General features: G+C 43.8%; 95 protein-coding genes, 2 tRNA genes and 5 pseudogenes. 84 read left to right on the forward strand and 18 right to left on the reverse strand.

Annotated features, from left to right (window positions below; translation table 11 throughout):
* Positions 1–387 precede the first annotated feature (387 nt).
* From AB5170_RS07470 to AB5170_RS07625, 32 genes are all read left to right on the forward strand, one after another.
* Complete coding sequence (locus AB5170_RS07470) at positions 388–1,572, forward strand: DnaJ C-terminal domain-containing protein (RefSeq protein ID WP_368361545.1); 1,185 nt, start codon at positions 388–390, stop codon at positions 1,570–1,572.
* A 181-nt stretch (positions 1,573–1,753) separates the two neighbouring features.
* Positions 1,754–2,227, forward strand: coding sequence for a MarR family winged helix-turn-helix transcriptional regulator (locus AB5170_RS07475; RefSeq protein ID WP_173717260.1), 474 nt, complete (start codon positions 1,754–1,756; stop codon positions 2,225–2,227).
* Positions 2,228–2,320: 93 nt separating this feature from the next.
* A complete protein-coding gene (locus AB5170_RS07480; RefSeq protein ID WP_173717259.1) occupies positions 2,321–3,652 on the forward strand; it encodes an MATE family efflux transporter in 1,332 nt (443 codons plus the stop codon).
* A gap of 138 nt (positions 3,653–3,790) precedes the next feature.
* Complete coding sequence (gene malQ / locus AB5170_RS07485; RefSeq protein ID WP_173717258.1) at positions 3,791–5,320, forward strand: 4-alpha-glucanotransferase; 1,530 nt, start codon at positions 3,791–3,793, stop codon at positions 5,318–5,320.
* Positions 5,321–5,399: 79 nt separating this feature from the next.
* Entirely contained in the window at positions 5,400–5,858 is a 459-nt protein-coding gene (locus tag AB5170_RS07490) for a CYTH domain-containing protein (protein WP_368361544.1), read from the forward strand.
* A gap of 66 nt (positions 5,859–5,924) precedes the next feature.
* A tRNA-Gly gene (locus AB5170_RS07495) sits at positions 5,925–5,993 on the forward strand.
* A 369-nt stretch (positions 5,994–6,362) separates the two neighbouring features.
* The gene (locus tag AB5170_RS07500) at positions 6,363–7,433 is read left to right on the forward strand and encodes a LacI family DNA-binding transcriptional regulator (protein ID WP_368361543.1); all 1,071 of its coding nucleotides are present in this window, start codon (positions 6,363–6,365) and stop codon (positions 7,431–7,433) included.
* 15 nt (positions 7,434–7,448) lie between these two features.
* A complete protein-coding gene (locus AB5170_RS07505) occupies positions 7,449–8,735 on the forward strand; it encodes an ABC transporter substrate-binding protein (protein WP_173717255.1) in 1,287 nt (428 codons plus the stop codon).
* Between the two features lie 92 nt (positions 8,736–8,827).
* A complete protein-coding gene (locus tag AB5170_RS07510) occupies positions 8,828–9,724 on the forward strand; it encodes a carbohydrate ABC transporter permease (RefSeq protein WP_368361542.1) in 897 nt (298 codons plus the stop codon).
* Positions 9,725–9,738: 14 nt separating this feature from the next.
* Positions 9,739–10,578, forward strand: coding sequence for a carbohydrate ABC transporter permease (locus AB5170_RS07515; RefSeq protein WP_173717253.1), 840 nt, complete (start codon positions 9,739–9,741; stop codon positions 10,576–10,578).
* A 105-nt stretch (positions 10,579–10,683) separates the two neighbouring features.
* Positions 10,684–12,051: a mandelate racemase/muconate lactonizing enzyme family protein gene (locus tag AB5170_RS07520; RefSeq protein ID WP_173717252.1), complete on the forward strand. Its 1,368-nt coding sequence runs from the start codon at positions 10,684–10,686 to the stop codon at positions 12,049–12,051.
* 122 nt (positions 12,052–12,173) lie between these two features.
* On the forward strand, positions 12,174–13,055 hold the full coding sequence (locus AB5170_RS07525) for an RraA family protein (RefSeq protein WP_173717251.1): 882 nt from the start codon (positions 12,174–12,176) through the stop codon (positions 13,053–13,055).
* A gap of 5 nt (positions 13,056–13,060) precedes the next feature.
* Positions 13,061–13,699 carry a bifunctional 4-hydroxy-2-oxoglutarate aldolase/2-dehydro-3-deoxy-phosphogluconate aldolase gene (locus tag AB5170_RS07530; protein ID WP_173717250.1) on the forward strand — a complete coding sequence of 213 codons (639 nt, stop codon included), beginning with the start codon at positions 13,061–13,063 and terminating at the stop codon, positions 13,697–13,699.
* Positions 13,696–14,643 (forward strand): sugar kinase, encoded by a 948-nt coding sequence (locus AB5170_RS07535; RefSeq protein ID WP_173717249.1) that lies wholly within the window; start codon positions 13,696–13,698, stop codon positions 14,641–14,643. The genes AB5170_RS07530 and AB5170_RS07535 overlap by 4 nt, the downstream gene beginning before the upstream one ends.
* Positions 14,644–14,808: 165 nt before the next feature.
* Entirely contained in the window at positions 14,809–15,603 is a 795-nt protein-coding gene (proC, locus tag AB5170_RS07540; RefSeq protein ID WP_368361541.1) for a pyrroline-5-carboxylate reductase, read from the forward strand.
* A gap of 164 nt (positions 15,604–15,767) precedes the next feature.
* Complete coding sequence (locus tag AB5170_RS07545) at positions 15,768–16,319, forward strand: DJ-1 family glyoxalase III (protein WP_204453987.1); 552 nt, start codon at positions 15,768–15,770, stop codon at positions 16,317–16,319.
* 202 nt (positions 16,320–16,521) lie between these two features.
* A complete protein-coding gene (tig, locus tag AB5170_RS07550) occupies positions 16,522–17,829 on the forward strand; it encodes a trigger factor (protein WP_148461701.1) in 1,308 nt (435 codons plus the stop codon).
* A 120-nt stretch (positions 17,830–17,949) separates the two neighbouring features.
* The gene (gene clpP, locus AB5170_RS07555) at positions 17,950–18,531 is read left to right on the forward strand and encodes an ATP-dependent Clp endopeptidase proteolytic subunit ClpP (protein WP_118582708.1); all 582 of its coding nucleotides are present in this window, start codon (positions 17,950–17,952) and stop codon (positions 18,529–18,531) included.
* Between the two features lie 328 nt (positions 18,532–18,859).
* Entirely contained in the window at positions 18,860–20,182 is a 1,323-nt protein-coding gene (gene clpX, locus AB5170_RS07560) for an ATP-dependent Clp protease ATP-binding subunit ClpX (protein ID WP_118582711.1), read from the forward strand.
* Between the two features lie 19 nt (positions 20,183–20,201).
* On the forward strand, positions 20,202–22,514 hold the full coding sequence (lon, locus tag AB5170_RS07565) for an endopeptidase La (protein WP_368361540.1): 2,313 nt from the start codon (positions 20,202–20,204) through the stop codon (positions 22,512–22,514).
* 17 nt (positions 22,515–22,531) lie between these two features.
* On the forward strand, positions 22,532–23,149 hold the full coding sequence (gene yihA / locus AB5170_RS07570) for a ribosome biogenesis GTP-binding protein YihA/YsxC (protein WP_118582717.1): 618 nt from the start codon (positions 22,532–22,534) through the stop codon (positions 23,147–23,149).
* A gap of 18 nt (positions 23,150–23,167) precedes the next feature.
* Complete coding sequence (locus AB5170_RS07575; RefSeq protein WP_118582720.1) at positions 23,168–24,013, forward strand: energy-coupling factor transporter ATPase; 846 nt, start codon at positions 23,168–23,170, stop codon at positions 24,011–24,013.
* Positions 24,004–24,891 carry an energy-coupling factor transporter ATPase gene (locus AB5170_RS07580; protein WP_173773118.1) on the forward strand — a complete coding sequence of 296 codons (888 nt, stop codon included), beginning with the start codon at positions 24,004–24,006 and terminating at the stop codon, positions 24,889–24,891. The genes AB5170_RS07575 and AB5170_RS07580 overlap by 10 nt, the downstream gene beginning before the upstream one ends.
* Positions 24,888–25,691 (forward strand): energy-coupling factor transporter transmembrane protein EcfT, encoded by an 804-nt coding sequence (locus AB5170_RS07585; protein ID WP_118582725.1) that lies wholly within the window; start codon positions 24,888–24,890, stop codon positions 25,689–25,691. The genes AB5170_RS07580 and AB5170_RS07585 overlap by 4 nt, the downstream gene beginning before the upstream one ends.
* A gap of 102 nt (positions 25,692–25,793) precedes the next feature.
* Positions 25,794–26,537, forward strand: a complete 744-nt coding sequence (gene truA, locus AB5170_RS07590) for a tRNA pseudouridine(38-40) synthase TruA (RefSeq protein WP_330602731.1) — start codon at positions 25,794–25,796, stop codon at positions 26,535–26,537.
* Positions 26,538–27,589: 1,052 nt separating this feature from the next.
* Complete coding sequence (locus AB5170_RS07595) at positions 27,590–28,717, forward strand: sugar-binding protein (RefSeq protein WP_148461696.1); 1,128 nt, start codon at positions 27,590–27,592, stop codon at positions 28,715–28,717.
* A gap of 98 nt (positions 28,718–28,815) precedes the next feature.
* The gene (locus AB5170_RS07600; protein WP_173771707.1) at positions 28,816–30,354 is read left to right on the forward strand and encodes a sugar ABC transporter ATP-binding protein; all 1,539 of its coding nucleotides are present in this window, start codon (positions 28,816–28,818) and stop codon (positions 30,352–30,354) included.
* 17 nt (positions 30,355–30,371) lie between these two features.
* Positions 30,372–31,529 carry a sugar ABC transporter permease gene (locus tag AB5170_RS07605; protein ID WP_148461694.1) on the forward strand — a complete coding sequence of 386 codons (1,158 nt, stop codon included), beginning with the start codon at positions 30,372–30,374 and terminating at the stop codon, positions 31,527–31,529.
* A gap of 193 nt (positions 31,530–31,722) precedes the next feature.
* The gene (locus tag AB5170_RS07610) at positions 31,723–32,733 is read left to right on the forward strand and encodes a substrate-binding domain-containing protein (protein WP_173771708.1); all 1,011 of its coding nucleotides are present in this window, start codon (positions 31,723–31,725) and stop codon (positions 32,731–32,733) included.
* Complete coding sequence (locus AB5170_RS07615; RefSeq protein ID WP_173771711.1) at positions 32,734–34,236, forward strand: sensor histidine kinase; 1,503 nt, start codon at positions 32,734–32,736, stop codon at positions 34,234–34,236.
* 69 nt (positions 34,237–34,305) lie between these two features.
* Positions 34,306–35,901, forward strand: a complete 1,596-nt coding sequence (locus AB5170_RS07620) for a response regulator (protein ID WP_173736419.1) — start codon at positions 34,306–34,308, stop codon at positions 35,899–35,901.
* Entirely contained in the window at positions 35,898–36,959 is a 1,062-nt protein-coding gene (locus tag AB5170_RS07625; RefSeq protein ID WP_173771713.1) for a sugar ABC transporter substrate-binding protein, read from the forward strand. Before AB5170_RS07620 ends, AB5170_RS07625 begins: the two co-directional genes overlap by 4 nt.
* A gap of 106 nt (positions 36,960–37,065) precedes the next feature.
* On the opposite strand, the gene AB5170_RS07630 is transcribed toward AB5170_RS07625, so the two are convergent.
* Positions 37,066–38,235 carry a cation diffusion facilitator family transporter gene (locus AB5170_RS07630; protein WP_173771715.1) on the reverse strand — a complete coding sequence of 390 codons (1,170 nt, stop codon included), beginning with the start codon at positions 38,233–38,235 and terminating at the stop codon, positions 37,066–37,068.
* Between the two features lie 644 nt (positions 38,236–38,879).
* Between AB5170_RS07630 and rplM the strand changes: the two genes are divergently transcribed.
* Complete coding sequence (gene rplM / locus AB5170_RS07635; RefSeq protein ID WP_117853326.1) at positions 38,880–39,308, forward strand: 50S ribosomal protein L13; 429 nt, start codon at positions 38,880–38,882, stop codon at positions 39,306–39,308.
* 17 nt (positions 39,309–39,325) lie between these two features.
* Positions 39,326–39,718 carry a 30S ribosomal protein S9 gene (gene rpsI / locus AB5170_RS07640; RefSeq protein WP_118580486.1) on the forward strand — a complete coding sequence of 131 codons (393 nt, stop codon included), beginning with the start codon at positions 39,326–39,328 and terminating at the stop codon, positions 39,716–39,718.
* Between the two features lie 132 nt (positions 39,719–39,850).
* Here rpsI and AB5170_RS07645 read toward each other — a convergent pair.
* Positions 39,851–40,825: pseudogene (locus AB5170_RS07645) on the reverse strand (ATP-binding protein); the annotation flags it as partial.
* A gap of 12 nt (positions 40,826–40,837) precedes the next feature.
* Here AB5170_RS07645 and AB5170_RS07650 point away from each other — a divergent pair.
* From AB5170_RS07650 to AB5170_RS07670, 5 genes are all read left to right on the forward strand, one after another.
* Positions 40,838–41,206 (forward strand): hypothetical protein, encoded by a 369-nt coding sequence (locus AB5170_RS07650; protein WP_226815322.1) that lies wholly within the window; start codon positions 40,838–40,840, stop codon positions 41,204–41,206.
* Between the two features lie 344 nt (positions 41,207–41,550).
* Positions 41,551–41,709: a transposon-encoded TnpW family protein gene (locus AB5170_RS07655; RefSeq protein ID WP_334291744.1), complete on the forward strand. Its 159-nt coding sequence runs from the start codon at positions 41,551–41,553 to the stop codon at positions 41,707–41,709.
* Positions 41,710–41,785: 76 nt separating this feature from the next.
* On the forward strand, positions 41,786–42,034 hold the full coding sequence (locus AB5170_RS07660) for a YgiT-type zinc finger protein (RefSeq protein ID WP_003864633.1): 249 nt from the start codon (positions 41,786–41,788) through the stop codon (positions 42,032–42,034).
* Between the two features lie 348 nt (positions 42,035–42,382).
* Entirely contained in the window at positions 42,383–43,225 is an 843-nt protein-coding gene (locus AB5170_RS07665) for a tyrosine-type recombinase/integrase (protein ID WP_015514772.1), read from the forward strand.
* Entirely contained in the window at positions 43,222–44,403 is a 1,182-nt protein-coding gene (locus tag AB5170_RS07670; RefSeq protein WP_368361539.1) for an IS91 family transposase, read from the forward strand. The genes AB5170_RS07665 and AB5170_RS07670 overlap by 4 nt, the downstream gene beginning before the upstream one ends.
* A 293-nt stretch (positions 44,404–44,696) precedes the next feature.
* Here the strand turns inward: AB5170_RS07670 and AB5170_RS07675 are convergent, their stop codons facing one another.
* On the reverse strand, positions 44,697–45,134 hold the full coding sequence (locus AB5170_RS07675; protein WP_055154026.1) for a MerR family transcriptional regulator: 438 nt from the start codon (positions 45,132–45,134) through the stop codon (positions 44,697–44,699).
* Positions 45,135–45,255: 121 nt separating this feature from the next.
* On the opposite strand from AB5170_RS07675, the gene AB5170_RS07680 reads away from it, so the two are divergent.
* From AB5170_RS07680 to AB5170_RS07695, 4 genes and pseudogenes are all read left to right on the forward strand, one after another.
* On the forward strand, positions 45,256–46,251 hold the full coding sequence (locus tag AB5170_RS07680; protein WP_347562168.1) for an alpha/beta hydrolase: 996 nt from the start codon (positions 45,256–45,258) through the stop codon (positions 46,249–46,251).
* 2 nt (positions 46,252–46,253) lie between these two features.
* Entirely contained in the window at positions 46,254–46,844 is a 591-nt protein-coding gene (locus tag AB5170_RS07685; protein ID WP_118582206.1) for a sugar O-acetyltransferase, read from the forward strand.
* 2 nt (positions 46,845–46,846) lie between these two features.
* Positions 46,847–47,017 (forward strand): hypothetical protein, encoded by a 171-nt coding sequence (locus AB5170_RS07690; protein ID WP_226815362.1) that lies wholly within the window; start codon positions 46,847–46,849, stop codon positions 47,015–47,017.
* 152 nt (positions 47,018–47,169) lie between these two features.
* Positions 47,170–47,691 (forward strand): annotated as a pseudogene (locus AB5170_RS07695) (relaxase); the annotation flags it as partial.
* Between the two features lie 222 nt (positions 47,692–47,913).
* Here AB5170_RS07695 and AB5170_RS07700 read toward each other — a convergent pair.
* Complete coding sequence (locus AB5170_RS07700) at positions 47,914–48,267, reverse strand: helix-turn-helix transcriptional regulator (protein WP_118582212.1); 354 nt, start codon at positions 48,265–48,267, stop codon at positions 47,914–47,916.
* A 329-nt stretch (positions 48,268–48,596) separates the two neighbouring features.
* On the opposite strand from AB5170_RS07700, the gene vanR reads away from it, so the two are divergent.
* The 6 genes and pseudogenes from vanR to AB5170_RS07730 all read left to right on the forward strand — a co-directional run.
* Positions 48,597–49,316 (forward strand): VanR-ABDEGLN family response regulator transcription factor, encoded by a 720-nt coding sequence (gene vanR / locus AB5170_RS07705; protein WP_173717176.1) that lies wholly within the window; start codon positions 48,597–48,599, stop codon positions 49,314–49,316.
* A complete protein-coding gene (locus tag AB5170_RS07710) occupies positions 49,306–50,433 on the forward strand; it encodes a sensor histidine kinase (RefSeq protein WP_368361538.1) in 1,128 nt (375 codons plus the stop codon). Before vanR ends, AB5170_RS07710 begins: the two co-directional genes overlap by 11 nt.
* Positions 50,434–50,526: 93 nt before the next feature.
* Positions 50,527–50,799: a VanW family protein gene (locus tag AB5170_RS07715; RefSeq protein ID WP_226815363.1), complete on the forward strand. Its 273-nt coding sequence runs from the start codon at positions 50,527–50,529 to the stop codon at positions 50,797–50,799.
* A 153-nt stretch (positions 50,800–50,952) separates the two neighbouring features.
* Complete coding sequence (locus AB5170_RS07720) at positions 50,953–51,750, forward strand: D-alanyl-D-alanine carboxypeptidase family protein (protein ID WP_173769861.1); 798 nt, start codon at positions 50,953–50,955, stop codon at positions 51,748–51,750.
* Positions 51,747–52,133, forward strand: a complete 387-nt coding sequence (locus AB5170_RS07725; RefSeq protein WP_173769859.1) for an alanine racemase C-terminal domain-containing protein — start codon at positions 51,747–51,749, stop codon at positions 52,131–52,133. Before AB5170_RS07720 ends, AB5170_RS07725 begins: the two co-directional genes overlap by 4 nt.
* 303 nt (positions 52,134–52,436) lie before the next feature.
* Positions 52,437–52,754 (forward strand): annotated as a pseudogene (locus AB5170_RS07730) (sigma-70 family RNA polymerase sigma factor); the annotation flags it as partial.
* Here AB5170_RS07730 and AB5170_RS07735 read toward each other — a convergent pair.
* From AB5170_RS07735 to AB5170_RS07765, 7 genes are all read right to left on the reverse strand, one after another.
* The gene (locus tag AB5170_RS07735) at positions 52,742–53,740 is read right to left on the reverse strand and encodes a helix-turn-helix domain-containing protein (protein ID WP_368361537.1); all 999 of its coding nucleotides are present in this window, start codon (positions 53,738–53,740) and stop codon (positions 52,742–52,744) included. The pseudogene AB5170_RS07730 and the gene AB5170_RS07735 overlap by 13 nt on opposite strands.
* Positions 53,737–53,868, reverse strand: coding sequence for a hypothetical protein (locus tag AB5170_RS07740; protein WP_264293675.1), 132 nt, complete (start codon positions 53,866–53,868; stop codon positions 53,737–53,739). The genes AB5170_RS07735 and AB5170_RS07740 overlap by 4 nt, the downstream gene beginning before the upstream one ends.
* A gap of 53 nt (positions 53,869–53,921) precedes the next feature.
* On the reverse strand, positions 53,922–54,284 hold the full coding sequence (locus AB5170_RS07745) for a CGGC domain-containing protein (RefSeq protein WP_118582229.1): 363 nt from the start codon (positions 54,282–54,284) through the stop codon (positions 53,922–53,924).
* Between the two features lie 64 nt (positions 54,285–54,348).
* Positions 54,349–54,612 (reverse strand): metal-sensing transcriptional repressor, encoded by a 264-nt coding sequence (locus AB5170_RS07750; protein ID WP_118582232.1) that lies wholly within the window; start codon positions 54,610–54,612, stop codon positions 54,349–54,351.
* On the reverse strand, positions 54,602–54,823 hold the full coding sequence (locus AB5170_RS07755) for a heavy-metal-associated domain-containing protein (protein ID WP_118582235.1): 222 nt from the start codon (positions 54,821–54,823) through the stop codon (positions 54,602–54,604). The genes AB5170_RS07750 and AB5170_RS07755 overlap by 11 nt, the downstream gene beginning before the upstream one ends.
* A gap of 23 nt (positions 54,824–54,846) precedes the next feature.
* A complete protein-coding gene (locus tag AB5170_RS07760) occupies positions 54,847–55,212 on the reverse strand; it encodes a cation transporter (protein ID WP_173771725.1) in 366 nt (121 codons plus the stop codon).
* 146 nt (positions 55,213–55,358) lie between these two features.
* Positions 55,359–55,802 carry an Rrf2 family transcriptional regulator gene (locus AB5170_RS07765; protein ID WP_173771727.1) on the reverse strand — a complete coding sequence of 148 codons (444 nt, stop codon included), beginning with the start codon at positions 55,800–55,802 and terminating at the stop codon, positions 55,359–55,361.
* Between the two features lie 125 nt (positions 55,803–55,927).
* On the opposite strand from AB5170_RS07765, the gene AB5170_RS07770 reads away from it, so the two are divergent.
* The 10 genes and pseudogenes from AB5170_RS07770 (at position 55,928) to AB5170_RS07815 (ending at position 63,378) form a co-directional block, all read left to right on the forward strand.
* The gene (locus tag AB5170_RS07770; protein WP_173771729.1) at positions 55,928–56,908 is read left to right on the forward strand and encodes an NAD-dependent protein deacetylase; all 981 of its coding nucleotides are present in this window, start codon (positions 55,928–55,930) and stop codon (positions 56,906–56,908) included.
* Positions 56,905–57,786: an NAD-dependent protein deacetylase, SIR2 family gene (locus AB5170_RS07775; RefSeq protein ID WP_173771731.1), complete on the forward strand. Its 882-nt coding sequence runs from the start codon at positions 56,905–56,907 to the stop codon at positions 57,784–57,786. Before AB5170_RS07770 ends, AB5170_RS07775 begins: the two co-directional genes overlap by 4 nt.
* A gap of 16 nt (positions 57,787–57,802) precedes the next feature.
* Positions 57,803–58,639 carry an NAD-dependent protein deacetylase, SIR2 family gene (locus tag AB5170_RS07780; protein ID WP_173771733.1) on the forward strand — a complete coding sequence of 279 codons (837 nt, stop codon included), beginning with the start codon at positions 57,803–57,805 and terminating at the stop codon, positions 58,637–58,639.
* A 21-nt stretch (positions 58,640–58,660) separates the two neighbouring features.
* Positions 58,661–58,981, forward strand: coding sequence for a TIGR04076 family protein (locus AB5170_RS07785; protein WP_226815365.1), 321 nt, complete (start codon positions 58,661–58,663; stop codon positions 58,979–58,981).
* Positions 58,969–59,886 carry a radical SAM mobile pair protein B gene (locus tag AB5170_RS07790; protein WP_173771735.1) on the forward strand — a complete coding sequence of 306 codons (918 nt, stop codon included), beginning with the start codon at positions 58,969–58,971 and terminating at the stop codon, positions 59,884–59,886. The genes AB5170_RS07785 and AB5170_RS07790 overlap by 13 nt, the downstream gene beginning before the upstream one ends.
* Positions 59,887–60,106: 220 nt before the next feature.
* Positions 60,107–60,241, forward strand: a complete 135-nt coding sequence (locus AB5170_RS07795) for a FeoB-associated Cys-rich membrane protein (protein WP_173716911.1) — start codon at positions 60,107–60,109, stop codon at positions 60,239–60,241.
* A 160-nt stretch (positions 60,242–60,401) separates the two neighbouring features.
* On the forward strand, positions 60,402–60,620 hold the full coding sequence (locus AB5170_RS07800; protein WP_173716910.1) for a cation transporter: 219 nt from the start codon (positions 60,402–60,404) through the stop codon (positions 60,618–60,620).
* A gap of 188 nt (positions 60,621–60,808) precedes the next feature.
* A pseudogene (cadA, locus tag AB5170_RS07805) lies at positions 60,809–62,633 on the forward strand (cadmium family heavy metal-translocating P-type ATPase).
* Between the two features lie 186 nt (positions 62,634–62,819).
* Positions 62,820–63,131 carry a hypothetical protein gene (locus tag AB5170_RS07810; RefSeq protein WP_173771737.1) on the forward strand — a complete coding sequence of 104 codons (312 nt, stop codon included), beginning with the start codon at positions 62,820–62,822 and terminating at the stop codon, positions 63,129–63,131.
* The gene (locus AB5170_RS07815) at positions 63,055–63,378 is read left to right on the forward strand and encodes a hypothetical protein (RefSeq protein WP_173771739.1); all 324 of its coding nucleotides are present in this window, start codon (positions 63,055–63,057) and stop codon (positions 63,376–63,378) included. The genes AB5170_RS07810 and AB5170_RS07815 overlap by 77 nt, the downstream gene beginning before the upstream one ends.
* Before the next feature lie 221 nt (positions 63,379–63,599).
* On the opposite strand, the gene AB5170_RS07820 is transcribed toward AB5170_RS07815, so the two are convergent.
* Together AB5170_RS07820 and AB5170_RS07825 are read right to left on the reverse strand one after the other, a co-directional pair.
* Positions 63,600–64,979, reverse strand: a complete 1,380-nt coding sequence (locus AB5170_RS07820) for an aldehyde dehydrogenase (RefSeq protein ID WP_195589126.1) — start codon at positions 64,977–64,979, stop codon at positions 63,600–63,602.
* A gap of 161 nt (positions 64,980–65,140) precedes the next feature.
* Complete coding sequence (locus tag AB5170_RS07825) at positions 65,141–66,361, reverse strand: iron-containing alcohol dehydrogenase (protein ID WP_256144341.1); 1,221 nt, start codon at positions 66,359–66,361, stop codon at positions 65,141–65,143.
* A 499-nt stretch (positions 66,362–66,860) separates the two neighbouring features.
* On the opposite strand from AB5170_RS07825, the gene AB5170_RS07830 reads away from it, so the two are divergent.
* The 6 genes and pseudogenes from AB5170_RS07830 to AB5170_RS07855 form a co-directional block, all read left to right on the forward strand.
* Positions 66,861–69,740: a translation factor GTPase family protein gene (locus AB5170_RS07830; RefSeq protein ID WP_195589186.1), complete on the forward strand. Its 2,880-nt coding sequence runs from the start codon at positions 66,861–66,863 to the stop codon at positions 69,738–69,740.
* Positions 69,741–69,871: 131 nt separating this feature from the next.
* Positions 69,872–70,372, forward strand: coding sequence for a transcription elongation factor GreA (greA, locus tag AB5170_RS07835; protein ID WP_173718207.1), 501 nt, complete (start codon positions 69,872–69,874; stop codon positions 70,370–70,372).
* Between the two features lie 358 nt (positions 70,373–70,730).
* Positions 70,731–72,500 (forward strand): Na/Pi cotransporter family protein, encoded by a 1,770-nt coding sequence (locus AB5170_RS07840; RefSeq protein WP_195391685.1) that lies wholly within the window; start codon positions 70,731–70,733, stop codon positions 72,498–72,500.
* Between the two features lie 297 nt (positions 72,501–72,797).
* Positions 72,798–73,484, forward strand: a complete 687-nt coding sequence (locus AB5170_RS07845) for a response regulator transcription factor (protein ID WP_173735103.1) — start codon at positions 72,798–72,800, stop codon at positions 73,482–73,484.
* Positions 73,481–74,815: an ATP-binding protein gene (locus AB5170_RS07850; RefSeq protein WP_195589123.1), complete on the forward strand. Its 1,335-nt coding sequence runs from the start codon at positions 73,481–73,483 to the stop codon at positions 74,813–74,815. Before AB5170_RS07845 ends, AB5170_RS07850 begins: the two co-directional genes overlap by 4 nt.
* Before the next feature lie 19 nt (positions 74,816–74,834).
* Positions 74,835–74,885, forward strand: a pseudogene (locus AB5170_RS07855) (DUF6783 domain-containing protein); the annotation flags it as partial.
* Between the two features lie 34 nt (positions 74,886–74,919).
* Here the strand turns inward: AB5170_RS07855 and nagB are convergent.
* A complete protein-coding gene (nagB, locus tag AB5170_RS07860; RefSeq protein ID WP_173718210.1) occupies positions 74,920–75,645 on the reverse strand; it encodes a glucosamine-6-phosphate deaminase in 726 nt (241 codons plus the stop codon).
* Between the two features lie 258 nt (positions 75,646–75,903).
* Here nagB and AB5170_RS07865 point away from each other — a divergent pair, with 258 nt between their 5' ends.
* From AB5170_RS07865 to AB5170_RS07925, 13 genes are all read left to right on the forward strand, one after another.
* Positions 75,904–77,646 carry a sensor histidine kinase gene (locus AB5170_RS07865; RefSeq protein WP_368361536.1) on the forward strand — a complete coding sequence of 581 codons (1,743 nt, stop codon included), beginning with the start codon at positions 75,904–75,906 and terminating at the stop codon, positions 77,644–77,646.
* The gene (locus AB5170_RS07870) at positions 77,621–78,376 is read left to right on the forward strand and encodes a response regulator (protein ID WP_118582288.1); all 756 of its coding nucleotides are present in this window, start codon (positions 77,621–77,623) and stop codon (positions 78,374–78,376) included. Before AB5170_RS07865 ends, AB5170_RS07870 begins: the two co-directional genes overlap by 26 nt.
* Complete coding sequence (locus AB5170_RS07875; RefSeq protein WP_148461678.1) at positions 78,360–79,619, forward strand: ABC transporter substrate-binding protein; 1,260 nt, start codon at positions 78,360–78,362, stop codon at positions 79,617–79,619. Before AB5170_RS07870 ends, AB5170_RS07875 begins: the two co-directional genes overlap by 17 nt.
* 178 nt (positions 79,620–79,797) lie before the next feature.
* Positions 79,798–81,075 (forward strand): ABC transporter substrate-binding protein, encoded by a 1,278-nt coding sequence (locus AB5170_RS07880; RefSeq protein ID WP_148461677.1) that lies wholly within the window; start codon positions 79,798–79,800, stop codon positions 81,073–81,075.
* 83 nt (positions 81,076–81,158) lie between these two features.
* Entirely contained in the window at positions 81,159–82,094 is a 936-nt protein-coding gene (locus AB5170_RS07885) for a carbohydrate ABC transporter permease (RefSeq protein ID WP_227199100.1), read from the forward strand.
* 19 nt (positions 82,095–82,113) lie between these two features.
* Positions 82,114–82,968: a carbohydrate ABC transporter permease gene (locus AB5170_RS07890; protein ID WP_148461675.1), complete on the forward strand. Its 855-nt coding sequence runs from the start codon at positions 82,114–82,116 to the stop codon at positions 82,966–82,968.
* Between the two features lie 82 nt (positions 82,969–83,050).
* Complete coding sequence (locus AB5170_RS07895) at positions 83,051–84,361, forward strand: alpha-L-fucosidase (protein ID WP_173716896.1); 1,311 nt, start codon at positions 83,051–83,053, stop codon at positions 84,359–84,361.
* 6 nt (positions 84,362–84,367) lie between these two features.
* Positions 84,368–85,618 (forward strand): Gfo/Idh/MocA family protein, encoded by a 1,251-nt coding sequence (locus AB5170_RS07900; protein ID WP_118582303.1) that lies wholly within the window; start codon positions 84,368–84,370, stop codon positions 85,616–85,618.
* Positions 85,605–86,432 carry an acyltransferase domain-containing protein gene (locus AB5170_RS07905; RefSeq protein ID WP_118582306.1) on the forward strand — a complete coding sequence of 276 codons (828 nt, stop codon included), beginning with the start codon at positions 85,605–85,607 and terminating at the stop codon, positions 86,430–86,432. The genes AB5170_RS07900 and AB5170_RS07905 overlap by 14 nt, the downstream gene beginning before the upstream one ends.
* A 147-nt stretch (positions 86,433–86,579) precedes the next feature.
* Positions 86,580–87,509, forward strand: coding sequence for a sugar phosphate nucleotidyltransferase (locus AB5170_RS07910; RefSeq protein WP_195409690.1), 930 nt, complete (start codon positions 86,580–86,582; stop codon positions 87,507–87,509).
* 36 nt (positions 87,510–87,545) lie between these two features.
* Positions 87,546–88,628, forward strand: coding sequence for a phosphotransferase enzyme family protein (locus AB5170_RS07915; protein WP_173716919.1), 1,083 nt, complete (start codon positions 87,546–87,548; stop codon positions 88,626–88,628).
* Between the two features lie 237 nt (positions 88,629–88,865).
* Positions 88,866–89,882, forward strand: a complete 1,017-nt coding sequence (galE, locus tag AB5170_RS07920; protein WP_118582312.1) for a UDP-glucose 4-epimerase GalE — start codon at positions 88,866–88,868, stop codon at positions 89,880–89,882.
* Positions 89,882–90,490, forward strand: a complete 609-nt coding sequence (locus AB5170_RS07925; protein ID WP_368361898.1) for an HAD family hydrolase — start codon at positions 89,882–89,884, stop codon at positions 90,488–90,490. Before galE ends, AB5170_RS07925 begins: the two co-directional genes overlap by 1 nt.
* 57 nt (positions 90,491–90,547) lie before the next feature.
* Here AB5170_RS07925 and AB5170_RS07930 read toward each other — a convergent pair.
* A tRNA-Phe gene (locus AB5170_RS07930) sits at positions 90,548–90,620 on the reverse strand.
* Between the two features lie 175 nt (positions 90,621–90,795).
* Between AB5170_RS07930 and AB5170_RS07935 the strand changes: the two genes are divergently transcribed.
* The 6 genes from AB5170_RS07935 to AB5170_RS07960 all read left to right on the forward strand — a co-directional run bounded on the left by AB5170_RS07935 (position 90,796) and on the right by AB5170_RS07960 (position 97,262).
* Positions 90,796–92,652: a DUF6020 family protein gene (locus AB5170_RS07935; protein ID WP_118582318.1), complete on the forward strand. Its 1,857-nt coding sequence runs from the start codon at positions 90,796–90,798 to the stop codon at positions 92,650–92,652.
* Positions 92,653–92,818: 166 nt separating this feature from the next.
* The gene (locus AB5170_RS07940) at positions 92,819–93,817 is read left to right on the forward strand and encodes an NAD(P)/FAD-dependent oxidoreductase (RefSeq protein ID WP_178004683.1); all 999 of its coding nucleotides are present in this window, start codon (positions 92,819–92,821) and stop codon (positions 93,815–93,817) included.
* 55 nt (positions 93,818–93,872) lie between these two features.
* Positions 93,873–94,175, forward strand: a complete 303-nt coding sequence (gene trxA, locus AB5170_RS07945; protein WP_118582321.1) for a thioredoxin — start codon at positions 93,873–93,875, stop codon at positions 94,173–94,175.
* Between the two features lie 5 nt (positions 94,176–94,180).
* Positions 94,181–95,920, forward strand: a complete 1,740-nt coding sequence (locus AB5170_RS07950) for a B12-binding domain-containing radical SAM protein (protein ID WP_173716893.1) — start codon at positions 94,181–94,183, stop codon at positions 95,918–95,920.
* Between the two features lie 210 nt (positions 95,921–96,130).
* Positions 96,131–96,718: an AIR synthase-related protein gene (locus tag AB5170_RS07955; RefSeq protein WP_173735093.1), complete on the forward strand. Its 588-nt coding sequence runs from the start codon at positions 96,131–96,133 to the stop codon at positions 96,716–96,718.
* A 43-nt stretch (positions 96,719–96,761) separates the two neighbouring features.
* A complete protein-coding gene (locus AB5170_RS07960; RefSeq protein ID WP_173716891.1) occupies positions 96,762–97,262 on the forward strand; it encodes a tRNA (cytidine(34)-2'-O)-methyltransferase in 501 nt (166 codons plus the stop codon).
* Positions 97,263–97,332: 70 nt separating this feature from the next.
* Here AB5170_RS07960 and AB5170_RS07965 read toward each other — a convergent pair whose 3' ends face one another.
* The 3 genes from AB5170_RS07965 to AB5170_RS07975 are packed head-to-tail and all read right to left on the reverse strand — an operon-like array spanning position 97,333 to position 101,940.
* Complete coding sequence (locus tag AB5170_RS07965; protein ID WP_226837053.1) at positions 97,333–98,838, reverse strand: HAMP domain-containing sensor histidine kinase; 1,506 nt, start codon at positions 98,836–98,838, stop codon at positions 97,333–97,335.
* Entirely contained in the window at positions 98,835–99,536 is a 702-nt protein-coding gene (locus tag AB5170_RS07970; RefSeq protein WP_118582333.1) for a response regulator transcription factor, read from the reverse strand. Before AB5170_RS07970 ends, AB5170_RS07965 begins: the two co-directional genes overlap by 4 nt.
* A 22-nt stretch (positions 99,537–99,558) precedes the next feature.
* Entirely contained in the window at positions 99,559–101,940 is a 2,382-nt protein-coding gene (locus AB5170_RS07975) for an endonuclease MutS2 (RefSeq protein ID WP_173771764.1), read from the reverse strand.
* Positions 101,941–102,034: the final 94 nt, after the last annotated feature.

The raw sequence follows: 102,034 nt of genomic DNA on the forward strand, positions 1-102,034 counted from the left end.
GCAAGACTAACTTCCACCCCCAATTCCTAATGTAGAACAAAACAGACTAAAGGTGGAAGTTAGTTTTTCATTTAAGGGTTAATGTGAAAAAAATATGAAATCATGTTCCATACCTTGACTTTTAAGAAAATGAATGTTATATTACAAATAGAACAAAGAAACAAAAGCTGTTTCCCGGGGCTGTTCGGGAGATGGACAGCAGCATTCCCCGGGAGAGATTCCGGGGAATTTGTGTAGATGGGGAAAGTGAATTTAAGTAACTGTTTTAATAAATATGAGAATGAATTAATATTACTGCTGCCAGGAAATACGTTATAAAGTATATTGCTGGAAGCTATGAAGAGTAATGAGTTCATTTCGCAATATGAAGAGTCAGAGGTGACCAATATGGGAGCAAAGAGAGATTATTATGAAGTGCTGGGAATCAGTCGCAGCGCGGATAAAGATGCTATAAAGAAAGCTTATCGTAAGATGGCGAAGAAATATCATCCGGATTCAAACGAGGGAAATCCGGATGCTGAAGAAAAGTTTAAGGAAGTCACAGAAGCATATAATGTGCTCAGTGACCCTGAGAAGAAGAAATTATACGACCAGTTCGGTCACGCAGCATTTGAAGAAGGTGCTGGCGGTGCCGGATATGGTGGAGGTGGCTTTAATGGAAACGGCGGCTTTGACGGCTCTGGATTCGGTGGCTTTGGCGGTTTTGGAAATAGTCATAGCGGTGCTTACAGAAGTCCGGATGGCAGCTATCAGGAATTTCATTTCGAAGGTGGTGACATGGACGATATTCTGAAGAATCTGTTTGGAGGAGGCTTCGGAGGAGGAAGCAATTCTGGAAAGGCTGGTTCCGCACACGGATTTGGAGGAAGCGGTTTTGGTCACTCTGGCTTTGAAAACGGCTCTTTTAGAAGCGGATTTAATGGTAGTTTCGGCAGTGGCGGTTTTGATGGTACCGGTTATGGAGATGGCTTTGGAAACAGCTGCAATAGCGGCTTCCGTGGCAGTCACCAGCAGAAAGGTCAGGACCTGAATGCAGAAATTTCCATCAGCTTCAACGAGGCAGCATTTGGTTGCGACAAGCTGATCAATCTTTCTGGTGCAGACGGCAGCGGCAAACAGACTCTGAAGGTTCACATTCCTGCCGGAATTGACAACGGCAAGAGTATCCGTCTGAGAGGCAAAGGAAACCCAGGTTACGGAGGTGCTCCCGCAGGGGATCTTCTTCTGAAGGTTCATGTAGGCGAGCGCTCTGGATTTGAGCGAAAAGGCACCGACGTTTACACCATCGTAAATGTGCCGTTCATCACAGCTGCTCTGGGCGGCGAGGCAAAAGTCCAGACCCTGAATGGCCAGGTAATGTGCCGCATTCCGGAAGGCACACAGTCTGGCTGCAAAATCCGTCTGAAAGGAAAAGGTATCCAGGCAATGGGAAAAGCTGGAGTCTACGGTGATCTGTACGTAACCGTCCAGGTTCAGGTACCGAGAAATTTAAGCGAGGAATCCAAACGGAAACTTCGTGAATTTGATACCAGCACTAGGGTGGCTGGTACAAGAAATTCACGTACCGCATAAAGGTATAAAATAGCTTACCTGTATAAAGTCTGGGTTAATAAATTGAGGCTGAATGCATGTAAGCTTTTTTATATCTTGACAATAATCCGAAATCGGACTATACTAACAAAAAGTCCGATTTCGGATCATTTACGTGCCTATATTACGAAATCGGGAATGCAGAAAGGAAAAGAAGACGTATATGGCGGAAATGACTTTCAAGGATTTTTTACGAGATGTAAACAATATTTATAAGAAAAACTGTGCAGTGTATTATAAACTGGCTTCTCATTATGGTCTTACAGAAACGATGTTCGATATTTTATATTTTGTCCGGGAAAATGAGGACTGTACGACCCAGGCACAGATATGTAATAATCTGTACCTTCGGAAACAGACGGTAAATACTGCACTGAAAAAGCTGGAAAAAGAAGGTTGCATTTACCTGGAGAAGGATGTTGGAAACCGAAAGAATAAAACCATCCATTTTACGGAAAAAGGAAATGAACTGGTTAGAAATACGGTAGATCATGTCTTTGAAGTGGAGAGAAGAGCCTTTGAAAAGCTTTCCGAGGAAGAAAAAAAAGGAGTCCTGTATTATGGACTGAGACATGTGAATGTGTTGGCAGATGAGACTGAAAAGTTTCTGACAGAAGAGAAAAACTTGACTGAGTAGAAAAATGCATTAGAAAGTGTCCTATTTTTAGGATTGAACATTTTAAGTGGAGCAAATGTAAATTTTATAAAATTAAGGAGAAGTATTATATTTATGCAGATCAGACTATCCGATCATTTTACCTATAAACGCTTGCTGCGTTTTACCTTACCTTCGGTGGTTACTATGATAATTGCCTCTGTTTACAGTGTAGTGGACGGTTTATTCGTATCCAATCTGGTAGGTGCAATGGCGCTTTCAGCCATAAATATTGCATTTCCAGTGGCTATGATCATCGGTTCAGTTGGTTTTATGCTTGGAACCGGCGGCAGTGCTCTTGTGGCAAAAACATTGGGAGAAGGAAAAAAGGAACTGGCGAATCAATACTTTTCCATGCTGATCTACAGCATGCTTATAATCGGTGGAATCCTGACCGCACTGTCACTTATTTTTGTTCGCCCAATTATGCAGTTTGCCGGAGCTAGTGCTCTTCTTATGGAGGACTGTGTCATTTATGGGGCTATCCTGCTGGCTGGCAGTGTCCCATTTATGCTACAGGTCAGCTTCCAGAATTTCTTTGTGGTAAATGAAAAACCAATCCTGGGACTGGTACTTTCTATTGCTTCTGGCGTGACGAATATGGCACTGGATTACGTGTTTATAGCAGTGCTGAAAATGGGGGTTGCAGGTGCTGCACTGGCAACGGTTATGGGATATGTAGTCGGTGGCGGCATTCCACTTATTTATTTTGCAAAAAAAAGAGACCATGGTCTTCAGCTCGTGAAAACAAAATTTTACGGAAAACAGCTTCTTCAGGCAGCATCCAATGGCTCTTCGGAACTGATGAGCAATATTTCCGCGTCATTAATTAGTATTTTATACAACATTCAGTTAATGGAAGTAATCGGGGAAAATGGAGTGGCAGCTTATTCCGTTATGATGTATGTGGATTTTGCGTTTCTGGCGGCTTTCCTTGGATTTTCTTCCGGAAGTGCTCCGGTTGTCAGTTACCAGTATGGTGCAGGAAATTATGCTGAGTTGAAAAGTGTTTTCCGCAAAAGTGTTACGATTATTGGATTTGTCTCTATTGCGATGGTGACTGTTTCAGAGATAGTAAGTCATCCTCTTTCTTCTGTTTTTGTAGGATATGATAAGGAGTTGCTGGATATGACTGTTCATGGGTTCCGTATTTTTTCTGTGGGATATCTGTTCAGTGGAATTAACATTTATGCCTCTTCTTTTTTTACGGCGCTGTGTAACGGACCTCTTTCTGCATTTTTGTCTTTTACAAGAACTCTGCTTTTCAGGGGAGGAATGGTTATATTACTTCCAATGCTTCTGGGACTGGATGGAATATGGGGAGCAATTATAGTGGCAGAAGTTCTGGGACTGACCGGTTCTGTGTCCTGTCTGGTGAAGAACAAAAAGAAATATCATTATTATTAGAAAAAAATACTATATTTCTTGAAAAAATGATATTGATTTAAGAACATGAATTGTGGCATGATATAAACATGTATGTTAAACTGTGATAAGTGTAACAATATATGCTAAAGTTTGATGTTTTTAAACAGGGAGGAAAAAATGGGAAATCAGAGAGAATGTGGTGTGCTGCTTCCAATCAGCAGTCTGCCTTCAAAATATGGAATTGGATGCTTTTCAAAAAGTGCATATGAGTTTGTAGATCAGTTGAAAGCAGCTGGACAGGGCTGCTGGCAGATTCTGCCCCTTGGACCAACCAGCTACGGTGATTCACCTTATCAGTCTTTTTCCACTTTTGCAGGAAATCCTTATTTTATCAGTCTGGAAGACCTGATCGAAGAGGGCGTGCTTACGGAAAAAGAGTGTGATGCTGTGGATTTTGGTTCCAGAGAAGATGATGTGGATTATGAGAAAATTTACAAAGGACGTTACAAACTTCTTCGTAAAGCTTATGAGAGAAGCGATATTTCCAAGAACCCTGACTTTGTAAGATTCCAGCAGGAGCAGGCGCACTGGCTTGGCGATTATGCACTTTTTATGGCGGTGAAGGATCGTTTTGAGGGAATTCCGTGGACAGAATGGGCGGAGGACATTCGCCTTCGTTGGAACAATGCATTGGATTATTACAGAAAAGAACTGTATTTTGAAATTGAATTCCAGGAGTATATGCAGTTCAAATTTTATGAGCAGTGGGCGAAACTGAAAGCTTATGCAAACAGAAGAGGAATTCGTATTATTGGAGATATTCCGATCTATGTTGCCATGGACAGTGCAGATACCTGGGCAAATCCAGGACTTTTCAAGCTGGATGAAAATAACGAGCCTACACAGGTAGCCGGATGCCCGCCAGATGGATTTTCTGCTACAGGACAGTTGTGGGGAAATCCGCTGTACAGATGGGATGTGCATAAAAATACCGGCTTCGAGTGGTGGATCAAACGTCTGGCACATTGCTTTAATATGTATGATGTTGTCCGCATTGATCATTTCCGTGGATTTGATGAATATTATGCGATTCCATATGGTGATAAGGATGCAAAACGCGGCTGGTGGGAAAAAGGACCTGGAATGGATCTTTTCCGTACTGTTTCCTATCGGTTGGGACACAAGGACATTATTGCTGAGGACCTTGGTTTCATGACTGATTCTGTGAAGCGTCTTGTGGAGGAGAGCGGTTATCCAAACATGAAGGTAATCGAGTTTGCCTTTGATGAGCGGGATACAGGAAATGCCAGTGATTATCTGCCTCATAACTACACAAATAACTGTGTGGTTTATACCGGAACCCACGACAATGAGACACTGCTTGGCTGGTATGGGGATATCACTCCTGAGGAGCGTCATATGGTTCGGGAATATCTGTGGAACTTCCATGATGATGAGAAGGGCATCTGCCGGAATATGATCCGTCTGGTTATGGGAAGTGTAGCCGGAAGATGTATTATTCCGATTCAGGATTATCTGCAGCTGGATAATTCTGCCCGTATTAATCAGCCGTCCACTCTGGGAACAAACTGGAAGTGGCGCCTGAAGGAAGGACAGTTCAGCAAAGAATTGCAGAAGGAGATGCTGACTCTGGCGACCAGATTTGGAAGAAGAAACTGGACACCGGATCCGGAAAAAGAGAAATAGTTGCATAAAGAGCGGGAGAAGAGTAAGATTGAGGGCAAGGGTATTTGCCCTCAATTTTGCATATACGGAGGAAACAAAGGTGGAAATTGAGAGAAAGTTTCTTGTGAAAAAGGAAAATTTGCCTAGGAATCTGAAGCAATATCCGAGAAAAGTGATCCAGCAGGGATATTTGTGTACCGATCCGGTGGTGCGGATTAGACAGTCAAACGACAGCTATTATTTGACTTACAAGTCAAGAGGCTTACTTGCAAGAGAAGAGTATAATCTTCCTCTGACAAAAGAAGCTTATGAACATCTGAAGTCAAAGGTTGACGGAATTGTGATTTCCAAGACACGTTATGTGATTCCGGAAAAGAATGGCCTGTCTATCGAACTGGATATTTTTGATGCACCTTATGAGGGACTGCTTTTAGCAGAGGTAGAATTTTCCTGTGAGAAGGAGGCTCTTGCCTATGAGCCGCCTGCGTGGTTCGGGGAGGATGTGACCTATTCCACAAAGTATCACAACAGTACCTTGAGTAAAGGAGTGGGAGTGTAAAATCTCCCACAAATTGCAGTACACATCTTATACCTTGGAGATGCTGGTACTATAATAAACTCGTTCGCAGATATAGTTCATTGGTAGAACATCAGCTTCCCAAGCTGAGGGGCGGGGCGATTTCCGTTATTTGCTTATGAGTGACTGACCGCAGAGATGCGGTTTTTTTGTGAAAAAAGCGCATCCTAGAACTTGAAAAATAAAGTTCACAAAATTTTCAAATTTAAAATGTGTATTTTGCATAAAAAAAATAAAAAATGAGAAAGTCTATTGACAAATTCGATAATCAAAAATATAATAAACTCAGATTTCAGAAGTAAACCGCTTTACTAAACCGTTCCACTAAACCGATTTACCAATTTGATGATATTGAGAAAGATTATTAGTAATTTTTTTTATTTGTTTAGTAAACCGCTTCACTAATTGGACAAAATAGGATATACTGGCATTAAGTTAGAAACAAAAAGTTTGGTTTCTGACAGTAAGAGTTGAGGTGAGGGGCTTATGGCAGATAAAAAAGTAACAATAGCAGAGGTGGCAAAGAGGGCTGGAGTATCGAAGGCAACAATCTCAAATTACTTGAATAAGCGATATGACAGGATGAAAGAGGAAACGAAAGATAAGATCCAGGAGGCAATCGATGCTTTGGGCTACATCCCAAGTATCAGTGCGCGCAGGTTGTCGGCTAAGGAGAAAAGTAAAACAGTAGGTTTGATTATTCCAGGAAATCTGGCAAATGTGTTTGACACAATGTATTTTCCACAGGTATTTGATTCTGTTGGAAAAGCGGCTGAAAAGCAAGGCTATTCGGTTTTAATTTATGCACAGAACAGCAAAAAGCTGGAAGATGAGCAAATGGAATATCTTCTGGGACTTGGAAAATCACTGGTGGATGGCTTCCTGGTATTTTCCCTGACACCTAGGGATCGATATTTCAAGGAATTCGAGAAGAATAAAATTCCATATGTATGTGTGGGAAAAATCAAAGATTACGATGATTACAATTATGTGGCAACAGATCATGCACAGACAGTAAAAGAAGCCGTGGATTATCTGGTTCAGCTGGGACATGAGAAAATCGCCATGCTGACAGAGGATAAGGTTAGTGTAGTAGAGGAAAGTCGTTTCCCAGCCTATAAAGAGGCTATGGAACAGCATGGAATTCCTTACAGAGAGGACTATTACTACAGCTTTTCCTGCGGTGAGATTGCAGAAAATGCAGAAAGAGTATTTAACAAGATGCTTCAAAAAAAAGAACGTCCCAGTGCATTTATCATTCCGGCAAATCTTACCAGATATCTGAAAAGGGCGGTGAGAGCCAACAATCTGTACATCCCTGATGATCTTTCCCTGATCACGCTGGAATACTATGAAAACTATTATTCAGAGTATGTGACATTCCAGAACATGGAGTATACACGGGTTCCTTCTGTAGCAGATAAGGTTTCTGAAGTTGCATTACAAAAACTGATCGGTCTGATTGAACAGCCGGAAGAAAAATTTGAATCCTGTCTGGAGCCGATAGAGCTTAAGATAGGAAAAACAACAAGGGTAAAAGCAAAAACCATAAACTGAAAGGAGAAAAACACTATGAAAACTAAGAAGGCGTTAGCAGCAGTATTGGGAATGACAATGTTAAGCGGATCTTTTGTCGTATCAGCACCGGCAGAGGTAAAGGCTGCTGACAAAAAACTGGTATTTTGGGACAAATCTGAGTATGTAGCAGCATACAACGATATGATGAAAGCAAAATTGGATGAATTCGCCGAAGCAAATGGTGTGGATGTAGAATATGTAATCGTTCCTTCAGGAGATATCAAGCAGAAACTTGCAGCAGCTATTGAGTCCGGTAATCAGCCTGACCTGATCATGGGCGATAACACATTAGTTGCAGAATATATTAACAGCGATCAGCTGGCAGAAGTAGATGATGTTCTGGAAAATATCGACTTCAAAGAAAATGCACTTAGATATGCAACCTTTAACGACAAGAACTACCTTGTTCCACTTTCCTTTACAGCACCAGGTATGTACATCAGAAAAGATAAATGGGAAGAAAAAGGCCTGGATATGCCGACTACATGGGAAGAGCTGAAAGAGGATGCCGAAAAGATCAATGATCCGGAAAACGGCTTCTATGCATTAGGACTTCCTCTTGGAGCAAGCGGCGGCGGAGACGCTGAGTCCTTCGTAAGAACCGTAATCCTTGACTTTGGCGGAAGACTTGTTGATGAGAACGGAAAGGTTGTGGTAAACAGCCCTGAGACTCTTGCAGCAATGGAATATATCGCATCCTTATATGAAGAAGGACTTTGCCCACCAGATGCAACTACATGGGATGACAGTGCAAATAACTCTGCATGGATGGCTGGTACAGTAGGTATGGTATGTAATTCCGGTTCCATTATTTCTTCTATGGAGCAGGAGAATCCAGACCTTCTGGCAAACACTCAGATCATCCAGTACCCAGCAGTATCTGCTGATGACACTTCCTATACATTAGGTGGAGCAAATGTATTTGGTATCTTTGAGACCGGAGCAAACACAGATGTAGCAAAAGAGTTTGTTTCCTATTATTTCAGCGATACAGATTACTATAATCAGATGGTTGAGGCTATGGGTGCTATGTGGCAGCCAGTTGTCAATGGATATGATGATACAGATTTCTGGAATGCAGAAGACCATATTGGCTGGTTAAAGAACTCCGAAAACTTAGTACTTACCACTTATCCGGCACCTACAACCGGTGAGGCAGCAACAAGCTTTACAAACCAGGCTTGCGTAAAGGCTATGCAGCAGATCGTTGTTAACGGTGTAGATCCTCAGGAAGCTCTTGACTCTCTGGAGCAGTCCCTGATCGAGCTTTACGGTGAATGATTTCTGGAAAGATCAATCCATTTTAAATGAGTAAAATGCAGGAGCTGTTCCAAATGGAACAGCTTCTGCTAGAAAGGAAGAGGAAATTGTCAATGGCTAATGTGAAAAGAAAATATGAATCACAGGCAAAGAAAGACAGAAGACTGGGACTGATATTGATGATTCCGATTATCCTTGTAGTATTTGGAATAATGGGTTATCCGTTCTGCCGTGCGCTCTATCTGTCATTTACCAATAAGGTGGTAGGAAAACCGGAGAAATTTGTTGGATTAGAAAACTATATCAAATTGTTCCATGATCCTATTTACTGGAAATCTCTGAAGAACACGCTCGTTTATACAGTGGGCTGTATTGCTGCAAAGCTTGCACTGGGACTCTTATGGGCGGTACTGCTTAACAGAAGTTTCAAGGGAAAGTCCTTTTTCCGTACAGTACTTTTGATTCCGTGGGCGATTCCCGGAATGGTAGCTGCAACAACCTGGCGCTGGATGTACGACAGTACTTATGGAATTATCAACAGCCTTCTGATCTCTTTAGGGGTTACGAAGATTGGAATTCCGTGGCTCAGTGACCCGAATCTTACACTGCTTACAACGATGATCGTAAATATATGGAGAGGAATTCCTTTCTTTATGTTCAGTATCCTGGGAGCTTTACAGACACTGGAAAAACAGCAGTATGAAGCTGCTTATGTAGATGGCGCAGGAGCATTTAAACAGTTCTGGTATATCACACTTCCGTCTATTTCAAGTGTAATCGGAATTACCACATTGTTATCTACAATCTGGACATTTAATGACTTTGAAAATGTATATCTGATCACAGGAGGCGGCCCGTTATATGCTTCCAGTACAATCGCAACCTATACCTATGATATGGCTTTTATTCAGAATAACTTTGCAAGAGCTGTATCTGTAGCGATTTCTGTTATTCCGTTATTGCTGATCTTGATATTTATCTACGCAAAAGCCAATAAAGAGGAAGAATAGGAGGGAAGATTATCATGGTAATGAAAAGACATAAAAGAATTGCTGCTTCGGCAACGACATACATACTCCTGATAATTGCACTTGTGTGGACTATTTTTCCGGTATACTGGATGATCAAATCTTCCATAACAGTAAACAGTGAAATGTATGTGGCACGTCCGTCATTGATCGCAAAACATTATACCTTTGAAAACTATGTAGACCTTTTTACCAAAACAGAATTTCCCCGGGCTCTTTTAAACAGTCTTATGATCGCCTTTTTGACAACTGTCTGTTGTCTGCTGATCAGTATTCTTGGCTCTTATGCTATGACAAGACTGAAATATCCGGGAAGAAGATTTTTCAAAACAAGCATTATCTTTTCTTATTTAATACCTACTGCAGTGCTTTTCGTACCGATGTATGTATTTGTAAGTAAACTTGGATTCTATGACAACAAATGGGCATTGCTGATCATTTATCCAACCACTGTTGTGCCGTACTGCTGCTATATGCTGATGAGTTATTTTAAGGCCATTCCTTATGCACTTGAGGAAGCAGCGCTGATTGATGGCTGTACCAGAATGAAATCCTTAAGATATATCATCACACCAATCGCACTTCCCGGTATCGCAGTTGTTGCAACCTTTGCATTTACAATGTCCTGGAACGAATATTTATACGCCATGATCATGACCACAAGTCCCGCACAGCAGACTGCTGTAGTTGCCATTTCCAGCTTCAAATACGCGGATTCGGCAATCTGGGGAAGAATCATGGCAGCATCAGTACTCACATCTCTGCCGGTTACGATCATTTATATTGTAGCACAGGCACAGCTGATCTCAGGCAAATCAGATGGAAGCGTGAAATAATTTGCCGCTGGAGTATCCATGGATCCTGTCATGCCGGCATGGCCGGTCCGCAGATGCCCTTCGGGAATTTCATAGCCAAAATAATCAAGAAGAGAGGGAAAACAAATGGACAAAGCTTATGAGGAAATTTTACAGAATGTGAATACCAATTCAAGACCTTCCGATTTGAGGATCACAGATCTGCGCGTTGCAGATATTGTAGGCGCACCGATGCACTGCACTTTGGTAAAAATTTATACCAATCAGGGTCTTGTTGGTTACGGCGAAGTTCGTGACGGAGCAGACCGAAAATTCATTTTAGCATTAAAGAGCAGACTGATCGGGGAAAATCCCTGCAATATTGATAAATTATTCAGAAGAATCAAACAGTTTGGCGGCCATGCAAGACAGGGCGGTGGTGTCTGCGGTGTAGAAATCGCACTTTGGGACCTTGCAGGAAAGGCTTATGGTGTTCCGATTTATCAGATGCTTGGAGGTAAATTCAGAGACAAGATCCGTATTTACTGTGACACAGATGTAGAAGGAAAGCATACCGGAATCGATATGGGAAAGGCATTAAAGGCAAGAATGGAAAAAGGCTTTACTTTCCTGAAAATGGATCTTGGCATTGACCTTTTATACGATGAACCAGGCGCACTGTGCGCACCTCTTGGATTTGTTCAGGAACTGAAAGCAGCAACTGCATATGATGCAATTCCAAGAAACTTAGATGAGAAAGAAACATATCTTCGCAACCGTCACTATGATGTGAACAATATTCCACATCCATTTACAGGCATTCAGGTAACAGAGCATGGCTTTGATATCCTGGAGCAGTATGTAAAAGATGTAAGAAGCATTATCGGATATGATATTCCACTTGCAATTGACCATTTTGGACATATTGGTGTGGAATCCTGCATCAAGCTGGCAAGAAGAATTGAAAAATATAACATCGCATGGATGGAGGATCTGATTCCGTGGCAGCTGACAGATCAGTATGTACGTCTGAGAAATTCCTGTGCAGTTCCGATCTGTACAGGCGAGGATATTTATCTGAAAGAAAACTTCAGACCTCTTCTGGAAAAAGGCGGTGTATCTGTGATCCATCCGGATATCCTTACTTCCGGTGGAATCCTTGAGAATAAGAAAATCGGTGACCTTGCACAGGAATATGGTGTTGCAATGGCTGTTCATATGGCTGAGAGCCCAATCGCTTGTATGGCTGCTGTTCACAGTATTGCAGCTACTGAGAACTTCCTTGCACAGGAATTCCATTCTGTAGATGTTCCGTGGTGGGATGATCTGGTAACCGGACTTCCGAAACCACTGGTACAGAACGGTTATATTACAGTTCCGGATAAACCAGGTCTTGGTATTGATGAGATCGTGGACGAGGTTGTGCTGGAACACATTCATCCGGATTATCCGGGAATCTGGCTTCCAACAGACGAGTGGAACCATGATTATTCCCATGACCGTCTGTGGAGCTGATTTTTTACCACAGTGACAGACAAAGACCCGGCGGCGGATTGCGCCGCCGGTGTTACTATTCACAATTTGCGGGAAACCATGAATGATAGGGAATTATATAAAGAAGAAAGGAATTTTAAATTATGCATTTTAGTGTAAAAGAAGATATTATACAGTTAACAGAAAAATGGGATGGAGAGCGTTTTCCAGATGGACGTCCGAGAGTATCCGATGAGGATCTGGAAGAAATAAGACATCTTACCCTGGAAGAGGTATGGCAGCCTATGTTTATGAAAGGCTACCTGAACCAGTTTGAGGAAAAACTGAAAAGACTTCATGAGGATAAGACAAAGCTGGTTGGAAGAGCTGTGACCTGTTCTTTCATGCCTGCAAGACCGGATCTTGAGGAGACTGTAAAGAAGATCGGTGCTTCTGAGGGAAGAAAAGGAACCTGCAACCAGTGGGTGATTGATACTCTGGTAGAAGGAGATGTAGTCGTAGCTGATATGTATGACAAGATCTACGAAGGAACCTTTGTAGGTGGAAATCTTTCCACAGCTATCAAAAACAGAACCAAGACCGGCGGAGCTGTTGTATGGGGCGGTATCCGTGATCTGGAGCAGATCGAAGGAATCGAAGGACTTCAGGTTTACTACCGTGGCGTAGATCCTACCCCGATCAAAGATTTTGTTATGACCAGCTTTAATTCCATGACTAAGATCGGCGGAGCTGTCTGCCTTCCTGGTGATGTTGTATTCGGATATGGCGGCGGTGTGATCTTTATCCCAAGCCATATGGTAAAGGAAGTAATTGAATTTGCAAAGAAAATGCATGTAAAAGACATTTTCGGTTTTGAAATGATCAAACAGGGTGTATACACAACAGCAGATATTGATATTGATGTATGGCCCACAGAGATGATGAACCGTCTGGTTGCTTTTATTAAAGAGGATGAAAGAGGCGAGCAGTACAGAAATCTTGACTGGAGCAAAGAGTTTGAGGCGGCGAAAGCAGAAGAGAAGTGACGCTTATGGAAGATATATTAAAAATTGCGGCTGAAAATCCCATTATTCCGGTAGTAAAGCTGGAACGGGCAGAGGATGCCACAAAGCTTGCCCGGGCATTGTGTAAAGGCGGAATTTGCTGTATGGAAATCACTTTCCGCACAGCGGCTGCAAAAGATGCCATCAAAAAGGTGGCAGAAGAAGTTCCGGAAATGCTGGTAGGTGCAGGAACTGTGATAGGTGCAGGTCAGGTGGAAGATGCTGTTGAGGCTGGGGCGAAATTTATCGTAAGTCCGGGACTTTCAGAAGAGGTTGTAAAAAAATGTCAGGAGCTGGATGTGATCTGTCTTCCTGGCTGCGTGACAGCCAGTGAGATCATGAAAGCCAAATCCCTTGGAATCGGTGTGGTGAAATTTTTCCCTGCCCAGACAAGTGGAGGAATCAAGGCAATCAAAGCTCTTGCAGCACCTTTTGGAGATATGAAATTTATCCCTACAGGTGGAATCAATACAGAGAATATCGGTACCTATCTGGAAAATCCTTTCATCGCAGCATGCGGTGGAAGCTGGATGGTAAAGGAAAGTGATATAAATGCAGGAAACTTTGAAGAAATTACCCAAAAGGCACAGGAGGCTTTGACACTGGTAAGGAGGTGTGGCAGATGAGTGAAATATTTACAATGGGGGAACCCATGGTAGTATTTATCGCAGAAAAGCCAGGCACCTTCAGTGAAGTGGAAAATTATTCCAGGGGACTTGCCGGTGCTGAGCTGAATTTTTCTATCGGAGTGACCAGACTGGGACATACTGCAAGCTATTTTACTAAGCTTGGAAAAGACCCTTACGGAGCTTATATCCATGAATTTATCGAAAAGGAAAAGATTGACGGAGAAAAGGTTCTTTTTACAGAAGAGTATCTTACCGGATCGTATCTGAAGACAAAAGTTCTGGAAGGGGATCCTGCTGTATATTATTTCCGGAAAAATTCCGCTGCTTCTCATATCTGTCCGAAGGACATTGAGGCGCAGGATCTGTCAGGAGTGAAGATGGTCCATATTACAGGAATTACTCCGGCTTTATCAGAAGACTGCCGCAGATCCTGTATGACTCTTGCAAAAAGAGCCCATGAAATCGGGGCGATGGTAAGCTTTGACCCCAATATCAGGGAAAAACTCTGGAAGTCAAGGGAAGAGATGGTGCAGACTTTAAATGACATCGCATTTCACAGTGATGTGGTGCTGCCAGGTATTAAAGAAGGCAGAATTCTTGCCGGTACAGATGTGCCTGAGGAGATCGCAGACTTTTATCTGGAACATGGCTCTAAAACTGTAATTGTAAAGCTTGGGGAAACCGGCGCTTATTACAAGACAAAAGACGGTGCACAGGGCACAGTCCCTGGGTATAAGCCGGAAAAAATCGTGGATACAGTAGGTGCAGGAGATGCTTTTGCTGCAGGTGTGGTAACAGGCCTTCTGGAAAATCTGCCTCTTGACGAGGCTGTTGCCCGTGGAAATGCCATGGGAGCCATTATCATTTCCTCAAAGGGAGACAATGACAATCTTCCGGATCGGGAAACTCTGTTTGCATTTCAGGAAAAACAGAAAAGATAGAAAAGAATAAAAAATATAAAGCTGAGACAGCCGCTTCCGGGCATTTTTCAAACATGCCTGGGAACGGCTGTTTTTATTGCGTATCCTGTTCTTTTGTTTTATAATAGGGCAAAAGAACTTTTGAACCAGCTGTTTTGACAGAAGAAAAGACGAGGAGCGAATACTATGAAAATCGGATTTATCGGATGTGGAAATATGGGTTCTGCAATGATCGGCGGAATTCTGAAAAAAGGTATATTTGAGAAAAATGAGATTATTGTTTCTAATCTTACTGAAGAGGGCAGTCGAAGAAGTAAGGAAAAATTAGGTGTTGTAACAACTTTGGATAACTGTGAGGTCGTAAAAAATGCAAATATTGTTATATTAGCTGTGAAGCCTCAGTTTTACGAAGAAGTGATAGGTGAGGTGAAAGGCTACCTCACACCAGAGCATATGATCGTTGGAATTGCTCCTGGAAAAACGCTTGCATGGCTGGAAGAAAAATGTGAGCAGCCATTGAAGGTTGTACGTCTTATGCCGAATACTCCGGCACAGGTAGGTGAGGGTATGACTGGTGCATGCGCCAATGAACGTGTAACTCAGGAAGATCTGGCGCAGATCCTTACCATCACAAACAGTTTCGGACGTACAGAAGTAGTTCCGGAGAGAATGATGGATGCAGTAGGCGCAGTCAGCGGATGCTCTCCTGCTTATGTGTTCATGTTCATTGAAGCAATGGCAGATGCAGCGGTAGCCCAGGGAATGCCAAGAAAGCAGGCGTATCAGTTTGCAGCACAGTCTGTGCTTGGAAGTGCCAAAATGGTTCTGGAGACCGGTATGCATCCTGGTGAACTGAAAGATATGGTATGTTCTCCGGCTGGAACAACTATCGAGGGCGTCCGCATTCTGGAACAAAATGGCTTCCGTAGTGCAGTGTTTGAAGCACTGCAGGGCGCTGCTGATAAGGGCAAGAAAATGTAAATATTGTTATTAAAATGACTATAAAGTGCGTTATAATCAATGATTTTGTTATTAATTTAATGAAGAAACTATAATGGCTTGGAATGTGAAAAACACTTTATAGTAGAAATATGTAGGATACAACGTGATAAATGTTAATTGAAAATGAATTAGGAGGCTACACCATGAGTAAAAAAGTATACATTTTCCTCGCTGACGGTTTCGAAGACATTGAAGGCTTAACTGTAGTTGATCTTATGCGAAGAGCAGGAATCACTATTACAACCGTTTCTATAAAAAACACCAAACAGATCACTACAGCCCATGGTATCACCATGCTGACCGATACCACCTTCCGTGAGGCAGATTTCTCCGACGCGGACATGTTGGTTCTCCCAGGCGGGCAGCCTGGAACCACTTATCTTGGAGGATTCGAGCCACTTACCGATCTGGTTAAAAGCTTCTATAATAATGGAGGTAAGATAGCAGCCATCTGCGCGGCACCTACTGTTTTTGCAGAAATCGGACTTTTGCATGGAAAGAAAGCAACTGCATACCCGGCCTGCATGGATGGCCTTGGAGATGCTGTGAAGTCTGAAGAAAAGGTTGTAATTGATGGAAACATTACTACAAGCCGTGGACTTGGAACTGCAATTGACTTTGCCCTTTCCCTGATTTCCCAGCTCCTTGGTCAGGAAAAAGCAGAGCAGATTGCAGAATCCGTAGTATACAAGTAGGAAATATTCTGAAAAACCTTGATTTTCAAGGAATAACAGTGAAAATTCCACAAAAAATAACAGGGAAAACCATAAAAAACACTGGCGTTTTTAATTGGGTTGTGCTATACTTCTACAATGACTGTAATAATAGGGGGAAACCCTGCGCATTTATAACCGCAGAAAGAATGCAGAGAGATATATATTAAGGAGGAACACGAAAATGAGTTTACAGGTGGAGAAATTAGAGAAAAACATGGCGAAGCTTACCATCGAAGTTTCCGCTGAAGATTTAGACAAAGCAATGGAGAAAGCTTACCAGAAACAGAAAAGCAGAATCAGCCTTCCAGGATTCCGTAAAGGAAAAGCTCCGAGAAAGATGATCGAGAGCATGTATGGCAAGGGTGTATTTATGGAAGACGCTGTTAATTCTCTTGTACCACAGGAATATACAAAAGCTCTTGGCGAGTGCGATCTTGAGATCGTTTCCCAGCCGGAGATCAACGTTACACAGATGGAGCCAGGTAAAGCTCTTATCTTCACAGCTGATGTAGCTGTGAAACCAGAGGTTACTCTTGGAGATTACAAGGGTGTAGAGGTTCCGAAGTCTGAGATTGCTGTAACAGACGAGGAAGTTGACGCTGAGGTTAAGAAAGAGCAGGATAAGAACGCAAGAACAGTTGCTGTTGAGGATCGTGCAGCTGCAAACGGTGATATCACAACAATCGATTTCGAGGGATTTGTTGATGGTGTTGCATTTGAAGGCGGTAAAGGAACTGACTACGCACTTACACTTGGTTCCGGTACATTTATCCCGGGATTCGAGGATCAGCTTGTTGGAGCAAACACTGGTGACCATGTAGAAGTTAAGGTTACTTTCCCAGAGGAATATCAGGCAAAAGAGCTTGCTGGCAAGGAAGCTGTATTCCAGTGTGATGTTAAGAAAATCGAGACCAAAGAGGTTCCGGAGCTTGACGATGAGTTCGCGAAAGACGTATCTGAATTTGATACTCTTGCTGAGTACAAAGAAGATGTTAAGAAGAAACTGACAGAGAAGAAAGAGAAAGAAGCAAGAACTGCAAAAGAGAACGCTGCAGTAGATAAAGCAATCGAGAATGCACAGATGGATATTCCGGAGCTTATGACAAAGACAGAGTGCCGTCAGATGATGGATGACTTCTCCAGAAGAATGCAGCAGCAGGGATTATCCATGGAGCAGTACTTCCAGTTCACAGGCCAGAGCATGGACAAGATGATGGAAGACATGAAGCCACAGGCTCTCAAGAGAATCCAGACAAGACTGGTTCTTGAGAAAGTAGCTGAGGCTGAGAACATCCAGCCATCTGAAGAAGAAATCACAGAAGAGATCCAGAAGATGGCAGATGCTTACAAGATGGAAGCTGACAAGATCAGAGAAGCTATCGGTGAGAGCGGACTTGAGCAGATGAAGAAAGACATGGCTGTTCAGAAGGCTGTTACTGTTATCGCTGACGCAGCAGTTGAAGTTGAGAAAGCAGCAGACGCTGAATAATCAGCAGGCAGATAACTGCACATCCCAAGAGGGAAAAATTATTTTGTTATGAAAGCGCTCTCTCTGGCGCATTATAATGCAGACCAGGTGGAGCGCATCTGATAAGAAAAGAGGGAATATATGAGTTTAGTGCCTTATGTCATTGAGCAGACAAGCAGAGGGGAGAGAAGCTACGACATCTATTCAAGGCTTCTGAAGGACAGAATCATTTTCCTGGGAGAGGAAGTAAACGATGTAAGTGCCAGTCTGGTAGTTGCTGAGTTGCTTTTTCTGGAAGCAGAGGATCCTGGAAAGGATATCCAGCTTTATATCAACAGCCCGGGTGGTTCCGTGACAGCTGGTATGGCTATCTACGATACCATGCAGTATATCAAGTGCGACGTTTCCACTATTTGTCTGGGAATGGCTGCCAGCATGGGAGCATTCCTTCTTGCTGGTGGTACAAAGGGTAAGAGATTTGCACTGCCGAATTCTACGATCATGATCCATCAGCCATCTGGCGGAGCCCAGGGACAGGCGACTGAGATCCAGATCGTGGCAGATCACATTGCCAAGACAAAGAGAACATTAAATGAAATTCTGGCTGCAAACACCGGACAGCCTCTTGAGGTAGTAGAGAAAGATACAGACCGTGACAATTACATGTCCGCAGAGGAAGCATTGGCTTATGGTCTGATCGATGGTGTTGTAACCCACAAATAGGGAAAAACTGTAACTGGATAACCGAGTGTACACTGATGAAGAGGTAGTATATTTGTGTATTTCCAGTATAAACTTTCCCGCCTAAACTGAAAACAAAAGAAATCCCCCTGGAGCTTTTAGAACTCTAATAGCCGGAGTTTTCTTTTGCATGCTACTGTAAGAAAAGACTCCTGAACTAACAGGAGTCTTATCTTGTAAAATGGGATAATTTTGTAAAATAGGTATATTTTACAGAATAATTCCAAATTTTAAGAAATAAAGAAAACTTTTTTCAGAATAGCTCTGAATAAGGACGCTTTATTTAAAAGAAAGGAAAAGTTAAAGATTCATGGCTGAGAAGATAAGAGAAGGAAAAGTAAGATGTTCCTTTTGCCAGAAAACCGAGGATCAGGTCCGCAAATTAATCGCCGGACCGGATGGAGCCTACATCTGCGATGAGTGTGTAGGTATCTGCTCGGAGATCATGGAAGAAGAATTTGGAGGATACGATCAGGAAGATATTCTTGGATCTGAGATCAATCTGATGAAACCAGAGGAAATCCATGCAATTCTGGACGACTATGTAATCGGACAGGATGAGGCCAAGAAAGCACTTTCTGTTGCTGTATACAATCATTACAAACGTGTTACTGCTTCCAGAAATCTGGATGTAGAGCTTCAGAAGAGCAACATTCTTATGCTTGGACCAACTGGTTCCGGTAAGACACTTCTTGCCCAGACACTGGCAAGACTTCTGAATGTACCGTTTGCCATTGCAGACGCCACTACCCTGACAGAGGCAGGATATGTAGGTGAAGATGTTGAGAATATTCTTCTGAAGATCATTCAGGCTGCTGATTATGATATTGACAGAGCGCAGTACGGAATTATTTATATAGATGAGATCGACAAGATCACACGTAAATCAGAGAATGTTTCTATCACTCGTGATGTTTCTGGAGAGGGTGTACAGCAGGCACTTCTGAAAATTCTGGAAGGCACTGTTGCAAGTGTTCCTCCTCAGGGTGGAAGAAAGCATCCGCATCAGGAATTCATCCAGATTGATACTACAAATATTCTGTTTATCTGCGGCGGTGCCTTTGACGGTCTGGAGAAGATCATTGAGGGAAGACAGGATACCAAGGCAATTGGCTTTGGCGCAGAAGTCGCTTCCAAAGAAGAACAGAATGTTGGTGAACTGTTCAAACAGGTAATGCCTGAGGATCTGATCCGTTATGGACTGATTCCGGAGTTTGTAGGACGTGTGCCTGTAGTGGTAACCTTAGACGGACTTGATGAGAACGCACTTCTTCGCATCCTTCAGGAGCCGAAGAACGCACTGACCAAGCAGTACCATAAACTGTTTGAACTTGATGGAGTAGAGCTTGATTTTGAGGATGAAGCACTTCGTGTTATGGCGAGAAAGTCCATGGAACGTAAAACCGGAGCCAGAGGACTTCGTGCGATCATGGAGAGCACTCTTATGGATCTGATGTATAAGACTCCGTCTGACGACACCATTCGTAAATGCATTATTACAAAAGAAGCTGTAGAGGGAACTGGTGAACCTCAGATCGTTCATGGGGAAGCTCCTGCACAGCCGGTGAATCCGGCAAATACAGGCAGAAGAAGCCAGCGTGCACACAAAAAGGGCACTCCGGAAACAGCCTGATGAAGGGATTTGACTACAAATGAGTGAGCCAATCAATGTACTTCCTGCCCTTGCCCTTCGCGGAACTACCATTCTTCCGGGAATGATCATCCATTTCGATGTAAGCAGGGAACGTTCCAAAAAGGCAATCGAAGCGGCAATGTTTCAAGATCAGAAGATCTTTCTGGTAACCCAGAAGGATCCCCAGATTGAAGATCCTGGATTTGTACAGCTGTTTCAGGTAGGAACTATTGCATATATTAAGCAGGTTGTGAAACTTCCTAACAACCTGCTGCGTGTTCTTGTTGAGGGAAAAAGAAGGGCAGAACTTCTTGGCCTGGAACAGGAGACACCATATTTAAGAGCAGAGACTGTTCTTGTTAATGAGGAAGAAGAGGAGCTGCCTCAGGCGATGCTGGAGGCAATGTACAGAAGTATCAGGGAGCTGTTCCAAACTTATTGCGCTAAGGGTGGAAAGATTGGAAAAGAACTGGCTGCCCAGATCATAAATATAGAGAAAGCACCGGAGCTGATCGACCAGATCGTAATTAATCTGCCTCTTTCCTGGCAGAGCAAACAGAAACTTCTGGAGGCAGCCAGACTGACAGACAGATATGAGCTTCTTGGTGCCATTTTGAGCAATGAGATCAATGTGCTGGATATCAGCCACGACCTTCAGCAGAAACTGAAAAAGCGCGTAGATAAAAACCAGCGTGAATATATTTTGAGAGAACAGCTGAAACTGATACGGGAGGAGCTTGGCGAGGACAATACTGCTGATGAGGCTGAGGAGTTCCGCAGAAAAGCCAAAGAGCTTACTGCTTCCCAGGAAGTAAAGGATCGCATTTTCAAAGAAATCGGCCGCTTTAAAATCACCAGCACCAATGCCGCTGAGAGCAGTATTCTGCGGGGATATATTGAGACACTTCTTTCCCTTCCGTGGGATAAGTGCTCTGAAGATTCTGAAGACCTGAAGGCAGCCTGGAAGATTCTTGAAGAAGGTCATTATGGTCTGAAAGATGTAAAAGAGCGTATTATGGAATTTCTGTCTGTACGTAAGCTGACACATAAAGGAAAATCTCCTATACTTTGCCTTGTGGGACCTCCTGGAACCGGTAAGACTTCTATTGCCAAATCTGTTGCAGAAGCCACTGGCAAGCGTTATGTCCGTATTTGTCTTGGTGGTGTGAAGGATGAAGCTGAGATCCGCGGCCATAGAAAGACTTATGTGGGTGCTATGCCGGGAAGGATTACCGTTGCCCTTCAGCAGGCAAAGGTTGCCAATCCGCTTATGCTTCTGGACGAAATTGACAAGACAAGCAGTGATTACAAGGGAGATACTTCTTCTGCGCTTCTTGAGGTGTTGGATCCGGAGCAGAACAGTCATTTCAATGACCATTATGTGGAGCTTCCCCAGGATCTTTCAGAGGTGTTGTTTATTGCAACAGCCAACGATATTCAGGGAATCCCAAGACCGCTTCTTGACCGAATGGAGGTCATTGAGATCAGCGGTTATACAGAGAATGAGAAAGAGCACATTGCAAAGGAGCATCTGATTCCCAAGCAAATGGAAGCCAATGGAATTGAGAAAGGCAAACTTTCCATTCAGGGCGGCGCTCTTCGAAAAATTATCAATAATTATACGAAAGAAGCTGGTGTCCGAAATCTGGAGCGTCTGATCGGTCAGATCTGTCGTAAGACAGCACGTCTGATCATGGAAGATGGCAAAGAGAAGGTAACGGTCACAGGCAAGAACCTTGAGAGCTTTCTGGGGCAGGAGAAATACAATTACCTGATGGCGAATAAAAAGGATGAGGTTGGTATTGCAAGAGGTCTTGCCTGGACGCAGGTAGGCGGCGATACCCTTCAGATCGAAGTAAATATTATGCCGGGTAAAGGGGAATTTGTGCTTACCGGACAGCTTGGAGACGTGATGAAAGAGTCTGCAACAGCGGGCATCAGCTACATCCGCTCTGTAGCAGCCAGATATGGAATCAATCAGGAATTTTTCCAGGAAAATGACATTCACGTACATATTCCGGAAGGGGCGGTTCCAAAGGACGGTCCGTCAGCCGGAATTACCATGGCAACTGCAATGCTTTCTGCCATTATTAACAAGCCGGTAAGAGCGGACCTTGCCATGACTGGTGAGATCACCTTAAGAGGTCGTGTACTTCCAATCGGCGGACTGAAAGAAAAGCTTCTTGCAGCTAAGTACGCCAAGATTAAAGAAGTACTGGTTCCAAAGTCCAATAAACCGGATATCAAAGAACTGGATGAGGAGATCACAGACGGACTGAAGATCACGTTTGTGGAAAATATGAATGAAGTGCTGGAACGGGCACTTGCCTGAAATGAGAGGTAGGAAAAATGGTAATTAAAAACGTTTCACTGGATATCGTTTGTGGTATCACCAGCAAACTGCCAGACACAGGAAGACCTGAAATTGCTTTTGCAGGGAAATCCAATGTGGGAAAATCCTCCCTCATTAACGGTCTGCTGAACCGAAAAGCGCTGGCAAGAACAAGTTCCCAGCCGGGAAAAACACAGACTATCAATTTTTATAATGTAAATGATTTTATGTACCTTGTGGATCTTCCAGGTTATGGATATGCCAAGGTTCCGGAGACCGAGAAGGCGAAGTGGGGAAAGATGATCGAGCGTTATCTTCATACCTCACAGACTCTGAAGGCAGTATTTCTCCTGATCGACATCCGGCACGATCCATCTGCAAACGATAAGCTGATGTATGACTGGATCGTAAATAACGGATACAATCCGATCATTATTGCAACCAAGCTGGATAAGCTGAAAAGAAGTCAGGTACAGAAGAATATTAAGGCTATCAAGGACGGACTGAAGCTGCGCCCGGGCAGTAAGATCATTCCTTTTTCCGCTGAGACAAAGCAGGGAAAAGATGAAATTTGGGCGTTAATGGACGAGTTGACCGGTGCAGTTCCGGCAGCTACGGATGAGCTGAAGGCCTGACAGACGAGGAAAAAGAATATGGGAATTATCAAGGCATTCAAGCTGGGATTTGACTATCTCAAGTATGATGAGGACGGCAATGTGGAAGCAACGCAGCGTGCTGTCAATGATGTAAACCTGGACATTGAAGCCGGCGATTTTGTGGCCGTTCTGGGGCACAATGGTTCCGGAAAATCCACATTGGCGAAGCAGATAAATGCATTGCTTATCCCTTCAGAGGGAACCATGTGGGTGGATGATATGGACACAGCCAAGGAGCCGGAGCTGTGGAAAATCCGCCAGAAAGCGGGGATGGTTTTTCAGAATCCGGACAACCAGATCATTGGTACGGTTGTGGAAGAGGATGTAGGCTTTGGTCCTGAGAATATGGGAGTACCTACAGACGAAATCTGGAAGCGTGTGGATGACAGTCTGAAAAAGACAGGAATGACCGCTTACCGTTATCAGTCTCCGAACAAGCTTTCCGGAGGCCAGAAACAAAGAGTTGCCATCGCAGGTGTTGTGGCGATGCGTCCAAGCTGTATTGTACTGGACGAGCCAACTGCAATGCTTGACCCGAATGGCAGGAAAGAAGTATTGAAAGCCGTTTCCGAGCTCAATAAAAAAGAAAATGTAACCGTTGTCCTCATTACCCATTATATGGAAGAAGTGATCCATGCCAACAAGGTTTATGTGATGGATGGTGGAAATGTGGTAATGCAGGGAACTCCAAGAGAAATTTTTTCCCAGGTAGAGACACTGAAGAAATACCGGCTGGATGTACCCCAGGTGACATTGCTCGCCCATGAGCTTCACAAGGCTGGCGTGGACATTCCGGAAGGAATACTGACGAAAGAGGAATTGGTGGGTGCATTATGTCGATAGAGCTTAAGAACGTGACCTATACTTACAGTCAGGGTACTGCTTATGAAAGCCACGCCCTAAAAGATATAAATCTTGTAATTCCGGATGGACAGTTCATTGGTGTGATTGGTCATACTGGAAGCGGAAAATCAACCTTGATCCAGCATTTTAATGCTTTGATCCAGCCTACAAGCGGTCAGATCCTTTATAATGGAGAAGACGTGTGGGCGGAGAATTATAACCGCCGGTCTCTTCGAAGTGAGGTGGGGCTGGTATTCCAGTACCCGGAGCATCAGCTGTTTGAGAATACAGTTCTGGCAGATGTTTGCTTTGGCCCTATGAATCAGGGACTTTCCAGGGAGCAGGCTGAGGAAGAGGCAAAAAAGGCCCTTGCCCATGTAGGTGTGAAGGAAGAGAATTTTACCAAGTCTCCTTTCGAGCTTTCAGGAGGCCAGAAGAAACGGGTTGCCATTGCAGGTGTTCTGGCAATGAACCCGAAAATCCTGATCCTGGATGAGCCTACTGCAGGGCTCGATCCACAGGGAAGAGATGACATTCTGGATCAGATTGCGGCTCTTCATAAGATGAGAGGAATTACCATTATCCTGGTTTCTCATAGCATGGAGGACATTGCCAAATATGTGGAACGCCTGATCGTTATGAATCATGGGGAAATGGTATTTGACGATACACCGAAGAATGTATTTTCCCATTATAAGGAACTGGAAGGAATGGGACTTGCGGCACCGCAGATCACCTATATCATGCATGCGCTTTCCGAAAATGGCCTGAATGTGGATACCACAGCTACCACTGTGGAGGAAGCCAGAGATACGATTCTGGAAGCTTTAAAGAAGCAGAAGCCTTCACTTCTTAAGAAGGGAGGCAGAAGCGAATGATCAGAGATATTACGATCGGACAGTATTATCCGGCAGATTCCGTGATTCACAAGCTGGATCCAAGAACCAAACTGGTAGGAACCATTGGATTTATTGTATCTGTATTTTTGTTCCACACCTTCGCAGGATATGCAGTGGCTACTATATTTCTTGCAGGAATGATCCTGTTGTCCAAGGTTCCTGTGAAGTTTATTTTTAAAGGTCTGAAGACTATTTTCATGCTGCTTCTGATCACCATATTTTTTAATATGATTCTTACCCCTGGTGAGGTGGTATGGAAGCTGGGATTTATTAAGGTAACAAAGGAAGGTCTGGTGCTGGCAGGTACTATGGCGATCCGACTGGTTTATCTGGTGATCGGTTCTTCCATTATGACATTGACGACGACGCCTAACCAGCTGACTGATGGTCTGGAGCGTCTGCTCCGCCCGCTGAATAAGCTTCATGTACCAGTACATGATATTGCTATGATGATGTCGATCGCCCTACGTTTTATCCCTATTCTTCTGGAAGAAACGGATAAGATTATGAAAGCGCAGATTGCCCGCGGAGCTGATTTCGAGAATGGGAATCTGATCCAGAAGGCGAAGAACATGGTTCCCCTTCTGGTGCCGCTGTTTATTTCCGCATTCCGACGGGCAAATGATCTGGCCATGGCCATGGAAGCAAGATGCTATCATGGCGGCGATAACCGTACCCAGATGAAACCGCTTTGTTATAAAAAAAGAGATCATATGGCATATGTGATTTTGGCAGCGTATCTGGCTGTTGCAATTGGATTTAGGGCAGCTGGAATTTAAATCGACTGAACATCCATTTAAAAAGTTATAGTTCCCTCATCTGTATTCAGAGTCTTAAAATAGACTACGGATGCAGATGAGGGAATTTTCACAAGGAGAAAGATGATGAAACGAATTGGACTTGTTGTAGCATATGATGGAACGAATTATTGTGGCTGGCAGACACAGCCCAATGGAATTACAGTACAGGGAGTGTTGAATGATACACTTTCTGAGCTTCTGGGAGAAAAGATTGAAACGATTGGTGCCAGTCGTACAGATGCAGGCGTACACGCCTTTGGAAACGTAGCGGTATTTGATACCAACACCCGCATCCCGGGAGAGAAGATTTCTTATGCGCTGAACCAGCGTCTGCCGGAGGATATCCGGATTCAGATGTCCGAAGAAGTGGAACCGGACTTCCATCCAAGATACTGTGACAGTGAGAAAACATATGAATATCGCATTCTGAACCGCAAATTTCCGGTACCAACTGAGCGGCTTTATTCCTATTTCTATCATTACAAATTAGATGTGGACAAAATGAGAGAGGCAACATCCTACCTGATCGGAAGGCATGATTTTGCCAGTTTCTGCGGCTCCGGAGCCCAGGTGAAAACAACTATCCGTACGGTTACCGGAATTGAAGTTTTCCGTGATGGTGACATAGTTACGATTCGCGTTTCGGGAACTGGTTTCCTCTATAATATGGTCCGCATTATTTCCGGCACCTTGATTGAAATCGGAAATGGACAGTATCCACCGGAGCGCATGCAGAAAATCCTGGATGCCAAAGACCGTTCTGCTGCTGGTCCTACCGCACCGGCGCAGGGACTCACCTTGATGGGGATACAGTTCTTTGATTAATGAGTAACGTTGCTATTTAATGTGTTGAAAAGTTCTTCAGGAGGGACGCATTTGGACAATGTGTATTACTCACTCGCCGGCGCAACGCTCCAGCGAACTAATCGCTAACTGTGACTAATGCGTTCGGGAGAGCCCTCACGCATAAGTCTTCGTAAGCGCTGGATTTCGCTTACGCTAAGAGCGCGCCTAAAATGGCTCGCTGGAGTAATACATATTGCCCAAATGCTGTGTGTCGGCTGAAACTGATGCTGTTTAGGAACTTTTAACAAGGAGGTGGTGGGAGTGATTGGTTTCCCGATACTTTCTTGGCAATGATAGATTAGGTAAAACTAATAAAGCTGCGAAGTATCAACCATCTAAATGGGATATCGAAGGCACATAAAATAATATGTCAAGTTTTTTACTTGCAAAACAGCCCTAAAAATATGCAAATACTTCATCAAAATTGTAAAAGCCGCTAATTTCGGGCAAAATCTCTATAAACTTTCGTTTGCGATACAGTATAGGGAAACCAGTCACTCCCCCTCCCCCCCTGTTGAAAGTTCCTATGTATAAATAAGTCCCAGCCAGTACACAGCATTCGGGCAATGGTTATTGCTCCAGCGAGCCATTTCAGGCGCGGTTTTAGCGTAGGCGAAATCCACTGCTTAGGTCGACTTAATCGTGAAGGCTTTCCTGAACGATTTAGTCGCAGTTAGCAGTTAGTTCGCTGGAGTGTTGCGCCAGCGAGTGAGCAATAACCATTGTCCGAATGCGTCCGCCTTGAACAACTTTCAACATATTAAATAGCAAATTTTCGAGATGCACCTTTCCAATACTTCTTTTTGGCATATCACTTCACATATTAAAAATGTCAATAGCACATAATTACAATCTAGCACTATTCCATAACAAAAATGTCCACCCCAGCACAATTTTGTGCATATCATAACACAAAAATTGAAAGAGCAATCCAAAATTAGTCCATTTTACACAGAGTATCGATATGATATTATAATCCCATCAAAAAGCTATAGAACATAGCAAATAAAAATGATACGGGAGGTTTTTTCATGAAGAGAAAAGTAGCAATGGCAATGGTAGCAGCAATGGCAGTTGGTTCACTTGCAGTTCCGGTAATGGCAGAAGACGGAGCAGCTGGCGGAAAGATCGGTATTTCAATGCCTACACAGTCTCTGGAGCGTTGGAATCGTGATGGTTCCTATCTGCAGAAACAGTTCGAAGATGCTGGATACGAAGTAGAGCTTACATACTCTGACAACGAGACAGACCGTCAGGTAAACGATATCCAGAACCTGATTTCCGACGGAGTTAACCTGTTAGTTGTAGCAGCTATCGATGGCGAGGCTCTTAATACAGTTATGGATGAAGCAGCAGATGCAGGAATCCCGGTTATTTCCTATGACCGTCTGATCAAGTCTGACGCTGTTTCCTATTATATTTCTTTTGATAACTACACAGTAGGTACCCTTCAGGGACAGTACGTAGTAGATTCTCTGGATCTGGACAATGCTGGAGACAAGACATACAATATCGAGTTTACAGCTGGTGATCCTGCTGATAACAATGCCGGATACTTCTTCAATGGTGCATTTGATGTATTAAAACCATACATTGATGCAGGAACCTTAAATGTAGTTTCCGGACAGACTGATTTTGATTCTGTTGCAACACCTGCATGGGATACCCAGACAGCACTTGAAAGAATGCAGAATATTCTGGCATCCTACTATGCAGACGGAACACAGCTTGACGTAGCTCTTTGCTCCAACGACTCCACAGCACTTGGTGTAACACAGGCAATCGAGTCTGACTATGCTGGTGATAACACAGTTCTGATCACAGGACAGGATGGTGATGAAGCAAACCTTGCAAACATCGTTGACGGAAAACAGTCCATGACCGTTTACAAAGCAGTTGCTAATGAAGCAGTCGTAACACTTGACCTTGCAAAAGCAATGCTGGCTGGTGATACAGTTGATGAGTCTCTGATTGAAAAATCTGGTTGGGATTTCGAGTGTGCATATGATACAGAGTCCTATGAGACATCTGAAGGCAACAAATGCCCATCCTTCCTTCTGGTTCCTACAGTTGTAACAAAAGACAACCTTCAGGAAGCACTGGTTGACCCAGGATACTACACAATGGATGATGACGGATATCTTCATCCGGCAAACTAATGAAGGCTGAACTAAAACGTCATACAAATCAAAAATAAAGGTTTAAATGTGGGCGGGGTGAAAAGCCCCGCCTGTTTTATGGGAAAGGGGGCGCCATTTTGGCTGACAATATTTTAGTAATGGAACACATTACGAAGGAATTCCCCGGTGTCAAAGCTTTGGATAACGTTAACCTTGAAGTTCAGCGTGGCGAGATTCATGCGCTGATCGGTGAGAACGGTGCGGGAAAGTCCACATTGATGAACGTATTAAGTGGTCAGTATCCATACGGCAGCTATACTGGAACGGTTACCTACGAGGGTGAAGAGTGTAAGTTTAAAAAGCTTAATGACAGCGAGGCAAAAGGTATCGTTATTATTCACCAGGAGCTTGCATTGATCCCACTGCTTTCCATCGGTGAAAACATGTTTCTTGGAAACGAGATCAAAAATAAAAGAGGAGCCATCGACTGGGATAAAACATACAGCGAGGCTGAGAAACATATGGCTCAGGTAGGTCTTCATGAATCTGCCCAGACCCTGATCAAAGATATCGGAACTGGCAAACAGCAGCTGGTAGAAATTGCGAAAGCTTTTTCAAAAGATGTTAAACTGCTCATCCTGGATGAGCCGACTTCATCCCTGAATGATGAAGATGCAAAGATGCTTCTGGACCTGCTTATGGAATTTAAAAAACAGGGACTGACATCTATTATTATCACACACAAACTGAATGAGATCATTTACTGTGCAGACCGTTGTACCATTCTTCGAGACGGAAGCACAATCGAGACACTTACAAAAGGCGTGGATGACTTAAGCGAGGACAGGATCATCAAAGGAATGGTTGGACGTCCTATGGAAGATCGTTATCCGAAACGTGAGCACAATGTAAGTAAAGAAGTGATGCTGGAGGTAAAGAACTGGACGGTTCATCATCCTCTGTATCCGGAAAAAATAGTAGACGACAATATTTCCTTTAAAGTACATAAAGGTGAGGTTGTTGGTTTCTCAGGACTGCAGGGTGCAGGCCGTACAGAGCTGGCAATGTCCATCTTCGGTAAGAGCTATGGAAGTGCAATTTCCGGAGAATTGTATATAAAGGGTGAAAAAGTAGATTTGAAAGATCCTCGTGCAGCCATCCAGCATGGTCTTGCATATGTAACTGAGGACCGTAAGACAAACGGACTGATCCTTGATGAGTCCATTCGTTTCAATACAACTCTTGCCCGTCTGAACAAAGTCTGTGATAATGGAATTATCAACACGGACCTTGAGGTACAGCTGGCGGAGCAGATGACAAAAGAAATGGGAACGAAAACACCTTCCAATGAGCAGCGTATTGGTAACCTGTCTGGTGGTAACCAGCAGAAAGCCCTTCTTGGAAAGTGGATGTTCACAGAACCAGATATTTTGATTCTGGATGAGCCTACCCGTGGTATCGACGTAGGTGCAAAATATGATATTTACTGTCTGATCAATCAGATGGTGGAACAGGGAAAATCTGTAATCATGATTTCCTCAGAAATGCCTGAAATCCTTGGTATGTGCGACCGGATTTATATCATGAATGAAGGTAAAATGGCCGGAGAACTGGATGCGAAAGAAGCTACCCAGGAAGGCATCATGGCACATATCATGCAGAATCAGAAGAAATAATGAAGGGGGAAAACAAAATGAATGCAAAAATAAAAGACTTTTTAAGAAAATATACGATGGTTATTGCACTTGTAATCGTATTTATCCTGTTCTGTGCTCTGACTGATGGACGACTTCTTTTCGCACAGAACATGTCAAACCTTATGCTCCAGAACGGATACGTACTGGTTCTTGCATGTGGTATGTTACTCTGTATCTTAACTGGTGGTAACATCGATCTTTCTGTTGGATCTGTTATCTGCTTCGTTGGTGGTGTTGCAGCTGTCCTGATCGGCAGCAAGGGCTTCAATCCATTTATCACCATTCTCCTTTGCCTGGTAATCGGCCTTCTGGTTGGTGTATGGCAGGGCTACTGGATTGGTTATAAGAGAATTCCTCCATTTATCACAACACTTGCCGGCATGTTCATTTTCCGTGGATTTGGACGTCTGGTACTGGATAATAAGACAGTATCTATCCAGAACAAATCTTTCCTGAATGTATTTACATCCTACATTAACATTCCTGGACTTGATGATGGAAAGAAATATTCTGCACTGATCGTTGGTGTTCTGATCGCATGCTACATTATTTTCTCCACTATGCGTTCCAGAGCAAACAAAGCGAAAAAAGGTTATCGTCAGAATACCGCAGCTTCTGATTACAGCAGAGCAGCCGTGATTGCAGTTGTTATTCTGTGGTATTGCTACAAATTGTATCAGTACAAAGGTATCTCCGTAATGCTTGTATGGGTAGTTGCAATCTGCATGATCTACAACTTCATCACATCCAAGACAGCGTTTGGACGTTACTTCTACGCAATCGGCGGTAACGAGAAAGCAACACAGCTTTCCGGTATCGATACAAATAAGGTTTATTTCATTGCATATACAAACATGGGCTTACTTGCTGGCCTTGCAGGTCTTCTCTGCGCAGCACGTGTAGGTTCTGTAAATGGTAGTACAGGTACATCCTTCGAGATGGATGCAATCGGTTCCTGTTTCATCGGTGGTGCTTCTGCATACGGTGGAAGTGGTACTGTAGGTGGTGTTGTAATCGGTGCTCTTCTCCTTGGTGTTATCAACATGGGTATGTCAATCATGGGTATCGGTGATTCCTGGCAGTATGTTGTAAAAGGTGCCGTACTTCTGATCGCAGTTGTATTTGATGTTATCTCTAATAGAAAATCCAACTAAATAATTGCCAAAAAACTGCTGAGAGTGCAGTAAACAGTAATCAGAAAGGAGCTGTTGCAGAAATGCAATGGCTTCTTTTGCATATAGCATGCAAATATGGTAAACTGTAGATGTTTGAAAGCATATTTATTTTATAATAAAATGGCGGTTTGCCTACAGGCAAAAGCGCGGGCAATAAAGGAACTTATTAATTATGAAAAAATCCACATTGACTGTTTTTTTTATTATAGTAGGCTGTATGTTATTTCTCTCTGGAATCTGGATTTATTTCCAGAAAAAACTGGATCAGGTGGATCTTGGTGAAGGCGAGGGTGCATCCAGTTACGCAAAACATTATCTGATGATAGCAGGAGCGGAAAATACCCTGATGTGGGATTCCATCTATGAAAGCGCCAGCCAGGCGGCAAAGGATGCAGATGCTTATCTGGAATTGATCGAGCCCGGGCACGATTCCAATTATAGTCAGGCGGATTATCTGCGTATTGGAATTGCCTCCCAGGTGGACGGGATCATTCTGGAAGCTGATGGAAGCGATGAAGAGCAGGAACTGATCCAGGAGGCCTCAGATGCGGATATTCCGGTAGTTACGGTGCTGACAGATGATTCCTCCAGTGCCAGAATCAGCTTTGTTGGACTGAATAGTTATCAGCTGGGAAATGCTTACACGGAACAGATTCTTGGACTTTTAAAGGAACATGAGAATACGCAGGTCCTTCTTTTGTCAAATTCCCAGTCCAAGACCCAGGAGACCAATCTGATCTATTACCAGATTAAAAAAGAACTGGAGGAAAAAAAGAAGGATTATCAGACCGTAACGATTTCAGAATACAACATTGACAGCAGCTCTGGCTTTGATACAGAGGAATTTGTCCGGGATATTTTTGTAAGCGAGGAGAACCTGCCAGATGTGCTGGTGTGCATGGACGAGGTTGTGACAGAGTGCGTTTACCAGGCTCTGGTTGACTATAACCAGGTTGGAAATGTGGATGTAGTTGGTTTTTATTATTCCGATGTAATTCTGGATGGTATCAGCAAAGGGATTATTTCTTCAGCTATCGCTCTGGATATGGATGAAATCGGAAGATACAGCGTGAATGCCCTGGAAGAGTTTTCCTCCCTGGGACATACCAGCAATTATTACAGTGTGGGTCAGCATGTGATCACCAGAAGCAATGTTGGTGCTTACAGAACGGAGGGGAATTAAATGAGAGAGAGAAAAGGAAGCCTTTCCGTCCAGAATTCCATACAGACAAGATTAAGCTTTGTTATGGCCCTTGTCATGGTATTTGTAGTATGCATCAATTTTTTTATCTTTGAACAGATCCATACCGGTGTAGACCGGATTGATGCTGTTTTTTCCAGCAATGCAGCAATTAATGATCTCTCGGATACCTTAAACAAGCTGGAAGGAACGGTTTACGAATATCTGAATATAAAGGGAACCAAGGCTCTGGAAAATTACTATCGCTATGAGCAGGATTACCGGGAGCTTCTGGATAAGCTGAATGACCGGAATGTGGACAATGAAGTAAAAATGCTGGAAAAAAATATACGCAGAATGTCAGAAAGCTATCTGAATCAGACCAGCGAGACTGTTCAGGCCAAGCGAGGCAGAAATATTGAGAAGTACAAGGCTTCTTATGAAAAAGAACTGCAGCTTTATGAATATATCAATTCTTATATTTACAAGCTGAATAATCTGCGCTTCCGGATGAATTCCTCCAATTACCAGCTCCTGCTTTCTTCTATGGATGTACTGTATCGGCTGGCACTGGTGGTTATTTTCATTGTGGCGGCAGTAGGCGTGGCCATTATCATTCTGTTTGTGCAATCCATGATCCGGCCGCTGACCCAGCTTTCCAGTACTGCGCATGAGGTTGCCATGGGAAATCTGAATGTGCCAATTCTGCCTGTTGTCTGCGAGGATGAGGTTGGCGTGGTAACCCGGAGCTTTAATCAGATGCTGGACAGCATACGCATTCATATTAAACAACAGCGTGAAAGTATAGAAAAGCAGGCGCAGATGAAGGAGAGGGAGCTTCTTATGGAGACCCATCTGAAAGAAGCACAGCTGAAATATCTTCAGGCTCAGATCAATCCTCATTTCCTGTTTAACTGTCTGAATGCCGGGGCCCAGCTTGCCATGCTGGAGGATGCAGAGCGTACCGGTGTTTTTCTGGAAAAGATGGCAGACTTTTTCCGATATAATGTACGGAAAATGGAGGATGATGCTCTTCTCTGGGAAGAGGTGGATGCAGTTGACAATTATATTTATATTTTAAATGTCCGATTTGCCGGAGATATCAATTATGAAAAAGATGTGGATGAGGGAATCGGGAATTTCAGGATTCCAAGCATGATTTTGCAGCCTCTGGTGGAAAATGCCGTGCAGCATGGAATTCACGACTGTATGGAAACTGGGAAAATCAGAATGTCCATTCACAAGGATGGGGATGACCTGGAAATCATAGTCAGTGATAATGGCGCCGGAATGACACAGGAGATGATTCAATCCGTTATGGCAGGGAAAGCACGAAATAATGGAGAGGACCGTTATTCTACAGGCATAGCAGTAGGAAATGTAATTGACAGATTGGAATTGTATTATAAACAAAAAGATCTTCTTACCATAGAAAGTGAGGGCCTTGGACTTGGAACCAGTGTGCATATCACCTTACCGGTGGAGGTTGAAGGTACCAGTGAATGAGTAAAAAGTGATAGCATGGAGTATGCTGCAATGAGCAGTGACAGAGGCTGAATAAAGGGGAGCAAAAAAATGTACCGTATTCTGATAGCAGATGATGAAGGACTTATGCTGGAGGCTTTTAAAGGAGTGATTCTGGCTGAATTCGGAGATAAATGCAGTGTGGAAACTGCGAAAACAGGAAGGGCGGTAATCGAGAAGGCGGAGACCTTTCACCCGGATATTGTGTTTATGGATATTCACATGCCTGGAATTAATGGAATCCAGGCTATGCGGGAAATCCGGAAGTTCAACAATTCCGCCTTGTTTTATGTAGTTTCTGCATATGACAAATTTGATTACGCCAAAGAAGCCATCAATCTTGGTGTGGAACAGTATCTTACGAAACCGATTTCGAAAAGTAAGATTATTTCTGTGGTGGAAGAAGCGACAGCAAAGGTGGATAAGGTTCGTGATCAGAGAAGTAATCTGTTGAAAATCCAGGAAAAGCTAGAGACAGTTATCCCGGTTGTGGAATCTGGTTATGTGAATTCTCTTCTTTTCCAGAAGGAGATGGCAGCAGCAGGTTATTACCAGCAGCTTCTGGATATTGAATATGGCCAGGGTTATGTTATGGTGGTGCAGTTTGGACAAAGCTATGAAAATGGAAGACTGGTAAGCCCGGTTGGAATGAATGTGAAGGCGCAAAGCTTTTATCCGGAATTCCGGGATGTGGTGAAGTCTGCTTTTCCCTGTGTGGTTGGAAATATTATGTCCAACCGTATCCCTGTGGTAGTGCCTTGTGAAATTTTCCAGAATCCTTATGAAGACCGTATTGATCTGGTGGAAAAGGCAAGAGAGCTGGTGGCAAGATTGGAGGGCAGACTGGATGCAAAATTCCGTGTGGGAATTGGAAGAGTATGGGAAATGGAAGAGCTTGAGAGATCTTACCGCGAAGCACTCCGGGCATTAAACGGAAGCCTGGGCAGGGTAATCCATATAGAGGATCTTTCCCAGAATGGTGTCTATGACGAGGCTTTTCCCGGCAATGATGAGAAGAGGATGTTCCGCTGTCTTGAGGAGGGAAATGAGGAGGGGATGCTCCAGGAGGTGAACTTCTTCTGTGACTGGATGGTAGAGCATTATTCACAGGATATGAATAATATCCGCCTGAAAATACTGGAGTTTATTATCTGGGGAGAGAAGATTGCTTTTGACAGCGGCGCGATCAATTATGGATTTAGTTACCGCAGGGACTATTTGGATACTGCCATGTCGCTTTCAACCTATGAGGATCTTCGTAAATGGTTCCAGGAAAAGATGGTAAATGTATGCCGGGCAATCCGGGATCAGAAGGAAGATCAGTCCAATTCCGCGGTAAAGAAGGCCATGCTTTATATTCAGGAAAATTACAGCAGGGATATTTCTCTGGATGATGTGTCCAGTCAGGTGAATATCAGTCCTTATTATTTCAGCAAGATTTTTAAGGAGGAGACTGGAGAGAATTTTATTGAGTATCTGACCAGAGTCCGGATCGATAAAGCCAAAGAGCTTCTGGTGGATGCAAATGTAAGCGTAAAGGAAGCGGGAATCCAGAGCGGCTATTCGGATCCCAATTATTTCAGCAGGATTTTTAAGAAGCAGATGGATATGACTCCAAGTGAGTATAAAGCGAGGTATGGAAAATGAGAAAGTGTCGTTGGCTGCTCTTGTCGTTGGCTTTGCTCCTGGCAGCTGCATTGGCAGCAGGTTGCGGAGGTAAGCCTCAGGAGCCGCAGAAGGAAGAAGCAAAAGAGGAAGATAAGCTGCAGATCGGGCTTAGCTTTGACTCTTTTGTAATTGAGAGATGGCTGCGGGATCGGGATATGTTTGTTTCTACTGCCCAGAGCCTTGGGGCAGAAGTGAATGTGCAGGTAGCCGGAGGCGTTGTGGAAGAGCAGATTTCCCAGATAGAGTATTTCATTAAGAAAAAGATGGATGTGATCGTGGTGATCCCTATTGATGGAAATGCTTTGTATGATGTGCTGAAGGAAGCCCGGGAAATGGGGATTTATATAATCTGTTATGACCGCATTGTGGAAAATGTTAATGCAGATCTGTATATTACCATTGATAATGAAAAGGTTGGAATCCTTATGGGAGAGGCTCTGGTCAAGGCTTGCCCGGAGGGAGGAAATATTTTTGCCATCAATGGATCTCCTACAGACAGAAATGTGGATGAAGTTGTGCGTGGCTTCAATAAGGTTATTGAGGACAGTAATCTGAATGTGGTTTATACGGGATATTGCGATAACTGGATGGCAGAGCTGGCCGGAAACTATGTGACTCAGGGGTTGGAAGTTACAAAAGATATTGTAGGGGTGATGTGCGGAAATGATGATCTGGCAAGTCAGGCAGTGAAGGTATTGTCGGAGAATCGGCTGGCCGGGAAGGTTGCTGTGGTGGCCCAGGATGCGGATCTGGCAGCTTGTCAGAGGATTGTGGAAGGTACACAGGAAATGACTGTCTATAAGCCTATTGAACAGGAAGCGAATACGGCGGCCGAGTTCGCAGTGGCGCTTGGCAAAGGAGAGGATATTACTTCCGGAGAAGGGGAATACAAGGCAGTAGAAACCTTCAATGACGGGACATATGACATTCCTTATTATAAAATCGATCCAATAGCGGTGACGGCGGAAAATATGGATAAGGTGATCATTGACGGGGGATTTCATACGAGAGAGGATGTCTATTTGAATATTCGATAAGGAAAGGTGCTTCAAAGCGGACGCAGTGCGGACGAAATAACAAAAAGACTGATTTTTCATGCAGCTGCATGAAGAACCAGTCTTTTTGTATGGGGAAAAGAATTTTTTATGAATATACTCTGTCGATTTGAATCACGGCACAATAGTTGCCATCATCCATATTGCGGATGCGTTCTTTGAGGAGATTTGTGATCTCCACGTTGGTGAGTTTGCATTCGAAAGGAACCGCTATGTCGAAGATCAGGTTTGTGTGGGTAGGACCTTCTACTATGCGAAAATCGTGAATGGAAAGACGACGGTCCAGATTGCGGGTGATTTCTTCAATCTGGCTGCGTATTTCATTGACCTCCTTGTTGTCTGTGACAATGGGATCAATGTGGATGGTGGCAGAACAATTCAGTTTGTCCTGAAGCTCATGCTCAATGTTGTCAATCTCATCGTGGATAATCAGCAGATCTCCGTGGGCGGGAACCTCAGCGTGGAGGGAAAGAATTAGTCTGCCTGGACCGTAGTCATGGACAATCAGGTCATGCATGCCGTGGACAAGGGGATGGGCAAGAACGATCTCTTCGATTTCCTCTACTAAATTTTTCTCCGGGGCTTGTCCGAGAAGGGGATCAATGGTATCCTTCATTGTAGTGGTTCCGGTATAGAAGATAAAAATGCCCACCAGGACACCGAACCATCCGTCCAGCACCAATCCGGTAAGCTGACTGATGATAGTTGCCAGAAGAACCAGACTGGTGGAAACTGTGTCACTTAAACTGTCTCCAGCTGTAGCCTGCATGGCAGTACTGTCGATTTTGTGACCGATAGTGCGGTTATAGTAGTACATATATATTTTTACCAGAATAGATGCAATAAGGACAGCAATAATAACTGGGCTGCATTCAATGGGCTCCGGGGTGCGGATCTTGTCAATGGAGGAGCGGATCAGCTCGAAGCCCATGATCAGAATCGCAACTGAGACAAGAAGTCCGGAGATATATTCCATGCGTCCATGTCCAAAGGGATGCTCTGTATCCGGTTTTTGTCCGGAGAGCTTGAAGCCCACCAGAGTGATCACAGAGGAGCCTGCATCCGATAAGTTGTTGAAGGCATCCGCCGTGATGGCAATAGAGCCGCTTAGGATTCCGGCAAGCCATTTTCCTATAAAAAGAAAAATGTTCAAGGCAATTCCCACAGCTCCGCAGAGCATGCCATAAGACTGGCGAACCTGGGGGGAGTTGTAGTCTTTGTAATTTTTGATGAAAAAATGGGATAAAAATGTTATCATGAAAACTTCACCTCAAATAAAAGTAACTGTTCAGTTCTCTTACAGTTACGCGCTTTGTGATGCACAGAAAGGCGAACCCTCCTGCGGCACTTCCACAGCTGTCTCCTGGGGCTTTCATAGTGAAAATGCCTCGCGGAATAGTATTTGCTGAATAGTTATCTGAAAAAATAAAATAGTTACTGTGTATCCTGTGAATACATTCTTTTTAATGTAGCACATTGCGGAGAAAAATACCAGAGAAAATTTATAAAAAACGCTTGACAGAGAAAATTTATAAAATGCCTGATTAAAGTGTGTATAAATTGTTGTTCCAAAAGACACCTGTTGTGGATGGGCGTGTATAAGGTGGATGCAGCAAGCGGGCTTTGTGGAAAAGCTGATCAGCAATCCAGGAAGAATGTGGAAAACTTTTTGAAAAAAAGATGGAAATATGGGGAAAAAGTGGTTGACAGAAACGGAGGCTTATAATATAATAACTCAATGTGACGTAGTGCGAGATACTTTAGCCAATAGCCCCGGCGACGGTATTTATCAGCGGTTTCGGACATTTCCGCAGTAATTGCACCATCGTTTCCATATTACTAACATATGCGAGAATTCGCATTTATACAAACAATCGTTGATAAATAACAGGAGGTAAAACCATGCAGACTTATATGGCTAATCCAGATAAAATCGAGAGAAAATGGTATGTAGTTGACGCTGAAGGCTGCACCCTTGGCCGTCTGGCTTCTGGCGTAGCAAGCGTTTTAAGAGGAAAGAACAAACCTCAGTTTACACCACACGTTGACACAGGTGATTATGTAATCGTTGTTAACGCTGACAAGATCAAAGTTACAGGAAAGAAAATGGATCAGAAGATCTACTACAATCACTCTGATTATGTAGGTGGAATGAAAGAGACTACATTAAAAGAGATGATGGCTAAGAAACCTGAGAAAGTTGTTGAGCTGGCAGTTAAAGGTATGCTTCCAAAAGGACCATTAGGAAGAGAAATGTACACAAAACTTTTCGTTTATGCCGGACCTGAACACAAACATGCGGCTCAGAAACCGGAAGTTTTAACATTTTAATTAGGAGGTAGAAAACATTGGCTAGCGCAAAATTCTACGGAACAGGAAGAAGAAAAAAATCAGTAGCAAGAGTTTACCTTACCCCAGGTACTGGTAAAATCACTATCAATAAAAGAGACATTGATGAGTATTTTGGATTAGACACACTTAAAGTTATCGTTCGTCAGCCACTGGCTGCTACCGAAACAGAAGGAAAATTTGACGTACTTGTAAACGTACATGGTGGCGGATACACAGGACAGGCTGGTGCTATCAGACATGGTATCTCCAGAGCACTCCTTGAGGCAGACAAAGAGTACAGACCAGTTCTTAAAGCAGCTGGATTCCTTACTCGTGATCCTCGTATGAAAGAGCGTAAGAAATACGGTCTCAAAGCAGCTCGTCGCGCTCCACAGTTCAGCAAGCGATAATCGACTGCTCAGACTATATCAAAATGGTTCAAAAACCCTGGAAAATCAAGGCTTTCCGGGGTTTTCTTACTTGTATGGCAATAAAAAGAAGCAGGACAATGGGAGATGAGACCCAATGTCCTGCTTCTCTGTTTATTCGGAACGAACTGTAATATATTTTTGATTGCGACTTTTAGGTTTATCGGGAATAGTCATTTCTAATTGCCCGGATTCTAAAAGCGGATTGATATGCTTCAAAGTGAAGTTTCTTAAATCTTTGAATCTGCAAAATATTGCAAGCTCTTTCTTGAATTTTGGTGTTGTGCAAAAAGCCAAAATCTGTTTGGACACCGTTGATAGTTCAATATCTTGGTGGGTAACTTGGTGGGCGCCACCCTCTAAGTTGTAGTTTACATTTTTCAAGATGACTCTGAAATCTGTCGCTGTTGAGGAAAATTCGGGCTTATATGCCTCTTTGTATCCGGGCAGCTGTTCAGTTTCACTGACGATTTTGCGCAGACCACTTCCACGGCGTTCCATGTACTTCATGCGGTGGAACAGGTCAGCAATCACAGGGTTTCGTCGCATCGAACGAATACTGTAAATATCGTATTCCTGAATTGAGCCGCCGCCAAACATACCGCCCGGAGATGTGATTTCCACCCGATCATCAAACATATCAATATGGATTTCGCTGCCAAGCACAATATAATCACGATGGATAAGCGCATTGACAAGAGCCTCTGTCACAGCTCGTTCAGCATAATCCGGCTTGTCTACACGATACTGTGCCTTTTTGACAAAACGGACTTTGGAATTATTGCGAATAAATTCACTGCCGCTGTTCAGTAAATAAATCAAATTTCCCTCGTATTCTTTATCGTCCAGCGCATCATCAAAGATAGAGCCTTTTTCCAAGCCATTCCACCGGGTACAGAACATACGGGAGTTATAAAACGTGTGCTGATCGGTCATGAGTTTTCCGGCATTGGTCAGGAGTCCATTTTTATCAGTCAAACCAAAGGAAACATAATCGGATGGCTCAAAGCGGAGACCGGTCCGTTCCAGATAGGTTGCTTCCAGAAGTGTAAAGCTGTAATCCTTTTTTACCGCGTCTGTTGTTAGGGTAGAACTGTTGTTTTGGTTAAATCAAAAGATTATAAAGACTATCTTGTTTTCGAATTTGATACAATTCGATATGATCCTGAGTTATATGAGTTTAAGTGGAATAAACGTGGAAATTTAGAAGGATATGAGAAAGAATCTGGATTGCATAAATTCACGTGGCAACCAGGAGGAAGCCAGTTTACAATTATAGAGAAAATACCTCAAGATCGCTTACACATTTCTATAAAACAACCAGATCAGATGGATAAATCAACAATTCTTAAAGCAGTTGGTTTTGATAAATCATGGTATAAAATTGTTTCTGAAAAACTGCCAGAAAAAGGTCAAAAAGTTCGGCAGGCAGAAAGAATAGAAATCTATAAAGAAAAACTTAATAACTAAGCAAAGGGCATTAACCGTAAAAAAGTTAGTGCCTTTTGTTTTGCTCATTATTAAGAATTAACCAGAGCGATATCAGCAGAGAAAACAGAAGTGATAGACAATGACATTTGTTAGGTATGCTTCTTGTCGCTGGCTGCATCATATTAAAACGCTTTTTACGTTAAAAAAGTGCTGTGATCACAAGGCTTTTTGCAAGCAAAAATGAAAAGGCTATATATAGGTAGCCTGCGAAACTGGAAGTGCCCATTTTGGGCCTGATTTAAAGAATAGTGTCCTGACAGAGACAAATGGAATGACTTTCTACCGGGGATCCAAAAGGAAAGGAAAAAATGATTATGGAAAAAATGATGAATACAAAAACAGAGGGGAACACATTTACAAAGAAAATCGGGCAGACAGTCTATGTTGTTCGTTATCATTTCAATGAAGATGCAAAGGAAACAATGCAGGAGAAAATTAACCGGATGCTGGTTACAGAAGCAAGCCGACAGGCAGTGTATTAAAATTAGGTGGATGTAATTGAAGGAAAAATATGATATCATGTGAGTAACAAATCGGGAGTTAAAGGAGAGAGCGATTATGTTTAGATGTCAAAAATGTAAAAAATGGTTAAAAAATATTACAACAGAAACTGATGTAGTTTATGATGGCACAATATATCATGCCACAAATGTACCAGCAAAAATATGTCCTGAATGTGGGAAAATAACTATATATGAAATAATTCAAGAACGAATTGTTCAATATGCCACTCAAAGAAATGTAAAAAATATTGATTATGCAGAATGTGAAAATGAAGAAGCTTCTGCCTCTCAATTAATATTGTGAATTTCAATTTTGACAATTTCATATCCATACACACAAAGCAGTTAGTCTTAGGATTGACTGCTTTTTTTCTTATCAAAATTCCAGTTGAACAAAATCGCTGCGCGATGGCCTGCCAAGGCTATGGCGCAGTTTTTCTTTACACTTTAATAAAAAGCAGTGGAAACCAAGTCCTACAAGTAGTATTGTTAAGTCACCACAACCAACAATCAAACAGGATCGACATCCCCACTGCCTATGATAAGAATACCATTGAGCTGCCTTTCTGGCAAGCAGTTTTATTATGCTAATGCTCCTCCATGTAAGCAGTGTTTATACATTTACGATTTACTTTACATGGAGGATTTTATTATGTACGAAGAAATTTTTAATCAGATTAGATCTGCTGCGAATAAACGGAATCTCAAGGATTCCACAATTCATGCATACTGTACCAGTGTTGCTCATTTTTTGAACCACACAGCCAAGGATATAGATGCATTAACAACTGACGATGTTGATACATTCCTAACTGAAAAGAAACTTTCCGGGATTTCACCAGAAACATACAATCACTACCATTCAGGAATCCGCTTCTTTTACAAAAAAGTATTGAAGATGAATTGGGATGATGATGACATACCTCGTATGAAAAGGGACAGAAAGTTACCAGCGGTGCTTACAAAAGCAGAAATATCAGCTATTCTTGATGCTACACCAAATCTGAAGCATAAAGCTATGATCGCTACTATGTATTCAGGTGGACTTCGTGTTTCAGAAGTCACACACCTTCATTATGATGATATTTCACGCACGAACAAAACCATACACATCCGCGATGGAAAAAGCCGATCTGACCGTTATACTTTGCTTGCAGACCGGACGCTTGAAATATTGACAGAATACTGGTTTCAATGTGGCAGGCCAAGAGGGATTCTGTTCCCAAGTTCATGGACAGGGGATTATCTTACAAAAGATAGTGTCATTCAATTTTTTCGTGAAAGCGCCGAAAGAGCAGGCATTCAAAAACACGTCTCCACACATTGTTTGCGTCATAGTTTTGCAAGTCATCTGTTTGAGTCAGGCTGCGATATAAAATATATTCAGGCTCTTTTGGGACATCGTGATCCAAAATCAACAGAGATTTATCTGCATGTAAGCAATAAAACTCTGCTTGGTATTAAAAGCCCATTTGATGAGATGGGTGGTGAATGATTATGGATAAATCATGTACGATACAGGATGTATTTGAACGGTTCTATCCTTCCTATGAAAAGAGGAGTAACCCTCCTGCTCATCACAGAAAAACGGCTTATCACATCAGAAACTGTAAAACAGGAGTTTTTGGTGTAAACATCAGTGTTTGTGAGGACTGCGGATGTATCAGTGTTCACAACAACTCCTGCAGAAGCAGATGCTGTCCCATGTGCCAGGAGTTTCCGAAAGAGAAATGGATTGATGCACAAAAAGAGAACGTATTGGATGCACCCTGTTATCATGTAGTATTCACAGTTCCTGAGGAATTGAATTCCATTATTTACAGCAACCAGAAGCTGTTATATGATGCACTGTATCATGCTGCTTCAGCCACATTGAATGAATTGTCAAAAGATGCAAAGTATCTGGGAGCTGATATAGGGTATATCTGCATTTTTCATACCTGGGGCTCTGCAATGAATTATCATCCTCATATTCATACCATTGTTCTTGGAGGTGGGCTTGATGATGAAAATAAATGGAAAGAAACAGGTGGAATTTTTTTTCTCCCATATGGTGTCATCTCCAAAGTGTTCCGTGGAAAATATCTGGATGAGTTAAAAAGCCTGTGGAATGATTCTAAGCTTAAATTTCATGGTACAGCAGAGAAATATCAGAACAGCTATCGTTTTAAAGAACTTCTTGATAAGTGTTATGAAAAGAACTGGGTCACTTACTGTAAAGAAACTTTCAATGGTGCACAGTCGGTTATCAATTATCTTGGAAAATATACCCACAGGATAGCAATCAGTAATCAGCGAATCAAATCCATGACAGATACGACAGTTACATATGCAGTAAAAGACTATAAAAACGAAGGCTGCTGGAAAGAGAAAACAATTTCAGGAGAAGAATTCATCCGTCGATTCATGATGCATGTTCCACCCAAACGATTTGTCAGAATCCGGCACTATGGTCTGCTATCATGTAGAAACAAGAGAAAAAAGATAACTCTCTGCAGAAACCTGCTTGGATGCAAGAAATACATTTCTACATTAAAAAATCTAAATGCAGTAGAAATGATAAAGGTTTTGTATCACATCGATGTATGCAAATGTTCTTCTTGCGGAGGGAATATGGTATCACCCCGCAAAGATAAATACAGTTCTTCTTTTCATGCACATATGAGATGTTAAAATCTACAATTGCATAGAATAAATGACTTCCGCATAGGAGGTTTGTTTGTCATGCCTGAAATTGATTTCTTGAATAAAAAAACTTTTACCAAAACATCCGGTATGATAAACTTAAGGAAAAGCGCAACGATTGAATCCCCATAGCTATCGGCTAAAGGGACGCGACTTTGTTCACCAAGGTAAAATCGAAATTGATGTAAACGAAAGGGCAGTTTTTATCAGAACTCAAGGCTGCTTTTTCGTTTACACCAACTCCGATTGTTTCCTTAACAGTTTGATGGAGAAAGCAAAAATCAGTCATGCCCTTTATCATATAGTTTCTGTATATTTTTTGGAAGTTTGTCAGGCAACATGGCATTTATAGCATCTTCGTTACCATCTTTCATTGCTGTTTCGTAATACCAGCACTTGAATTTTAAGAGGGAAAGAGTTTTTTGGAGTTCCTGAATTTCAGTTTCAACAGCTGATTTTCTGGTTTCAAATAATTCTTTCCTTTTTTCATAACTGGAGCTGCCTTCAGATACCCAGATAAAAAATTGCTTTATATCTTTTATCTCAAGACCGGATTTCTTCAGACATTCAATGATACGAAGTGCTTCTAATTCATTATCGCTGAAATAACGGATATTTCCCTTGCGTTCCAGATTAGGGAAAAAGCCTTCCTTGTCATAATACCTTAATGTAGAAACAGGAAGATTAAACATTGCAGAGACCTGACCGATTGTATACATAAAAAACCTTCTTTCAAATTTATGCTTGACCTAAAGTCAACTTTAGGTTGTAAGATATTTATATCATATATTATTGTTAGTGTAATTACAAGAAATTTTGCATATGGAGGTTATATTTATGTTGAAAACAGAAGAATTAAAACTAGTATCTGAATGGGATAAAACTTTTCCACAGAGTGAAAAAGTAGACCACACGAAAGTGACATTTATAAATCGTTATGGAATCACACTTGCTGCAGATCTGTATAAGCCAAAAAATGTATCATGGCAATGTCCTGCGATTGCCGTAAGCGGACCATTTGGGGCAGTCAAAGAACAGTGTTCCGGATTATATGCACAGACAATGGCTGAAAGAGGATATTTAACGATTGCATTTGACCCTTCTTTTACGGGGGAAAGTGGAGGCTATCCAAGATTTATGGCTTCTCCAGATATTAATACAGAAGATTTTATGGCTGCTGTTGATTTCCTTTCTGTTCGGGAAGATGTGGATCTGGATAAAATAGGAATCATTGGAATCTGCGGCTGGGGTGGAATGGCTCTTAACGCAGCTGCGTTGGATACAAGAATAAAAGCAACCGTTGCTTCTACCATGTATGATATGACAAGAGTAAATGCGAATGGATACTTTGATTCTGAGGACAGTGAAGAAGCACGTTATGCAAAGAAACAGTCACTGAATACCCTCAGGACAGAAGAATACCGTAAAGGCGAATATTCAAGAGGCGGTGGTTGTGTTCCCCTTCCGGTTCCGGAAGATGCACCTTTCTTCGTAAAAGATTACAGTGAGTATTATAAAGGCAGATGTTATCATAAAAGGAGCCTGAATTCCAATGATGGCTGGAACAGTATTGGATGTATGTCATTTATGAATCAGCCAATATTAAAGTACAGTAATGAAATCAGAAGTGCAGTCCTTATCGTTCATGGAGAAAAAGCACACAGCTATTATTTTGGAAAAGATGCTTATGAAAATATGATCAAGAACAGCAAGTACACATCCAATAAAGAACTGCTGACAATTCCGGGAGCTGTTCATACAGATCTATACGATAATCCGGATGTGATCCCATTTGACAAAATTCAGAAATTTTTTAAAGAAAACGGAGTTGGTTAATTATGACGTGTGAAGAATATTTGAGTAATATGAAGCCCGGATATATCGTAGATGGTGGAAGTGAAGAACATCTGGTTATGCATGAGCTGTCTCAAAGGGCATTAAAGATAACGATGGAGCTGAATAACAAATATCATACAAAAGAAGAAATTATACAGCTTATGTCGGAACTTACCGGACAAAAAATAGATGAAAGTTTTGGAATGTTTCCTCCGTTTTATACAGACTGCGGACGAAATATCCATATAGGTAAAAATGTTTTTATTAATGCAGGATGTAAGTTTCAGGATCAGGGTGGTATTTATATAGAGGATGGAGTCCTGATTGGACATAATGCAGTATTGGCAACGATCAATCATATGGAAGATCTTGAGAAAAGAGCAGGTATGATATTTCAGCCGATTCACATCGAAAAAAAAGTGTGGCTTGGAGCAAATGTAACGGTTCTTCCGGGGGTTACGATTGGTGAAGGTTCGGTCATTGCAGCCGGAGCAGTTGTAACAAAAGATGTTCCTGCCAATATGATTGCGGCAGGAGTGCCGGCAAAAGTTATACGGAAGATAAAAAAAGACGCTGAAAAAGGAGAAATTTAATTATGGCAAAAAAAGTATTGATTATATCGACAAGTCTTCGAGGAGGCAGCAATTCTGATATAAAGGCTTCCTTGAAAGGAATGGTCGGTGGCGGTGGAATTGATGCTGCAAATACAGCGGCTGATCATGTGGATGCGATGAAAAAAGCATATGACCTTGGAAAGGAATTATAAATTTGAAAAGAGCACTATTTCTTAGTCTTTGTGTGTTAGTTTTATTTGGGCTTGTAGGATGTAGAGAAAAAGAAATTACCGGCAAATCGACAACTGATGATGAGAAAGAATACATGAAGTTATATTTAAATGACATTGAAATCCCAATTATATGGGCTAAAGTTTTTAATCTGAAACAAATGGCGCAGACCATGAATTACCTGTCAGAGAACAATCTGCTGGAGTATGCGGTTTTGGAAGAAAAGGCTACGGCTGCCACGGCACATCACAATGATCTTTCGGCGCAGATTAAAGCGGCTGAAAAGCGCATGGCAGAGATCGCTGTTCTGCGTACTCACATCGTAAATTATGCCAAGACCCGTGAGGTCTATGTGGCATACCGCAAGGCGGGCTACTCTAAGAAATTCCGGGAAAAACATGAGGAAGAAATTCTGCTCCACCAGGCTGCTAAGAATGCCTTTGATGAGATGGGCGTCAAGAAGCTGCCAAAGGCCAAAGAGTTACAGACAGAGTACGCAAAATTGCTGGAAGAAAAGAAAAAGACCTATGCCGAGTACCGGCGTTCCCGTGAGGAAATGCGGGAGCTTTTAACGGCAAAGGCCAATGTGGATCGGGTGCTGAAAATGGAGGTGGAACAGGATGTTGAAAAAGAAAAAGACCACGGCCAGCGGTAAGCTGGTCCTGGTCAAAAGCGTTCGCAGAACGCGCAGCCACAGAATGAAATTCTGTGTTCAAAGGGGCTTGGGGGCGCTGCCCTCAACAAGCAAGCAGAGAGGAAAATCACAAAGGGATTTTCTTCCCTGCGGGCCTGTGTGTATTAACACAGGCATTGCTTGCCTCTTTCACGTAGGAATAGAATAAGCCAGTGACGAAACCTTCAAATTTCGCTCATTGGCTTATTCCTTTTCAAGTTTCTTGGATAGGCTGATTAGTTCTTCTGTAAGCCTCTTCGTATTATTCAATAGTGTTTCTTGCATTTCTGGAGAACAGCTAAGATATAGCATTTTCATTTGCTCAGCTCCCTCATCTGCTGAGCCATCTGATATAATCAGAGAATCCAAAGAATTATGAAGAACCTGAATGATGGCTTTCAGAATTAAAAAGGAAGGATTCATTTCCCCATTTTCAATTTTGGCAATTTCCCGTATGGAAACATGGCACATATCAGAAAGCCGTTGTTGTGTAAGCCCCATTTCATTTCGAGCAACGCGCATTCTCATTCCCAATTTGCCCAGATCATCAACCGGCATAATCGTTCACCTCAACAATATTTTATCGTGCCGGTTGCGGCTGTGGAATGACCTTATTATACTGGTAAACAAGCATGATTGTTCTGGTTGTGGATTTAATAGGCGAATCATTGCTTAATAAATAAGAACGAAATATAATATAGCTTAGAGATGAACAGATACGACTAATATATCAAGGGGTTTCTTAACTTGCCAAAATTCAGCCCCAAGATATTGCAATCTGTGAGAAATTAGGAAAATCTTAATGTTTTCTCATGAAATAATAAGGATGTGCTGTGTTTGACTTTGATAATATAATAATATATACTCTTTGAAGGGAGAATGATTTCATGTCTAATAAAATATTAGTAGTCGATGACGAAACAGAAATTGCGGATTTAATAGAAGTCTATTTGAAAAACGAAAACTACACTGTATTCAAATTTTATACGGCCCAAGAAGCCCTTAACTGCATTGAAACAACCCCCATTGATCTTGCAATTTTGGATATTATGCTTCCTGACATAGATGGATTCACTCTATGCAAGAAAATCAGGGAACATCATACCTACCCCATCATCATGCTGACAGCCAAAGATGCTGAGACTGATAAAATTACCGGCCTTACTCTTGGAGCGGATGATTACATTACAAAGCCGTTTCGCCCTCTGGAGATGATTGCACGGGTAAAGTCTCAGCTTCGCCGGTATCAAAAGTACAATCCTGCTCATTCTGATACCGGTGCAACCTCGTCTGCCGCATCAGAAGATAATCTTGTTTGCGGTTCCTTGACAATGAATATCAAGGCACATACCTGCTTTTTGGGGGAAACGCCCTTGGTGCTGACACCTACGGAGTTTTCGATCCTGCGTATTCTTCTGGAAAATACCGGGAATGTAGTCAGTTCAGAAGATTTGTTTCACAAAATCTGGCAGGACGAGTATTACAGCAAATCCAACAACACCATCACCGTTCATATCCGCCACCTGCGGGAGAAAATGGGAGATAGCATGGACAAGCCCAGATTCATTAAGACGATATGGGGGGGAGGATATAAAATTGAAAGTTGATAAAAAAGACGAATACTTTGCTTTTCAATCAAAACTCATTCGACGAGTTTGCATGAATGTCATTACCTCTATCGTTGTGGTGGTGGGGCTGTATCTTTTCATCTGGAAACAGCGAATTGGCGATCTGATTGTATGGATTCTGGAAACCGTATTCGACATGAAGCATGAAGCAGCATTTTATTATTACAGTGACCATTTTCGAGGTAATAAAGAAATTTTTTTCGCTGTGGCCGTTCTTCTAATATTTACAGTCCTCATGGTACGAATTTTCCGGTGGGTTACCGGCTATTTCAGAGAGGTCAATCAAGGGATAGAGTCATTGCTGGCAGACGATGAAAAGCAAATCCAGTTGTCACCGGAAATGCTGCCATTTGAGCGGAAGCTAAACTCTGTAAAACAAACTTTAGCAGAACGAAAAATGGAAACCGCTTTGGCTGAACAGCGGAAAGACGAATTGGTTATGTACCTGGCCCATGATATTCGGACTCCACTCACATCTGTAATTGGATACCTCAATCTGTTGGAGGAAGATCCGAATATGCCCCCTGAGCAGAGGGCTGCGCGGGCTCATATCGTGTTGGAAAAAGCCTACCGACTGGAGACGATGGTAAATGAATTCTTTGAGATCACAAAATATAAATCTCAGAAAATCACCTTGTCCAAGGAAACCATCGACCTTTATTATATGCTGGTCCAACTATCGGATGAATTGTCTCCTGTTTTGGCTCCCAGGGGAAACACCGTTACCCTGCATCTTGACGAGAACTTGACCATCGAAGCCGATCCGGAAAAGCTGGCACGGGTATTCAACAACATTCTGAAAAATGCCGCATCGTATAGCTTCCCACATACCGAGATTGTGATCTCCGCAGAAAAATTGGAACATGAAGTCATCATTCGGTTTCAGAACAGCGGCGAAGATATTCCAAATGAGGCATTGGTGTCTCTTTTCGATAAATTCTACCGGGTAGATCAGTCTCGTTCCTCTGATACAGGCGGCACAGGGCTTGGATTAGCCATAGCAAAGGAGATCGTCACGCTGCATGGCGGGGCAATCAGCGCATCCAGCAAAAATCATGTGGTTACATTTACAGTCTCTTTGCCGTTATCAAATTAGCAATTTCTTTGCATTTTCTTAGGAGTCAATCAACTTCTTATTAAAACAATCCATGCTCTTGTCCAGTAGAATGATACTGACAGGAGCATGGATTTGCTCTTTTATGAAACAAATCACCGAAAGGAGCGAAATGATGGGAAGGATACTCCGCTGACTGTTACAGAACAGCATACACATGGAATCGACCTTCACCGCAATACGCCCGGCATTCCCCAAGGAATTGACGCGGCGGTGGCGGAAGGCCGGCTGGATTTGAAGGTCAAAAACAACACCGCCTACACATTTCAAATCCAGATTTCTGTTGACAAATATCATATGAGAGGGAAAGTGTTGTCCGATGCAAAGCTGCGGACCGCCGCTGGATAGAACATAAGTAAAATCTCCCCTTTACATTAGGATTTTCTTAGGAAATAAACAACTTCATATTAAAGTTCCAAGCGCCGCTGTTCAGTACAATAAATGCTGACAGGGGCGCTTTTGTTCCCTTCAGAAAGGAGGCTTTATATGATGGAAGAAAAAATGCTGCCTGTTCCCAATGAAGGTCATCGCCGGAGGCAAAAGCAGCGGCGGAGGCGCTTTCCTTGGGGAAGTATTGCCACAGTCATTCTGGTCGTGGCTGTTTGTGTATATGCGTTCACATTGTTTGGAGATAAAGAATCGCCTGAAAATTCCCAAGTAAACGACACCGCAACGCAGGGGCCTGATGATGTGCAAGTTGGCCTTTTGGATGAAAGCTCACCCCAAAACACGCAGACAGCAAATGATGACACCGACTGGAACTTGGTGTTGGTAAACTATGAAAACGCGATCCCCGAAAACTACGAGCCAAAACTGGTAGAGGTGCCCGGCGGTGAGAAAGTAGATGAACGCATCTATGATCCTCTCATGGAGATGTTGGAAGCAGCAAAGGAAGGAAATTTGGATCAACTGCCTATGGTCGTATCCGGTTACCGCACGCAGAAAAAGCAGCAGCAGCTCTATGACGACAAAGTGGCTGGATACCGCAAAGAGGGAAATTCCCAGAGCGAAGCGGAGGAACTGGCAAAGCAATGGGTATCTGTTCCCGGATACAGTGAACATCAAATTGGTTTAGCCGTGGACATCAACGGAGCCATCTATGATCTTTATTTCTGGCTGCAAGAAAACAGCTACAAATACGGTTTTATCTTCCGTTACCCTGGAGATAAAAACGACATCACGGGCGTTGCCGAGGAAGTATGGCATTATCGGTATGTTGGCGTTGAGGCCGCCACAGAGATGTATGAAAAAGGGCTGTGCTTGGAGGAATATTTGGCAGAAAGGCAGGCAGAGCAATGAAAAGATTGAAAATCGCTGTTTTGTTTGGCGGCTGTTCCCCGGAGTATAGCGTGTCCCTCCAGTCCGCAGCCGCTGTGCTTCAGAATATGGACAGCAGCAAGTATGAAGCGGTAATGGTCGGCATTCCTTGCGCTCTGTCGTGTAATCATGGAAAAGTATTGATAAACGGCTACGAAGCACCAATAATTGGACGCATCTGTATGGATCAAATGATAGTCGATATTACGGATTTACCAGATGTGAAAAGCGGTGATATTGTTGTCTTCATAGGAAAATCAGGCCAGTATGAAATCACGGCCTATGACCTTACAGAAGCAAGTGGGACAATTACCAACGAACTGTTAAGTCGCTTAGGTAGCCGCTTAAACAGAATGATAGTTTAACTTATAGAATGTAATTATCTGCCGCACGACGGCAAAAGAAAAAAAGCCGTCGTGCAGCAATCGTTTTCCCATGTCAAATTAAACACTCGACGGCTTTGAACAACAACCAAAGCTGTCGTTTTGTTTTTTGAAGGAGTGTGATATACAGAGCGGCGGCCAGTAGAGGTAGTCGCCATGATAGCGGTATTTAGACAGGGCAATATGGCCTTTTCATCAAAAAAATCTTTGCTAATACCCTAACTTGTTCCGCCCCATTTCGGCTCACCCGTCAACTGGACCTGTGAACCGAAATGGAGGTACATAATGCAGAAAATCAATCTTCGGGAGCTGTATCCCGATATTTACAAAAAAGACACTTATTTGGAAGTAACCGATGAAGTGCAGGCGGTGTTCCTGGCCGACAAACGAGCGGAAGCACGCTACCTGCGCTAGATGTATAACTACAAAGCGCACTACTTCCTGGACTGCGACAATGGCATTGAGAAGGCTATTGTGCAGCACCCGCCGACCCCGGAAGAAATCCTGGAGGACAAGCAGCTCCGCGATCAGCTCTACGCTGCGGTGATGGAGCTGCCGGACAAGCAGGCCAAGTGGATTTATGCCCGGTTCTACTTAGGCATACCCTGGATTTTTCTGTATTCTCTGGGTGACATTTTGACTATAGACTGAAAAGCGCTTGAAAACTTTCCCTGGGTTTGGTAGCCTACCTGGGAAGCAATATCCGCGATAGTGTCATTTGTTTCCTGTAATAATTTCATAGCCTGACGCACTCGAAATTCCTTCATATAGGTGGCGATAGGCTGGCCGTAGACTGCCTTGAATATCTCCTTTAGAGTGGAGGTATTTATCAAATACTGTTTGGAAAGTTCTGCAATCGTAAATCGTTGATCCAAGTGCTCTGTCAACTGTTGATGAATTTCTTTTATCAATTCGGTTTGCTGGGAGAAGTATTGAGTCAATTCTTTATGTTCCGATTTCATGTTGCTCAAATAAATCAAAATTTCCAGCATCTTCAATTTCAAGAGGGAAATTCGAACGGACACAGGAGCAGAAAAGAGTGGGGCAAAAATGTGCTCTAAATCGGAACAGGACGGGATTGCGGATGGCTTTCCGGAGCAAAATCGATCCCGTAACTGGTCTGCCTCCACACCGGCATTCTTTAAAACTTCCGGGCAAATGGAAGAGAGCTGTTTCAGATCCACGGAAATGGAAATTCCCTCTGAATATCCTAGGGGAAACATCATGGCGGAATCCGCGCAGCAGGCCATACTGTGTGCTGTCACATCACCTGTACCTAAATAGACGGCAGTACCGCCTTGCATATTCCAACCCACGCGACCACTGCGACAATAGTAAATTTCTAAAACAGAATCCGAAGCATCATGCCGAAACTTGACCTCTGAAGCAAGAAAAACATTGAAGGATACCTCTATTCCAGGAAAAGTTTCATATGCCTCCATATACCCTTTTCCAGCGGTAACCGCTCGAAACTGTTCTCCAAAGAGTGTGGTACCCGTTCCACCAGCCCGGCAATGCTTCAAGGCGAGGGTGCCGTTTGGAATCTTTTGAAGTTTTTGAGCGATAACTTTGGATTCTTCTTTTTTCATGGCGTTCCTTTTTGTTTTTCTACTTGCGACGGACAGGCGATTTTTACAAGCCACTCAATCATGTGATGGAAATTTCGGGCCTGCTCGATAGTTTGTCCGTGGTCGTGGGGTAAGTGGTTCTGAACCATTTAGCACTCCTCCTTGAAGTCTATCTTATCATAGGCCGGAGGGAAAAGAAACTTTACTTCTGAGAGGTTTCTGGTTCAGGACCAGCGTCATGGGTGTAATCCAAGATATGGACACCATCGCCTACCTCTTTCTGCACCAGCTCCCGCATACGCTTAGCAAAAGGACAGGAGTAACCAATGGGAGTCCCTTTGCTGATGCAAGAAGCAAAAGCAATGGTGTCAGCGCCCTGTTCTACCAGAGAACGGGCCCGCAGTACCGCTTTTTTTCCGGGGCAGCCACCGCAGTTGATGAAGCCCACTAACTGAATATCATCCTCTCCCATAAAAGCGCCTTTTCTCTCTCGGATTGTCCGAAAATCCCGGCTTCCGGGGCAGTAATCCTCTGTCTGCATACAACGAATAATGCCAAGTTTCATATTGGTTTCCTCCTTGATTAATTTAGGGCCGATCATTCAAATTTGGCCGCTCCATTGTTTATTATTATGTAACCAGCTTTTCCAACAGTTGGAGAGCTTCCTCCAGTTTTGGGTTGGGCTCGTCCGTATGCAGTCCCTCTCGGACACAGCCACGTATATGGGCCCGCAAAATCTCTTGATTCACTCGCTTCAAAAGAGCCTGAGTTGCCAACAGCTGATTGGAAATGTCCACGCAGTAGCGATCCTCTTCAATCATTCGCAAAATGCCGTCCAGTTGTCCTCTGGCAATCTTAATGGAACGGGTTATGTGAGCCTTATCAGCCTTCATGGGGGATAATCTCTGTGACTTTGTAGCCCGCCTCGGTAACTGCCGCTTTTAGGGTTTCGTCGGTAACGGACTCCGGGACCTCAACAGTGGCCTTTTTGTCCTCTAGACTTACCTGGACATGGGACGCACCAGAGATACCCTCCAGGGCATGGGTAACATGCTTGACGCAGTTCTGGCACATCATTCCTTCGATCATCAGTTCTTTTTTCATAGTGGTTCCTCCATTCGATTGCTTTATTGTTGTTTGCTTGACGGAAATCTTCTGTACGGGAGATAGAACAAAGGGATAGTGAATACAAAGGACCAGATTACTCGACGGCGCATCGCCTCATATTCCTTTTTCGCCGTGTTCACCGGGGAGACAGTCTGTGCAGCTGATTTTCCCTTGACCTGCTGTAGGGATGCGCCATAGCCCGCCTTTTCTACAGCGGCGATAATCTGCCCACTGTTTACATTTTTGTCGTCGTAAGTTACCACCATGCTGTTTTTTAACAGATTGACATTGCACTCTTGCACACCGGTCAGTTTGGATACGCTTTTTTGTACCCTAGCCTGGCAGGCTGCACAAGTCATGCCTGTGACATTGTACTTTTCTTGCATATTTGAAACCTCCTTTTCTGGAAAGCGGAATACCAATACGGGGTATAGGTCTCTCCGGTTCTCAGTATAGTCCCGCAAGGAGGTTCTGTATTTCCCGTTCAGAAGAATTTTTGTCCCAAATGGAAGCGTTTCTGAAAATCGATCCGTCATAAACGCTGCAAGGGCATCCCTTCCAACTTCATGTGATATTGTTCCAGCACATCTTTCAGCGTGATCTCTTGCATTCTTTGTTCCGCTGTTTTTTGAATGTCCAAGTAAAAATCCCGCAGCACCAGTTGGATATTTACACCCACGCCACAGGCAGGATTGGTGTGGATGTCCTGATGGAGCAGGGGCTTGTTGCCCTCTACTGCCCGATAGACATCTAGCAGAGTGATTTTCTCCGGCTCACGAGCCAGAGCGGGTCGGGGATGCCCCTTCACGCTGACCAGCAGCCCTCCCTTCCGCAAGGCGGACATGAGCTGGCGTACATAGGCAGGATTCGTCTGAACGCTCTCTGCCAGCTTGTTACTGGTTAGGTCGCAGTCTGGGTACAGAGCGATAAAAGCCAGAATATGAACAGCATCGCTAAGGCGGGTGGGATATTTCATGGACTAATCTCCTTTTTTTTTGATGTTATTTTTATTATAACAGCACATTGACAACAGCGCAAGAGGATGCTAAAATGATTTGAAGTAAGAATAAAAATAACACCCACTCGAAAGGAATGGTGACAATGAACTTCTATGATGATTTGGTCATGCAGACCCAGATGAATTATTCCAGGCACTATCCTATCTATGCTTCCGGCAGTACGCCTTATCAGCTGACTGACAAAAAGCCGCTGCCGTATAGCGAACAGATCCATCGTTTGGTACAGGAGGTAAAGGAAGCTGACTGTGTGGTAGTGGGCGGGGCCTCCGGTCTGTCCGCTGCCGGTGGCGGAGATTTTTACTACGAGGACAACGACTCCTACCGGAAATACTTCCGGCCTTTTGCGGAGAAGTACCACTTCAAAGGTGCTTTTGCAGGGATGATGCACCCCTGGAAGACAAGGGAAGAGTATTGGGGGTATCTCGCCACATTCCTTCACACCACCCAGACCGCACCTGTGCGTCATTCCTATTTGGATTTAGACGCTTTGTTGAAAGGCAAGGACTTCTTCATCCTCACTACCAATCAGGATACCCAGTTTGTCAAACTCTACCCGGAGGAGAAGGTGGCGGAGATCCAGGGAGATCACCGGTTCTTCCAGTGTGCCGCCTGCTGTACCGATGACACCTGGGATGCGGTAAAGCCAGTGGCTGATATGGTGGCCGCTATGGGGGATGGCACGAAGATTCCCACGGATCTCATTCCCCGGTGTCCGCACTGCGGTGGCGAGGCTTTCCCCTGGGTGCGAGGATATGGGAATTTCCTGCAAGGAAAGAAATATGAAGAACAGTACGAAAAAATTTCTCGCTACGTACTGGAACACAAAGACAGCAAAATTCTGTTCCTGGAGTTGGGCGTTGGTCGAATGACTCCCATGTTTATCCAAGAACCTTTCTGGAACATGACCCTCAGCTTTCCCCATGCTCGATATATTGCTGTCAACGACAAATATGACTTCCTGCCCAAGCAGTTGGAGGATAAGGGCATGACCATTGTGGCCGACATTGCTCAAGTGCTGCGGGATGCACGGAACACCATGGAAAGCGGAGATAACGATCAATGAGGGTTGGAAACCAAGCGGCGCTTCAGGAACTTGCCGAGCGTATTGCTCAAGCAGATGCCGTTGTGATCGGAGGCGGCTCCGGCCTGTCAAGCGCAGCTGGATACGACCACTACCATTGGTCCTCGGCACTTTCGGAGGCATTGGCTCCCTTTCGTGAACAGTATGGCTTTACCTCTCCGCTGGCTGGATTCTACCATTGCTTTTCCAGCTATGGAGAGCAGTGGGGATATTACAGTCAATATATCCGCTTCATGTGGGAAACCCCTACGGGGCAGCCCTATCTGGATCTGCAAACGCTTGTTGCAGATAAACCGGTCTTTGTGCTGACCACTAATGTCGATCAGCAGTTTTTTCGGGTATTTCCCCAGGAACAAATTTGCGCCTTTCAGGGAGACTTTAGCTACTGCCAGTGCAGCCAGCCCTGTCGGGATGATATTTGGGAAAACCGCGAACTGGTAAAGGAACTGACCGGTCGCTTGGTGGGTGTTCGCCTGCCGGAGGAAGCTGTTCCCCGTTGCCCGGATTGCGGGCGGGTGCTGGTGCCTTGGGTACGAGATGATACCTTTCTGGAGGGAACCTTCTGGCAGGATAACCTGCACCGCTACCATAGATTCCTGCGACGCTGGATAATGGATCAGTCCGACAAAAAAGTCCTGCTGTTGGAACTTGGCGTGGGTGAGATGACGCCCAGTATCATCAAACTGCCCTTCTGGGAACTTACTGCCAAAAACGAAAACGTCTTTTATGCATGTCTTAATCGAGAGGCATCTCATAGTCCGGAGCATCTGCGGGGACGCAGCCTGTATCTGCAAGGAGATTTGGCGGAAACTCTAGCTGCCCTCCGGCAGGTGCAATCCATCGCAGCAACCATAAAATAGAAAGGAGCGAACGAATATGATTGATTGGAACCCTGTTGCGGAAAAATTCAGAGAAGCGGACGCTATCCTGATCGGGGCCAGTAACGGCCTGTCCATCACCGAAGGACTGCATTTGTTTGCGGACAATGCGGTCTTTGAAAGACTCTTTGGAGATTTTAAACGGAAATACGACCTTGAGTGCATTTTGCAGGGCATGATGGCTGGATGGTCCAGAGAGGAGGAAAAGTGGGCCTTCTGGGCCCGGCTCATCCATCATTACTGCGGGCAGTACCAGCCTACGTCAGTGATGAACGATTTGAAGGCCATTGTGGGAGAGAAAGATTACTTTGTCGTCACATCAAACGGAGAAGGTCACTTTGAACTGTGTGGCTTCGATCCAACGAAAATCTATGAGATTGAGGGCAACTGGTTTACTATGCAGTGTGCCCGCCCTTGCCACGACACTCTCTATCCTAGTCTGGAAGTGGCCGAAAAATTATCGGCTGCCGAACAGGGCGGCCATGTGCCTACAGAGTTGGTGCCGCGCTGTCCCAAGTGCGGAGGTCCCATGGACATCCACATGGGCGCGGGTCAGAGAATGATTCCGGATACCGCTGCCCAGGCACGGTTCCAAAACTTTCTGAAAACCTACCACGGAAAGAAACTGGTGGTTCTGGAGCTGGGCATTGGCTGGCGTAATCAGCTGATCAAGGCTCCGATGATGCGCTTAGTGGCCAGCGAGCCAAATGCCACTTATGTGACCATCAATCTGGGGGAGATCTACATTGCGGACAATATCAAAGAGAAGTCCTTCGGACTGGACGGTCGGCTGGATGAGCTGCTGCCTGCTCTCCGGGAGGCGTGCGAGGCATGACGATTTCGGAGCAGGTTCAAAATGACTATACAAATGCATAAAAAGGTTAAAATCACCGTGCTGCGGACGGAATATTATCAGGAACTGGCAGAACAGTATGCAATTCCTAATTTGGGAAAGTGTCCTTTTCATCAGAAAGGTCAAGTGCTGTACAGCGATGGCATCAATCCCGTATCGAAAACGGAATGGATGTGGAACCTGACACATCAGGCTCATGCGCTTGGCATCCCTGTATTCATAAAGGATGATCTACTTCCTATCATGGGAGAGGCACAAATGGTACAGGAATTTCCCCCGGCTTTTTACCGGGTATTGGAGGAACAGAAGACATGGCAGAAGTAAAAGAGAGCAGCATTCTGATTCAGGATGTAGAAACCAGAAATATTATGACAAAATCCACCCTGCCGGTGGGCGGCTATTCCGTCAATCCTTATGTGGGCTGTACCCATGGCTGCAAATACTGCTATGCCTCGTTTATGAAGCGATTTACCGGGCACACCGAACCGTGGGGTACATTCCTGGATGTGAAACATTGGCCAGCAATCAAAAATCCACAAAGGTACAAAGGGCAGCGCATAGTCATCGGTTCTGTGACCGATGGCTATCTGCCCCAGGAGGCTCAGTTTCAAAACACCCGAAAGCTTCTTGAACAGCTCCGGGGCAGTGAGGCAGAAATTCTCATCTGTACCAAGTCAGACTTGGTAATCCGTGACATTGACCTTCTGAAAAAATTGGGAAAGGTCACGGTCTCTTGGTCGATCAATACATTGGACGAAGGCTTTAAAAATGATATGGACGATGCCGTCAGCATCAAGCGACGGCTGGATGCCATGAAGCAGATCTATGATGCGGGCATTCGCACCGTCTGCTTTATTGCCCCTGTCTTTCCGGGTATCACGGATTTCGAGGCTATCTTCCATCAGGTCAGAAATCAATGCGACCTGATATGGTTAGAAAATCTAAACTTGCGAGGCGGATTCAAAAAAGACATCATGGACTATATTTGTAAAAAATATCCTGACTTGGTTCCGCTGTACGACGCTATCTACAACAAGGAAGACAAAAGCTACTTCTGTGGTTTGGAGGATCAAGCGGAACGGCTGGCGCAAGAAAACAGCTGTCCCTTCGTGGACAACGAGCTGCCCTACGGCCGGGCAGAGTCTGGACACCCGGTCATTGTGAATTACTTTTACCATGAGGAAGTGCGTGGCTCGGAAAACAGCGGGCGACGCAATCCAAAAAAATAATTTGTAAAATAAATGGGTTCTGACATGGAGCTGTGCTTCAATGTCAGAACCTTTTTTAGCACTGTTTACCAATTCAGAAGTTTTCTTATCCCTCTTGGAAGGACTTGTACTCCGTCCATTGCTTTTCGATTTTCCTCGCTCTACAATACAGACGGAACGATTAAATAATTGGACCGTAAGCAAGCTATTTTTGCAAAGACTTCAAATGGAGGAGGTTTATATGGCATCTTTAATTTTACTCATTGTACTGGCGGTATACTGTATTTGGTTGCTGCGGCATATGGCGAAGCGGCGCAAAGAAAAGCATGGAAAATGTGTGGACTGTCCTTATCAGGGGACTGGAATGTGCCGATAAAAGCTGCATTTTGCCCAAACAGAAGAACTCTTTTCCCGAATAGCAGGATATGGGTTCAAACCGTTGACGAGGACGGTTTTCCTGCATATGCTGAAGATACAGTTAAATAATGATTTAATTGTTTGACACAAAATTAATACTCGGAGAGGAGATTTTCAAAATGAAAAAGACTTACAAAATCGATGTGGATTGCGCTAACTGCGCCAACCTGATGGAAGATGCCGCCCGCAAGACCAGCGGCGTACAGAGCGCTACGGTGAACTTTATGACCCTCAAGATGAACGTGGAGTTCGAGGAAGGTCAAGACCCCAAGACTGTTATGCAGGAGGTTCGCAAAGCCTGCAAGAAGGTGGAACCCGACTGTGAGATCTTTCTGTAAGCAGGCGAAAGGAAATGCCCTGTTGAGCGGCAGCTTGCAGGGCGTTCTTTCTCTTAGACAAATAAACGAATAAGCAATCGTGAAAGGGGTAAAACGAAATGCAGGAGTATATCATCAACGGTCTGCTGATCGTGGTGGCTCTGCTGGCCGTGATCCTTCAGATCATCGGCACGCGGTCCTCCGCCGGTATGACCAAAAAACAAAAAGTGATGTTGTGGCGGATTCTGACTGCTACGGTTCTACTGTTAATTTTGCAGGTCCTGGGCGCAGGCGCATTTGAAGTGTTTGGCGCGGCAGGCCGCTGGATACGTCTGGCTGTGTTCCTGGTGGATTATCTGGTCATTGGCTACGACATTCTGAAAAAAGCCGGAAAAGGTATCCGCAACGGTCAGGTGTTCGATGAGCACTTTTTGATGGCGGTGGCTACGCTGGGGGCTCTGGCACTGGCCGTATATGAAAACGGCGACTATCTGGAGGCCATCGCGGTGATGCTGTTCTACCAGGTGGGCGAATGGTTCCAGTCCTACGCCGTGGGCAAGAGCCGCCGGAACATCAGTGATCTGATGGATATCCGTCCTGATTATGCCAATATCGAACAGGATGGAAAACTGGAACAGGTAGACCCGGACGAAGTGGGTATCGGCACCATTATTGTGGTACAGCCCGGCGAGAAAGTTCCTATTGACGGTACCGTGGTGCAGGGAGAATCCACTCTGAACACTGCCGCTCTCACCGGTGAAAGTTTGCCCCGTGAGGTCAAGACTGGCGATGAGATCATCTCCGGCTGTATCAACATGACAGGTTTGCTCCATATCCAGACCACCAAGGAATTTGGTGAGTCCACTGTCTCCAAGATTCTGAATCTGGTGGAGAACGCCTCCTCCCGGAAGTCCAAGTCGGAGGACTTCATTTCCCGCTTTGCCAAGATCTACACTCCTGCGGTGTGCTATGCCGCGCTGGCGCTGGCTGTATTGCCGCCGCTGGTACGGATGTTTGCCATGGGGCTGGATGCAGGCTGGGAGACCTGGATCTATCGTGCGCTGACCTTCCTCGTTGCCAGTTGCCCCTGCGCTTTGGTCATTTCCATTCCTCTGTCCTTCTTTGCAGGAATTGGCGGAGCCAGTAAGGCGGGTGTTCTGGTGAAGGGGTCCAACTATCTGGAGACCCTGTCACAGGCTAAGATTGTAGTTTTTGACAAGACCGGCACACTGACTTAGGGCGTATTCCACCAGCAAGAGCTTACAGAAAGCCTATGGCATGGAAATCGACCGTAGCCGTGTAACCGGTATTCAGGAGCTCAGCGGCAACGGAGTGATTGCCACAGTGGATGATCATCAGGTCGCGGCAGGAAACGACAAGCTCATGAATCGTTTGGGGGTCTAGGCTATTCCGTGCCATAGTGTGGGGACGATCATTCACATGGCGATTGACGGGAAATATGCCGGACATATTGTTATTTCCGACATCGTGAAGCTTCACTCCAAGGAAGCCATCCAGGCATTAAAGTCGGCTGGGGTTCGCAAGACTGTGATGCTTACTGGTGACGCCAAGAAGGTGGCTGACAGTGTGGCCTCCGCTTTGGAGTTGGATGAGGTTTACAGTGAACTGCTTCCTGCTGACAAGGTGGAGAAGGTGGAGCAGTTGATTCAGAACAAACCAGAGAAAGAAAAACTGGCTTTTGTGGGAGATGGCATCAACGACGCCCCGGTGCTTCGCCGGGCAGACATCGGCATCGCCATGGGTGCCATGGGTTCTGACGCCGCCATTGAGGCTGCTGATGTGGTCCTAATGGATGATGACCCCTTGCAGATCTCCAAAGCAATCAAAATCTCCCGCAAGTGCCTTGGCATCGTTTATCAGAACATCGTGGTGGCCATCGGCGTAAAACTGGTCTGCCTCGTGCTGGTCGCTCTGGGTTTCGCCAATATGTGGCTGGCCGTGTTTGCTGATGTGGGCGTGATGATTATAGCCGTCCTCAACGCTATCCGGGCACTGTTTGTGAAAAATCTTTAAAGTTCAGAAATAAACGAAAACAGAAAGGGAGCCCCCGATGAATGATTCTTGGCCTCGTGAACCGCAAGAGCTGGAACTGGAAAATCTGACACAGTTGTTTAAGATTCTGGGGAACCCTTCCCGTATGAAGGCTTTATTTCAAATTGGTCCCTCAGAAGCATGTGTCAGTGAAGTATCAATCTCTATATGGAGCTTTTGGAAGAGGAAGAACTTTCCGAAAATGGTAGGGAATTTCTGGGAAAAATTAGAGATCAGATGGAGAAAACTGACTTTTTAATGCAGAGCATGGTAAAAATGTCAAGGCTTGAAGCAGGAATTCTTCAGATCCGTAAAGAAAATAAAAAATTTTATGAACAGTCAGGAGGGGAGCTTTCCCAGGCTGCTTCTGGTCGTTATTATATGGATTTTAAGCAAAAAGCTTATGACGAAAAAAGAGCAGGATGCTTTTATAGAAAGTATGGAGCTTGGAAAGCAGCAGACGCTTTTTTTTACAGCTGATCTTGATGTGTCAGTTCAGATTTTGACAGGTCTTGCAGGGCTGATCACATTGACTGTAGGAATGGGAGTGACTTATTTTCTTTATGAATCTATGAATTTCAGGGAGATTGGGTTTGCAGTACCGTTGCTTCCGCTTTTGTTAGCAGCGTTGCTTAGTCTTTTGGTATGCACTTTAGTGCCGGTGTTTACATGGATGGTTTTGGAAAAGAATGGAAGTATTGTGGAAAGGATTAAGGGAGTAGAATAATTGTTATTGAGCCGCATTTTTACGAAAGGGACATGTCAACTTTGGACTTGGAACTTTCATAGTAAAAATGCGGCTCTTTTGTCATATTAATTAACAACCAATGTTAAACATTTTGCAAATCGCATTAAATAATTCAGTGCAGCTATTGAAATTATAACACATAGTTTCGACCTCTTTATTTTTTATTTACGCGAGCAACGAGCCAAAGTAATAGTAACACTTTATTTCAAGAAAATATGGATCAGCTTATCATAAATCCGCCTGTAAGGCTGATACCTCATTGGCAGGTCGATCCAGGTCTTTTTGTCTACAATGCTCTTGTAATGGGAAAAGGTTTCGAAGCCTTTCTGGCCGTGATAGCTTCCCATACCGCTTTCACCGAAGCCGCCGAATGGCATTTCGCTGGTAGCGAGGTGAATGATCACATCATTAATACAGCCACCGCCGAAGCCACATTCAGAGGTGACTTTTTCGCAGATGGCTTTGTCCTGGGCAAAAATGTAAAGAGCCAGAGGATGAGCCATGGAATTTACCTTTCGGATTACTTCTTCTATGGAATCAAAAGTAAGGACAGGCATTACCGGTCCGAAGATTTCTTCCTGCATTACGGCATCTTCGAAGGTTACCTGATCCATGACTGTAGGTTCAATCTGTAAAGTTTCGGGACAGGCATTTCCGCCGCAGATGACTTTCGCAGGATCGATCAGGCTCTGAATGCGGTTGAAATGCTTTTCGTTGATAATCTTTCCGTAATTTTTGTTATCCAGAGGTGACTTGCCAAACTGCTTACGGATCTGCTTCTGGATCTGTTTCAGAAGCGCATCTTTCACTTCCCGGTGACAGTAAATGTAGTCAGGTGCTACGCAAGTCTGTCCGCAGTTCAGATATTTGCCGAATACAATACGTTTGGCGGCAAGCTTGATATTTGCAGATTTATCTACGATGCAGGGGCTTTTTCCCCCAAGTTCCAGGGTGACTGGAGTGAGGTGCTCGCTGGCATGGCGCATGACTTCTTTTCCAACAGCCTGGCTGCCGGTGAAAAAGATGTAGTCAAAGTGTTCCTGGAGAAGACAGGAGTTTTCCTGGCGTCCACCCATAACAACGGCCACATGCTCTTCCGGAAAACATTCACGGACGATCTCGCAGATGATATTGCTGGTGGCAGGAGAGTAGGCGCTGGGTTTTAATACTGCAGTGTTTCCGGCGGCGATGGCGTCTACAAGCGGATCAAAGGTAAGCAGGAAGGGATAGTTCCACGGGCTCATGATCAGGGTGACACCGTATGGGGACGGCTTCCTGTAACTTCTGGAATGGAACTGGGCAAGTGGGGTGTGTACGGTTTTTTCTCTAGAAAGGGATCGGATGTGCTTTAGCATATAGGTAATCTCGCTAAGAACGAGACCGGATTCGCACATGTAGCTCTCGAAGCTGCTTTTTCCCAGGTCTGACTTCAGGGCAGCATTGATCTGCTCCTGGTGGGACTGGATGGAGGTTTGCAGCTTTTTTAAGGCAGTGCTGCGAAAGTCAATGTTTAAGGTAGCGCCTGTATAAAAATAGTTCCGCTGCTTGCGGATGATTTCCTGGATTGCTTCCTGGGTCATGGGAAAGTCCTTTCTGATTATTAATAATTTGTTTGATGTTTTGAAATATAGTTTACATAATGTGAAAGACTATAAAGGGTGTAATGCAAAACTATCTTATTTAAACTGAGATTAACGAATGTAATGTTATAAAGGTGACAATATGGTATTTTACCAGTTTTTTATTGCACTGTGTTTTCTTTAGCCGGCATCAGCATATAATAAAATTTCTCCAGTTCCTGTGCATCCATCAGTACCGGTACCGGATACAGCGGATTCGCCTCTTTGTCCGCATAGTGTGACAGCTTCGGAATGTCTTCTTCCTGGATTTCCGGGATGGTATCGCCGATTCCGAAGCGGGCCTTCATGTCTTTGACTGCCTGGATAAAGTTTAATGCGGCTTCTTCTTCCGGTGTTTCTTTGGAGGCAACCCCGGCAGCAATAGCAAGGGCTGCCAGCTTCTTATAAATTGTTTTTCCGTAAGCTTCCAGAACATAAGGGAGAAGTACAGCGTTGGCAAGTCCATGTGGAACATTGTATTGTCCTCCCAGAGAATGGGCAACTGCATGTACATAGCCTACATAGGATTTTGTAAAAGCGCAGCCAGCGAAATAAGAGGCGCGGAGCATATTCCGGCGCGTTTCTTTATTGCTTCCGTCGGTGTAAGCAGTGTCCAGATTTTCGAAAATCAGCTGCACTGCATCCCGGGCATTTTTACGGGTGCCTGGTGTAGTGGAATTACCAATATAAGCTTCCACTGCGTGGGTGAGTGCGTCCATACCTGTAGTAGCGGTGATGAATGGTGGAAGGCTTAATGTGACCTTGGGATCAAGCACAGCGTATCGGGGAATCAGCGGGAAGTCATTGATGGCATATTTATGCCGGGTTTCGGCGTCCACGATTACAGCTGCCAGTGTAGTTTCGCTTCCGGTTCCTGCAGTGGTTGGAACGGCGATAAGAAGTGGAAGCTTTTTGTGCACTTTCAGGATTCCTTTCATCTTTGCAAGAGACTGATGAGGTTTGGCGACTCTGGCACCTACTGCCTTGGCGCAGTCCATACTGGAGCCTCCGCCGAAGCCTATAATGGCCTGACAGTTATTTTCATGATAAAGTTCAAGTGCCTCAGCCACATTCACAGTGGTAGGATTTGCTACTGTTTTGTCATAAAGGATATAGGGAATGCTGCTGTCTGTCAACACTTTTTCAAGGCGGTCTGTAAGACCAAGCTTATGGATTCCTGCATCTGTAATAATCAGCACATTTTTACATTTTTTCTTTTTCAGCACATCGGGAACGGCTTTCAGACTGCTGATGATCTCAGGATTTCGGTATGGCAGGAATGGAAGGGCAAATTTGAATACATTCTGAAAAATCCGACAGTATATTTTTTTTAAGGGATTCATATGGAAGTTCTCACTTTCTGTTGATAAACGCTCTAAAATATAACGTTGCATCAACCGGTTCTATTGTGTAATTGTTCAGTACCTTCACAGCTACATGCTTTGTGGAATAATTACTTTATTATTGTACTTTTTTTATCACGTATGAATTATACCATGTTATCAAATATTGTAAAGATAAAACAATTTTATTATAAAACAAATTGCAACATATATCTTGCAGAAAGTCTTTTTCAAACATGCTCTGGCTCGAACCCTATCCATGAATTCAATCAAGTAGGCATGGTTTATTCATTGCTGCTGTCCGGGACTTGCATAGTAAAAACGCCTGGCGGAACATTGCCAGTGGACAGTAACCATAAGGTGTTTTATTGAAAATAATGAAATAAACACCTGTGTCTCGACTGGCGCCTTCTGTTGTGATATACTAAAACAAGAGATTTTTACAACAGGAGGCGTTTTCGTGGGTGAACAGTCAGAGAAAATAAAGAAAAATATTTGTATGGGGCTGCTGGCTCATGTAGATGCAGGAAAAACTACATTGTCAGAAGCACTTTTATATTTAAGCGGCAAGATACGAAAGCTTGGAAGAGTGGATCACAAGGATGCATATCTGGATACCTCTCCCCTTGAGCGCGAGCGGGGAATCACGATTTTTTCCAAGCAGGCAGTGCTGGAATTCCCGGAAACAAGAGTTACCATTCTGGATACGCCTGGGCATGTGGATTTTTCTGCAGAGATGGAACGTACCTTGCAGGTTCTGGACTATGCAGTGCTTTTGATTAACGGTGCAGATGGTGTGCAGGGACATACGGTGACTTTATGGAAATTGCTTGAGCGGTACCAGATCCCCACATTTATTTTTGTGAACAAAATGGATCAGGAGGGAACGGACCACGACGCACTTTTGACCGAATTGAAAAAAAGGCTGAATGAAAACTGCATGGATTTTTCAGAAAATGAAAATGCTGATGGAGATTTGGAACCGGAATTACCGGCAGGTGAAAAAGAACAGCAGAATTTGATGGAAAATAAATTTTCTGAAGAATTTCTGGAGAGCCTTGCCATGTGTGACGAGGAACTGCTGGAAAAATATCTGGAAACAGGAGAAGTATCCAGGAGAGAGATTACCGGTCTGATCGCAGATCGAAAGGTTTTTCCATGCTATTTTGGCTCTGCCTTGAAAATGGAAGGAGTAGAGAAGCTGATCCACGGACTGGACAGGTACACCAGATGTCCGGTATATCCTGAGGCTTTTGGTGCGAAGGTTTATAAGATCGCCAGAGACGATCAGGGAAACCGTCTTTCCTATATGAAGATTACAGGCGGGACACTGAAAGTAAAAGAACTTCTTATTACCAGCAAGGGAAATGTGGCTGCAGGAGAGGAAGTATGGGAGGAAAAGGCAGACCAGATCCGGATTTACTCCGGCGCCAGATTTGAATTGGTGAAAGAAGTGCCCGCGGGAACCGTGTGCGCAGTGACAGGTCTTTCCCATACTTTTCCAGGACAGGGACTTGGCGTGACGGAGAATTCCAATATGCCAGTACTGGAGCCGGTACTGAACTATCAGATTATTTTGTCGGAAGGCTGCGATGTGCACCAGATGCTGAAGAAGCTGAGAGAACTGGAAGAGGAAGATCCTCAGCTTCATATTGTATGGGACGAGCAGCTGGGAGAAATCCACGCCATGCTCATGGGAGACGTGCAGATCGAGATCCTGAAAAGGCTGATCTGGGAGCGGTTCCATGTGGCTGTGGATTTTGGAACGGGAAATATTGTATATAAAGAGACCATTGCGGCACCTGTGGAAGGTGTGGGACATTTTGAGCCTTTGCGCCATTATGCGGAAGTTCACCTTCTTCTGGAACCAGGGGAGCAAGGAAGCGGAATGCAGTTTTTTACCGCCTGCAGTGAGGATGTGCTGGACCGGAACTGGCAGAGACTGATCCTCACCCATCTGGAAGAAAAGGAACACAGAGGAGTGCTGACTGGTGCACCGATCACAGATATGCAGATTACTCTGCTTACCGGACGGGCCCACCAGAAACACACGGAAGGCGGAGATTTCCGTCAGGCTACTTATCGGGCTATCCGTCAGGGGCTTAAGAAAGCACAGAATGTTCTGCTGGAGCCTTACTATGAATTTCGGCTGGAAGTGCCGGTGGAGGTTGTTGGCCGTGCAATGAATGATATCCAGAAAATGCAGGGAACTCTTCTTCCTATGGAGACAGAGGAAAATACCGCTATTTTGAAGGGAAAAGCGCCTGTTTCGACTATGCGCGATTACCAGAAAGAAGTAGTTTCTTATACAAGGGGAATGGGAAGACTGTTCTGCAGTTTAAAAGGATATGAGCCTTGTAAAAATCAAGATGAGATCGTGGAACAGATCGGCTACGATTCTGAGCGGGATCTAGATAATCCTACCGGGTCTGTATTTTGTGCCCATGGAGCCGGATTTGTGGTGCCATGGTATGAAGTGGAAGAGTATATGCACCTGGATACTGGGATTATGGCAGAGTTTGAGGATGATCTCAGCGAGGAAGACTGGGAGGATGCTGCGTCAGGTTCTGGAAATCCTGCAAGTGGAGACGATACTGCTCAAAGTGCCAGAAATTCAGCATGCAGTGGAGCTGGCAGTACAGGAACTGCCAGAAATACATCTGGAAGTGGAAGCCGTGCGGGAAGTGGTTACCAGCCGCCGGAATCTGCCTACCGTGGAAGCTATGAGGATGACAAAGAACTTCAGGCCATTTTTGAGCGTACCTTTGGTCCGGTGAAAAGAGACCGCGTGTCTTCTTATAAAAAAGTGGTAAGTGCCCTATCTTATTCTGGCAGCAGTTCTTCTGCAAAAAAAGACCAGGAAGAATACCTTCTTGTGGATGGTTATAACATTATTTTTGCCTGGCCGGAGCTGAAAGAACTGGCAGATGCGGATGTCCGTGCAGCACAGACGAAGCTGATGGATATTTTAAGTAATTATCAGGGATATAAGAAATGTACTTTGATTCTTGTATTTGATGCCTACAAGGTGGAGGGACACCAGGAGGAAGTGCTTACTTATCACAATATTCATGTGGTTTATACAAAAGAAGCGGAGACTGCCGATCAATATATTGAAAAAACAGTTCACAAAATCGGCAGACAGCATCAGGTAACGGTTGCTACTTCAGACGGACTGGAACAGATTATCATTATGGGGCAGGGCGCCAGTCGTATTTCCGCAAGAGGTCTGAAAGAAGAAATCGAAGAGACTAGAAAGCAGCTCCGCCAGGAATGGCATCAGCACCGCCAGTCCAGTCATACCTATCTCTTTGATCATGCAGATGCTGAGACTGCGAAGCTGATGGAAGAAGTCCGACTGGGGAAAAAGAAATTATAGGGTTTCTGTTCATGGAGTGAACAATAGCATTATTGGAATTAATGTTTTCCATTGGCAATTTGACAAACTCTTTGCCATCTGTTAAGGTGGTGTGCAAAGTGGTGTTGCAGCTATAAAGGAGATGTATAAAAATGAGAGAGAAGCTCACCAAAAAAGACGTAGAGAAAATTGAACAGGAGATTGAGCACCGTAAGCTAGTTGTCCGCAAAGAAGCAATTGAGGCAGTAAAGGAAGCACGTGCCCAGGGCGATTTAAGTGAGAATTTTGAATACTACGCTGCCAAGCGTCATAAGAACCAGAATGAGAGTCGTATCCGCTATCTGGAGAATATGTTAAAAACAGCAACTATCGTTTCTGATAAATCCAGCAGTGACGAGGTTGGAATGGATGACATTGTAGAAGTTTATTTTGAGGAAGATGACGAGATTGAGAAATATAAGCTTGTTACTTCCATCAGGGGAAATTCCATGGAGAACAGAATCAGTATTGACTCTCCGATTGGCATGGCACTGAAAGGACATAAGATTGGCGACAGAGTGGAAGTAAAGGTAAATGACAATTACAGTTATTTTCTGGAAATCCGCTCCATCGATAAAACCCATTCAGAGGAAGAGGAAATCCGAGGATTTTAAAAGTATTAGAGCGTGTAACAGTGAAGATACGGAATCATTACACGTATTATATAAAAATCCCGCATGAGATATGCAGTGATAATTGTAAAATTATTCTTCATGTTTCCTGTGGGATTTTTTGAATGTAAAATTTGGAAAATACAGTAAAATCAACTATCAAACAAATATTTTACATTTTCAACAGCCTGGCTTTACATTTTTCCTGTATAAGAAAATCCAAGATTGTAAAGTATTTTACATATATTTAACATTCTTCTCACCCGAAACTTTACATAGCCCACTTATATTGGTTTTGTAAACAAAAGAAATTAAGAACCCAATAAACTTTTAAAAGGATAAAAAAAGGAGAGGAAACGTAATGGATTTTTTTAGCATTCTGACATTAGTCGGCGGACTGGCGATGTTCCTTTATGGAATGCAGGTAATGGGAGACGGTCTGGAAAAGCTTTCCGGCGGTAAACTGGAAAAGATTCTGGAAAACCTTTCATCTAACCGTGTGAAAGCAGTTTTGGTTGGTGCAGCAGTTACTGCAATCATTCAGTCTTCATCGGCAACCACAGTTATGGTAGTCGGCTTCGTAAACTCGGGAATCATGCATCTGTCCCAGGCTGTTGGCTTTATTATGGGCGCAAATATCGGTACTACTGTTACCGCATGGATTCTCAGCCTGGCAGGAATTGAAAGCTCCAATTTCTTTGTAAGACTTTTGAACCTAAACTCATTTTCACCGATTCTGGCATTGATCGGAGTTGTTTTTATTGTCTTCCTTCATGATGAAAAGAAGAAAGATATTGGAAACATTCTGGTTGGTTTCGCAGTGCTGATGTTCGGTATGAATACCATGAGCGGTGCCGTAAAACCTCTGGCAGAGGTACCGGAATTTACAAACATCCTTCTGAAGTTCTCCAACCCTGTTTTAGGTGTGCTGGCCGGTGCACTTCTGACTGCTGTTATTCAGTCTTCATCAGCTTCTGTTGGTATTCTCCAGGCGCTTTGTGTAACTGGTGCAGTCCGTTACGGAGCAGCGCTTCCGATTATCATGGGACAGAATATTGGAACCTGTATTACAGCAATGCTTTCTTCAATCGGTGCTACTAAGAATGCAAAACGCGCAGCAATCGTTCATCTGTACTTCAATATTGTAGGAACTGTTACATTTATGGTTGTATTCTATGTGCTGAATGGATTTTTACATTTCTCTTTCATTGAAGAAGTGGCAGGTCCTGCCGGCATCGCAGTGATCCACAGTGCCTTTAACATCATTGCAACACTTGTACTTCTTCCATTTGGAGATATGCTTGTAAAAATGGCATGTGCAACTGTCCGTGATACAAAAGAGGAGAAAGTTATTTCCGCAGAAGATCAGGAGTTTATGATCCTGGAATCCCGTTTTCTTAGTAATCCTGGTATTGCTATTGAGCAGAGCAAAACAGCTGCCAGGAAAATGGCAGAGCAGTCCAAAACCGCTTTGAACCTTTCTTTTGGTTTGCTGGATGATTTCCAGGAGGAGACAGCTTTCCGTGTGGAAAAGATTGAAGCAAAGGTTGACCGCTATGAGGACGAACTGGGAACCTATCTGCTCAAGTTGAATCAGAAAGATCTTTCTCTGGAAGACAGCCACAGCTTGTCCATTATGCTTCACTGTATCGGAGATTTTGAGCGTATTTCCGACCACGCACTTAGCATTATGAAATCTGCAAAGGAAATTTCAGAAAAAAATGCCCGCTTTTCAGACAAGGCAGTGCAGGAACTTCACATTATGGAAAAAGCCGTGTCGGATATTGTGGAAAAAGCGTATAGCGTTTTTGCAAACCAGGACATGAGAGCAGCCGAAGAAATTGAGCCTTTGGAAGAAGTGATCGATGAGCTCAGCCGTGAGCTGAAAAGACGCCATGTAAATCGTCTTCGTGCCGGAGAATGTACAATAGAGATGGGATTTGTGCTTTCTGACATTACAACCAGCCTGGAGAGAATCGCAGATCATTGTTCCAATATCGGAGTCTGTGTGACTCAGGTACATGAGGATCTTTATGATACCCACAGTCACCTTGACACTGTAAAAAATGCACCGGGAGAACATTTCCATCACGAACTGGAGGTTGCCCGTGTGAACTATATGCTTCCGTAACCGGGAGAGTAGATGTTGCCAGTTGCTGCTCTGGAAAAATTCCTGTGAGAATCATTTCCGGAGGCAGCGACTGGTAATATAATTTTTGCGGCGCGAAAACATGCAAATGCATGATTTCTGTGCATCGCGAAGCGTGTTACTGGTCAGGTCGTGAACGGTAACCTGTTTTCCTGCTTTTTACCGTGACTTTACAGTTGTGCACTTGTATAAGGGGAAAAAAGTACGTATACTAAGAAATAATGATGATTTACAGGTAATGTAAAAAATAGGTAAGACATGGGAGGAGAATACTAAAAAATGATTTTTTGTGTTGAAGATGATAACAACATCCGTGATCTTTTAGTATATACATTAGAGACGACCGGATTTCATGCAAGAGGGTTAGAAGACTCCCAGGAATTGTGGAAAGCCCTTGCAGAGGAGGAACCAGAGCTGATTCTTCTTGATATTATGCTTCCGGGAGAGGATGGATATTCCATTCTGGAAAAACTGAAAAAATCTTCCGGAACCAGAGATATTCCCATCATTATGGTAACTGCCAAGGAAGCAGAATTTGATAAGGTCCGTGCTCTGGAAGCCGGTGCAGACGATTATATTACCAAGCCCTTTGGAATGATGGAATTTATAGCCAGAGTGAAGGCGGTGCTCAGGCGCAGCAGCCGCCACGGAGATGACAGAGAGCTTAGCTGTGAGGAACTTCGTATTTTTCCGGGCCGTCATCAGGTGTATTGTGATGATCAGCCTGTGGAGCTTACCCGCAAGGAATTTGAACTTCTTCTGTATCTTATGGAAAACAGAGGAATCGTTATGACCCGTGACCAGATTTTGTGCCATATATGGGGATATGATTTTGACGGGGAGACCAGAACTGTGGATGTACATGTGCGAACCCTTCGGCAGAAGCTTGGGGATACCGGCAGACTAATCGAGACTGTCCGCGGCGTAGGTTACAGAATGGCAGACAAGGGAGGCAGTCAGGGATGAAAAAGAAAATCCTCAGTCATACCAGTGTGATGATCGTTCTCACGGTTATCCTTACCTTTATAGCCGCCAGCTTTGTGATGTATGATAAGTTTAACAGTACTATGAAAAAGGGCATCCGGGATGAAGCTGAATATGTAAAAGTGGGGATTGAAGAAGTTGGAGAAGAGTATTTAAACGGAAATGTGGGAAAAACCACAGATACCCGTATTACGCTCACCGATTCAGAGGGAAACGTGCTCTATGATAATGAGGCAGAGGCTTCAAAGCTTCCAAACCACAGCAGCCGTCCGGAATTTATTCAGGCTATGGAAGATGGACAGGGAGAAATCGTCCGTTATTCGGAAACCTTGTCACACCAGACCTTTTATTATGCGGTGAAGCTGAATGATGGCAGAATCCTCCGCCTGGCAAAAACAACAGACAGTGTGTTCCATACGTTGCTTAGCAGCTTTATCTGGCTGGGAATTTTGATGCTGTTGATCATTCTGGTAGAGATCGTTCTGGTGCAAAGGCAGACAAAGAGTCTGATCGAGCCGGTGAACAACCTGGATCTGGAGCATCCTCTTTCGAATGTATGCTACGAAGAACTCCGTCCTTTGTTGATGCGGGTGGATCAGCAGAATAAGCAGATTGCAAGCCAGCTGGAGGAGTTGAAGAAGACAGAGGCTGTGAGAAGGGAATTCTCTGCAAATGTTTCCCATGAATTAAAGACACCTCTGATGTCCATTTCCGGTTATGCGGAGCTGATGATGAATGGAATGGTGAGACCGGAGAATATTGCTGATTTTTCAGGACGAATCTATAAGGAGGCCAATCGTCTGGGAAATCTGGTGGCAGATATTATCCAGTTGTCGCGTCTGGATGAACAGCAGGATGCAGTGGTCTCCATGGAAAGTGTAGAGCTTGATGAGCTGGCAAAGGATGTGGTAAACAATCTCCGGGATCATGCGGAAAAGAAAAACATTTCGTTGGATTATTGTGGTATTCCAATCAACATTCAGGGAGTACGGCATGTTTTATATGAAATGCTGTACAATATTGCGGACAATGCTGTTCGTTACACCAATCCGGGAGGACACATTCATATTTATGTAGGCAGAAAAGGGGATCGTCCTTTTTACCGGGTTGAGGATGATGGAATCGGAATTCCAAAATCTGAACAGAAAAGAATATTTGAGAGATTTTACCGGGTGGACAAAAGCCATTCGCGGCAGACCGGAGGAACTGGTCTTGGACTGTCCATTGTAAAGCATGGGGCAACCTTACATCATGCACAGATCAATGTGGACAGCGATCTTGGAAAAGGTACAAAAATGGAGCTGCTTTTTTAGAGCGTGTTGAAAAAGGCTTTCTGCAAATTGTGACGTACAGCTTGCAGAAAGCCTTTTTGGAACATACTGAGGCAGCTCCTTTTTATATAAGCATAAATAAAAAATTACAGTTCGCTCAGTGCATCCTCATCTGCCACAATAATTGCATTGGGATGGAACTGAAGGATGGAAGCCGGGCACTGTGGGGTAACAGGTCCTTTGATCGCAGCAGCGAGAGCCTTGGCTTTGTTCTTGCCGTTAGCTACAAGAAGAATGGTCTTTGCGCTCATAATATTGCCGGTTCCCATAGAAATAGCCTTGCGCGGCACATCCTCCTCGCTTGCAAAAAAACGCTTATTCGCCTGGATGGTAGCCTCTGTAAGATCTACACAGTGTGTGCCAGCCTGGAAATGGTCGTCTGGTTCATTAAATCCGATGTGGCCATTAGGTCCTATTCCAAGAAGCTGAAGGTCTGCAGCTCCCATATTCTTAAGCAGTGTATTGTAAGCTTCGCAGCAGGCCTCTGTATCCGGATTGGTTCCGTCCGGAACATAGGTATTCTTAATATCTATATTGACTCTGCTGAACAGGTTCTTGTTCATGAAGTAACGGTAGCTCTGGTCATTGGATCCGTCCAGTCCGACATATTCGTCCAGGTTCACAGACTTTACATGGGAAAAATCCAGTATTCCCTCTTCATACATAGCAGCCAGCTGATCGTAGGTACCTACCGGGGAAGAACCGGTAGCAAGACCAAGGATACAATCCGGTTTGGACAAAATAACACCGGCGATAATGGTAGCTGCAGTACGGCTCAGCTCTTCATAATTCTTAACTTTAATTACTTTCATTTTACCTCTCCTTCTTTGTCAATAAGTGAGTATGATCACTTTAACAAGGTGCAAAAAAATGACGGCATTATCAGAATGCTGTCATATAAAAACCCTGCCCTTGTTCCTGAGACAATATCAGTATACCCTATATTTAGGTGAAATGCTATAAATATTTCTGCTTTTTATTGCTTTTTTTGGTGAAAACTGATTGCAAGTTTCGAAAGCTTTTCCTATAATGAATTTATAATATAGAAATTTACCCTGGGGATAAATAAAATGAAAAAAAACTACACTCTGAAAAGGGAACTTACATTTCTGATGATACTGACCTCTGTATGTACTTTACTGTCTGTATGTGCAGCTGTTTTCTATGTCTTTTTCTCTTTCTTCTTTCAGAAAACACAGGAAGATATTGAATATGTACTTCGATATACCAGTCAGCAGTATGAGGCTCATATGCAGTTTATTGAGGATAGTGTGATCGCCATACGTCATAATACGGTACTGGATGACTTTTTTCAGAAAGAAGAATACGACCTGGAGGAAATAGAACCACAGCTTTCTTACAGCATGGAGCTTTTTTCAGAGCGGAATATGGTGGAACGCCAGCTTCCTTTTGTTACTGGAATTTATCTGTTTAATAATGGGAATGAATGTATTTATGAGCACTATTATGCCACCACACTGGCTGCCGGGAGAGAACAGAAGCGAAAATACGAAAACATGCAGCAGGAATTTAAAAGTACCAGTGACCAGTACGCCTGTTTGTCTGATAAAGATGAATTAAATATTTTTTTTAGAATTTATGATGAAAATATGAGGGAAAAAGGAATCGGAATCGTGCAGATCAGTCAGAGTGCAGTAGCGAAAGTTCTGGAAACGGTACAGCTGTATCATAATGGAGGATGGGCTGTCCTGGATAAAAACGATCAGCTGCTTGCCTCAGAAGGAGCTCAGGAGCTGGTGAAAAAGCTGCAGACTTCTGAGAATTCATGGAATGGAACAAAAGACCTGGCAGGTACGAAGGTGATTGGTTATGGAAATCTCTGTGGATTTGGAGTACGTACAGTGATCTCAGTAGGGTATGGGAATATTTTTTCTATTTTGAAGCCCACTCTTTTTATCGTTCTTGTGGGTCTTATTGTGGTACTGGGAATTGCATTTCTGGTTGCATATGCTATCAGCTACCGTTTCACCAAACCGGTTACCAGGATGATCCAAAGCATACAGGCTTTTGGAAAACCGGATCTGAATGCCAGAATGGAAGATTCCTCTATTCAGGAATTTCATGACATGGGAATCGTGTTTAATGAGATGGCAGACAGGATCGAATATCTGATTACTCAGGTTTATGAAAAAGAAATTGTGGCAGCCCGGTCTCAGGTAAAATATCTGCAGTCCCAGATAAATCCGCATTTCCAGTTTAATATTCTGGCCATGCTGAGTCTGAAAGCGAAAATGGCTGGAAACGAAGAAGTTTACGATGGACTGAATGCTTTTTCCAGACTGATGCAGGGTAAGATATTCCGGGAAAAAGAGATTAAGATAAAGGTAAAAGAGGAACTGGAAATAGTTCAGTTTTATTTATATCTGCAGAAAAGCCGTTACCAGGATAAACTGTCTTATGAGGTGAAGCTTGAAGATGAAAAAATCGGCGAAGATCTGATTCCCCGTCTTCTTATTGAGCCACTGGTGGAAAATGCAGTTTCGCATGGTTTGGAACCAAAGCGTGAAAAAGGAAATCTGCAGGTCCTTTTATATGAAAGGGAAATGCTCTACATCTGGGTAAAAGATGATGGAGTAGGCGTTTGTCGGAATCAGACGAAGGCAGAGGAAAATAAAGAAAAAACTCCTCATACCCATGTGGGCTGGGAAAATACAAAGAAAATGCTCCGGATCCTGTATGGAGATCATTACAAGTTTCAGGTCTGGAGCGAACCGGGAAAGGGAACGGAAATAGAAATTGCAGTTCCAATTGAAAGAGGTGGAAATTATGTGGAAAGTGATAGCAGCCGATGATGAAGGATACATCAGAGAGGCTTTGCAGAAACTGATAAATTGGGAAAAAATGGACTGTTCTTTGGAGAGCGTAGTCAGTGATGGACAGGAACTATTGGAGAAGATCCGGGGAGAAATGCCGGACATTGTGATAACAGATATACAGATGCCTGGTGTTGACGGATTAGAAGTATGTAAATATGTATACGAAACCTGCCCGGAAACCCAGGTGATCATCCTTACCGCATATTCAGATTTTGAGTATGCCAAACGTGCCATTAAATACAGTGTATGTGAGTATGTGCTTAAGATTTCCATTATAGACGAACTTCCACTGGCAGTGGAAAAAGCAATTGGAAAGCTATCCAGACTGAAAAAGGAGATCGAAATCCAGGAGCATACGAAGGCAGAAGAACCAGAATCACTGCTTGATCAGATTGAACAGTATCTGGAAGAAAATTTTCGCAAAAAGATCACGCTGGATGATATTGCAGATACCCTGCATGTGAACCGCAGCTATCTCAGCCGTTATTATAAGAATAAAACAGGTGTGAATCTGTTTGATGAGATTTTAATGAAACGGGTGGAAAAGGCAAAAGAATATCTGCAGAATACAGAGATGAAGACTTATGAGATTTCAGAAGCGGTAGGAGTGGAAGATGCTGGTTATTTCTCAAAAATGTTTAAAAAGATAACCGGGGTATCACCAAAAGAATTCAGGAAAAGAGAACAACATGAAGAGAAAAATTAGAGGTCTTTTCTTTAGTATCGGAATAGCCGGGAGTCTGATCCTTGGAGGCTGCGGGAAAGAAGAAAAAGAGCCTGTAACTATCACAATGATTCATGCATGGGGCGGAACTGGTGAAGATCATGTAGCTATGAGGGATATTTACGATGGATTTCAGAAGGAGAATCCGGACATTGAGGTGCAGCTGATCTCCATGCCAGGAAGAAAGGAAATGCTGCGTAAGGTGGAGGACATGATCATGGTGGGAGATATGCCGGATGTGATTACCTTCAGCGGTATGGGACAGAATACAACCTATGATTTTATTGTAGAAAATGATATGGCGCTGGATATTATGCCCTATGTGAAAAAAGATGAAGAGTTTGCCTCCAATATTTCCCAGACCAATCTGAACTATTGGACCACAGAAGAAGGGGAGCTGTTTACAGTGTCAGATGTTTTGTCCTTAAGTGGTGGTTATTGGTATAATGAAGATATTCTGCACGCAGCTGGCGTAAAGGAAATTCCCAGGACCTGGGATGCTTTTCGCGGTATGTGCTACAAAATCTGGAAATGGTCGGAACGTGAGAATAATGAAATTGCTTCGCTTCAGACATCTCCGGAGGGCTATCTTTATTTTATGGATCATATGCTTCTGGAAGAAGGTACAGAAAAGGACAGAAACGATATCGGTACAATTTCAGAGGTATTGAAACGGCTGCAGGAAATTTATGTATATTCCACCTCCGAAAATGCAGAATACAGTTATTTGGATGAGACCAGATTGTTCAATGAAGGAAAGCTTGCCATATATGTGAATGGCGTATGGGGCGCTTCCATGATTTCCGAAAACATTAATGCCAAGTATGCACTGCTTCCAACTACATCCGGGAAGAAGCTGTCTTGCGAATCTGCCTGTTTTGGTTATGTGCTTGGAAAAAGTGGAAACGAACAGAAAGAGGAGGCTTCCATCCGGTTCCTGAAATATATGCTAAGCAAGAAGGTGCAGACGCGGATTTTGGAGGAAACAGAGCAGATTCCGGCGAATAAGCAGGTAGTTCTGGATTCTTACGAGAAGGAAATGCCGCGGCTGTTTCAGGCTGCTTCCCTGGTATTAAGCGCAGAGGATAAAATTGAAGTTCCGGATAATCTGTGGACTTATGAACAGAAAGCCTATTTTACAGAAAACATTTTCAGAGAGCTTACCGGTAAAATTTCACCGGAAGCTTTTACCCGGCAGCTGGGTGAAATGAAAATAGATAAATAGGGAAAATAAAGATAAGGAAAATATTGCCGTCAGGTAAATATTTTCCTTATTTTTATTGTGAAAATGTCAATAAATACCTGTAAATTGCAAACGGGATTCATTCAAAAATACCAAAAACAAGGGTAAAATAAGGACAGTTAAAGCAAAGACGTATAATTTATGAAGGAGGATTTTTGTAATGAAGAAAAAAATGGTAAGTGTTTTACTGGCAGCAGCAATGGGGACTACTGCACTGGTTGGATTTGGAACGACTGCTTATGCAGATGATGATGTTCTGGAATTTTACCATGGATATTACCAGGATGAGAGCGAGTGGGCTGCAGCTCAGGTTATGAGGGATATCTATGATGAGTTCGCAAAGGAACATGCTGATGGATCAGTTACATTCAAACCAATCGCTGTAGAAAACAGAGATGACATTGTAAGTGCACAGGTTGCTGGCGGTTCCTTCCCGGATCTGGTAGATGTAGGCGGTGGCGGAGTTCCGCAGGCAGCACTTTCCCAGGATCTGGTATACGATCTGAAACCGTATATCGATGAAAATGGTCTGCAGGATGCAGTTGGTCTTAACTATACACAGCATGATATGGATGGTCATATTTATGCAGTGCATGATCAGATTGAGAGCCGTGGCTTATGGTATAATTCCGATATTTTTGAAAAAGCCGGAATTACAGAGGAGGCGTTTGCAGACTGGGATTCTTTTGGAGAAGCAATGGAAAAAATCTGTGCTCTGGACGAGGATGTGTACGGATACATTGCAGGACAGGGCTCCAGCTATATTGTAAACACAGTTATGGCTTCTACAGATGAAGGAAAGAAAATGCTGGAATCTGAGCTGACAGAGGACACCATCAATTCAGAGGAATTTGCAGCTGCATTTAAGACTGCTGCAAACCTGGATCAGGCAAATGGTTCTGAGCATACTACAGATGATAACGGAAATCTTATGGCAGAATTTAATACAAATGGTAAGGCTGGTGTTCTTTTCAATGGTGTATGGAATGCAAGTGGAATTGATGCGTCTTTAACAGATGCCATTGAGCCTGCTTTATTCCCTGGAAATATTGCAATCGCTTCTGCAGGCGGCGGACTTGCTGTGGCAAATAACATGAGTGATGAGAAAACAGAGCTGGCACTTGAGTTTATCAAATATATGACAAGTGCTGAGGTTCAAGAAAAAATCTTCACTGGCGTACAGGCAAATCCATGTAACACAACAGTTGATTTGAACGCACTTGCAGAAGAGAGTGATGATGCAGCTACAAGAAAGCTTGCACAGGCTTGTTCTCAGGTAAATGAAGCTGATACTGTAGTGATTGACATGAACTATACCTGGGGATCTGACGTGGACAAAGCTATCATCAATGCATTGATGGAGTGTGCGGTATCAGGAACAGATATTGATGCAAGATTTGCAGCACTTCAGACAGAGCTGATCGCGTTGGTTGCTTAAAGCACACAGCTGTGATGAACAGAAACTATGAATGAAATAGAAGAGGGAGGGGAGAAATCTCTTCCCTTTTTGGAGGTATGAATTTGGAAAATCAGAATGCTGCGAAAAAAAGAAAGAATAAGCTGGGTACGCGGAGAAAAGGATTTATTATAGCGTTTCTTGCGCCTACCCTGATCGCATTTTGCGTATTTTATCTGTATCCCATTATTACGGTGTTTATCACTTCTTTCTGCAAATGGGATTATACCAATATTACTAGTCCGGAGTTTTTCGGCTGGAGCAATTTGTGGGATAATTATGATTATATTTTTAACAAGTATCCATTTTTCTGGGAAGCACTGAAAAATTCAACCACCTGGGCCATTCTTGGAACAGTGGTACAGATTCCCATTGCTGCTTTGATCGCTCTGGCCCTGTCCAGAAAGGTAAAAGGTATTAAATTTGTACGAAATGTCTATATTATTCCGAATATGATCTCAACTGCCGCTATGGGCATTGTATTTTTACAATTGTACAACCCTTCTTATGGAATTATCAACCCGATCATTCGTCTTTTCAACAAAGAATTCAGGGATAATATCCTACTTCTGAAAGGACCGGCTTTTGTGGCCATGACCTGTGCCTATATTTTCTTTACAGGAACTACAACTTTAATGATTTTGGGGAATATTATGGCAGTGCCGGAAGAGGTAAGAGAAGCAGCTATGCTGGATGGGGCAAGCGGTCTGAGACAGGACTGGTATATTACAATCCCTATGATCAAAGGAACTTTAAAAACAGTATCCGTTCTTGCTGCAACCTCCGGCTTCCTTCTTTATAACGAGGTTTATTTCCTGACAAAAGGAGCTGCAGGAACCTACAGTATCAGTTACATTATCCGCGAGCTTGCCATTACCAGTCCGAGAACCCAGTTTGGACGAGCCAATGCAGTGGCAATGATCCAGATCCTGGCTGGGATGGTGATCATTCTGGTGATTAATTTTGTATACAGCATTTCTTTCAGGAAAGAGAAAGAATAAGAAGGAAAAGAGGATGAATATGAAAAAAACAAATACCCTGAAAGGTGTAAATAGTATGCCGGCGGGAACCAGGATCGTGACTTACATTTGTCTTGCGTGGGCGCTGATCGTGTCGTTGCTTCCCATTGGCTGGCTGGTTTTATCCAGCCTGAAAAAAGATCCTATGGCGAGACCTGGCTTTCAGCTTCCGGAATCCATTTGTCTGGATGGTTATATTTCCACATTTAAAGATTTACATGTGATGAGATATTTTGGAAACAGTCTTTTTGTCGCAGGTGTTTCCGTGGTGATCAGTGTGGTGATGATTTCCATGTCTGCATATGTGGTAGCGCGAATGGAATTCAAAGGAAAAGCACTGGTAAATGTACTTTTGTATTCCACCATGTTTATCCCAGCCACAGCCCTTACTTATCCGGTATATAATCTGGTAAACCGCCTGCATTTATATGATACAAGATCTGCGCTGATCCTGATTTATTCCTGCAGTGGAATTGCAGTGAGTTTTTTTGTGATCAAAAACTATTACGACAATATCCCAAGAGAGCTGGAAGAGGCGGCGAGAATTGACGGATGTGGGTATGTACAGACCTGGATGAAAGTAATTTTTCCAATTGCACGTCCGGGAATTATGACAGCAGCTGTGCTTGCGTTTTTGAATAATTGGAATGAGTATTACTGGGCCTCTCTTGTGCTGATCACAAGGGAAAAGCTGACAGTACCGGCGCTTTTGTCTACTTTCACAACAGCCTTTAACACCAATTATAACGGACTTTTTTCCGCTATGGTGATTATCATTCTTCCGCCTGTGCTTCTGTACTGTATTTTCAGCAGATTCTTTATTGAGGCACTGTCTGGCGGAGCCGTGAAAGGTTGACAGGTGAAATGAAAGTTTTTTGATAAAAATGCTGAATATACAAAATTTTCTGATATAATGAAGAAGACAGGAGAATAGAAACATGAATGAGGAAATAAGACAGCGCACCAAATGGTTTATGGAAGACAGATTCGGTATGTTTATTCATTGGGGATTATACTCCATTCCAGCATGCGGTGAATGGATGATGTCACAGAAAGAAATGACAATTGAGGAATACAGTAAGTATTTTGATCAGTTTGATCCTGTGGATTATGATCCGAAGAAATGGGTTTGTCTGGCAAAAAAAGCAGGCATGAAGTACGTGGTACTTACAGCAAAGCACCATGACGGATTTTGTCTGTTTGACTCTAAACTGACAGACTACAAGTCAACAAACACAAAAGCAGGCAGAGACCTGGTAAGAGAATTTGTAGATGCATGCCGAGAGGAAGGATTAAAGGTTGGTCTTTATTTTTCCATTATCGACTGGCATCATCCGGATTTTCCTAAATATGGAGACAGGCAGCATCCTATGCGAAACAATCCGGCATATAAAGATGAAAAAATTGATTTTGACAGATATCTTGCGTATATGCATGGCCAGATAAAGGAACTTGTAACAGGGTATGGCAAGCTGGATCTTCTATGGTTCGATTTTTCCTATGACGATATGACCGGAGAAAAATGGAAAGCCACAGAGCTGATCAAAATGGTTCGAAAGTATCAGCCGGATGTGATCATTGACAACCGTCTGGAAGGTGCGGGGGATAACCATGGCAGCATTACAACAGAGAAACCACTGATTTACAGCGGTGATTTTGCAAGTCCGGAGCAGATCATTCCTCCAAAAGGAGTATGTGATGACAAGGGAGAACCCATTCCATGGGAACTTTGTGCCACTATGAATAATCATTGGGGATATTGCAATTTCGACCATCAGTATAAGACCCCTCAGATGCTTGTAAGAAAGCTGGTGGAATGTGCCAGCAAGGGTGGAAATATGATCCTGAACGTGGGACCAGATGCCCGTGGAAATATTCCGGAGGAGAGTGTTCAGATTCTCACAGAAGTTGGAAAATGGATGAAAAAAAATGGGGAGAGCATTTACGGATGCGGAATTTCCAAATTGGAAAAGCCGGATTGGGGAAGATATACCCAGAAAGGTGACATCATTTATGCTCATGTTTATGAGACACCGCTTGGAGCACTTCCGCTGTATGGAATCGGCCCGGATAAGCTGGAATCTGTTACATATCTTGCAGACGGCAGTGAGGTGAACAGAGGGGAAGCATGGAATACGGTGCTGTATCCGGATGTGGCCTTTGTTTCCTTCGGAGATGATCCGGTATTTACCTATCCATTGCCAGATGAAAAAGATACGGTTTTAAAAATACGTTTGCGACAGGAGTAAAAGAGTATGAAAAAGGTAACGAGTATTGTAATTGGAGCAGGCCTTAGAGGAGGTCATGTTTATTCTCAGTATGCACTGGACCATCCAGATGAATTTCAGGTGGTGGCAGTTGCAGAGCCGGATAAAGAGCGCAGAGAGAGCTTTGCAAAAAGACACAATATTCCGGAAGAGCTTTGCTTCGAAAGCTATGAAGAGCTTCTTGGAAAAGAAAAGCTGGCAGATTGTGCCATGATCTGCACCATGGACAGGATGCATTATGAGCCTACGATCATGGCTCTGAAAAAGGGATATCATGTACTTTGTGAAAAGCCCATGTCTCCCGACAAGAAAGAAATCATTGAAATGGGAGAGATGGCGAAGAAATACGACCGTATTCTGTCCGTGTGCCACGTACTTCGGTATTCTCCGTTCTTTTCCAAATTAAAAGAACTTCTGGAAGAAGGCAAAATAGGAAGACTTATGACTATCCAGCATATGGAAGAGGTAGGTTACTGGCATCAGGCACATAGCTTTGTAAGAGGAAACTGGAGAAATGCAGAGGAATCCAGTCCTATGATCCTGCAGAAATGCTGTCATGATATGGATATCATGCTGTGGCTGGCAGACAGTAAATGCGAAAGCCTTAGTTCCTTTGGTGAACTGTCTTATTTTACAGAGGAAAATGCACCGGAAGGAGCTCCTGCTTATTGTCTGGATGGATGCCCACATAGAGATGAATGTGCTTTCTATGCACCACGCTTTTATCTGGAGAATTTAGATGGCTATCTGGTACGTGCAGTGACCGATCAGACAGATCCGGAGCATGTATTGGAGGCTTTGAAAAAAGGACCTTACGGAAGATGTGTATTCCACTGTGATAATACAGTAGTAGATCACCAGTCCGTTGACATAAAGTTTGAAAATCAGGTAACAGCGTCCTTCCTTATGACAGCCTTTACAGACCAGTGTGCTAGACGGATCCGTCTTATGGGAACAAAAGGTGAGATCAAAGGCGATATGGATGCAGGTACTATTGAGATCAGAGATTTTGTCAGTGGGAATCTGGAGACAATAGAGCTTCACACACCTGCAAACGGACATAACGGAAGTGATATGAGTATGATGCATGATTTTGTCCGTATGGTAGGAGAAGGAAGAAAGGGTAAAACAGACGCTGCTGTTTCCGTGGAGAGTCATCTGATGGCACTGGCAGCAGAGGAAGCAAGAATAACGGGACAGGTTGTAAATCTCAGAGGATTTGCCAATGAAAATAAATGAATTTTTAGCTGAAATCAACATGCTGCCGGAGGCTGTGCATCTGCTTAATGAGCTTCAGGAATCCGGACGCATTGGGGAGGAAGAATATCAGGAAAATAAGCTTTTGTATGAGAAAGACAGAGCTTTGTTTTATGAAAAAATTCTTTTGGAAAAGGATTATCGGCTTGTGTTTCTGTATTATTTATGCCGCATGGGCGCCGAAACCTATGATGCTTATGAAAAGCGGGGAATCAGCCGGGAAATTTTCAGGGACACTTTTTACGATCTGACCTTTTGGTGTGAAAACTGTTTTCTGGAATATGGAGAGTATGGAATTGATGAATACGACTGGTTTTTCCGCCATATGAAGCTTACCATTTTCAGGCTTGGAAGAATGCAATTTGAAATCATGGATTCCCGCTGGAATTTTACAGCAGGAGAAAGAATGGTAAAAAAAGGAGATCCGATCATCAGTATTCATATTCCACAGGGCGAAAAGCTCACACTGGAGAGTGTGAGGGAATCCATTATTCAGGGAATGGCTTTCTGGGGAAAAGAGATGCCGTATCTGTGTCATTCCTGGCTGCTCTATCCGGGGCTTAAAGACATTTTGCCGGAGAAAAGCAATATCATTATGTTTCAGAATCAATTTCAGATTGTAGAAACAGATTGGGATGAGCGTGAGGCTGAATGGCGTATTTGGGGAAAGGTACAGCGGAACCTGAATGTATATTCCGAGAACACATCTCTTCAGAGAGCTGCAAAGAAATATCTGAAGTCAGGAAAAGTGCTGGGGAGCGGTCTGGGAATATTAAAACCGGAGTATTTCCTGTGAAATAATTGATAGAAATTGACAAGAAGAGATTTGTCTGTTACCATCGAACCAGGGGCAATTGTTTGTCCCTGGTATCGTTATGAATAAGCAACAAAGCGGATCAGGAATATCCGTTTTGACAAATAAAAAATGGGAGGCAGCAATAACATGAAAAAGCCGGTATTGGTAGTAATGGCAGCAGGTATGGGAAGCAGATATGGTGGCCTGAAGCAGATCGATCCTATTGATAAGGACGGGGACATTATCATTGATTTTTCTATCTATGATGCTATTCAGGCAGGGTTTGAAAAAATTGTATTTATTATAAAGAAGGAGAATGAGGCTGATTTCCGTGCTGCTATCGGAGATCGTATGAGTAAGCATATCCAGGTAGAATTTGTATTCCAGGATCTGCATAATCTTCCGGAAGGCTTTACAGTTCCGGAAGGACGTGTGAAGCCATGGGGAACCGGACATGCGATCATGAGCTGTATTGATGTGATTGATGGACCTTTTGCCGTTATTAATGCGGATGATTATTATGGACGTCATGCATTTAAGATGGCATATGATTTCCTTACAGAGAATCAGGATAAAGACGGCATTTATCAGTACATGATGGTAGGCTACAAGCTTGAGAACACATTGACAGATAATGGACATGTGGCTCGTGGTGTTTGTGTGACAGACGAAGAGGGATTTCTGAAGGATATTAATGAGCGCACCCATATTGAGAAGAGAGATGGCGGTGCTGCTTATACCGAGGATGATGGTGCTACATGGACAGAGCTTCCTATGGATGCTACGGTGTCTATGAATATGTGGGGATTTTCTGCAAGCATTCTGAGAGAACTGAAGGACAGATTCCCATTATTCCTGAAAGAAAATGTGGAAAAGAATCCTCTGAAATGCGAATATTTCCTTCCATTTGTTGTAGATGAGCTTCTTGGCGAGAAGAAAGCAACTGTCAAAGTTCTGAAATCTATGGACAAATGGTACGGAGTTACCTATAAAGAAGATAAGCCGGTAGTAGTTGCTGCAATTCAGAAGCTGAAAGATGACGGTCTTTATCCTCAGAAGCTTTGGGAGGAAAAATAAGTGGGAAAAACAAAAGATGTAAGCCATCAGGAACTGATGGAAGTAATCAACAGCTTTGATTTTGGCGGTAAACTTGAAGAGGTTGGCATATTCGGAAATGGCCACATTAATGAGACTTACTGTGCTGTATTTTCCACAGAAGCCGGACAGAAGCGCTATATTCTCCAGAAAATGAACAAGCAGATTTTCAAAGATCCTGTTGGTCTTATGGAGAATATCAGTGGTGTCACCTCCTGGCTGAAGAAGAAAATCCTGGAAAATGGCGGGGATGCAGAGCGCGAAACCCTGAATATCGTAAATGACCGTGCTGGAGCTCCTTATTTTGTAGATAAAGAGGGAGAATACTGGAGAGCGTATCTGTTTATAGAAGATGCAACCTGCTTTGATCAGGTGGAAAATGACGAGGATTTTTACCAGAGTGCTCTTGCATTTGGTAATTTCCAGCGCCTTCTTGCTGATTATCCGGCAGATACTCTTCATGAGACAATCCCGGATTTTCATAATACAGTGAAGCGATTTGCCAATTTTAAAAAGGCTGTGGAAGAGGATGCATGCGGACGGGCGGCTGATGTTCAGAAGGAGATACAGTTTGTCCTGGAAAGAGAGCAGCTGGCCCATACACTTGTGGATTTACAGGATGCAGGTAAGCTGCCTCTTCGTGTAACGCACAATGACACAAAGCTGAATAATATCATGATCGATAATGCTACACATAAGGGAATCTGTGTGATCGATCTGGACACGGTAATGCCGGGACTTTCTCTGAATGATTTTGGTGATTCCATCCGTTTTGGCGCAAGCACGGCAGCAGAGGATGAGCAGGATATTTCCAAAGTGTCCTGTGACCTTCATCTGTTTGAGGTGTATGTAAAAGGATTTCTGGAAGGCTGCGGCGGTGCCCTCACAGATCTGGAGGTGGAAATGCTTCCGATGGGTGCAATCCTGATGACCTTTGAGTGTGGAATGCGTTTCCTGGCAGACCATCTGGAGGGAGATCATTACTTCCGCATTCATCGAGAAAATCAGAATCTGGATCGTGCAAGAACCCAGTTCAAGCTGGTGTGGGATATGGAACAGAAATTATCTGAGATGAAATCTATTGTAGAAAAATATAAATAGTGGTATTCTAAAACTGGCAGGCATAAAACAGTTACTGTTCACTCCGTTCACGGTAACATAAAACATGTCTTCCAGGTTACGAATAAAGATTGCAAAGAATGGACATAAACCATCACAGTTGCTGTTTGCAGATAACATTCCGTGTAGTGCTGTGAAAAGAGAAAACAGCAGAAGGTTATTTGTTTATTGATTGTGATGAATGGTGGGAACTTTGCAGCAAACGAGGAGGAAAATATCATGGCAATTTTAGTAACAGGCGGTGCAGGATACATTGGAAGCCATACAGTTGTAGAACTTCAGAATTCCGGTTATGACGTAGTAGTTCTGGATAATCTGTCTAATTCCAGCGAGAAGGCCCTTGACAGAGTTTCCAAGATCACAGGCAAGCCGGTTAAATTTTATAAAGCAGATATCCTGGACAGGGAAGCCCTTGACCAGATTTTTGACAAAGAAGACATTGACTCCTGTATTCATTTTGCCGGACTGAAGGCTGTTGGAGAGTCCGTTGTAAAGCCTTGGGAATATTATGAGAATAATATTGCAGGAACCCTGACTCTTGTAGATGTAATGAGAAAACATGGTGTTAAGAATATTATTTTCTCTTCCTCTGCAACTGTATATGGAGATCCGGCACAGATCCCGATCACAGAAGAATGCCCGAAAGGACAGTGTACCAACCCATATGGCTGGACCAAATCCATGCTGGAGCAGGTTCTTACAGACATCCAGAAAGCAGATCCGGAGTGGAACGTAATGCTGCTTCGTTATTTTAATCCGATCGGTGCCCACAAGAGCGGAACCATCGGCGAAAACCCAAATGGTATCCCGAACAACCTTATGCCATACATCACACAGGTTGCTGTTGGCAAGCTGAAAGAGCTTGGCGTATTCGGTAATGACTATGACACTCCGGATGGAACCGGCGTGAGAGATTATATCCATGTAGTAGATCTTGCCAAAGGTCATGTAAAAGCGCTTAAAAAGATCGAGGAGAATCCTGGACTTGCAATCTATAACCTTGGCACAGGAAAAGGCTACAGTGTTCTTGATATTGTGAAGAATTTCGAAGCTGCAACAGGCGTTAAGATCCCATATGCGATCAAACCACGTCGTGCAGGCGATATTGCTACCTGCTACTGCGATGCTTCCAAGGCAGCGAAAGAGCTTGGCTGGACAGCTGAGAATGGCATCCGTGAGATGTGCGAGGATTCCTGGAGATGGCAGAGTAATAACCCGAATGGTTATGAAGACTAATGATTCGGAATTTAATTTTTGATGTTGGAGATGTACTGGTGGAGTATCGCTGGTTTGAGATGCTGACCAGGGACTACGGCCTTTCTGAAGCTGAGGCGAAGAGAATTGGCGAGGAAATGTTTGACAATGAGATCTGGGTACAGGGACTTGACGGAGGAAGGCTGAGCCTTGAGGAAGCCATTCATCAGTATGAACTGAAGTACCCGGACGATGTGGATGTGATGGGCTGGTTCCTTCGAAACGGAGAGCAGATGGCTGTAAAGCGTCCGGAGGTCTGGGACAAGGTTGCAGCGCTAAAGGAAAATGGTTATAAGATTTACCTGCTTTCCAACTACTCAGAAGAACTGTTCCATGTGCACACCAAGGGAGCGAAATTCCTGAATGTACTTGATGGGGGAGTTGTTTCCTATCAGGTTCACGCCCTGAAGCCAGACAGGGAGATTTATGAAATTCTTCTGGAGAAATATAGCCTGAAAGCAGAAGAGTGTCTGTTTTTCGATGACCGCATGGATAATGTGGAAGGAGCGAAGAAGGCAGGAATTCAGGCGATACAGGTGACATCCAGAGAGATGCTGAACGAAACATTAGATAAAATGCTTACAAAATAAATGAGGCCGCCCCTTCGGGGGCGGCTTTTTCCAGAGCGTATCTGAAAAATAAAAAAATGCCCAGAGCCGGAATCGAACCAGCGACACGAGGATTTTCAGTCCTCTGCTCTACCAACTGAGCTATCTGGGCATTTATAAGTTCTCTGAACTTACAGTGCATATAATAGCATAGAAACTGCTTTGACGCAACAAAAATTTCAAAAAATCTGTAAATTCCAAAAATTTACCTTGTAAAAACCACGCCTTGCTTTTCATATATAGTAATGTTAGAATGGCAGTGTGATAAAAGTCGGGAGGATTTATTGGTGGAAAAAAAATTAAAAAAATATACTTTGCCGTTTATTGCCGCCATTTTAACAGTGTTTGCTCTTTCCATGACGGGCTTGTATGCTGGTTCGGCAGATAATCCGGGAGAAACATTTCTTTCTTTATGCAAGAAAGAGATGACAGGAATCGGAATCGACAAACTGGTGGTTCTCATTGCAATCATTGCATTGTACATGAAATGCTGGAAGAATTTTTGCAGAAGCTGTAAATGGATCACGCATCTGATCGCCGCCATGTTTTCTGTTTTTATGCTGATCGGAATGTCCTTTTCCGTGCAGGGAAACTGGACCTTCTTTACAGCTGGGAGAAATCAGATTCTGATCGCATTGCTTACATGGGCAGGATTCTTTTTTCTGTTTGATATAGTGATCAGTCTTTTATATGCATATGGAGAGAAGCATCCTTTTCTGCACAGCAGGAATATAAAGAAATTTCCGGAATTTATGGAAAAACACTACCTTCTGGTAGCATTTTTGCTGATTTTGGCAGGATGGCTTCCCTATATCCTGATCTTCTGGCCAGGAAGTGTTCCCTATGATGGCTTCCGGCAGCTGAATATGTTTGCCGGAAATCAGAGATTTACAAACAAGCATCCATGGGAATTAAGCCTTATAATGGGAGCCTTGATGACAATTGGAAATGTGATCAGTGATAACTGGGGCATTTTCATGGTGGTTGGCGTGCTGGCACTGATTTATGCGGTATGTTATGCCACTGTTTGTTATAAACTGAAATCATGGGGAGCACCAAGATGGTTCAATATCTGCTGTATTGCATTTTTCAGTCTTGTGCCTGTATTTGGAGCTTATTCCCAGACGATCATTAAGGATGGAAGTTTCAGCGCTCTGTTTTCCCTTTTCATGGTAATCTATGTGGAATGCTGCATTCCCACCCTTCGGGAAAAAAGTGGCCAGTCTTTAAGACAGCAGCTGACAGTGCTGTTTCTGGTTGGCTTTGGCATGTGCATTACCAGAAATAATGGACTTTACATGGTGCTTCCTGCATTTATCCTGTTATTCTTTTTCCTTGGAAAAAAACGCAGACTGTATGCAGTTGGAATGGTGATCCTTGTGACAGTGGGCTACATGGGGCTTCAGAAAGAAGTGGCACCGAGACTATACATTGGTAATTTCCCATCCAGAGTATTTTTCTCAATTCCAATGCAGCAGACAGCCAGATATCTGAAGGAATATCCGGATGATGTGACAAAGGAAGAAGCTAAAGCAATTGACGGGGTGATGAAGTATGATGAGATTGCGGATTTGTATAATCCGGAACTGTCTGATCCGGTAAAGGCAACTTATCGCGGCGGACATATTACCATGGCGAAGCTGAAACGCTACTTTAATGCCTGGTTCAGCATGTTTCTGAGGCATCCGGGGGTGTATATAGAAGCCACACTTCATAACAGCTATGGATATTATTACCCATTTCATAATTGCACCGCGCAGAGCTCCTACCGCTTCTATACAGTAAATGAGCCGCTGATTGAAGAGTCAGATTATCATCAGATCTTTTCCGCAGAGACAAGGAATCAGTTGAAACGTTATGCCGATCTGTGGAGTCAGATTCCAGGTCTTGCGCAGATCTGCAATGCGGGAACCTACACATGGATCGTGATTCTGCTCCTTGGATATCTGATCTACAGGAAGCGATGGAAAGGAATCCTGGTATTGGCTGCCCCGGCGCTGAATGTGGCAATCTGTATAGCTTCTCCGGTAAACGGTCTTCTGCGTTATGCGTTTCCGTTGATGGCGTGTATGCCAGCTGTGATATTCTGGGGACTGGCTTATGCAGAGAAGGCTATAGACGAAAAAAGAACCGACGAAAAATGAAAAGTCTGAATTTCTTTTATGGAAAGTATATTGTCAGGTAACTATTTAACAGGTACTATTCCGGGAAGGGTATAACTGTGAAGATACTGAACCGTGAAATTGTAAGAAAAATAACAATATATGGGAAAGATTGGAATCATGAGAAAGGCAGGTGATTCTGAAGTATATGGAAAAAATAATCATTATCGGTGCCGGACCGGCAGGAATTTCCGCAGCTTTGTATGCTGCCCGGGCAAATATGGATCCACTGGTGATCAATAACGGCATTGGTGCTTTGGAAAAAGCAGAAAAAATAGAGAATTATTATGGTATGGAACATCCTGTTTCCGGGAAAGAATTATTTGAGACAGGACTTGCACAGGCGAAAGCATTAGGCGTGCGGATCCTGGAGGTACAGGTACTGGGGATTGGCGGGTTTGATACTTTTACAGTAAAGACAACAGCAGGTGATTTTGACACCATCAGTGTGATCCTTGCCACAGGAAGCAAACGAAAGGCTCCTGCAATTCCGGGGATTAAGGAATTTGAGGGAAGAGGTGTCAGCTACTGTGCTGTGTGTGATGCATTTTTCTACAGGGGAAAGGATGTTGCAGTGCTTGGAAACAGCGACTTCGCTCTTCATGAGGCAGAAGAACTGGCACCTATGGCCGGTTCTGTTACCATCTACACAGATGGGAAAGAACCGGAGTTTTCCAGGAAATCTTCTTTTGCGGTGAATACAATGAAAATTCAGTCTGTAGAGGGAGACGAGAAGGTGTCCGGACTGCGTCTGGTCTCTGAGTCAGAGACGGATGCAAAATCAGATACTGATGAAGAGAAGAACCTTCAGCTTTTGCCAGAAGGAAAGAAAGCTGAAATGGAAGCTTCAGAGTTCCATAGTCAGGAGAGTCCGGTGAGGGATTCGACAGAGACATTTGTCCCGGCAGACGGCGTTTTTGTAGCGCTTGGAACTGCAGGAAGCGCAGAAATGGCAAGACAGATGGGCGCGGCACTTACTGAGAAAGGCAACATCAAGGTAAATGAAAAGATGGAGAGCACCATTCCGGGGCTTTTTGCAGCAGGTGACTGTACCGGCGGTCTTTTGCAGGTGGCAAAGGCAGTTTACGATGGTGCCCAGGCGGGACTCAGTGCAAACCAGTATGTGAGAAACAGACAAAAAAAGTAGAATTTCGACATGAAATCAGAGAGAAGAATAGACCGATAGAAAGGATGGATCAATTATGGCAAAAGTAATCACAACACAGAATTTTGAAGAGGAAGTATTAAAATCCGAGAAACCGTTTCTTCTTGATTTCTGGGCAACCTGGTGCGGACCATGCATGCGTCAGGGGCCAATCGTGGAGGAACTGGGAGAGGAAGGTTATGCAGTAGGAAAGCTTGATGTGGACCAGAACATGGAGCTTGCACAGCAGTTCCGGGTTATGAGCATTCCTACCCTGATCATTTTCAAGAACGGAGCAGAAGCACACCGTCTGGTTGGTCTTACGGATAAAGAAGAGTTAAAGAAACTTCTGGACGAGTAAGAACGATGAAGATATTACTTGCAGCATGTAATGCAAAATATATACATTCCAATCTGGCTGTCTTTAACCTGAAAGCCTGCGCAAAAGAATATGACAGCAATGTTGTACTTCGGGAATACACCATCAATCAGCAGAAGGATGACATTCTGAAGGATATTTACAGATGTCATCCGGATGTGATCTGCATATCCTGCTATATCTGGAATATTACTTTTGTGCGGGAACTGATGCAGGATCTGAGAAAGATCCTGCCGGATGTTCCTTTCTGGGCGGGAGGCCCGGAGGTATCGTATGATGCAGAGGAATTTCTGAAAAAGAACCCGGCATTTGATGGTGTAATGGTTGGAGAAGGAGAGGAGACCTTCCTGGAACTGGTGAAGCACTATATGAATGGAAGTCCTTCTCTGGAGAAAACCACCGGACTTGTGTACTGTAAACCGGACGGTACAATTCAGAATAACGGATGGCGGCAGATCATGGATTTAAGCAGGGTACCTTTTGCTTACGAAGATCTGAAGGATTTTGAAAATCGTATTATTTATTATGAGAGCAGCCGGGGCTGTCCTTTTTCATGTAGCTATTGTCTGTCATCTGTGGACAAGAAACTGCGTTTTCGCGACCTGGAACTGGTAAAGAAAGAACTTCAGTTTTTCCTGGATCATAAAGTGCCACAGGTGAAATTTGTGGACAGAACCTTTAATTGTAAGCACGATCATGCAATGACCATCTGGCAGTACATAAAAGATCATGATAATGGAATTACCAATTTCCACTTTGAGATTTCCGCAGATCTGTTGAGGGAAAATGAACTGGAACTGATGAGCACCATGCGTCCGGGGCTGATCCAGCTGGAAATCGGTGTACAGTCCACAAATCCGGACACTATTCGTGCTATCCACAGGACTATGGATTTTCCGAAGCTGGCAGGGATTGTAAACCGCATCCATAGTTTTAAGAATATTCACCAGCATCTGGATCTGATCGCTGGTCTTCCTTATGAGGATTATGACAGCTTTCACCGGTCCTTCAATGATGTTTATGCACTTCGTCCCCAGCAGCTTCAGCTTGGATTTCTGAAGGTTCTGAAGGGCTCTCATATGAAAGAGATGACAGAAGAATATGGCATTGTGCATAAAGAACTGGAGCCATATGAGGTACTGGGAACCAGATGGCTGCCATATGAAGACATTTTGAAGCTGAAAATGGTGGAAAGTATGGTGGAACTGTACTATAATAGTGGACAGTTTCAGAATACCATCGCCTGTGTGGAGCCTTTGTTTGAGGATGCTTTCACATTGTATGAGAAGCTGGGACAGTTTTATGAGAAAAAAGGTTATTCAGAGATTTCCCATTCCAGAATGCGCAGATATGAGATCCTGCTGGAGTTTGTGAAGGAAGAACTGGAAGAAAAATCCGCAGGAAAATCTGGAAATCAGGATCCTGAGGTGGAGAATCCTGCGGGAAAAGCTGCGGAAGATTGCAGAGGAATGGAAACTGCGACCTGGGAAAAGGTGGCAGACAGCATGATCTACGACCTGTATCTTCGCGAAAACCTGAAAAGCCATCCATCCTTTGAGTATGACCAGAAGCCCTATGAGAAAGCAGTCTGGGAGTACAGGCGCCAGGAAAAGGTGCCCAAGACAGCGCATATTGAGGTGTTCCGGGATGGAAAAATATTGCTGTTTGACTATGAAAACCGGGATCCACTGCTTCATAATGCGGCAGTGAAGGAAATTCAGATATAATAAAGAAAGGGTGTAACTGTTCGGCTGGCCGTATTGACATGGCGTATATTTGTAGTCTGTAAAGTGCCGGATGGTTATGAGAGGTTAAAAATTATGGGAATGTTTGATCCAAAGAAAAGAAAACTTGTAACTGCGATCATTGCTGTTATTCTTGTTCTGGCAATGGTAGTTCCTGCTGTCCTCTCTCTTCTTCTGTAGGGAAAAGAGAAAATGAGGCTTGGAAAAGCGGCTATGGAAGCACTGCAGGCTGAAATCAGCGGGCTTCTTACGCCTGGAAACGAACTGGTGGTGGCTGGAGCCATTGCTCTTTACGGCACAGCGCAGATTGCAAGGGAAAAACATGAGATTTTAAGAGAGCATTTTTCAGAAGGTTTTTTACGGGAGGCAGAGAATCTGAGAACCCTTTACGGGACTGCGGATGAGATAAATGTAAAAGAGGCTGGCGCTACCGCTTTTTATGCAATGGGTGAGGGTGGTTTTCTGAGTGCTCTGTGGAAGATGGCGGAGGCTTCCCAGGTGGGACTGGAAATGGATTTTTCCAAGGTACCCATACGCCAGGAGACAATTGAAATTTGTGAAATCTTTGACATTAATCCTTATAAGCTGAATTCGGAAGGGGCTGTTCTGATCGGTATTCCGGCAGGAGAAGCATTGGTGCAGGAGCTTCGCAGAATGGGCATGATGGCTGCTGTGATTGGACAGACGAATGCTGGAAATGACAGAATGCTTTACTACAATGGGAATGGCAGGTATCTGGAGCGGCCGGCTAAAGACGAGATATATAAGATATTGCCTTAAAATCGAAATAAAACTGCTGTAATTACAGGAGAGTATAAAAACTATGGGAACATTAAACATTGTACTTCATGAGCCGGAGATTCCGGCGAACACAGGAAATATAGGACGTACCTGCGTGGCTACAGGAACCAGGCTCCATCTGATCGAGCCGTTGGGATTTTCATTAAGTGAGAAAGCACTGAAACGTGCCGGAATGGACTACTGGAAAGATCTGGATGTAACTACTTATCTGGATTATGAAGATTTTCTGGAGAGAAATCCTGGAGCGAAGATTTATTATGCGACTACGAAAGCACCTCAGACTTATGCGGATGTGAAGTATGAGGACGACTGCTTTATCATGTTTGGCAAGGAGAGTGCCGGAATCCCGGAGGAGATTCTCCGTGACAATCAGGAGACCTGCGTAAGGATTCCCATGCTGGGAGAAACAAGATCTCTGAATTTGAGTAATTCGGTTGCCATTATTCTTTATGAAGCCTTTCGTCAGCATGACTTTGCCCATCTGAAACTGGAGGGGCATCTGCGCAAGTATGACTGGAAATAGTAAAAGACCTGGAGCTTTTTTCAAACACGCTCCAGGTCTTCGTTTTTTATAAAAAGAATTGCTGAATAATTTATTTTGCTTTCTTTAAAGTAAAAATGAATTCTGTTCCAACACCTTCCGTGCTGATCACATTAATATTCTGATTATGAGCTTTGATGATCTCTTTCACAATAGAAAGCCCAAGTCCTGTACCTTTCCGGTCTTTTCCGCGGGAGGTATCTGTCTTGTAAAATCTGTCCCACACCTTGGACAGGCTGTCCTTGGGGATTCCTACTCCGTGATCCTTCACAGAAACGAAAACCTTATCATTTTTTACGGATGTTTCAATGTTGATCGAGGAATTGTCATTACTGAATTTGATTGCATTGTCCAATAAATTGTACAGTACCTGCTGGATCTGTTCCATATCTGCCTCTACGAACAGCTCTCTTCCGGAAAGCAGCAGTTCCAGGTCAATATTCTTTTTGGAACAGATTACCTCAAACGTATTGGCAGTATTTTTGATCACATCATTAATATCAAATTTGCGGATATTCATCATCCGTTTCCGTTCATCCAGATCATTCAGCACCAGAAGGCTCCGCGTCAGTTTTTCCAGACGGTCAGCTTCATGGGAAATGATATTTAAATATTTGTCCTGCAATTCCGGGGGGATGGTGCCATCCAGAATTGCCTCCACATATCCTTTGATGGAAGTCAGAGGAGAGCGGAAATCGTGGGAAACATTGGCAATAAAGGTGCGCTGGTATTCTCCGTTCTGGTTGATCCTGTCTGCCATGTAGTTCAGGGTTTTGGCAAGATAGCCCATTTCGTCCTCGGATTTCACTGGAATGCGATAACTCAGATCTCCGTTGGCATATTCGGAAGCCCCCTTGATGATCTGTTGCATTGGAGTATGGATCCATTTCTGATAGCAGAGAAGGAGCAGTCCGCACAAGGCATACACGGCAAAAAAAACCATCTGAAGAATTCCAAGAAGACCGCTTCGTTTCTGATAAAGCTGCTGCATGTCATAATGGTAGGTAACATAGCCTTCTGTTACACCGGAATTTTCCACCGATATCATCACATTAAGATGGGGACTGGAAAAATAGCCATAAAAATTACTGATCTGATATTGGGTATTAAGCCAGAAGTCCAGATCAGAATAGGGGATGGAAATTGTGTTTGCAGCAGAGAATTTTTCAGAGGATGTTCCATTCTCTGGGATTTTATCTGTTTCTGAAGTCTGAACTTCAGAATCGGCAGTGGATTTCGCAGAACTGACGTTATATTCCAGATTTGAGGACTGCACGATCACATGGAAATTTTTATCCAGGATCAGTATCCCGGCTTCCTCTCCGGAAGCCAGAATATCCATAATCTTTTCCAGTCCTTTGCTATCATTGTCTGCAACCTGCTGTATAGTGACAGCATCAGAAGCAAATCGTACAGCACTGTCATACAGCCTTGCGCCAACTTCTTCTTCCAGATAGGTTTCCACGAAATGAGAGCCACCTGCTGTAGCGAAAAGGAAGCCTACAATTCCAATGAAAATGTAACTGCAGATCAGTTTGCTGTGAACCGTTTTTCTCATTCGCTTTTTACCTCAAACTTGTATCCGATTCCCCAGACTGTAGAAATAGACCAGTTCGGATGATCTTTGATTTTTTCGCGCAGACGTTTAATGTGAACGTCTACAGTTCTGGTATCGCCAATATATTCGTAGCCCCAGATGTGGTCCAGAAGCTGCTCTCTGGTGAATACCTGATTGGGTGAGGAAGCAAGGAAATAGAGAAGCTCCAGCTCCTTAGGCGGCATGTCTACCTGTTTTCCCATATAAGTAACGGAATAGTTGGTAAGGTTGACAATAAGATCCGGATAAGTGGCACATTTCTCATCGCTTACAACTGCAGCCTGTTTGGGCTGGAAACGGCGTAGAACTGCACGGACACGGGCAACCAGTTCTTTTGAATCAAAAGGCTTGATAATGTAGTCGTCGGCGCCAAGCTCCAGGCCAAGTACCTTGTCAAAGGTTTCTCCTTTTGCGGAAAGCATAATGATCGGCACGTCTGAGGTGTGGCGGATCTCACGGCAGACCTGATAGCCGTCAATACCTGGAAGCATCAGATCCAGAAGAATCAGGTTCGGGCGAAAAGTCTGAAATTCTTTTAAAGCCAGCTCGCCATCGTTTACAATTTTTGTTTCGAAACATTCTTTGGTAAGATACAGAGAAATCAGCTCTGCAATATTGTTGTCATCATCGACAATGAGGATTTTCTGTTTAGCAACCATAGTTTCTCCTTATAAAATATAGTTATTTCTTAAATTCTACAATGGTAACACCAGCATCTCCTTCGCCAAATTCAGCCAGGTGGAAATCTGCCACATGCTTCTGGCGGCGGAGATAATTGTGTACTCCTTTTCGAAGGGCACCGGTACCTTTACCATGTACGATACGCACGCTCTTTAAGTGTGCCAGATAAGCGTCATCCAGATATTTATCCAGTTCTGCCACAGCCTCATCTACAGTTTTTCCAAGAAGATTGATCTCTGTGGAAACACTGGTAGACTTGGACATGCGGATTTTGCCTGCTCCTGTTCTGGAAAGTCCAGGAGTGTTGATAACTGGTTCGTCAACAAGCTCCAGGTCAGAAATATGAACTTTGGAACGGATGATACCCATCTGTACAAAAAGAAAGCCTTTGGAATCGGGATGACTGCTGACAGTTCCTTTCAGATTCATGCTCAGTACCTGAACGGTGTCTCCAAGGGAAAGATCCTTAGGCTTCAGCTCTTTTTTCGGTTTCTTTACGGTGGTGTTTATGGACATGCCCTTTTCGGCTTTGTTCATGCGGTTTCTAAGATTCTGGCGTTCTTTTTCAATGGCAGCAGTGTCCACGTGATCTTTCTGGAATTTGTGGAACATTTTCATGGTCTGATCTGCGTATTCCTTAGCATCTGCAAGAATCTTACGGGCTTCTTCGTTGGCTTCGCGCAAGATCCGCTCTTTACGTTCGTCCAGCTTCTCCTGCTTGGACTCTAACTCCTGTTTCAAGGAAGCAATCTGGGTTTTGTAACGCTCTGCTTCCTGACGCTCGTTTTCGATGATCACGCGGCTGTTTTCCAGGGAGGTAAGTACATCCTCGAAGGACTCGTCCTTCTGGCTGATCTGATCTTTGGCGCGCTCAATGATAAAGTCCGGAAGTCCAAGTTTGGAAGAAATCGCAAAGGCATTACTCTTTCCAGGAACACCGATGAGCAGGCGGTAAGTAGGACGCAGGGTTTCCACATTAAACTCACAGCAGGCATTTTCAACGCCGTCAGTGGACAGGGCGTAAACTTTCAGTTCACTGTAATGGGTGGTTGCCATAGTGCGGATGCCTTGTTCATGCAGGAAAGACAAAATGGAGATGGCAAGTGCCGCTCCTTCTGTCGGGTCGGTACCAGCGCCAAGCTCATCAAAAAGCACCAGAGAGTCCTGATCTGCTTTTTTCAGGAAAGACACTACGTTGGTCATATGTGAGGAAAAGGTACTGAGAGACTGCTCGATGCTCTGCTCGTCCCCGATATCTGCGTAAACCTCACGGAAAACAGAAAGCTCGGAGCGGTCCAGGGCTGGAATGTGAAGTCCCGCCTGTCCCATCAGGGTCAGAAGCCCAACTGTTTTAAGGGAAACGGTTTTACCACCAGTATTTGGTCCGGTTACAACAAGGAGGTCGAAGTCTTCTCCAAGACGGATGTCAATGGGAACGGCTTTTTTTCTGGGAATGAGCGGGTGGCGTGCCTGTTTCAGGTGAATGCGTTTCTCTGTATTGAAAATGGGTTCTGTGGCATTCATATCCAGTGCAAGTCCTGCTCTGGCAAAAATGAAATCCAGCTGGATCATAATGTCAAGGTCTGCGCGAATGGCGTCCACATTCTGGGCTGTCTGTTCACTTAAGGTAGCGAGAACTGCCTCAATCTCTTTCTGTTCTTGAAGCTCCAGCTCGCGGATGTCGTTGTTTAGTTTGACAATCGCCAGAGGCTCAATGAATAAAGTGGAGCCGGTGGAAGACTGGTCGTGGATCATACCTGGAACCTGACCTTTGTATTCGGCTTTTACCGGGATACAGTAGCGGCCGTTTCGCATGGTGATAACGGAGTCCTGAAGGTAATTACGGGCGCTGCCGTTTACCAGAGAGGCCAGCTGGGTGTGGATGCGGTCATTGGCAACTTTCATGCTGCGGCGTACATGCATCAGACCGGCACTGGCGTCGTCACTGATTTCGTCCTGGGAAATGATGCAGCGGCGGATTTCGGCTGAGAGGGGAGTCAATGGCTCCAAACTCTCAAACATGCCGTCCAGAGAGTCTTCTCTTGCATCTCCGCGCTCATTTCGGGAGTAGGCTTTGACACGGTTGGTATTTTCCAGAAGTCCGGCAATGGCAAGGAGTTCGGAAATTCCAAGGGAACTTCCGATTTCCAGACGTTTCAGTGAGCCGCGCACGTCTTTTACGCTTCCAAAGGAGATGTTTCCTTTCTGGAAAAGGCGTGTGAGGGCGTCTCTGGTCTGGGTCTGCATATGACGGATTTCGTAAACATCTTCAGAGGGCAGGAGGTGCCTGCACAGGTCTTTCCCCATCTGGGAAGAAGCCTTCTCTGTCAGTTGGTCGATGATCTTGTAGTATTCAAGTGATTTTAAAGCTTTTGGATTCATAATATCTCCTATAAATCAATTGCTATTTAGTGTGTTGAAAGTTGTTCAAGGCGGACGCACTCGGACAATGGTGATTGCTCACTCGCCGGCGCAA

The organism is Ruminococcus sp. RTP21484sp1_RTP21281st1_A8_RTP21281_210402 (assembly GCF_040914025.1).
Classification (GTDB): Bacteria; Bacillota; Clostridia; order Lachnospirales; family Lachnospiraceae; genus Blautia_A; species Blautia_A faecis.

Excerpts from the sequence above, each read along its gene's own strand:
- AB5170_RS07470 (WP_368361545.1), top strand. The coding sequence starts at position 388 with ATGGGAGCAAAGAGAGATTATTATGAAGTGCTGGGAATCAGTCGCAGC.
- AB5170_RS07475 (WP_173717260.1), top strand. The coding sequence starts at position 1,754 with ATGGCGGAAATGACTTTCAAGGATTTTTTACGAGATGTAAACAATATT.
- AB5170_RS07480 (WP_173717259.1), top strand. The coding sequence starts at position 2,321 with ATGCAGATCAGACTATCCGATCATTTTACCTATAAACGCTTGCTGCGT.
- malQ (WP_173717258.1), top strand. The coding sequence starts at position 3,791 with ATGGGAAATCAGAGAGAATGTGGTGTGCTGCTTCCAATCAGCAGTCTG.
- AB5170_RS07500 (WP_368361543.1), top strand. The coding sequence starts at position 6,363 with ATGGCAGATAAAAAAGTAACAATAGCAGAGGTGGCAAAGAGGGCTGGA.
- AB5170_RS07505 (WP_173717255.1), top strand. The coding sequence starts at position 7,449 with ATGAAAACTAAGAAGGCGTTAGCAGCAGTATTGGGAATGACAATGTTA.
- AB5170_RS07510 (WP_368361542.1), top strand. The coding sequence starts at position 8,828 with ATGGCTAATGTGAAAAGAAAATATGAATCACAGGCAAAGAAAGACAGA.
- AB5170_RS07515 (WP_173717253.1), top strand. The coding sequence starts at position 9,739 with ATGGTAATGAAAAGACATAAAAGAATTGCTGCTTCGGCAACGACATAC.
- AB5170_RS07520 (WP_173717252.1), top strand. The coding sequence starts at position 10,684 with ATGGACAAAGCTTATGAGGAAATTTTACAGAATGTGAATACCAATTCA.
- AB5170_RS07525 (WP_173717251.1), top strand. The coding sequence starts at position 12,174 with ATGCATTTTAGTGTAAAAGAAGATATTATACAGTTAACAGAAAAATGG.
- AB5170_RS07530 (WP_173717250.1), top strand. The coding sequence starts at position 13,061 with ATGGAAGATATATTAAAAATTGCGGCTGAAAATCCCATTATTCCGGTA.
- AB5170_RS07535 (WP_173717249.1), top strand. The coding sequence starts at position 13,696 with ATGAGTGAAATATTTACAATGGGGGAACCCATGGTAGTATTTATCGCA.
- proC (WP_368361541.1), top strand. The coding sequence starts at position 14,809 with ATGAAAATCGGATTTATCGGATGTGGAAATATGGGTTCTGCAATGATC.
- AB5170_RS07545 (WP_204453987.1), top strand. The coding sequence starts at position 15,768 with ATGAGTAAAAAAGTATACATTTTCCTCGCTGACGGTTTCGAAGACATT.
- tig (WP_148461701.1), top strand. The coding sequence starts at position 16,522 with ATGAGTTTACAGGTGGAGAAATTAGAGAAAAACATGGCGAAGCTTACC.
- clpP (WP_118582708.1), top strand. The coding sequence starts at position 17,950 with ATGAGTTTAGTGCCTTATGTCATTGAGCAGACAAGCAGAGGGGAGAGA.
- clpX (WP_118582711.1), top strand. The coding sequence starts at position 18,860 with ATGGCTGAGAAGATAAGAGAAGGAAAAGTAAGATGTTCCTTTTGCCAG.
- lon (WP_368361540.1), top strand. The coding sequence starts at position 20,202 with ATGAGTGAGCCAATCAATGTACTTCCTGCCCTTGCCCTTCGCGGAACT.
- yihA (WP_118582717.1), top strand. The coding sequence starts at position 22,532 with ATGGTAATTAAAAACGTTTCACTGGATATCGTTTGTGGTATCACCAGC.
- AB5170_RS07575 (WP_118582720.1), top strand. The coding sequence starts at position 23,168 with ATGGGAATTATCAAGGCATTCAAGCTGGGATTTGACTATCTCAAGTAT.
- AB5170_RS07580 (WP_173773118.1), top strand. The coding sequence starts at position 24,004 with ATGTCGATAGAGCTTAAGAACGTGACCTATACTTACAGTCAGGGTACT.
- AB5170_RS07585 (WP_118582725.1), top strand. The coding sequence starts at position 24,888 with ATGATCAGAGATATTACGATCGGACAGTATTATCCGGCAGATTCCGTG.
- truA (WP_330602731.1), top strand. The coding sequence starts at position 25,794 with ATGATGAAACGAATTGGACTTGTTGTAGCATATGATGGAACGAATTAT.
- AB5170_RS07595 (WP_148461696.1), top strand. The coding sequence starts at position 27,590 with ATGAAGAGAAAAGTAGCAATGGCAATGGTAGCAGCAATGGCAGTTGGT.
- AB5170_RS07605 (WP_148461694.1), top strand. The coding sequence starts at position 30,372 with ATGAATGCAAAAATAAAAGACTTTTTAAGAAAATATACGATGGTTATT.
- AB5170_RS07610 (WP_173771708.1), top strand. The coding sequence starts at position 31,723 with ATGAAAAAATCCACATTGACTGTTTTTTTTATTATAGTAGGCTGTATG.
- AB5170_RS07615 (WP_173771711.1), top strand. The coding sequence starts at position 32,734 with ATGAGAGAGAGAAAAGGAAGCCTTTCCGTCCAGAATTCCATACAGACA.
- AB5170_RS07620 (WP_173736419.1), top strand. The coding sequence starts at position 34,306 with ATGTACCGTATTCTGATAGCAGATGATGAAGGACTTATGCTGGAGGCT.
- AB5170_RS07625 (WP_173771713.1), top strand. The coding sequence starts at position 35,898 with ATGAGAAAGTGTCGTTGGCTGCTCTTGTCGTTGGCTTTGCTCCTGGCA.
- AB5170_RS07630 (WP_173771715.1), bottom strand. The coding sequence starts at position 38,235 with ATGATAACATTTTTATCCCATTTTTTCATCAAAAATTACAAAGACTAC.
- rplM (WP_117853326.1), top strand. The coding sequence starts at position 38,880 with ATGCAGACTTATATGGCTAATCCAGATAAAATCGAGAGAAAATGGTAT.
- AB5170_RS07655 (WP_334291744.1), top strand. The coding sequence starts at position 41,551 with ATGATGAATACAAAAACAGAGGGGAACACATTTACAAAGAAAATCGGG.
- AB5170_RS07660 (WP_003864633.1), top strand. The coding sequence starts at position 41,786 with ATGTTTAGATGTCAAAAATGTAAAAAATGGTTAAAAAATATTACAACA.
- AB5170_RS07665 (WP_015514772.1), top strand. The coding sequence starts at position 42,383 with ATGTACGAAGAAATTTTTAATCAGATTAGATCTGCTGCGAATAAACGG.
- AB5170_RS07670 (WP_368361539.1), top strand. The coding sequence starts at position 43,222 with ATGATTATGGATAAATCATGTACGATACAGGATGTATTTGAACGGTTC.
- AB5170_RS07675 (WP_055154026.1), bottom strand. The coding sequence starts at position 45,134 with ATGTATACAATCGGTCAGGTCTCTGCAATGTTTAATCTTCCTGTTTCT.
- AB5170_RS07685 (WP_118582206.1), top strand. The coding sequence starts at position 46,254 with ATGACGTGTGAAGAATATTTGAGTAATATGAAGCCCGGATATATCGTA.
- AB5170_RS07690 (WP_226815362.1), top strand. The coding sequence starts at position 46,847 with ATGGCAAAAAAAGTATTGATTATATCGACAAGTCTTCGAGGAGGCAGC.
- AB5170_RS07700 (WP_118582212.1), bottom strand. The coding sequence starts at position 48,267 with ATGCCGGTTGATGATCTGGGCAAATTGGGAATGAGAATGCGCGTTGCT.
- vanR (WP_173717176.1), top strand. The coding sequence starts at position 48,597 with ATGTCTAATAAAATATTAGTAGTCGATGACGAAACAGAAATTGCGGAT.
- AB5170_RS07720 (WP_173769861.1), top strand. The coding sequence starts at position 50,953 with ATGCTGCCTGTTCCCAATGAAGGTCATCGCCGGAGGCAAAAGCAGCGG.
- AB5170_RS07725 (WP_173769859.1), top strand. The coding sequence starts at position 51,747 with ATGAAAAGATTGAAAATCGCTGTTTTGTTTGGCGGCTGTTCCCCGGAG.
- AB5170_RS07735 (WP_368361537.1), bottom strand. The coding sequence starts at position 53,740 with ATGAAAAAAGAAGAATCCAAAGTTATCGCTCAAAAACTTCAAAAGATT.
- AB5170_RS07740 (WP_264293675.1), bottom strand. The coding sequence starts at position 53,868 with ATGGTTCAGAACCACTTACCCCACGACCACGGACAAACTATCGAGCAG.
- AB5170_RS07745 (WP_118582229.1), bottom strand. The coding sequence starts at position 54,284 with ATGAAACTTGGCATTATTCGTTGTATGCAGACAGAGGATTACTGCCCC.
- AB5170_RS07750 (WP_118582232.1), bottom strand. The coding sequence starts at position 54,612 with ATGAAGGCTGATAAGGCTCACATAACCCGTTCCATTAAGATTGCCAGA.
- AB5170_RS07755 (WP_118582235.1), bottom strand. The coding sequence starts at position 54,823 with ATGAAAAAAGAACTGATGATCGAAGGAATGATGTGCCAGAACTGCGTC.
- AB5170_RS07760 (WP_173771725.1), bottom strand. The coding sequence starts at position 55,212 with ATGCAAGAAAAGTACAATGTCACAGGCATGACTTGTGCAGCCTGCCAG.
- AB5170_RS07765 (WP_173771727.1), bottom strand. The coding sequence starts at position 55,802 with ATGAAATATCCCACCCGCCTTAGCGATGCTGTTCATATTCTGGCTTTT.
- AB5170_RS07770 (WP_173771729.1), top strand. The coding sequence starts at position 55,928 with ATGAACTTCTATGATGATTTGGTCATGCAGACCCAGATGAATTATTCC.
- AB5170_RS07775 (WP_173771731.1), top strand. The coding sequence starts at position 56,905 with ATGAGGGTTGGAAACCAAGCGGCGCTTCAGGAACTTGCCGAGCGTATT.
- AB5170_RS07780 (WP_173771733.1), top strand. The coding sequence starts at position 57,803 with ATGATTGATTGGAACCCTGTTGCGGAAAAATTCAGAGAAGCGGACGCT.
- AB5170_RS07785 (WP_226815365.1), top strand. The coding sequence starts at position 58,661 with ATGACTATACAAATGCATAAAAAGGTTAAAATCACCGTGCTGCGGACG.
- AB5170_RS07790 (WP_173771735.1), top strand. The coding sequence starts at position 58,969 with ATGGCAGAAGTAAAAGAGAGCAGCATTCTGATTCAGGATGTAGAAACC.
- AB5170_RS07795 (WP_173716911.1), top strand. The coding sequence starts at position 60,107 with ATGGCATCTTTAATTTTACTCATTGTACTGGCGGTATACTGTATTTGG.
- AB5170_RS07800 (WP_173716910.1), top strand. The coding sequence starts at position 60,402 with ATGAAAAAGACTTACAAAATCGATGTGGATTGCGCTAACTGCGCCAAC.
- AB5170_RS07810 (WP_173771737.1), top strand. The coding sequence starts at position 62,820 with ATGGAGCTTTTGGAAGAGGAAGAACTTTCCGAAAATGGTAGGGAATTT.
- AB5170_RS07815 (WP_173771739.1), top strand. The coding sequence starts at position 63,055 with ATGACGAAAAAAGAGCAGGATGCTTTTATAGAAAGTATGGAGCTTGGA.
- AB5170_RS07820 (WP_195589126.1), bottom strand. The coding sequence starts at position 64,979 with ATGACCCAGGAAGCAATCCAGGAAATCATCCGCAAGCAGCGGAACTAT.
- AB5170_RS07825 (WP_256144341.1), bottom strand. The coding sequence starts at position 66,361 with ATGAATCCCTTAAAAAAAATATACTGTCGGATTTTTCAGAATGTATTC.
- AB5170_RS07830 (WP_195589186.1), top strand. The coding sequence starts at position 66,861 with ATGGGGCTGCTGGCTCATGTAGATGCAGGAAAAACTACATTGTCAGAA.
- greA (WP_173718207.1), top strand. The coding sequence starts at position 69,872 with ATGAGAGAGAAGCTCACCAAAAAAGACGTAGAGAAAATTGAACAGGAG.
- AB5170_RS07840 (WP_195391685.1), top strand. The coding sequence starts at position 70,731 with ATGGATTTTTTTAGCATTCTGACATTAGTCGGCGGACTGGCGATGTTC.
- AB5170_RS07845 (WP_173735103.1), top strand. The coding sequence starts at position 72,798 with ATGATTTTTTGTGTTGAAGATGATAACAACATCCGTGATCTTTTAGTA.
- AB5170_RS07850 (WP_195589123.1), top strand. The coding sequence starts at position 73,481 with ATGAAAAAGAAAATCCTCAGTCATACCAGTGTGATGATCGTTCTCACG.
- nagB (WP_173718210.1), bottom strand. The coding sequence starts at position 75,645 with ATGAAAGTAATTAAAGTTAAGAATTATGAAGAGCTGAGCCGTACTGCA.
- AB5170_RS07865 (WP_368361536.1), top strand. The coding sequence starts at position 75,904 with ATGAAAAAAAACTACACTCTGAAAAGGGAACTTACATTTCTGATGATA.
- AB5170_RS07870 (WP_118582288.1), top strand. The coding sequence starts at position 77,621 with ATGTGGAAAGTGATAGCAGCCGATGATGAAGGATACATCAGAGAGGCT.
- AB5170_RS07875 (WP_148461678.1), top strand. The coding sequence starts at position 78,360 with ATGAAGAGAAAAATTAGAGGTCTTTTCTTTAGTATCGGAATAGCCGGG.
- AB5170_RS07880 (WP_148461677.1), top strand. The coding sequence starts at position 79,798 with ATGAAGAAAAAAATGGTAAGTGTTTTACTGGCAGCAGCAATGGGGACT.
- AB5170_RS07890 (WP_148461675.1), top strand. The coding sequence starts at position 82,114 with ATGAAAAAAACAAATACCCTGAAAGGTGTAAATAGTATGCCGGCGGGA.
- AB5170_RS07895 (WP_173716896.1), top strand. The coding sequence starts at position 83,051 with ATGAATGAGGAAATAAGACAGCGCACCAAATGGTTTATGGAAGACAGA.
- AB5170_RS07900 (WP_118582303.1), top strand. The coding sequence starts at position 84,368 with ATGAAAAAGGTAACGAGTATTGTAATTGGAGCAGGCCTTAGAGGAGGT.
- AB5170_RS07905 (WP_118582306.1), top strand. The coding sequence starts at position 85,605 with ATGAAAATAAATGAATTTTTAGCTGAAATCAACATGCTGCCGGAGGCT.
- AB5170_RS07910 (WP_195409690.1), top strand. The coding sequence starts at position 86,580 with ATGAAAAAGCCGGTATTGGTAGTAATGGCAGCAGGTATGGGAAGCAGA.
- AB5170_RS07915 (WP_173716919.1), top strand. The coding sequence starts at position 87,546 with ATGGAAGTAATCAACAGCTTTGATTTTGGCGGTAAACTTGAAGAGGTT.
- galE (WP_118582312.1), top strand. The coding sequence starts at position 88,866 with ATGGCAATTTTAGTAACAGGCGGTGCAGGATACATTGGAAGCCATACA.
- AB5170_RS07925 (WP_368361898.1), top strand. The coding sequence starts at position 89,882 with ATGATTCGGAATTTAATTTTTGATGTTGGAGATGTACTGGTGGAGTAT.
- AB5170_RS07940 (WP_178004683.1), top strand. The coding sequence starts at position 92,819 with ATGGAAAAAATAATCATTATCGGTGCCGGACCGGCAGGAATTTCCGCA.
- trxA (WP_118582321.1), top strand. The coding sequence starts at position 93,873 with ATGGCAAAAGTAATCACAACACAGAATTTTGAAGAGGAAGTATTAAAA.
- AB5170_RS07950 (WP_173716893.1), top strand. The coding sequence starts at position 94,181 with ATGAAGATATTACTTGCAGCATGTAATGCAAAATATATACATTCCAAT.
- AB5170_RS07955 (WP_173735093.1), top strand. The coding sequence starts at position 96,131 with ATGAGGCTTGGAAAAGCGGCTATGGAAGCACTGCAGGCTGAAATCAGC.
- AB5170_RS07960 (WP_173716891.1), top strand. The coding sequence starts at position 96,762 with ATGGGAACATTAAACATTGTACTTCATGAGCCGGAGATTCCGGCGAAC.
- AB5170_RS07965 (WP_226837053.1), bottom strand. The coding sequence starts at position 98,838 with ATGAGAAAAACGGTTCACAGCAAACTGATCTGCAGTTACATTTTCATT.
- AB5170_RS07970 (WP_118582333.1), bottom strand. The coding sequence starts at position 99,536 with ATGGTTGCTAAACAGAAAATCCTCATTGTCGATGATGACAACAATATT.
- AB5170_RS07975 (WP_173771764.1), bottom strand. The coding sequence starts at position 101,940 with ATGAATCCAAAAGCTTTAAAATCACTTGAATACTACAAGATCATCGAC.